This window comes from Myroides sp., from assembly GCF_032073645.1.
GTDB classification, from domain to species: domain Bacteria; phylum Bacteroidota; class Bacteroidia; order Flavobacteriales; family Flavobacteriaceae; genus Flavobacterium; species Flavobacterium odoratimimum.
In genome coordinates, this window is record NZ_DAMANB010000005.1 from 57,672 (window position 1) to 139,213 (window position 81,542).

The 81,542-nt window shown below is 34.2% G+C and carries 81 protein-coding genes and 1 pseudogene (1 of these 82 only partly in view); 56 read left to right on the top strand and 26 right to left on the bottom strand.

What is annotated here, in order from left to right:
* The 4 genes from RT228_RS05245 to RT228_RS05260 form a co-directional block, all read right to left on the bottom strand.
* Nucleotides 1–471: the 5' end (the start) of a PepSY-associated TM helix domain-containing protein gene (locus RT228_RS05245; RefSeq protein WP_016649070.1), read on the bottom strand. 738 nt of this gene lie to the left of the window's left edge; the window shows 471 of its 1,209 coding nt (coding positions 1–471); it begins with the start codon at nt 469–471; its stop codon lies off the left edge, out of view.
* 564 nt (nt 472–1,035) lie between these two features.
* Nucleotides 1,036–1,335, bottom strand: a complete 300-nt coding sequence (locus RT228_RS05250) for a type II toxin-antitoxin system RelE/ParE family toxin (RefSeq protein ID WP_016649071.1) — start codon at nt 1,333–1,335, stop codon at nt 1,036–1,038.
* A gap of 5 nt (nt 1,336–1,340) precedes the next feature.
* Nucleotides 1,341–1,580 (bottom strand): type II toxin-antitoxin system ParD family antitoxin, encoded by a 240-nt coding sequence (locus RT228_RS05255; RefSeq protein WP_016649072.1) that lies wholly within the window; start codon nt 1,578–1,580, stop codon nt 1,341–1,343.
* 163 nt (nt 1,581–1,743) lie between these two features.
* Nucleotides 1,744–2,136: a RidA family protein gene (locus RT228_RS05260; protein ID WP_016649073.1), complete on the bottom strand. Its 393-nt coding sequence runs from the start codon at nt 2,134–2,136 to the stop codon at nt 1,744–1,746.
* Between the two features lie 161 nt (nt 2,137–2,297).
* Between RT228_RS05260 and RT228_RS05265 the strand changes: the two genes are divergently transcribed.
* Nucleotides 2,298–3,110 carry an SMI1/KNR4 family protein gene (locus RT228_RS05265; protein WP_039330075.1) on the top strand — a complete coding sequence of 271 codons (813 nt, stop codon included), beginning with the start codon at nt 2,298–2,300 and terminating at the stop codon, nt 3,108–3,110.
* Nucleotides 3,111–3,118: 8 nt separating this feature from the next.
* On the opposite strand, the gene RT228_RS05270 is transcribed toward RT228_RS05265, so the two are convergent.
* Nucleotides 3,119–3,976, bottom strand: a complete 858-nt coding sequence (locus RT228_RS05270) for a helix-turn-helix domain-containing protein (protein ID WP_039330069.1) — start codon at nt 3,974–3,976, stop codon at nt 3,119–3,121.
* Nucleotides 3,977–4,059: 83 nt separating this feature from the next.
* Here RT228_RS05270 and RT228_RS05275 point away from each other — a divergent pair, with 83 nt between their 5' ends.
* Both RT228_RS05275 and RT228_RS05280 read left to right on the top strand, forming a co-directional pair.
* Nucleotides 4,060–5,430: an MFS transporter gene (locus RT228_RS05275; protein ID WP_059051595.1), complete on the top strand. Its 1,371-nt coding sequence runs from the start codon at nt 4,060–4,062 to the stop codon at nt 5,428–5,430.
* Between the two features lie 5 nt (nt 5,431–5,435).
* Entirely contained in the window at nt 5,436–5,828 is a 393-nt protein-coding gene (locus tag RT228_RS05280; RefSeq protein WP_016649076.1) for a hypothetical protein, read from the top strand.
* Nucleotides 5,829–5,889: 61 nt separating this feature from the next.
* On the opposite strand, the gene RT228_RS05285 is transcribed toward RT228_RS05280, so the two are convergent.
* Nucleotides 5,890–6,534, bottom strand: a complete 645-nt coding sequence (locus RT228_RS05285) for a suppressor of fused domain protein (RefSeq protein WP_059051596.1) — start codon at nt 6,532–6,534, stop codon at nt 5,890–5,892.
* Nucleotides 6,535–6,731: 197 nt separating this feature from the next.
* On the opposite strand from RT228_RS05285, the gene bshA reads away from it, so the two are divergent.
* Entirely contained in the window at nt 6,732–7,859 is a 1,128-nt protein-coding gene (gene bshA, locus RT228_RS05290; protein WP_006258317.1) for an N-acetyl-alpha-D-glucosaminyl L-malate synthase BshA, read from the top strand.
* A gap of 102 nt (nt 7,860–7,961) precedes the next feature.
* Here the strand turns inward: bshA and RT228_RS05295 are convergent, their stop codons facing one another.
* Both RT228_RS05295 and RT228_RS05300 read right to left on the bottom strand, forming a co-directional pair.
* Nucleotides 7,962–8,702, bottom strand: a complete 741-nt coding sequence (locus tag RT228_RS05295) for a hypothetical protein (protein WP_039330063.1) — start codon at nt 8,700–8,702, stop codon at nt 7,962–7,964.
* 260 nt (nt 8,703–8,962) lie between these two features.
* Nucleotides 8,963–9,814 (bottom strand): EamA family transporter, encoded by an 852-nt coding sequence (locus tag RT228_RS05300; protein WP_039330060.1) that lies wholly within the window; start codon nt 9,812–9,814, stop codon nt 8,963–8,965.
* Between the two features lie 369 nt (nt 9,815–10,183).
* Here RT228_RS05300 and RT228_RS05305 point away from each other — a divergent pair, with 369 nt between their 5' ends.
* From RT228_RS05305 to RT228_RS05320, 4 genes are all read left to right on the top strand, one after another.
* Nucleotides 10,184–10,393, top strand: coding sequence for a DUF6140 family protein (locus RT228_RS05305; RefSeq protein ID WP_006258313.1), 210 nt, complete (start codon nt 10,184–10,186; stop codon nt 10,391–10,393).
* A gap of 692 nt (nt 10,394–11,085) precedes the next feature.
* Entirely contained in the window at nt 11,086–11,886 is an 801-nt protein-coding gene (locus tag RT228_RS05310; RefSeq protein ID WP_225581811.1) for a helix-turn-helix domain-containing protein, read from the top strand.
* 94 nt (nt 11,887–11,980) lie between these two features.
* The gene (locus RT228_RS05315; protein WP_286397492.1) at nt 11,981–12,685 is read left to right on the top strand and encodes an ankyrin repeat domain-containing protein; all 705 of its coding nucleotides are present in this window, start codon (nt 11,981–11,983) and stop codon (nt 12,683–12,685) included.
* Between the two features lie 44 nt (nt 12,686–12,729).
* Entirely contained in the window at nt 12,730–14,076 is a 1,347-nt protein-coding gene (locus RT228_RS05320) for an amidohydrolase (RefSeq protein WP_006264077.1), read from the top strand.
* Between the two features lie 317 nt (nt 14,077–14,393).
* Here the strand turns inward: RT228_RS05320 and RT228_RS05325 are convergent, their stop codons facing one another.
* The 4 genes from RT228_RS05325 to RT228_RS05340 all read right to left on the bottom strand — a co-directional run bounded on the left by RT228_RS05325 (nt 14,394) and on the right by RT228_RS05340 (nt 17,737).
* A complete protein-coding gene (locus RT228_RS05325) occupies nt 14,394–14,738 on the bottom strand; it encodes a DUF2853 family protein (protein WP_006258306.1) in 345 nt (114 codons plus the stop codon).
* A 67-nt stretch (nt 14,739–14,805) separates the two neighbouring features.
* Nucleotides 14,806–16,461, bottom strand: coding sequence for a 2-succinyl-5-enolpyruvyl-6-hydroxy-3-cyclohexene-1-carboxylic-acid synthase (gene menD / locus RT228_RS05330; protein WP_059051598.1), 1,656 nt, complete (start codon nt 16,459–16,461; stop codon nt 14,806–14,808).
* Between the two features lie 153 nt (nt 16,462–16,614).
* Nucleotides 16,615–17,211 (bottom strand): glutathione peroxidase, encoded by a 597-nt coding sequence (locus RT228_RS05335; protein WP_006261585.1) that lies wholly within the window; start codon nt 17,209–17,211, stop codon nt 16,615–16,617.
* A gap of 79 nt (nt 17,212–17,290) precedes the next feature.
* A complete protein-coding gene (locus RT228_RS05340; protein ID WP_006265690.1) occupies nt 17,291–17,737 on the bottom strand; it encodes a GNAT family N-acetyltransferase in 447 nt (148 codons plus the stop codon).
* 185 nt (nt 17,738–17,922) lie between these two features.
* On the opposite strand from RT228_RS05340, the gene RT228_RS05345 reads away from it, so the two are divergent.
* Entirely contained in the window at nt 17,923–18,768 is an 846-nt protein-coding gene (locus RT228_RS05345; protein ID WP_006261583.1) for a prephenate dehydratase, read from the top strand.
* A 57-nt stretch (nt 18,769–18,825) separates the two neighbouring features.
* Here the strand turns inward: RT228_RS05345 and RT228_RS05350 are convergent, their stop codons facing one another.
* Complete coding sequence (locus RT228_RS05350) at nt 18,826–19,410, bottom strand: O-methyltransferase (RefSeq protein WP_039330054.1); 585 nt, start codon at nt 19,408–19,410, stop codon at nt 18,826–18,828.
* Between the two features lie 142 nt (nt 19,411–19,552).
* Between RT228_RS05350 and RT228_RS05355 the strand changes: the two genes are divergently transcribed.
* Nucleotides 19,553–21,475: an OmpA family protein gene (locus tag RT228_RS05355; RefSeq protein ID WP_059051601.1), complete on the top strand. Its 1,923-nt coding sequence runs from the start codon at nt 19,553–19,555 to the stop codon at nt 21,473–21,475.
* Nucleotides 21,476–22,478: 1,003 nt separating this feature from the next.
* Here RT228_RS05355 and RT228_RS05360 read toward each other — a convergent pair.
* Nucleotides 22,479–23,021 (bottom strand): NADPH-dependent FMN reductase, encoded by a 543-nt coding sequence (locus RT228_RS05360; protein ID WP_059051602.1) that lies wholly within the window; start codon nt 23,019–23,021, stop codon nt 22,479–22,481.
* A 222-nt stretch (nt 23,022–23,243) separates the two neighbouring features.
* Entirely contained in the window at nt 23,244–24,062 is an 819-nt protein-coding gene (locus RT228_RS05365; protein WP_059051604.1) for an META domain-containing protein, read from the bottom strand.
* A gap of 175 nt (nt 24,063–24,237) precedes the next feature.
* Here RT228_RS05365 and tnpA point away from each other — a divergent pair, with 175 nt between their 5' ends.
* Together tnpA and ltrA are read left to right on the top strand one after the other, a co-directional pair.
* Nucleotides 24,238–24,669 (top strand): IS200/IS605 family transposase, encoded by a 432-nt coding sequence (gene tnpA, locus RT228_RS05370; protein ID WP_059050942.1) that lies wholly within the window; start codon nt 24,238–24,240, stop codon nt 24,667–24,669.
* 620 nt (nt 24,670–25,289) lie between these two features.
* Nucleotides 25,290–26,573, top strand: a complete 1,284-nt coding sequence (ltrA, locus tag RT228_RS05375; RefSeq protein WP_313138492.1) for a group II intron reverse transcriptase/maturase — start codon at nt 25,290–25,292, stop codon at nt 26,571–26,573.
* Nucleotides 26,574–26,826: 253 nt separating this feature from the next.
* Here the strand turns inward: ltrA and RT228_RS05380 are convergent, their stop codons facing one another.
* Nucleotides 26,827–27,636: a hypothetical protein gene (locus RT228_RS05380; RefSeq protein WP_059051586.1), complete on the bottom strand. Its 810-nt coding sequence runs from the start codon at nt 27,634–27,636 to the stop codon at nt 26,827–26,829.
* Nucleotides 27,637–27,792: 156 nt separating this feature from the next.
* Between RT228_RS05380 and pyrR the strand changes: the two genes are divergently transcribed.
* From pyrR to RT228_RS05415, 7 genes are all read left to right on the top strand, one after another.
* Nucleotides 27,793–28,341 carry a bifunctional pyr operon transcriptional regulator/uracil phosphoribosyltransferase PyrR gene (gene pyrR / locus RT228_RS05385; protein ID WP_006261577.1) on the top strand — a complete coding sequence of 183 codons (549 nt, stop codon included), beginning with the start codon at nt 27,793–27,795 and terminating at the stop codon, nt 28,339–28,341.
* Nucleotides 28,342–28,368: 27 nt separating this feature from the next.
* Entirely contained in the window at nt 28,369–29,295 is a 927-nt protein-coding gene (locus tag RT228_RS05390; RefSeq protein ID WP_041892766.1) for an aspartate carbamoyltransferase catalytic subunit, read from the top strand.
* Nucleotides 29,296–30,273: 978 nt separating this feature from the next.
* Nucleotides 30,274–30,615 (top strand): hypothetical protein, encoded by a 342-nt coding sequence (locus RT228_RS05395; RefSeq protein ID WP_059051584.1) that lies wholly within the window; start codon nt 30,274–30,276, stop codon nt 30,613–30,615.
* A gap of 100 nt (nt 30,616–30,715) precedes the next feature.
* Nucleotides 30,716–31,624: a ribonuclease Z gene (locus RT228_RS05400; RefSeq protein ID WP_059051582.1), complete on the top strand. Its 909-nt coding sequence runs from the start codon at nt 30,716–30,718 to the stop codon at nt 31,622–31,624.
* An 11-nt stretch (nt 31,625–31,635) separates the two neighbouring features.
* A complete protein-coding gene (gene pdxH / locus RT228_RS05405; protein ID WP_059051580.1) occupies nt 31,636–32,283 on the top strand; it encodes a pyridoxamine 5'-phosphate oxidase in 648 nt (215 codons plus the stop codon).
* A 46-nt stretch (nt 32,284–32,329) separates the two neighbouring features.
* A complete protein-coding gene (locus tag RT228_RS05410; protein ID WP_286435518.1) occupies nt 32,330–32,539 on the top strand; it encodes a hypothetical protein in 210 nt (69 codons plus the stop codon).
* Entirely contained in the window at nt 32,532–33,089 is a 558-nt protein-coding gene (locus RT228_RS05415; RefSeq protein WP_041892754.1) for a Smr/MutS family protein, read from the top strand. Before RT228_RS05410 ends, RT228_RS05415 begins: the two co-directional genes overlap by 8 nt.
* Before the next feature lie 347 nt (nt 33,090–33,436).
* Here RT228_RS05415 and RT228_RS05420 read toward each other — a convergent pair whose 3' ends face one another.
* Complete coding sequence (locus RT228_RS05420) at nt 33,437–33,814, bottom strand: helix-turn-helix domain-containing protein (RefSeq protein ID WP_313138512.1); 378 nt, start codon at nt 33,812–33,814, stop codon at nt 33,437–33,439.
* Between the two features lie 112 nt (nt 33,815–33,926).
* Here RT228_RS05420 and RT228_RS05425 point away from each other — a divergent pair, with 112 nt between their 5' ends.
* From RT228_RS05425 to RT228_RS05460, 8 genes are all read left to right on the top strand, one after another.
* Nucleotides 33,927–34,448, top strand: coding sequence for an NAD(P)H-dependent oxidoreductase (locus tag RT228_RS05425; protein ID WP_059051576.1), 522 nt, complete (start codon nt 33,927–33,929; stop codon nt 34,446–34,448).
* Nucleotides 34,449–34,582: 134 nt separating this feature from the next.
* The gene (locus tag RT228_RS05430; RefSeq protein ID WP_313138513.1) at nt 34,583–36,922 is read left to right on the top strand and encodes a TonB-dependent receptor; all 2,340 of its coding nucleotides are present in this window, start codon (nt 34,583–34,585) and stop codon (nt 36,920–36,922) included.
* A 3-nt stretch (nt 36,923–36,925) separates the two neighbouring features.
* Complete coding sequence (locus tag RT228_RS05435; protein ID WP_059051572.1) at nt 36,926–38,098, top strand: PepSY-associated TM helix domain-containing protein; 1,173 nt, start codon at nt 36,926–36,928, stop codon at nt 38,096–38,098.
* A 429-nt stretch (nt 38,099–38,527) separates the two neighbouring features.
* The gene (locus RT228_RS05440) at nt 38,528–39,631 is read left to right on the top strand and encodes a porin (protein WP_059051565.1); all 1,104 of its coding nucleotides are present in this window, start codon (nt 38,528–38,530) and stop codon (nt 39,629–39,631) included.
* 11 nt (nt 39,632–39,642) lie between these two features.
* Complete coding sequence (locus tag RT228_RS05445) at nt 39,643–39,855, top strand: hypothetical protein (RefSeq protein ID WP_059051563.1); 213 nt, start codon at nt 39,643–39,645, stop codon at nt 39,853–39,855.
* 347 nt (nt 39,856–40,202) lie between these two features.
* Nucleotides 40,203–40,787, top strand: a complete 585-nt coding sequence (locus RT228_RS05450) for a DUF4840 domain-containing protein (RefSeq protein WP_006261558.1) — start codon at nt 40,203–40,205, stop codon at nt 40,785–40,787.
* A gap of 51 nt (nt 40,788–40,838) precedes the next feature.
* A complete protein-coding gene (locus RT228_RS05455; protein WP_006258270.1) occupies nt 40,839–41,408 on the top strand; it encodes an RNA polymerase sigma factor in 570 nt (189 codons plus the stop codon).
* A complete protein-coding gene (locus tag RT228_RS05460) occupies nt 41,405–42,820 on the top strand; it encodes an outer membrane beta-barrel protein (protein WP_006264055.1) in 1,416 nt (471 codons plus the stop codon). The genes RT228_RS05455 and RT228_RS05460 overlap by 4 nt, the downstream gene beginning before the upstream one ends.
* A 234-nt stretch (nt 42,821–43,054) precedes the next feature.
* Here the strand turns inward: RT228_RS05460 and RT228_RS05465 are convergent, their stop codons facing one another.
* On the bottom strand, nt 43,055–43,282 hold the full coding sequence (locus RT228_RS05465) for a hypothetical protein (RefSeq protein ID WP_230456741.1): 228 nt from the start codon (nt 43,280–43,282) through the stop codon (nt 43,055–43,057).
* Nucleotides 43,283–43,487: 205 nt separating this feature from the next.
* Here RT228_RS05465 and RT228_RS05470 point away from each other — a divergent pair, with 205 nt between their 5' ends.
* Both RT228_RS05470 and RT228_RS05475 read left to right on the top strand, forming a co-directional pair.
* Entirely contained in the window at nt 43,488–44,255 is a 768-nt protein-coding gene (locus RT228_RS05470; protein WP_006265668.1) for a hypothetical protein, read from the top strand.
* Nucleotides 44,256–44,384: 129 nt separating this feature from the next.
* Nucleotides 44,385–45,212 (top strand): helix-turn-helix domain-containing protein, encoded by an 828-nt coding sequence (locus RT228_RS05475; RefSeq protein WP_006261554.1) that lies wholly within the window; start codon nt 44,385–44,387, stop codon nt 45,210–45,212.
* A 91-nt stretch (nt 45,213–45,303) separates the two neighbouring features.
* Here RT228_RS05475 and RT228_RS05480 read toward each other — a convergent pair whose 3' ends face one another.
* Together RT228_RS05480 and RT228_RS05485 are read right to left on the bottom strand one after the other, a co-directional pair.
* Nucleotides 45,304–46,023: a VIT family protein gene (locus RT228_RS05480; protein ID WP_059051561.1), complete on the bottom strand. Its 720-nt coding sequence runs from the start codon at nt 46,021–46,023 to the stop codon at nt 45,304–45,306.
* A gap of 67 nt (nt 46,024–46,090) precedes the next feature.
* On the bottom strand, nt 46,091–46,546 hold the full coding sequence (locus RT228_RS05485; RefSeq protein ID WP_006261552.1) for a hypothetical protein: 456 nt from the start codon (nt 46,544–46,546) through the stop codon (nt 46,091–46,093).
* A 127-nt stretch (nt 46,547–46,673) separates the two neighbouring features.
* On the opposite strand from RT228_RS05485, the gene RT228_RS05490 reads away from it, so the two are divergent.
* The 3 genes from RT228_RS05490 (at nt 46,674) to RT228_RS05500 (ending at nt 49,953) form a co-directional block, all read left to right on the top strand.
* Nucleotides 46,674–47,348: a hypothetical protein gene (locus RT228_RS05490; protein ID WP_313138493.1), complete on the top strand. Its 675-nt coding sequence runs from the start codon at nt 46,674–46,676 to the stop codon at nt 47,346–47,348.
* A 675-nt stretch (nt 47,349–48,023) separates the two neighbouring features.
* Nucleotides 48,024–49,460, top strand: a complete 1,437-nt coding sequence (gene mdtD, locus RT228_RS05495) for a multidrug transporter subunit MdtD (RefSeq protein ID WP_006258261.1) — start codon at nt 48,024–48,026, stop codon at nt 49,458–49,460.
* 7 nt (nt 49,461–49,467) lie between these two features.
* A complete protein-coding gene (locus tag RT228_RS05500; RefSeq protein WP_006258259.1) occupies nt 49,468–49,953 on the top strand; it encodes a GNAT family N-acetyltransferase in 486 nt (161 codons plus the stop codon).
* Between the two features lie 437 nt (nt 49,954–50,390).
* Here RT228_RS05500 and RT228_RS05505 read toward each other — a convergent pair whose 3' ends face one another.
* Nucleotides 50,391–51,386, bottom strand: a complete 996-nt coding sequence (locus tag RT228_RS05505) for an IS110 family transposase (protein WP_006258258.1) — start codon at nt 51,384–51,386, stop codon at nt 50,391–50,393.
* Nucleotides 51,387–51,831: 445 nt separating this feature from the next.
* Between RT228_RS05505 and RT228_RS05510 the strand changes: the two genes are divergently transcribed.
* Complete coding sequence (locus tag RT228_RS05510; RefSeq protein WP_006258257.1) at nt 51,832–52,770, top strand: ParB/Srx family N-terminal domain-containing protein; 939 nt, start codon at nt 51,832–51,834, stop codon at nt 52,768–52,770.
* Nucleotides 52,771–53,822: 1,052 nt separating this feature from the next.
* Nucleotides 53,823–56,672, top strand: a complete 2,850-nt coding sequence (locus RT228_RS05515; RefSeq protein ID WP_006258256.1) for a DUF6493 family protein — start codon at nt 53,823–53,825, stop codon at nt 56,670–56,672.
* Here the strand turns inward: RT228_RS05515 and RT228_RS05520 are convergent.
* Together RT228_RS05520 and RT228_RS05525 are read right to left on the bottom strand one after the other, a co-directional pair.
* Entirely contained in the window at nt 56,669–57,805 is a 1,137-nt protein-coding gene (locus RT228_RS05520; RefSeq protein ID WP_253113559.1) for a TonB-dependent siderophore receptor, read from the bottom strand. The two genes, RT228_RS05515 and RT228_RS05520, sit on opposite strands and share 4 nt — an antisense overlap.
* On the bottom strand, nt 57,744–58,232 hold the full coding sequence (locus RT228_RS05525; protein WP_233445996.1) for a TonB-dependent receptor plug domain-containing protein: 489 nt from the start codon (nt 58,230–58,232) through the stop codon (nt 57,744–57,746). Before RT228_RS05525 ends, RT228_RS05520 begins: the two co-directional genes overlap by 62 nt.
* Nucleotides 58,233–58,477: 245 nt before the next feature.
* Here RT228_RS05525 and yddG point away from each other — a divergent pair, with 245 nt between their 5' ends.
* The 10 genes and pseudogenes from yddG to RT228_RS05575 all read left to right on the top strand — a co-directional run bounded on the left by yddG (nt 58,478) and on the right by RT228_RS05575 (nt 67,315).
* Nucleotides 58,478–59,386 carry an aromatic amino acid DMT transporter YddG gene (gene yddG / locus RT228_RS05530; RefSeq protein ID WP_253113561.1) on the top strand — a complete coding sequence of 303 codons (909 nt, stop codon included), beginning with the start codon at nt 58,478–58,480 and terminating at the stop codon, nt 59,384–59,386.
* A 77-nt stretch (nt 59,387–59,463) separates the two neighbouring features.
* The gene (locus RT228_RS05535) at nt 59,464–59,946 is read left to right on the top strand and encodes a hypothetical protein (RefSeq protein ID WP_016649117.1); all 483 of its coding nucleotides are present in this window, start codon (nt 59,464–59,466) and stop codon (nt 59,944–59,946) included.
* Nucleotides 59,947–59,958: 12 nt separating this feature from the next.
* Nucleotides 59,959–60,519 carry an SMI1/KNR4 family protein gene (locus RT228_RS05540; protein WP_006261533.1) on the top strand — a complete coding sequence of 187 codons (561 nt, stop codon included), beginning with the start codon at nt 59,959–59,961 and terminating at the stop codon, nt 60,517–60,519.
* A gap of 193 nt (nt 60,520–60,712) precedes the next feature.
* Nucleotides 60,713–61,576, top strand: a pseudogene (locus tag RT228_RS05545) (alpha/beta hydrolase).
* Nucleotides 61,577–61,674: 98 nt separating this feature from the next.
* A complete protein-coding gene (locus tag RT228_RS05550) occupies nt 61,675–62,427 on the top strand; it encodes a hypothetical protein (RefSeq protein ID WP_006258250.1) in 753 nt (250 codons plus the stop codon).
* Nucleotides 62,428–62,482: 55 nt separating this feature from the next.
* Entirely contained in the window at nt 62,483–63,376 is an 894-nt protein-coding gene (locus tag RT228_RS05555; protein ID WP_006258248.1) for an AraC family transcriptional regulator, read from the top strand.
* Nucleotides 63,377–63,504: 128 nt separating this feature from the next.
* The gene (locus RT228_RS05560; protein ID WP_006258246.1) at nt 63,505–63,813 is read left to right on the top strand and encodes a hypothetical protein; all 309 of its coding nucleotides are present in this window, start codon (nt 63,505–63,507) and stop codon (nt 63,811–63,813) included.
* A gap of 74 nt (nt 63,814–63,887) precedes the next feature.
* Nucleotides 63,888–64,262, top strand: a complete 375-nt coding sequence (locus RT228_RS05565; RefSeq protein ID WP_051133862.1) for a hypothetical protein — start codon at nt 63,888–63,890, stop codon at nt 64,260–64,262.
* Between the two features lie 2,167 nt (nt 64,263–66,429).
* Nucleotides 66,430–66,765, top strand: coding sequence for a hypothetical protein (locus tag RT228_RS05570; protein ID WP_225581957.1), 336 nt, complete (start codon nt 66,430–66,432; stop codon nt 66,763–66,765).
* 61 nt (nt 66,766–66,826) lie between these two features.
* A complete protein-coding gene (locus RT228_RS05575) occupies nt 66,827–67,315 on the top strand; it encodes a MarR family winged helix-turn-helix transcriptional regulator (protein WP_006258238.1) in 489 nt (162 codons plus the stop codon).
* Between the two features lie 245 nt (nt 67,316–67,560).
* Here RT228_RS05575 and RT228_RS05580 read toward each other — a convergent pair whose 3' ends face one another.
* Nucleotides 67,561–68,163 (bottom strand): nitroreductase family protein, encoded by a 603-nt coding sequence (locus tag RT228_RS05580; protein ID WP_006258237.1) that lies wholly within the window; start codon nt 68,161–68,163, stop codon nt 67,561–67,563.
* 94 nt (nt 68,164–68,257) lie between these two features.
* Between RT228_RS05580 and RT228_RS05585 the strand changes: the two genes are divergently transcribed.
* Together RT228_RS05585 and RT228_RS05590 are read left to right on the top strand one after the other, a co-directional pair.
* Nucleotides 68,258–68,626 carry a winged helix-turn-helix transcriptional regulator gene (locus tag RT228_RS05585; RefSeq protein ID WP_006258236.1) on the top strand — a complete coding sequence of 123 codons (369 nt, stop codon included), beginning with the start codon at nt 68,258–68,260 and terminating at the stop codon, nt 68,624–68,626.
* Nucleotides 68,627–68,725: 99 nt separating this feature from the next.
* Entirely contained in the window at nt 68,726–69,400 is a 675-nt protein-coding gene (locus RT228_RS05590) for a hypothetical protein (protein ID WP_259638144.1), read from the top strand.
* Nucleotides 69,401–69,589: 189 nt separating this feature from the next.
* Here RT228_RS05590 and RT228_RS05595 read toward each other — a convergent pair whose 3' ends face one another.
* Together RT228_RS05595 and RT228_RS05600 are read right to left on the bottom strand one after the other, a co-directional pair.
* The gene (locus tag RT228_RS05595; protein WP_006258234.1) at nt 69,590–69,736 is read right to left on the bottom strand and encodes a hypothetical protein; all 147 of its coding nucleotides are present in this window, start codon (nt 69,734–69,736) and stop codon (nt 69,590–69,592) included.
* On the bottom strand, nt 69,714–70,307 hold the full coding sequence (locus RT228_RS05600; protein WP_006258233.1) for a zeta toxin family protein: 594 nt from the start codon (nt 70,305–70,307) through the stop codon (nt 69,714–69,716). The genes RT228_RS05595 and RT228_RS05600 overlap by 23 nt, the downstream gene beginning before the upstream one ends.
* Before the next feature lie 542 nt (nt 70,308–70,849).
* Here RT228_RS05600 and RT228_RS05605 point away from each other — a divergent pair.
* The 10 genes from RT228_RS05605 to RT228_RS05650 form a co-directional block, all read left to right on the top strand.
* Nucleotides 70,850–71,197, top strand: coding sequence for a hydrogenase maturation nickel metallochaperone HypA (locus RT228_RS05605; protein ID WP_131540990.1), 348 nt, complete (start codon nt 70,850–70,852; stop codon nt 71,195–71,197).
* A gap of 10 nt (nt 71,198–71,207) precedes the next feature.
* Nucleotides 71,208–71,915, top strand: coding sequence for a hydrogenase nickel incorporation protein HypB (gene hypB, locus RT228_RS05610; protein ID WP_006258231.1), 708 nt, complete (start codon nt 71,208–71,210; stop codon nt 71,913–71,915).
* A gap of 7 nt (nt 71,916–71,922) precedes the next feature.
* On the top strand, nt 71,923–72,372 hold the full coding sequence (locus RT228_RS05615) for a hypothetical protein (protein WP_006258230.1): 450 nt from the start codon (nt 71,923–71,925) through the stop codon (nt 72,370–72,372).
* Nucleotides 72,373–72,557: 185 nt separating this feature from the next.
* Nucleotides 72,558–73,565 (top strand): ABC transporter substrate-binding protein, encoded by a 1,008-nt coding sequence (locus tag RT228_RS05620; protein WP_259638142.1) that lies wholly within the window; start codon nt 72,558–72,560, stop codon nt 73,563–73,565.
* Nucleotides 73,566–73,572: 7 nt separating this feature from the next.
* The gene (locus RT228_RS05625; RefSeq protein WP_006258228.1) at nt 73,573–74,571 is read left to right on the top strand and encodes a FecCD family ABC transporter permease; all 999 of its coding nucleotides are present in this window, start codon (nt 73,573–73,575) and stop codon (nt 74,569–74,571) included.
* Nucleotides 74,568–75,335, top strand: a complete 768-nt coding sequence (locus RT228_RS05630) for an ABC transporter ATP-binding protein (protein ID WP_039329999.1) — start codon at nt 74,568–74,570, stop codon at nt 75,333–75,335. Before RT228_RS05625 ends, RT228_RS05630 begins: the two co-directional genes overlap by 4 nt.
* Before the next feature lie 8 nt (nt 75,336–75,343).
* Complete coding sequence (locus RT228_RS05635) at nt 75,344–75,850, top strand: GNAT family N-acetyltransferase (protein WP_006258226.1); 507 nt, start codon at nt 75,344–75,346, stop codon at nt 75,848–75,850.
* Between the two features lie 212 nt (nt 75,851–76,062).
* Nucleotides 76,063–78,489, top strand: a complete 2,427-nt coding sequence (locus tag RT228_RS05640; RefSeq protein ID WP_286385489.1) for a TonB-dependent receptor — start codon at nt 76,063–76,065, stop codon at nt 78,487–78,489.
* Between the two features lie 150 nt (nt 78,490–78,639).
* On the top strand, nt 78,640–80,196 hold the full coding sequence (locus tag RT228_RS05645) for a DUF1186 domain-containing protein (protein WP_313138495.1): 1,557 nt from the start codon (nt 78,640–78,642) through the stop codon (nt 80,194–80,196).
* Nucleotides 80,197–80,342: 146 nt separating this feature from the next.
* The coding region (locus tag RT228_RS05650) for an RNA-binding domain-containing protein (RefSeq protein WP_313138514.1) at nt 80,343–81,542 on the top strand (1,200 nt) is incomplete at its 3' end.

Below are 81,542 nucleotides of genomic sequence, written 5' to 3' on the forward strand. Positions count from 1 at the left end.
TAATGAGCGGTGAAGAATCATAGTGAAGAAGAAAGGGCTTTTCAATAGGTCATCGACAGCAATTACTTCTCCTGTATACTGATTGACATAGACTGTTTTAAAAACGAGATAAGTATCGAAATAATTCCATCCTTCCGGATTGGCTTTAAACAATCCAAATTGATAAGAACGAGTAGGATCCATTGGGATTGTTACTTCCTCTGCTGGAACTTCTTCGTTAACTAATTGTGCATTAACTAGTTCTTTTAGTTCACGAATAGGAATCGGTTTTTTATTTTCAATATCTTGTTCGCCATGATAGATCATGTCTTGTTTAAGATAGGTAGAGATATCCTCGTTGAAGACAAAAACAGTTCCTGTAAGTGATACGATAAGTACAATTATACCTGACAGTAGTCCTAACCACAAGTGGAGTTTAAGCATATACTTTTTGAAAATCCCCTTGGTTTTCTTGGGCTTATCAGTTTGCATAATAATCAATTATTTAGATTTAATAAATATAATTAGGGTGTCGCAAATATATAATTATTTATAATCATTCTAAGTATAAGTTTGTCCTAAATGAGAAGTATTTTATAATAAGTTGATTATTAGTAGGTGTAAACAATATTTTGTAGGTTTTTATAGTTAGTTAGTTTAACCCAATATCCACATTAGATAAATACTACAAAGTAATTCTAAGGCATAGCTCTTTTCATCTAAATGCCTATTGCAATTTTAAGTTTACCTATCAGACTTATAGGTTTAAAGAGAAAGGAATAATTGAAAAATCACTAATTTTGAATATAGGTTTAAAAGTCTATAATACAGTGTTTTAAAAGGATTTAATTAAGAAATAGTGTATCTGTAAGAAAATAGTTGAAAGGTGGATTTATGAATTTTGACTCTCGTCTTTTGATTTTGTCATTGTATTTATCTTTTTTAATAAAGCTAACGAGAGTCCTAATAGAAGAAGAAGTAAAAGACGATTTAGTTACTTTTTAATAGGAGGATAGTTCTTGTTAGGTAGACTTGGAGAATGTAATTATATCAGTACTATTCTTTCAAAATGTTTTTTAAGTCCATTCGTTCGTGTAAGAAGCGAATGACTAAAATATCTTTATTCTGTAGTATTTGATAGAATATAATATGTTTACCTATAGCAAAACCTAAGAGATGTGTATTTATCCTGGCGTAACTTTTTCCAAGAGTTGGATTATTGGTTATTTTCTGACAAGTTTCAATTAATAGAGTATAATATTTATTAGCTTGATGCTCAGACCATGCTTCAAAAGTATATGACCAAATTTCGGAGAGATCCTTAACCGCACGGTTAGTCAAAATATACTTTGCCATTATTTCTATTTGTTAGCCTTTAAAGCTTTTAGATGGTTGTTAGGGTCAAAGTCTGCAGCTATTCCACTATCAATTCCTTCTTGTATAGCATTTCTTAATACTTGTATCTCATTTTCTTCTTTCTCAAGAAGACGTAGACCAGCGCGAATGATCTCACTAGCATTTTTATAACGACCTTCATTTATTTTAGCTTCAACAAAACCTTCAAAGTAGTCTCCTAATGATACTGATGTATTACGTCCCATAACTTCTATTTTTATCAAAGTTACCAAAATTTGGTAATTTTAGATAGCGCATTTACTTTTATTTAGTATTTATTTTCAGTGTGTTAGGAGGCTTATAAGAAAAAAGAGTTGACCCAACTGAGCCAACTCTTGCGAATTACTTATTATGTATCAATCTAAACGACTACTTTGCAGCCCATATTTCTATTTCTAATTGAATCTCTGGCAATCCTAGTGCTGTGATATACCCAACAGTCATAGATGGGTAATCTGTACCAAAAGTGTTATCCCAAACTTCGTAGAAGAAGTCCCAGTCTATCTCTTGTGTCGCCCAAATATTAACTTTAATAACATCATCAGCAGTTAGTTTTTGACTACCTAATACTTGGATGATATTCATAAATGTGTTTTGTACTTGCGCATTAAATGTAGAAGGGATATTCCCCATCGCATCTGTACCTATTTGTCCTGAGAATGTATATAGATTAGCTCCTTTAGGAACCACAGTCACATGAGAATATCTTCCCACTGGTGCTGCTAAAGTGCTAGGATTAAGTCTTTGTATTTTTGTATTCATCCGCTATAAATTATTGTTTCACGCGCGAAATTAATCTATTGATTTTTGAATTTAAGTTTCCTAACTAACTTTAGCTTTTTTATAAGATAAATGGCTGTTTTTAGGGGTAAACATGTTTTCTAAATTTAGTTATTTTTGCTCATTATGCTAAACATAATAATATGGAAACTATTAATTATCAACTATTTTTAAAAGAGATAGCACCTTTTGAAAACTATTTGTTTTATAAAGCTTTAAAAGAGAAAGAAGTAGTAGAATTAGAGTCAAGTATCTCAAGATCGTTACCACCTTATTACAGAGAGTTCTTGTTAACTATTGGTATCTATCAAGATGTTATAGAAGGGCTATTCATTAATAAGAACGAATGGATAGAACAGAATGGGTATTTAGGTGAAGTAGAAGAGAACTATGTGATGATAGGGGATAATGGAGGTGAAGAATTTTGGTTGTTGCGTACAGATGATACAGATGATCGAACAGTTTATAATTGGGTAGATGACGAAATAGAAGAAACTGGTTTTGCTTTCGAGGATCTACTTGAGAGATGTTTAAACAATTTGAAGGATGATAGCTTATGTAAATTAAGCAATGATAAAAAAGCTTTAAGGATTAACTTCGTTTTACGCCCTGAACAAGAGAATAAACTAAGTGAAGTCTTAGGTATAGAATATACAGGAGAGTGGATAGAAGATATCCCTAATTTTGAAGATTTGAGAGATTATTTAAAAGATCAGCAGTTAAGTGTTTATAATATTCATGCAACATTAAATGGTCAATCTATTGAGATAAGAAAAGAGTATAGTGATAAAACAAAAGAAGCTGTGTATACTTTTGGTTACAACGAATCTTTATCAGTGTTAAGAGAGAATTCTAAAATAGAAGAGTATCAAACTTTGATAAAAGAACAGTTTCGCAACTCTTCTGTAAGCGTTTTTGATATTTATAATACCGATTTAACTGATTTAGTTTGGTAAGAGGCATATTATACTTTTTGGTGTTCTTTTTTATACTGTGAGGGAGTCATTTGTTTATATTTTTTAAACAATTTAGACAAATGACTTTCATCGTTAAAGCCTAGTTCAAAAGCTATTTCTTTTAATCTGGTATTGCTGTACTTAAGCCTAGTTTCTACTAACTTTAGCTTGTAATCTAAGATATAGTCTTGTAGTGATATCCCTGTCTGTTTCTTAAAATATTCACCCAGATAGTTTTTAGAAATACTAAACTCATTGGCTAACGCTTCTAAAGTCAACTTCTCCTTATGCCCAATGTGTTGCTGAATATAAGTGATCATTTTCATAATATCTTGTGCCTTTCTATTCTCATTGACTTGCTCATAATCGTGTAGAATAAGGTTACGAGCTACAAGGTTGAGTAGGATAGAAATGCATTGTCTTATGATTAAATAATCTTGTGTATGGTTATTGTGCTCTCGTTGAATACTGAGCAATAACTGTTCTGCAAATACAGCATCTTCTTCAGACTGGAACACACATCCCGCTTTAGTATGGTAGTTATGTGTGATATAGGTCAGCTTATTGATATTATCACAAGTCTCTATGCGATCTGCCTCTGTGCGAATCTGAATGATAAAGCTCTGAGGACATTCTATCACAAGGATTTGGCCATCTTTACTTTCAAAAGAATACGGTGTATCAAAAGGAATAATAAACAGCTTTCCCTTTTTAAAAGGGACTTTATGATCTTCATATAGACTCATCCCTTTTCCCTTTTGTATATACACGATAGTGAGATGCGCTTTTGGTTGTATACTAAAAACATCATCTATCAGTAGATGTTCTGTGATATGAATAGGGTCGAAGGTGTTTTTAGAAGTCATATTGTTTACTGTAAAAACCTTTTAAAGTACAAGGTAATTTGTATCTAGGGTGTTTCCTTTGCAAAGGAATAAAAATAAACAATATGAATGAATATAAAAACAGGTGGACTATTCTACGCTATTTAGTTATAGGAGCTTTTCTATCCCCTTTAGATTACTTTATTGTCAATATGGCACTGCCTGCTATTAAAGAATCATTCCATGCAACAGAAAATCAATTGCAGATGGTCATTGCGATATACGGACTTACGTATGCTGCTCTGGTAGTCTGTAGTGGAAAGCTTGGTGATATATATGGTAGGAGAACTATCTTTACGACAGGGCTGTGGATATTCTTAATCTCCTCTTTGGCGTGTGCATTTTCTCCTTCTGTACAGATGTTGATTTTCTCTCGTTTTTTGCAAGGAATAGGAGCCTCTTTATTAGCACCTCAGGTATTAGCTTCTATTCGAATCCTCTTTGACGAATCAGAACGAGCAAAGGCTTTAGGACTTTTTGGTTCTGTATTTGGCTTAGCAGCTATAGTAGGACAATTATTAGGTGGTGTACTATTAAATATTCATTTGTGGAATCTAACGTGGGAGATTATCTTTTTGGTAAATGTACCTGTGGCAGCTATTTGTCTATACGGTATTTATACTACTATGCCTAAGGAGAAAGTACAAAAACAAAAGTTAGATTACTTAGGTGTAGTCCTTGTGATTAGTGCGTTACTTTGTTTTATCACTCCTTTGATTTATGGAAGAACCTATGATTGGGTGTGGTGGATATTTGCTATTATAGGAGGTAGTATAGCACTTGCTATTAGCTTTGTGAAGTATGAACAATATAGAGAACAACGCCAAAAACCTGTCTTGTTATCTATCTCTTTGTTTAGTAATAAATCCTTTGCTTATAATTTGCCTATCATCTTGTTTTATAATTTTACCGCAGGGCTATTCATCTGTTATCCCTACTATTTACAGTCTTATCTAGGGTGGGATGTATTAGTAGCTGGTATGGCTGTTTTGCCTTATGGAATAGGTTTCTTTCTAGGGCCAATCTTATTTGCTAAGGTAGATAAGCAAGCTTCTTTTTGGATAAGATCAGGACTATTGTTATTATTAATCTCTTTCGTAGGGTTAGGTATATTATTTAGTCAATATGGTACACCGAACGCATTCATGCATGGCTTATTTCTATCAGCAGGACTTGGACACGGGCTGTTAATGCCTGTGATGATGAAAGAGAGTATTAAGTCCATAGCAATAGATCAAGTAGGGCAAGCATCAGGTATTGTGAGTACTACGATACAAGTAGGCAGTGTATTAGGAGGAGCAGTGATAGGTACTGTATTCTTTAGTTTAAGTAGTACTTTAGACTATCCTAAAGCCTTTGGGATAGCAATAGCAGTAATAGGGTTAGTACAATTAATCAGCATAGGTTTTTATGCTCAAATCAATAAACAAAAATAAATAAGATGAGTAATTTAGAATTAGGAAAACAACAGGTAATAGACTTTCACATCAATATACAGACTTGGTTTAACGGCACAGCATCTAATAAAGAAGAGTTGTATCAAGCGATAGTAAGTACATTCGACCCATTATTTGTAATGACTAACGGAGATGGTAAGAGTATGGGGTATGATACATTTACACAATGGTTAACTACTGCTTATGGAATCTTTCCAACAAGACAAATAGAGGTTAAGGATATAGAAGGATACGCTACTTTCGGACATGCAGTAGTTCACTATATAGAAATACAACAGACAGATGATTTAAAAACAGTTAGAGAATCATCAGCAGTATTTACCTTAAAAGAAGGTAAAGCGATGTGGTATAGCTTAGTGGAGCGTTGGGTTTTATAGGTTCTCGGTTCACAGTTTACGGTTTACAGTGAACCGTAAACCTTAAACTGTCCACCATTAACTACTTTCTATCTAAATCGACTATCAACAAAGGATTGTCTTGACGCAATTGTTCAAGTAGTTTTTCTGTTTCAGAAGTCTTAGGATTTTCTAGTAAGGCATCATATTCTTTCTGAGTAATACCAACCATCTGTAAGAAGTCTATACGTCCATTAGGAGTGTCTAAAGAGCCTAGTTCTGGGTCTAGTGCAAAAGCGATGGCTACTAAATCAGTATCGTAATCTAAACGAATAGGGCTATTAGTAGGGATAAAATGAAACTCTTCAAACCATTTTCCTGAGTTAAATACATATTTAGCCAAGTTATTCATAAGGTTCATCGCCCAATGAAAGTTTTCATCTCCTTGTTTTTTTAGACGCATTGTCAACTCAAAACCATATCCACTAAAGTCATTGTCTACAGCCTCGTCATTATAATATAAGTCAGAGAATCCATAGGTAACAATATGGAAATGATCTGTCTGTTGATCACTATTATATACACTTAATCCATCTAAAGGGTTTTCTCCACCTAAAGAGTAAGGTAATGCATTGCCGAAGTGCTGAGGTTCTTGCTCTCCATATTGCTTTGCTAAGTGATCAGAGATAGCATCCCATCCCACTGCATCTTCTTCATTGTATTTTTGTTGGTATTCTTCTTTTGTCATTTTTTCTATGTGTTATTTTATGCGTCTTATAGCCTAACAAAAATAGTCTTTTTGTTAAAATAAAATAGCTAAAAAGGATGTGTTACAGAGGTGTATTGTTAAAAAAGACGGCATAGAACAAAGTTGAAAGTTAAAACAAGAGATGTTATTAATAATAGAATTATCTTTAAGGATTCTAAAAAACAAGCATTAATTATATGAAAATAGCCATCGTATGCTATCCAACCTTTGGGGGTAGTGGTGTAGTAGCCACAGAATTAGGGTTGGAATTAGCGAAAAGAAATCACGAAGTGCATTTTATTACTTATAGCCAACCAGTGCGTTTAGCCTTGCTAAATCCTAATATATTTTATCACGAAGTAAATGTTCCTGAGTATCCATTATTCCATTATCAGCCTTATGAACTTGCCTTGTCAAGTAAATTAGTGGATATGGTGAAACTATTCAAGATCGATGTACTGCATGTACACTATGCTATTCCTCATGCTTATGCAGGGTATATGGCGAAGCAGATGTTGAAAGAACAAGGGATTAATCTACCGATGATTACAACACTACATGGTACAGATATTACTTTAGTAGGAAATCACCCGAACTATAAGACTGCAGTGAGCTTTAGCATCAATAATTCTGATTATGTGACTTCTGTATCTCAATCTTTAAAAGAATCTACTCACTGCCTGTTTGGTACTGAAAAGGAGATTCATGTCATTCCTAACTTTATAGAGGTAAAAGAATTAGACTGTGAAGACACACCGTGTAAGCGTAGTGCTATGGCTGGTAAAGATGAGGTGATCGTAACGCATATCAGTAACTTCAGAAAGGTGAAACGCATCGAAGATGTAGTCTCTATCTTTTATGGAATCCAAAAAGAGAGACCTGCTAAACTGATGTTAGTAGGGGACGGGCCTGAGAAAGAGCGTGCAGAACGCCAAGCATTAGAATTGGGAATCTATGATAAGATTATCTTCTTCGGTAATAGTAATGAGATAGAGCATATCTTATCTTATTCTGATCTATTCTTATTGCCATCAGAGACAGAGAGCTTCGGTCTAGCAGCCTTAGAAGCAATGGCGATGGGAGTACCTGTTATCTCTAGTAATACGGGAGGTCTTCCTGAGGTGAATGAGCATGGTGTATCAGGATATCTTAGTAATGTAGGAGATGTAGAGGATATGGTAGCGAATGCATTGAAGATCGTAAAAGATCAAGATACGCTATGTGGTTTTAAAGAACGCGCAAGAGAAGTAGCGAAGAAATTCAGTATAGATAAGGTCGTACCTCTATACGAAGATATTTATCGTGCTGCGATAGAGAAGAAGTAAGAATACTTTAAATAGAAAAGGGAGTCAAGTGATTGACTCCCTTTTATTTGCTGTGTATTTTGGTATCATCTTCTTTATCAGTAAACCAAAGTACAAATACCTCTATTTAGCATAGATAACCATACTAGGGTTATATTCTTTTGTATTATATAAAGTTAACCTTTGTGCAGTATTATTGATAGGGTAAAAGAACTGTATATCTGCTACTAAAAGCTCAAATTTTTCATCCGTATCAATACAATTACACAACCAGTCAGTTTCGTTTACAATAGAATCATGTATCGAAAATTCTATATTTAGCTCTCTAAGTGGTCCTTCTTTGGATAAGTCGTTGTCAGGGTGTATCGCAAAGGCTCTAATGCGCAGGAGTGCATCTGTACAACCTTTTGGGAAGACCACTTGTTCTTTTGGAATAAAAGAAGGTACCTGTACTTGCAGTACTTCTTTGTCTGTGTGTTGTACAATAATTCTTTCGAGGAAAGTGTCTTTAAACAGAGCTTTTCTATTGAACTCAAAACCTTCGAGTGCTTTACAATTGACCGAAAAAATCGACCTTTGTTTAAAATCAATCTTATCCTCCTGGTGCATGATACTCATGAGGTGCCCTAAAAATCGAGAATGCATATAGCTCTCATGTCTTTTGTTTAAATGAATCTCGATTACCTGTCGAATAAAGGAAGAGTTATGAGATACACTTCGCATTAATTTTGCATTGTGATTTTTTGATTTGTCTTGTTTTGAACGATTAGGCCTTGTTTGGAATATCTGCTTGCCTCTGTGTTCTTTTCCATAAATAGGTCCTATTATACCTACTAGGAGTTTTTTGGAATTAATTCTAGCCATAATGTTGTTGGTTTTAATAGTTGATAATAAGTATTTTATATCAAAAATCGAGCCGAATGTTCAGCATCTGATGGTAGAATTATAGTATAGTGATTGCATTCTTTTATAGCTTTATTATGTGACCACTATGCGATAAGTATCCGATAGGTATGCAATCAGTGCCATTAAAAAGTAATGCTTACTTATTTGTTTAAAATGCATCTGTATAAAAAAGGGTTATTCTAATCATGAGAATAACCCTTTTTAGGATATATAAATAACTAAGCTTCTTTTTTAGTGCTAAATATAGTAGAGCCTACACTCGCAGTGATCACACAGGCTATAGAGATCCACTGTGTCATGGTGAGGTGCTCTTTTAAGAATAGAAGACCTGACATGGCTGCAAAGGCAGGCTGTAAACTAGTAAGGATACTGAATGTCTTGGCTGGTAACTTCTTTAGTGCAACTAAATCTAGAGAGAAAGGTAAGGCACTAGATAGAATAGCGACTAATACACCTAACCCTAAGCTACCCCAGGTCAACTTCTCTAGTCCTCCCATAAATAAGGCTACAGGGACTACGATAAACGTAGCGAATACAAGACCTACTGATACTGCATGGTTTGTATTCATTTCTTTAGAGACTTTACTTCCCATCACGATATAACACGCCCAAAATACACCTGCTGTAGCGGCTAATCCTAGTCCTATAATATCTACATTGTTAGTCTGCCACGGAACGATTAATAATATCCCTGCACAAGCAAATAAAGCCCATACGATATCTAATACTTTTCGAGATAAGAATAGCGCTAGAAATAAAGGGCCTATAAATTCTATCGTCACTCCTAGTCCTAATGGAATGCGCTGTATAGCGAGATAGAAGATCATATTCATCAGGGCAATAGAACCTCCAAATAGCCCACAGTACAACCATTCTTTTTTAGAGAACTTCGAAATCTTCGGACGATTAATAATATTAAGGAATATAGCTGATATGCCTATTCTCAAAGCGGTCGTTCCGGTAGCTCCAACTACAGGAAATAATTGCTTGGCTACAGATGCTCCCCCTTGTACACACATCATAGAGGTCAGGGCAGCAGCAACTGAAGATGCTGTAGTGTTTTTTTTCATTTATAATGGTTAGGTAGTAGAGGCTTGTATGATGTAGTATATCTAGGTTAGTAGGTATAATACTTCATATAGCGAACTTGTCTTAAGGTTAATCTCCAAAGCTATGATAATTTCTAAAACTATCAAATAGAAGAACAAGTACTTATTTGAATGGAGTTAATAAGGAACAATACTCACCTATTGAAAGGAGTAGATAGGGATAGAATTACATAAGGTGATTTTCGATATAAAATATTTTTATTGGGTGAATATGAGCTTTTTTTGAGTGAATGAATATTTGAATTTTCTCACTCAAAAAAAGTGGGGTTTGGCACTTTATTGTTATGATACATAGTGTGTTAGAACTAACTTAGATTTAAAATTAGAGCTATGGCAAGATATAAAGCTACGGTGATACGCACATATAATAATGAGCAGGTTTACCTCGAAAAAGGGATGAGTGTTGATTTTGTGTCATTTGCACATCCTTGGTTAGACAATGGCAAGGTGGTACAAGAGGCATTTAGACGAGTATATGGTATTGACTTCTCTAAAGGCGGCGGTTGTAGCCCTGCCTTTATAGAAGTGGTGGAGGTTTAGTGTAAAGGAGAATGATAACTTATTTAGATAAAAGATGAAAAATAGAATATATTTAAAACGACTCCCACTTAGCGATATTTCGTAGCAAGGAAGCTGGTTTTAGAGAGTAATAAGTAGATGTTTTAGAGCAAAAAGTACTTTAAAATTTGGTAGTTCAATATATAATTGTTTTCTTTGGCCTCGGTAATAGATTAAAAAAGAGCTCTTTTGAGCTGTATTTGATTGGTTATGAGAGGGAGATAGGAGCAGGGAACCCAAAAAATGAAATTACCATTCTTAAGTTAGAATAATTAATTCATCTACTAAATTAATATCACAGTTAAAGCCTATCCTTATAAAGGAATGGGCTTTTCTTTTTATACATGAGATTTGAAATGTTAATTTATAGGATTAGAATAAACGAAAGAGGGAGGCTTATATTGGCTTTTTATAGGTTGATAGATGGCTGAAATGATATTCTTATAAAGGAATGATAATAATTACAGTTGTTTTATTGTGTAAATAATTCTCAATGTGTGAACTTTGTGATGTTTTAACTAAAAATAGTTTAACATGAATTTGAATTGAATTATTTTTAGCGACTATAAATGTCACTTGAATTAATATACCATACAAAATACGTGAATAGAAATACTAAAATTCAGACACTTTCCACTTCCACCATTTTAGGGGAAGATACCTGGGATATAACTTTGTTCAAACATATTGAGAAAGGTAGAAATGATTTGTTGTCCCCACACAAGCATGATTTCTACTTTATCTTCTTCGTTGAAAAAGGAGGAGGATACCACGATATTGATTTTGAAAGAGTAGACGTAGTAGATTACCAAGTGTTTTTCTTGAGACCCCAGCAAGTGCACTATTGGTTATTGGAGAATCATACTGTTGGATTTCAACTGATGTTCTCACCTACTATCTTACAATCTCTGAATACGACTTATAGTCCTTTAGCTTATTTTCAATTAGGAGCACCGAATCAGATGTTGCTAACGAAGGAGAGCTTTGAGAAGTATAAGGCAGATTTAGAGGAATTAGAAGGACGATTAGCTAAGAATCAGATTATTGACCGAGAGATTGCTCTATTGTCGTTTCATTTATTGCTAAAACACTTACACAAGGATTATGTAGACTATCATGAGGGAGTGAATCCTCATAGTATAGATAAGAACATACTCCAGTTCGAAGAGTTGTTAGAAGTACACTTTAAAGAACAAAGTAGTGTAGCATTTTATGCTGAGCAATTAAAGATCACTCCGAATTATTTAAATATTCTTTGTAAAAAGGTATTGGGAACTAATGCGGGATCATTAATTCAGAATAGACTATTGCTAGAAGCAAAGAGGTTATTGACTACAACGAATATTTCGATTAAAGAGATTGCCTTTTCGTTGTCTTTTAATGATACGAGCTATTTTAATAATTTCTTCAAAAAACAATTGGGAGTAACACCTGGTGAGTTTAGATCGAGTTATAAAAATTCCAATAATCTATAAGAATATTACAACTTCCTTCCTATCAGTACTTCTATCTTTGTATTAGTAGTTATAAGTAACGAACTTAACCTATTAAAAATCAAGAGATATGAAAATGAGAAGAAGAATAGCTATATTACTTTTTATTGGCTTTATCGGAGGTGCGGCTATGGCTTGTAACTCGTCAGATGAAAGTTCAACCCATTCAAATGAAGTAGTAGATATGAAGGAAGTATCATTATTTACCGCGATTAAGAATAATAACCTTACTGCTGTGAAACAGCTTCTTGAAAGTAAGGTAGATATAGAACAGCGCAACGAAAAAGGAGAGACTCCTCTGATGTATGCTGTATATCAAAATCGCAATGCTATCGCAAAGATTTTAATGCAAGCAGGGGCAAATGTCAATGCCCAAGACAAGGTTCTTAATAGCCCTTTCTTATATGCAGGAGCAGAAGGTAATTTAGAAATAGTGCAAGAGGCGTTAAAATACGGTGCAGACTTTACTGTGTTTAACCGTTATAATGGTAGTGCACTTATACCTGCGGCAGAAAAAGGTCATTTAGAAGTAGTAAAATTACTGGTTAACTATCCCAATTATCCTATCAATCATGTTAATAGACTAGGCTGGACAGCGCTTATGGAAGCTATAGTCCTTAGCAATGGCGGTGCTGTACATACTAGTATCGTGGATGAATTAATTAAGGGTGGTGTGAATGTGAATATTCCTGACGCTGATGGAATAACTCCATTACAACATGCTCAAAAGAGAAATTATACAGGAATGGTGAAGTTGTTAAAAGCAGCTGGTGCTAAATAAACTGTATATTCGATAGGTGTATAACAATAATAGGAAACAACAACATGATAAATAGAAAGCAATTTCTAGGATTAACAGCGGCGGCAGCTGGTGGATTATTTATTCCATCAGTAGGCTCGTCAGCGAAAGCAAGTACTGAAAGAAGTTCTGTTAAGGCAAATGTGTTCATTCTGCGCAATGTCTTATTAGAAACTGGCTTTGAGTATAATGATAGAGGGGAAGTGTGGCGTACTAAGACAGCCTTATTTGATATACGCATTGCCAATGGAGTTATTGTTTCTATTGATAAGGTAGGAATGTCCGATACATCAGGTATTATCAGTGTAGATATGGATGGATTACTAATGTTGCCAGGATTTAGAGATATGCATATTCATATCGATAAAACGTTCTATGGAGAGCGCTGGTATGGTGATCCTAAACCTGGTCGATCTGTTAAAGATATGATCGATCTGGAAAGAAGAATATTACCTAATCTATTAGTTAAGTCAGTAGAAAAAGCGGAGATGGCGATAGACTTAATGAATAGTCAAGGAACTTATTTTGCAAGGTGTCAGACTAATATAGACCCGACTAGTGGACTGAAGAGCTTAGAGAATCTAAAAATAGCACTAGAGAATAAAAAAGAAGTGATGGGGAGTGAGATAGTTGCTTTTCCTCAGCATGGTATTTTATATTCTGATAGTGAGGCTCTGCTAAGAGAATCGGCTCAACTAGGGGTGGATTATATTGGAGGGCTTGACCCAACTACGGTAGATGGGAATATGGAGAAGTCTTTAGATATCATGATTCAAATCGCTTTAGATTATGACAAAGGAATAGATATCCATCTTCATGAAGGAGCTAAAACAGGCATTCCTGCTATCCAATATATTTTAAAACAAGTAGAAGCTAATAAAGCGTTACAAGGACGTACTTATATCAGTCATGGCTTCGCTCTAGGGCAGTCAGATGCTAAGGAATTAGAGGAGTTATGTACACAGATGAGTACTAATGGAGTAGGAGTGATCTCTACTGTACCACTAGGGCGCTCTATGATGCCTATACCTACATTCTATAAGCATAAGGTAAGTGTGATGACGGGTACAGATAGTATTATAGATCACTGGCAACCATTTGGGAACTGTGATATGTTAGAAAAAGCAAAGCACTGTGCCGAACTTTATGGATGGACAGATGAGCTAAGACTGAGTCGTGCATTACAAATAGCGACTAAGGATCAGGTACTACCACTGAATGAAGCAGGAGATCGCCAATGGCCAAAAGTAGGAGATTCAGCAGACCTTGTTTTCGTGAAGGCTAGTTGCTCTGCGGAGGCAGTGGCTCGTACTCCAGAGAGAGAAGCCACTTTCTATAAAGGAAAGAGAGTGTACTCAAGAAAAACTGTTTAGTAATCTAAACAATAAGAACGTTTTTTCATACCCAATTTTATATTTTTTTTTAAACATCAAAGACATTGCATTTATAGAGACCTGATATGGAAAGCCCAAAAATAACAGAAGGAAGTAGTATTTGATTTAGTGATAATAGTGTTTTCTAAAGTTTACTCCTAAAGGTTGATATACTTGTATAAGCGTAAATGTTTTTGGAAGTACCCCCATTAGAGACTTGTCATTAGATGAGTCTCTAATTTTTTAGTGATGAGCATAAAAAAAGGAACAGTCACAGAGCTGCTCCTTTTAAAGTACATTAATATATTTACGTTATATTATTTCTTGTAAACACTTTCTTTTTTGAAGTGAACAGTCAATAAGTAATAAACTACAGCTCTGTATTTATTTCTATTTGATTGACCGTATTTGTCCATAACAGCTTGGATACCTTTATCTAACTCTGGTCCATCTTTAAGACCTAACTTTTTAATTAAAAAGTTGTTTTTAACTGTAGCTAACTCAGACTCTGAAGAACCAGCAACGGTAGAAGAATCTTGGTTATAAATAGATGGTCCACATCCAATAGTTACAGCAGTTAATAAATCCATATTAGCTGTTACACCACACTTATCTTTTAAATCAGCAGCGTACTTTTGAATTAATTCGTCTCTTTTACTCATAATTTTCTTTTTTATTGAGTACAAGATACATAAAATTTCAATACGCAAGCATTAATCGCTGTTAAAATTACATATTGCGAAAATAGTTGCTCAGTACAGTATTATTAACCTCAGTAGGAGTGAATACTTCTAGAATAGCAGGACCGTTATTATCTTCAAAAAACAATTGACATTGCTGTTCTAGTTCTTCTTTGTTAGTCGCTGTTTGATATTTAAAATTATACATCTTTGCCAAGTGCTCAGCTGTGTGATGATGGCTTGTCTCAAAGTAAGTATTAAATACAGGTGTTTCTTTATGTCCTGGCAAGATTCTGAAAATACCACCACCACCATTGTTTAACAATAGTATTTTAAAGTCTTTAGGAATATAGTTATTCCACAGTCCATTACTATCATAAAGAAAACCGATATCCCCTGTGATTAATAAGGTAGGCTTTTGGGTAGCTACAGCAGCCCCTATAGCCGTAGAAGTACTTCCATCTATTCCGCTAGTACCTCTATTACAATAAACAGGGTTAGAAGCGTCTATTTTGATTAATTGAGCATAGCGTATTGCTGAGCTATTACTGATTTGCAATTGGGTTCCTTTTGGCAATTTAGCAAATAAGGTTTCGAATACACTTAGATCACTAAATGGTATTGTCTTTAAATATGCCTCATGCTTAGCTAGTCTAGCTGTGACAATGCTCTGCATCCAAGTGTAATAGTTAGATGTGGTATAGTGTTCTACGTTTTCTTTAATGGTTTGGAAGAAGTTCTCAGGCGTATCTAATACTGCTTTGTTAAGCGCATTATAAGTATCATAATGTCTTAGGGTATCAATATGCCAATGCTGAGCAGGTTTATACTTACGCAAGAATGCTTTGATTCTCTTACTGATCACCATTCCTCCAAAAGTAATCAAAAGATCAGGTTGAAAGGTTAAGAAATCTTCTTCAGAGAATGTGGTAATGATGCGATCGATATGTTCTACGCAGTGAGGGTGGTGCAGGTTAGAGGTAGTCTCTGTCATGATAATAACAGAAGGATCATTTGCTAACCAGTCTATCATCTCCTGACTTAGTGCATCAGGTGTATTAACACCTACAAGGATCAACTTCTTAGTTGCCTCTTTATAACTATCTATATATTGATCAAACTCTTTGAATTGAAGAGGTAGCGTCTCTAGGTTGATGATAGTAGGAGTAACTGTAAGTTCCTCTACAGTATTGTATAGCGGCTCTTCAAAAGGAGCATTGATATGCACAGGGCCTTTTTGGGCTATCGCTGTATTAATAGCATTGTTAATTAGAATATCATTTTCATTACTCGCCTCTTCTGTTAGATTAGCATTGTACACGATATGGTTCTCATATACATTGCGCTGTCTGATGGTCTGACCATCTCCTATATCAATCTTAGAGGTAGGTCTATCTGCAGAGATAATAACCATCGGTATCTGACTATAGAAGGCTTCTGCTACAGCTGGATAATAGTTAAGAAGAGCTGATCCAGACGTACAGACTAAGGCAATAGGGAACGCTGTCTGTTGGGCAATTCCCATACCGAAGAAGGCTGCACAGCGCTCATCTGCGAGACTGTAACACGTAAAAAAAGGATCACTAGCAAAGCCTATTGTTAATGGGGCATTGCGTGATCCTGGTGATATGATTATATGTTGAATATTCTTTGCTTTACAAATTTCAATAATACTTTGCGCTAGTTCTATTTGTGGATAGTTCATAATTTAAAAGTAAAACCCAAAGATACGAACAAACCCATTGTATTAAACCTCAAATCCGCAGAAAACATTTAATCGCTAATTGAAGCTATGTAAAGTAGAATTAATTCACAGTAAATGGTAGCTGAGGATTTAAGGTTAAATATGTAAAGTGACTTATTTTGCCTTAACCCAAGCTTTGATTTCTGGGTCATCTGGTAGTGTTCTAGGGTTGATTACTTTCACTAAATGACCAGTTTCGTCTATTAAGTACTTTTGGAAATTCCACTGTACTTCACTGTCTTCTAATCCATTCTTAGACTTTTTAGTTAAGAACTCATATATCGGTGCAATATCATCTCCTTTTACAGATATCTTATTCATCATTGGGAATGATACACCATAATTCTGCTCACAGAAAGTAGCGATTTCTTCATTGCTACCTGGTTCTTGAGATCCAAAGTTGTTCGCAGGGAAACCAACGATTACAAAGTTGTCTCCTCCGAATTCGTTATACATATTCTGAAGTTGTTTATACTGAGGTGTAAGACCGCATTCAGAAGCAGTGTTCACAATCATGATTTTCTTTCCTTTTAAGGAAGCAAAGTCAAACTCTTCTCCATAAAGGTCAGTAACCTTAAATTGGTAAATTGTTTTTTTGTCTTTTGGGGTTTGTGTCATAATGCTTTTATTGGTATTAATATTAGTATGGTGTGTGTTTGCAAAAATGGGTGTAATGGCTAAGATAGCCGCCATAACGAATAACTTTTTCATAATGATGTGAGTTTTATTGAGGTGAAATTACAAAACTGTTTTTAATTCCCTACTTGTTTTAACGCTTAATTTGTTTTCTTTAGTATTTTAAACGCATCACATAGAGGTCTAAACCTTTTGCCCAATAATCTTCTTGAGTTTCTATCACTTCAAAATTGTGTTTTTCAAAAAAACGGTACACCACCTGAGAGGTACGCACTTGTATTGTTTTGATTCTATGATCAGGCTTTAGGAGGTTTAATCTGTGTTTTAAGAGTAGAGAACCTGCACCTTTTCGATGATAATCAGGATGTAAGAATCCCCAACTCAATGAAGCAAATTCCTTCTCGAAGTTTCTGTTAATACCTGCAGCACCTATAATCTTGTCATTGTCTAAGGCTACATAGTAGAGGTCTAGATACTGATCTAGGTATAGCGCTAGGTCATCTACTTCTTCTTGCGCAAAATAAGTAGGGACATTGAGCTGAAGGATATCGAGTAAGATTTGCTTGTCTTCTTTCTGATAAGGTCTGATTGTTATACTCATTAATTTAGTAATTAGCTGTTATAAAAGTGTAATTGGTGTGATTAATTTAAATCCAATAGGGATTAATAGGCTAAAAGTAATAAAAACTTAAAATATGGAGTATAAAAACTGCTTATTATAAGTATAAACTACTAACTTTGATAGTTTGCCAATATTGCAATTATTAAAGCCCAAAAACATATTTTATGAAATCAGTAGTCATTCAAGGAATCAAAGGATCTTTCCACCATGAAGCAGTTGGGAAGTTCTTTGGTTCAGAAGAAGTAGAGATAGTGGATAGTCCTACTTTTAATTCGTTAGTAAAACAGTTAGTCAATAAAGAAGTAGATTATGGCATGATGGCGATAGAGAACTCTATTGCAGGATCTATATTACCTAATTACTCGTTGTTAACTAAGAATGACTTGTATATTTGGGGAGAGATTGCTCTTCCTATTAGACATAATTTACTAGCCTTAAAAGGACAGACATTAGCGGATATTACAGAGGTGCGTACACACCCTATGGCCTTATTACAATGCGAGAACTTCTTAGATCAATATACTGATTGGAAGCGTCTAGCGATGGATGATACGGCTACATGCGCTAGAAATATTCAAGAGAAACAGTATAAAGGTGTTGCATCTATCGGATCTACATTAGCCGCAGAGATGTATGATCTAGAGATCTTAGCAGAGAATATCCATGACGTGTATGATAACTATACACGATTTTTCTTGTTAAGTAGAGAGCCTAAGAAAGTAGAAGGGTTTAATAAAGCTTCACTATATTTTTATACAGATCACCAAAAAGGAAGTCTAAATAGAGTATTAGAGATACTAGCTTCTCATGATTTAAACTTGAGTAAGATACAGTCTGTGCCTCTGTCAGGAAGTGTGTTCCAGTACTCATTCCACGCAGGTGTTGTTTTAGTCAATGAAGATTATGACAAGTATTATAAGGCGATGGAAGAAGTAACTAAGGCTACTCGATACTTAAAGGTATTAGGAGAGTATAAACAAGATAAATTAGTCATACCAGACCACCAATAGCTACAATTTTAGTAGTATAAGTAAAAAAGCGTGAATGAGATTATTCACGCTTTTTCTTTACTGCTTAGAAACTAATAACAATCCTGCTCCGATAGGGAGGATGACTTTCTTAAACTTATTCTCATCTATTCCATTGATAAACTCTTCTACTTCTGCTTCATGTGAGATTACATTATCTACTACCAATAGACTAGATTCAGTCTGATCTAATAGACGTTCTAGATTTTTCCAATATCCTGTATAATAACTTCTCTCTGCATCTAATAAGATAAGATCAAAATCAAGATTAGTATCAGCTAGATATTCTCCTGCGTCATAGGTTAGCAATTCCACATAAGACTGTAGGTTAAATTGTTTTAGGTTTTCAAATGCCTTATTTGTACGTTCCCTTTCGATATCTATAGAGATAATTTCTCCGTGATGATGAGATACAGCTTCGGCTAACCATATTGTTGAAAACCCATTAGAAGTACCTAGTTCCAGTATTCTCTTAGCTTGTTTTGTTTTGACTAATAGCGAAAGGAACTCTGCAGACTCAGGTTCTATATTGCGCCATTTATCTAATCGGTCTGTTTTTTGAGCATCTTCTTTTTTAAAAGTGTCATAAAGAGCTAAGAATGCTTTTTTTAATTCAATATTCATACTGAAGGGATTTTTATCTGATTTTGAACAACTAATTTACAGAATATACGTTAGTATAGTAAGTAATTAAAGTAGTATTTTTGAGTAATAAATAGTTAAAATAGAGTACATTTATCTCTATTGGTCTATATAACAGAATAGTATGAGAATTTTTTTGATGGTTTTACTGTGTAGTTTAAGTATAACTGTACAAGCAAAAAAGAAACCAAGCTTAAAACGAGCAGACAAATATTATAAGAATACCGAGTATGCTAAGGCAGCGGACGAATATAAAAGACTTATATTAGGACGTCGTACAGCTGATTATATTTATTTGCAATTAGCAGATTGTTATGATCGGTTAAATCAAGATATTGAAGCGTCAAGATATTATGGTAAAGCAATTGCTCAAAACGACTCTACACTTAAGCCAGATATCTATTATAAGTATGCTAAAGTGATGGAGAAGAATGGGCGTTATGAAGCAGCCAAAGATATGATGCAACAATTCGTTCGTCGAGCACCTCAAGATGCAAGAGCAAAAGACTTTTTAGCCAAACCAGATGCACATAAGGACTTAGTTGACAGATATCCTACTTATATGTTTCAGGAGTCAGGCCTTAATCATTTAGAATATGACGATTTTGGAGCATGGTTAAATCCTGGTGATACGTTGTACTTCGCGTCAAATAGAACAAAGCACGAAAAGAAAATACCTAGAAAGATATTTGAAGTAAGAGATAAGTGGCAACGCAAGCCTAACTTTGATCTTTATACTGCTGAGTTTAAGGGAAAAGATGAACCTATAAAAGGCGTAACGCGTATTAAAGGGCGTGTCAATAGACGATTTAATGACGGCCCTAGTGTGATCTCTGCTAATGGGCAACGTATCTATTTCGCTTCAGAAGCCTATAGAAATAGGAAGTTTAGAAAGAATGATAACGTCAAGCATAGAGATCATCTAATGAGTTTATTCTATGCTAAGAAGAAGAAAAAGAAGTGGAAGAGAGTAAAGCCACTACGCTTTACCCGCGCAGGCTTTATGTATACGAGCCCAGCATTATCGCCTGATGGCAAATTCTTATACTTTGCCTCTAATATGCCAGGAAGTTATGGAGAATTAGACATATGGCGTGTAGCCCTATTAGAAGATGATGAGTTCGGAAAACCAGAGAACCTTGGGCCAGTGATTAATTCAGGAACTCGTAATGATTATCCTTTCGTTTCGTCAGACAATAAGTTATACTTTAGTTCTGATCGATGGGGAGGATATGGAGGAATGGATGTGTATGTATCAGATTTAAATAATCTATCTAATGCACCTACTAATCTTGGAGAGCCTATTAACACAGCTAAGAACGATTTCGCTTTTAGCTTTTATCCTGATAAGAATATGGGATTATTCTCTTCTGATAGAATAGGTCGTACAGATATATATAAGGCATTCCCGCTGTGCTTTGTAGAGTTTAGAACTATGCTTAAAAACAAGAGCTTTAATACTCCTGTAGCTGATGCTAAAGTAGAGTTTATCAATACTAGACGTAGAGTAGAAGATCATGGCGTATCTAATAGAAGTGGGATGGCTAGAGGAGAAGTGAAGTGTAGCGAGACTTATAAGATTAAGGTCTCTCACCCAGATTATTTAGATGAAATCATTGATATCACAGTAAATGCTGAAGAAGGGGTACAGGAGATAGACGTATTCTTAAGGCCTCTAGAAGAACTCGTAATAGGGAAAGACAAAATCGAATTAGGAGATATCCAATTTGCCTTTAATCAGACCGAAATTACAGAGAATAGTAAGATAGAATTAGATAAGCTAGTAAAAGTGATGAAGCGCTACCCTAGTATGCGAGTTAAAATTAACTCACACTCTGACAGTAAAGGAAATCCAGCTTATAACTTAAAATTGTCAAATGATAGAGCGAAGGCTACACTTGACTATATTGTATCACAAGGTATAGAAAGTAGTAGGTTAGAATCTCAGGGATATGGATCACAAGAGCTAAAAGTAGAATGTGAACCATGTAGTGAATGGGAAGACGCACAGAATAGACGATCAGAGTTTATTATCCTTCAAAGATAATATATGAGTATAAAAATAGTAAAGGCAGTGAGTTATCTCACTGCCTTTTTCTATTAATAGAACTCTTTATTTATCATAAAAACGGAATGTAATGAACTTTATTCTTATTTATCAGATGATTTAGTTGTTGTATTTAGCTAATAAAGGTTATTATATTAAGTTAATTAATTGTTAAATAATATTTGTGCTCTTATCACCATTAGTGATTTAAGAAAAATTAGAAGTAGAATGTATAGACTGTTTATTATAGAATAAGTCAATAGTGTTTTTGTAGATTAGTTATAAGATGAGTAGTGTATTAACTATTTTACTTGTTAAAAGTGAAGAGATGTAGGCGAGGGGAGACAAATGTTAGTTTAAGGATTTTATAGGAGGTGAACTTATTATTACTATTATCTACAATAGGTGAATGGGCTTAAAAATCCAGTGTTTACAAGGGTTTTTATAGTGTAAAAACATGTCTACATTTGCTCAGTACAAAAAACATAACAATAAAATAATTGATGCGAAAATGATCGGTTAGATAGGCTTTATAGATGGTTCTTTTGAAAGTTATAAGCAATAGTATTTTTCATAGTTAAAAAGAATATCAACTCTAGCCAAGTTAGTTCTAGCCTAATCGATTTAAAGTATGTGTCAAAGAATCTTTCTGACATAGTAATCATATTATATAGACAGAAAGATTCTTACAATGAGATCATTCCCTCCTAAGCTTAATTTTTTTAAAAAAACATTGCTTGTGAAGAAGAGACTGAATTAGGGTTAGAGAGGGATTGTTTTTTAAGTGTTATGTACTAAAAGTGAGTGTTATTTAAGAAAAGGATTTAGTGAGATCCAAATAGGGTGTTTTTCAAAAATTGTTTTATAGGGAATGAGAGGTAGGAATGCCTCTCTTTTTCCTGAGTAGCACTGAGATATACGAATACCAACCAAGAAAAAAATAGTTGTTGTCTTGATAGTAATAAAAAAGCCTATTTTGAATTATTCAAATAGGCTTTTTGTTTTATCGCGTTTGACTCTCTATTAGAAGGTCAGTTAACATTGACATTTTCTTTTTGTAGACTTCTGAGATATCATTGTCTTCATATAAGTCAGAATTACTAATCGGTATAGAATAAGGCAAAGACCATGCTCTAAGTGCTTTTGCGATATTGTCTAGAGCTTGTATACCTTGCATAGCTTGGTTACCAGCTGACCAACATGTAAATCCTACTATTTTATTTGTCAAATAAGCAGGATGGTCTTTGGCTGTTATTTCTAACCAATCGATAGCATTCTTCATTACTCCAGTAAGACTACCATGGTAGAGTGGAGTAAGCCAAATCATCACATCTGCTTCTCTAAAAGCATTCGCAAAGGCCATAACGTCTGCTGGGACATTATCCATTAATTTAGCTTGAAATATAGGAATTTGAAAATCTGATAAGTGAACCTGTCGAACTTCAATATTAGAATTTATGAACTGATCTGCATAATACTGTGCAATGCGTCGCGATGTACGGAATGCTTCTTCGTCTAAAGAACCATTAAAAATTAAAGCTTTCATAAAACTAAATTGTTATTAATCCACTAAGGTAAAGAATTTATCAATTGTAAAGCCTTTATAAGCTTATCTTAATTTTTATTTAACCCTCATTAGAAAGCTGATAATATTGAATATTTATTCTGTTATAATTGATTTATAGTTAGTTGTATAAAAAAACCTGTGAAGTATAATTTCACAGGTTTTAGATATTTTAATGACTGTATTCTGTTACAGTCTTGTGTTTTATAAAGAGTTTTTCTTTGCTAAGTCAAACTTCATAATCACCTTATTGTTTTGTAAGATATTTAAAGTCTGATCTGTAATTTCGAATGGGTAAGTAGAGTTGTCAAAGTATTTTAAGAACTCGTCTTTGCTACTATTACCACATGATTTAGTCGTATCTGATTGAAGTTCAAATAAAGTGACTGTACTCGTTTTTGTATTGATAGCAAATGGAGCTTCGAATAAAGCACATCCGTTATTTCCTTTCACTAAGTAATTGTGAAAGTCAAAAGTTATCCATTGTCTATAAGGTCTTTTTTCACCACCATCTAGCTCTACTAATTTCCAGTCATAACGACGTACATCTTTAGCTACTTTATCTAATTTCTCATCAGCGAATACATACTCGATTCTATCTTTAGTCATTAGGTATAATAAACCTTCTTTCTCATTGAAGGTAATTGTACCATTAGAAATACGCTTTAAGAACTTGTTCTCATCATATTTAACATCTGTAGCACATTCTTTATTCGTTTTAGAATCAAAACGAGTCGTTAGATGTGTACCTTTTGAGTTAACAGAAGTTTTCGACACAGGAATTTCAAACACATTACACCCAGCAAATCCAGTGATAGTAGATCCATATTCGCGACTAAGCATGATATGCTTATCAGTAGGAGTTAGGGTTCCTGGTTTGCTATTGTCTTGTAATACCCATCTAACATTCCATATACCATCTGGTGCTAATGGATGTCTTTCTTGAGAATCGAAAGAACCTTGTTGTGCAAAAGTTACTAAGCTTGTTAAACAAAGAAATAAACTAGTAGCGTATTTTTTCATAATAAATATTAAAATAATTCTAAATATACATGATACATTTACCTTCTTTTTGTTAACTAAATTTTTATAATATATTGATTTATATGTATTTAGTTTATTGGTCGCAGACTGTAGTTAAAACTATGCACTTTAGTGCATTTAGCTTTCAGCTTCTAAAAATGTTTACCTTTGATATATGGAATATCAACGAACCGGAGGACATAGTGTATCACGTTTAACTGCCCATATAGTATGGGTGACTAAATATCGTTATCCAGTATTGGAAGGAGATATTCAGATACGTTGTCGTAGTCTGATCATTCAGATTTGTGAAGCAGAAGATATTCAAATTTTAAAAGGTGTAGTATCAAAGGACCATGTTCATCTTCATATAGAATATCGACCATCTCAAAACATAAGCAATATTGTCAAACTCTTCAAGGGTCGTACCTCAAGGAAACTCCAAATAGAATTTCCTGAGTTGAAGCACAGATACTGGGGACGTCACTTTTGGGCAATAGGCTTTGGTTGTTGGAGTACAGGAAATATTACTGATGAAATGCTAAATCAATATCTTGAACACCATCGTAAATCAAATGATAACGGAGGTAACTTTATACTTGAGTAAGTAGCTCCACCCAGGCAGACTTTAGTCTGCTTTAACAAACTATGGACTTTCAGTCCATAGTGGTTGTGTGCCCAGCATGGGCAATAACTCTAGGGTGCAAGTCCCGAACACACCTTTACAGTGGGAAGTGTTAGCTAATAGCAAGGGTGTCCATCGTGAGGTGGAATCTGAAGGAAGCTTACGGCAAAACCTTGACCTGACGAACAGAAACTATATATAAGGCTCAAAGTATCGGATAAGGTTGCAACCCAAACTGAAGTCCCAAACTGTACAGAGATACGTGGGTAAATATAGCAGGCACATGAGGTGAAAGTTATTGTTCTTACCTGAGGAGGTTTTACAGACGTAGGGAATTTTTACAGAACTACGGATAACAATTGCTGTAAGAAGTCAGCAGAGGTCATAGTATGTATGGATACAAGCTTGGCATTACCAAGAAGTCTTACGAAATACAGAAGGACTGAACTTAATTAAGTGAGAAGTAAATGAATGTTACCCAATGAAAGGCGGAATGCAGAAAATATCGATGAATATTGATAACTACCTTGAGAATGATAGGGCAGAACCTGACAGCTATCAAGCAGTAGCAGACTTTTATAGGGATAACTGAAAACAACCTCATGGAAGTACAATTAGGACAGTTAGATTTACTTGAACAAATCCTAAGTCCCTCAAATCTAAACTTAGCTTATAAACGAGTTAAGTCAAATAAAGGGAGTCATGGAATAGACAAGTTATCTACTGAAAACATGCTAGAATGGCTCTTACTTCATAGAGAATCTTTGTTAAACTCGTTAGCAAAAGGGAAGTATAAACCTCAGGGAGTACGCAGAGTAGGAATCCCCAAAGAAGGAGGTAAAGTTCGACTTCTAGGAATCCCTACAGTTATTGATAGACTAGTACAGCAAAGTATCTCTCAAGTATTATCTCGGATATACGAACGTTATTTTCATTTAAGTAGCCACGGATTTAGACCTCAAAGAGGATGTCACACAGCGCTGAAAGAGGCGAAGAAACATCTAAATGATAAGTACCACTATGTAGTAGACTTAGATTTAGAAAAGTTCTTCGATACAGTTAGTCATAGTCGGTTAATTGAACTTCTGTCAAAGCGGGTAAAAGACTCACGTGTAATATCACTTATACATAAGTATCTAAACTCTGGGGTGGTTATAAATGGAAACTATGAACAGAGTACGCAAGGAGTTGTTCAAGGAGGACCTCTGAGTCCATTACTGAGCAATATCATGCTTCATGAACTCGATATGGAGCTGGAAAGACGTGGACATCGATTTGTTCGCTATGCAGACGACTGTTTAATCTTCTGTAAGAGTAAGAGAGCATGCGAACGTGTAAAAGAGAGTATAACTCTATTTATAGAAACAGTACTGCACTTAAAAGTCAATAAAGAGAAAACTACTATAGGATATGCTCAAGGAAAGAAGTTTTTGGGGTATAGTTTCTATGTCAGTAAAAACAAACAGTGGGAACTATGTGTACATGCTAAGAGTTATAGTAAACTCAAAGATAAATTAAGAGTAATTACTAAACGGAGTAATGGGAAAGGATATAATAAACTCAAAGAAACATTAAAGATGTTTGTAAGAGGATGGGTGTCCTATTTCAAGTTAGCGAATATGTCAGATAAGATTAAGCGTATAGATAAATGGCTTCGGTCAAGAATACGGATATTTATATGGAAGAATTGGAAGAGTAAGGGATTAAGGTACACCAATCTTAAAAAGATAGGTGTTAAAGCTAATCAAGCTTATCAATGGGCTAATACCCGAAAGGGGTATTGTCGTGTAGCCTTGAGTCCTGTTTTAAAAACATCATTGAATATTTGGGTTTTAAGGAAAGCAGGTTATACATTTCTAAATGACATTTACCTAAAAGTATCGTAAATTAAGAACCGCCATGGTACGGATCCGTATGCCTGGTGGTGTGAGAGGTCGGCTGAAGAAATAATCTTCAGCCTCCTACTCGATTATTTTGAAGTATATGTAAATGATTGCGAAAAGATAGTAATTCCTATTTAATAACACAATTTATAAGAGATATATTATTGATAACTTAATATAAATCAATAAGTGATATAGATAATGAGGAGTTGTATTTCTTTTTTTGTGTATTTTAAAAGATTATGGGGATTGTGTTTTACTCTTTAGGCATAAAACCAAACATGAGTACTAACTTTTCGTCTTGATAGAAATTAAGTGTTTGTTCAGCGATATCATAGCGATACGTTTTATCTGTGAAGTAGCGCCCATATCTTTCTTTTGCTTTACGACTTGCTCTATTTTTAGCATGATAAGGAATTTCGAAACTTCTAAAATAAAAAGTATCTTGATCAAAATATAAATCAAACTTCACCTCAAAAGGGATATTATCTATAGTACCTGTCATGGTTGTATTTTCAAAATCAAAAGAAGTAATCATCTTAGGTAGATTCTCTGACTCTCGATTTAAAGCAATAAGTCCCCAGTTAAATCTAGAGACAAACTTACACATACGGTCAAAATCAGTACTGTAGAACTTGTACTTAGTCTCTGTACCTTTTTTAAGTACTAAGACATCTGTTGTACTACTCACAGTGATAGCGCTAGACTCTAAAACGCGAAAGAACTCTAAGTCGTCTTGTGTCCAGTTCACTGCCGTAGGAGTAGATAAGAACTCTGTTTTATCAGTTAGTAAGACATATTCAGTAACGTTATCTTTGATTTGCTGAGCAGGAATTCTAGCGTAGATTTTTTTCTTTTGATCTTGATTAATCGGTTTGTTAGCTAATGCTATTTCTAGAGCACCATCAGTCCATTGTAGGATTAGATTTTTTTCTTTGTCCTGTATGACCCACTGTTCTTTTTGTATTTGTTTATTTGTCAAAGGAAGAGGATCTTCTATCTTCTGAGCATGCAGAGCTAGAGATAGGGTTAAGGTAATGAATATTATGAATTTAGACTTGATCATGAGCAATAGGATTTTTAATCTTTATCCAAAGATATTAATATGATTTAGAAAGCATACTTTGATTAGTTACATTTTTTTAGAAGATATATGTTTAATAAATTGGTGACAAACGATATTTAATTGTAAATTTACCCCCCAAACACAACTCTTTTATATATGAATCCAAAAGTATTACTTACTTCAAAAGAGATTGATATCATTCTACACCGTTTGGCTTGTCAATTAGTAGAAAAACATCTTGATTTTTCTAATACCCTTCTTATTGGTATTCAACCACGTGGTAAATTTTTAGCAGAACGCATTAAAAGCATCCTTAAGACTGAATATGGTATATCTGAAGTGCCTTTAGGTTTTTTAGACATTACTTTCTTTAGAGATGACTTTAGAAGACATCAAAAAACTCTTGAAGCGAATAAAACACAAATAGACTTCTTAGTAGAAGATAAGAAAGTCGTATTTATAGATGATGTGCTTTATACAGGACGTAGTATACGTGCCGCATTGACGGCTATACAGTCTTTTGGCCGTCCAGCAGAGATAGAACTATTGGTATTAATAGATCGCCGTTTTAGTCGTCACTTACCGATACAGCCTGATTATAGAGGAAGACAAGTAGATGCCTTTGATGAGGAGACTATCCGTGTACATTGGTCTGAACATGAACAGGAAGATGCAGTCTTTCTAGAAGAAACTGAAAAAAACTAACTACCTAAATCTACTCATAGAAGTACAATGAAAGAATTAAGCGTAAATCACCTTTTAGGAATTAAGTATATCAATAAGCATGATATTGATTTAATTTTCGAAACAGCTGATCACTTTAAGGAAGTAATTAATCGTCCGATTAAGAAAGTTCCTTCTCTACGAGATATTACCATAGCGAATATCTTCTTTGAAAACAGTACTCGTACTAAACTATCTTTCGAATTAGCACAAAAACGTTTATCTGCAGATGTGATTAGTTTTTCTGCTGCTCAGTCTTCAGTGAAGAAAGGAGAAACACTAATCGATACAGTTAATAATATCTTAGCCATGAAGGTAGATATGGTAGTGATGCGTCACAGTGATGCAGGAGCTGCTCATTTCTTATCTAAGAATGTAAACGCAAGTATCATTAATGCAGGAGATGGAGCACATGAGCACCCTACACAGGCGTTATTAGACAGTTATTCTATCCGCGAAAAGTTAGGTGATGTAGCAGGGAAGAAGGTTGTGATCGTAGGAGATATTCTACATTCACGTGTAGCATTGTCTAATATCTTTGCTTTGCAGATGCAAGGGGCTGAGGTTAGAGTATGTGGGCCTAAGACATTAATCCCTAAGTATATCGAGAGTTTAGGAGTGAAGGTAGAGTCTAATCTAAGAAAAGCTCTAGAATGGTGTGATGTAGCGAATATGCTTCGCGTTCAGAATGAGCGTTTAGACTTTAGTTATTTTCCTAATACGAGAGAGTATTCTCAACAGTTTGGGTTGACTAAAGAGATCTTAGATTCATTAGATAAAGAAATCGTAGTCATGCACCCAGGGCCTATTAACAGAGGAGTAGAGATTACTTCTGATGTAGCTGATTCACAGCAGTCAGTAATCTTAGATCAGGTAGAGAATGGAGTAGCAGTTCGTATGGCTGTAACCTATCTATTAGCTTCAAAAATTAAATAATTCAAGCCAGCCATTTTGTTGGCTTATTTTATATCTATAGAACAACCTAATACAGCACAAGGAATATTGTGCTGTATTAGGTGTTTTTTTATAGTTCATTCTTTGATAAGAGTATTTATTATAGGTATCTTTCACAGATTAAGCATTAGTCAAATACTACAAAAGCAATTCTGCTTCATATCTCTTTCATTTCTTCTAAAACCATACTATTGTATGCTTGTATCACTAATTCAGAGCTATTTTTACATAATTACTTTTCGTTTATACATCTATTGTGTATTTTGGGTTTTTAAAAAAAGCGTATATTTGTATCGTACTTGTTTTTATATCAGGTGTATACCTTGATTCTTATTGTTTGAAAAGTAAACAAATCAAAGTACATTACTTCCTTGTAAAGCCTTAAAAAACACCATTTTTAAACAGGCTTATTTTTCGTATTTTATACCATATGTTTTAGATTTAGTTTGAGGTTATGTTATCTTAACCCCAGTGTTTATCATGCTTTGTGTTGTGTTTGTTCGGGGCTTGTTCGGAAAAAGCCCTGTTTTTCCGAACCTCTTCCGAAGGACTCCCGAACAAAGCTCGCATAAAACTTGTGAATCCCTTTTTATCATTGGGTTTGTAGCGTTGTTCGGTAATTGCCGAACCATTTTTTTACAGGATTTAATGGTTCGTTTTGAGAAAAGTAAAAAACACTATTTTTAAAAGATTTAGAATGATTTATTGGTAATAATATAAGGGGGGTGACACGCATAATAATGCGTCTGTACTTTAATATATATCACGTTCATTCAGCACACAATCCATATTACGCCATTTGATATGTAATCATTATGAAAACATCCAAGGATGTTTTATTTGGATGTATGTAATACATCCCTACGATTGCGGATGCGTATTTCCATAATATTTTTGCTCTGCTATATGATAGTATTTATATTCGTTTTATATTCGCTTAATCAAATTAAGGCGTATATAATGAAAGTAAAAGAAAAAGGACATACACTTATTATAACGAGTGACGAGGGAGATATAGTAACGTTTCTTAAAAAGCTAGAAGAGCAGTATGAGCATAGCCTTCTACAGTCTAATTTAATACTAGATTTAACAAAGGTTAAATATGAGGTATTAGAAGAGGATTTAGAGTGTTTTGAATCTCTAGCTATACGACATATAGAGGAGGCTAATAAGTCTTTTATTATCGTTATAGAGTCAATTGACTTTAATGAGTTTGATGGAGATTTGATTATTGCTCCGACTTTACAGGAAGCACGTGATTTGATAGAAATGGATGAAATCCAAAGAGACTTAGGATTTTAGATAAAAATATACAAAAGGCTTAAAGTAATTTAAGCCTTTTATTTTGACTTAGCTTGTCGTTTTTGTAAATTACAAGCTCAAAAATTAAAACAAAATAGTATTGAAACTTATTATATTAGGCTGTTATGCAGCAACACCAAGAACGATAACTAACCCTACATCTCAAGTTTTAGAGATGGGAGGGCAGATGTTTTTAATCGACGCTGGTGAAGGAACTCAAGTACAATTAAGGCGTCATAAGTTGAAGTTTCAACGTATCAATCATATTTTTATTTCTCATTTACACGGAGATCACTTTTATGGATTGATAGGGTTGATCTCAACGTATATGTTGTTAAACAGAACTTCTGATTTGCATATTTATGGACCTAAGGGAATTAAGGAAGTGACTTTGTTGCAGCTGAGATTGTCTAATTCTTATTCAGGATATAAGTTGTTCTTTCATGAACAGACGAGTAAGGAGAGTAGAGTTGTATTTGAAGATGATAAGGTTATTGTACGTACCATACCATTAGATCACCGTGTGTATACAAATGGGTATTTATTCGAAACAAAACCTGGTGATAGAAAGTTGCGCATAGGAGCTATTGAAGATTTAGGTATTGATAGATGTTATTATCAGAAAATTAAAAGTGGTGGTAATATCACATTAGATGATGGTACTGTAGTGGATAATAAGGATATTACTTATGATCCAGAACCTACGGAGAGCTACGCATTCTGTTCAGATACTTACTATTCTGAAGCCATAGTACCTATCATTAAAGATGTAGATGTATTATACCATGAGAGTACTTTCTTAGACAGTGAAGAGCACTATACAGAACGAACGAAACACTGTACTGCTAAGCAGGCGGCAAGTATTGCAAAACTAGCGAATGCAAAGACTTTAATATTAGGACATTATTCTACGAGATATAATGATATTACCTTGTTTAAGAAAGAAGCAGAGACTGTGTTTAGTGGTAAAATACTGAATGCAGACGATGGTAAAGTGTTTGACTTATAATAGATTTAGATATGAGTGACTTAAGTGATTACAGAAAATCGTATGAGAAGAGTGTATTGTTGGAAAGTAGTGTAGACGAAAACCCAATGATGCAATTCAAGAAATGGTTTTATGAGATAGAGGATTTCGGTGGAGTAGATGAGGTAAATGCAATGACAGTGTCTACAATAGGTTTGGATGGCTTTCCGAAGTCTAGAGTGGTACTCTTAAAGTCTTATGACGAAGAGGGATTTGTGTTTTATACAAATTATAACTCTGAGAAAGGGAAGGCTATTATCGCTAATCCACATTTGTGTTTATCATTCTTTTGGCCTTCTGCGGAGCGTCAGATTATTATCAAAGGTATCGCTAGTAAGGCTAGTGTAGCTCAATCTGATAATTATTTTGATAGCCGTCCTTTAGGAAGTCGATTAGGTGCTATCGTATCTAATCAGAGTGAGGTTATCCCTAATCACCAAGTACTAGAAGATGCTATTAATAAATTAGAAAAAGAAGCAATTGAAGATACGGTAAAACGCCCTGAGAATTGGGGGGGATTTGTAGTAAAGCCTGTGTCTATTGAGTTTTGGCAAGGAAGAGCTAATCGCCTTCACGATCGTATTCGATATACGCTGACAGAAGATGGTTTAGATTGGAAAATAGAACGACTAGCACCGTAGTATGAAAATAGCAAAGATCATATTAACTATCGCAACCCTGTTCTTTATGGGATGGGCGTTAATGGAAAGTTCTAAGGACCAACCAAAAATATGGGTGCAAGTAGTGGGTGTAGCCTTGTTCTTTTTCTCCATGGCGAAATTGATGCAAAAGACACCTAGTAACACTCGTCAACAAGGACCTGCGGAACGGGAGTTCGATGCAGGAATAAAGAAAGATTTAATCAATCAAGCAAAAGAAGAAGAGAAAGATGCTTAGCAAAGGAGATTATGTACAAGTATTAGATGAGAACGAAGAAGGAGTTGTCATTAATATTATAGGAGATGAGGTAACTATAGAATCTAAAGAAGGTTTTATATTAACGTATAAACCGAATGAGCTTTTAAAAATAGCTAAAGAGGACGAGGTAGATATGCGCTCGGCTAGTACTAGAAGTTCAGTTAGTGAAGCACTACAAGAAAAAGTAGATCCTATAAAACGTTCCTTTACGAAGGAAAAACGTTCGCGTAAGGATGAGTTTATCCTAGAAGTAGATTTGCATATAGAGAAGCTTACGAATGACTATAGACGTATGGAGAAGCACGATATGCTGACTCTACAGCTAGATACAGCTAGGGGACAGGTGGAGTTCGCTATCCGCAATCGTATTCCTCGTATTGTATTTATACATGGTGTAGGAGAGGGGGTATTAAAGGCTGAGTTAGAGTTTCTATTCAGTAGATATGCCGAGATAGTAGCTGAAGATGCGAATTATCAAAAGTATGGATTAGGAGCTACACAGATTTACTTTAAACAAAACGTCAGATAAATTAATTAGGAATTAGTTCTTTTTTAAAAGACTCTTGATATGATATAGAACGACAATATGGCTAGGCTGTATTGTCGTTTTTTTGTGGATATATATGCCCTATGCTATATGGATATGCATGGTGTTAGATGTATGTAATACATTCCTACTGTTATGGAATCACTGTGTGGAATGTACGACACGGATTTAAATCCGCGCCAACATCACTGTGCGGATATACGTTGTGTAATACATATAATTGCTTTATAGATTTAGTTTAAGTGCTTCTGTTATGATTTATTAGTTGTATTTGTGATATGTCTATGTCGATTGAGTTAAGAGAAAGCAGACAGAGAAGTTTATATTAATTACTTTTCGAATTCTTTCCTATTGTTTAGAATTGTCTCTAAATTATTAAATGCCCAGACTGATATGTTTTCGATATAGGGAACTAAGTCTAATCCAAGTTCAGTAAGTGTATATTCTACTTTAGGAGGTACGGTAGGATATACTTTTCGTGTAATAAAACCATCAGCTTCTAAGGTTTTTAAAGTTTTGGCTAGCATTTTTTGAGAAATATCTCCTATTGCTTTATCTATTTCATTAAAACGCATTACACCGTGATCTCTTAATAGGAGAAGGATAAGCATAGACCATTTTTCACCTATTCTGTCGAGTACTAATCTAATAGGACATGTATCTGCTTCTAAAATATTTTTTAGGTTTAACTTATTGATTTTAATTATTAATTACTTGTAGGTTAGTATCTTACTTAGGCGTACGTTCTTGTTTGGCCTATACAAAGGTAATACATTTGCTCTCCAAAAGAGAGTAACTTTAAACACGAAAATAATTACAATGGAAAAAGTATTAATACTATTGGCGCACCCAAATTATGTAGGGTCAAATTCGAATAGAGCATTGTTAGAAGCATTGCCACAAGATGTACAATTTACAATTCACAATATTTATGAGGTTTATCCCGATGAGCAGATAGATGTGGAGAGGGAACAAGAGTTGTTATTAGATCACGATAGAATAATCATTCAGTTCCCTACTCAGTGGTTTAATGTACCGAGTTTACTGAAGTTATGGCTAGATGAGGTTTTTACTTATGGATGGGCATTCGGAGTAGAACAAGGTGCTTTAGTAGGTAAAAAAATGGGTATAGTAACCACTACTGGTGGTGTAAAAGAGTCTTATGTAAAAGATAGTCATTACGGATTTACAGTGGAAGAGTTTTTATTACCTGTAATAGCTACTATCAAGTATATCGATGCGAACTATATAGGCTTTGTAGCGTTAAATAATGCGTATGGACCTACGGAGCAAGAAGTGAGTGAAGCTGTAAAACAATATGTGGAATTATTGAAGAAATAAGCAGAAAGACAAGTCGTTAGTAACATTTACTAACGGCTTTTTTTTGTATAAAAAAACAGTATTAAATAGAATGGTTATAAATAATTATTTATTTTTGCTGCGAAATGAAATAATTATAACAACACATAAACATGATGCTATCATCAAATATATTATCTAGTATGTTCACTAAAGTAGTGTATTTAACTATTTTATTGTTTAGTACTTCGGTGCTTTCTCAAACTTTTTTAGTGAAAGTGAGCGATTCAAATTTAAATAGAATTAGAGGAGCAGAGATTATTATTAATGGAGATAAAATAGGAGAAACAGATAGTAAGGGAGAGATGACCATAGATGTTATAACAACAAATGAAGCTACTCTATTGGTTTTAGCTAGTGGTTATGAGGAACAATTGGTTACTATTAATAACACAAAATTAGAAAACCCTATTGAGGTTGTATTAGAGAGATTAGAGGAATCACTAGATGAGATTGTTATTACTGCTGGTAGAAGAGCAGAGAATATAGCTACTATTCCATCTTCTGTAACAATAATTAATCAGAAGGAGATGGAAAAACAGATGAGTGTTACAACTGATATTTCGACGATATTAAGTAATCTAGTACCTGGTCTAGGAAGTGCGACAAATAAGGGAACTTCGTCAGGACAGACATTAAGAGGTAGGCCTCTATTAGTCTTAATAGATGGGATTCCACAATCTACACCATTGATGAACGGAGCTCGTGATATACGTTCGATTGCGCCATTTGCAATAGAGCGTGTAGAGGTGATAAAAGGAGCTACTTCTATTTATGGAAATGGTTCTACTGGGGGGATTATTAATTATATAACCAAGAAAAATAGAGGAGAACAAACTTTTGGTGGAACTACTGTATTGGGAACTTCGTTTAATCCAGCGAACAGTAGTGGTACATTAGGATATAAAGTATCTCAGTCTTTCGGAGGGAAGTATAAAAATTGGAACTATATGGCTGGTGCGTCTATCGACTATACTGGTTTACAGCGAGACGGAGATGGAGTGATATTAGGGCAGATAGATGGACTGTCTAATACGTATCAAAAGAACTTGTTCGCTCAAATCACATATGATATCAATGATAATTCGTCTATTCGCGCTTTTTATAATGGCTATACAAGTACACAACACGCCAGATATATCAGTAAGATAGGTAAGTATGGTAGTGAAGCAACGGTAGGTGTAGCAGGGATAGATCCTGGTGAAAACTCAGGTACGCCTTATAACCACAATGTTATGTTGGGGTACACGAACAATGACTTGTTTTTAGAAACACAGTTAGATGTGTCATTATATATGAATTCATTTCGCTCGATGAACCGCTATGTAGAAAAAGGAACGGCATGGTTTGGACCTGGACAAACGAGAATTAACTCTAAGAAGAAAGGTATTCGCTTAAACTTAAATACTCCTTTTACAGTATTTCAGATGCCGAGTGAAGTGACTTATGGAATAGATATTTTAAATGATAAAACAGATCAAGACTTAACAGATGGTCGTGTGTATATCCCTACAATGGATATGGTGAATATTGCGCCCTATGCACAATTAAAAATAGATTTAGTAGATCACTTGATACTAAAAACAGGAGTTAGATATGAGAATGCAAATGTAAAAGTAGATGATTTTAATACGATCGCTACAGGGTCTAATAACGAGGGAAGTATTTTCGTTCAAGGAGGTAAAATTCCTTACAAAACAACATTGTTTAACGTAGGGTTACGCTATAATAAATATGAGTATTTTAACCCTTTTATTAGTTTTTCTCAAGGATTTGCTATTAATGAATTAGGGCGAATCTTAAGAAGAGCAACAGAGAGTACATTAGACAAGCTAGAGACAGAACCAATTATTACGAATAACTACGAAGTAGGGTTCTCTAGTAGGTTTTCTATGTTTAGTTTTACAGGGTCATATTTTTTAAGCACATCTAAGTTAGGAGCTAATTTAGTAGATATAGGAGGATATTTAGTAGCACAGCGTGAATCTGAGCGAGTACACGGATTCGAAGTGACTGCTGAGGTCGCACTAACGCCACAGTGGACAGTAGGGGGAACTTATGCTTATGTAGAGGGAAAGGCAAAGTTCGACGATGGAAGTAAAGTATACTTAAATGGGGGACGTATCTCACCACCTAAAGCGACAGCTTTTGTGTATTATACTGCATCAGATAAATTAAATATACAGTTATATTGGTTGTATTCAGGAAGTAGAAATCGCTTTAATCCTAATGAAAAAGGAGGTTATAAAAATAGTGAAGGACCTGTAAAAGACATTAGTTTGTTTAATTTAGCATCTACTTATATCTTAAATAAAGCGTGGAAGGTAAATGTCGGTATTGAGAATTTGTTTAATAAAACGTATTATCCAGTAGTGAGCCAATACAGAGGGACTGATGCAGAGTATGTGAGAGGAAATGGAATGCAGGCTAATCTAAGCGTACAATACAACTTCTAGTAGATGAAGAAATTTATGCTATGGCTGCATAAGTGGCTAGGATTAATAACGGGAATTGTTATTGTCATCGTAAGTATTACGGGGTGTATTTATGTCTTTCACGATGATATAAAGAAAATTGTTTATCCAAGTAATTTTTATATCGATGATACGGAAAATTTAAGTGACTATAATAGAGAAACATTGTTATTCTCATCTCTTCAAAGTATAGCTCAGCAAGCAGTAGGAGAGCAATACCCTATAAATAGAGTAGATATTTATCCTGCTAAAGATAGAACCTGGGTGTTTAGAGCACTCAAGACAGATAAGAATGCAACAGGATATTGGAATGAAGTAGTTTTTTATAAAAGAATATTTGTAAATCCTTATACAGGTGTAGTTCAGAAAGTAGAAGATACAAAGAAAGAGTTTTTTTATGTCGTGTTACAGTTACACCGCAATCTGCTATTAGGAAGTAAAATAGGAGGTTGGGTAGTAGGAGGAAGTACAGTGTTATTTATGGTTATTACGATTACAGGTCTGATCTTATGGTGGCCTAAAAAGTGGAAGGGTAAGACATTTAAACGAAGTTTCGTATTTGATTTTTCTGTCAATTGGAAACGGTTAAATCATGATTTGCACAATTTGTTGGGTATGTATACCTTCCTATTAGCTATAGTGATAGGGATGACAGGTGTATTATTTGCTTTTCCTAAGTTTAGATCAGCAGTAGAAATAACACTTAATAAAGTAGATGAAGATAAATTTCAGGTAATGGAATCTACTGCTTTTGATACCGTACCTCAGATAACAAGTAATACGTTAGACAATGCGGTATTTTATGCCTTAGATAAGTTCGGTTATGCCGATATGATGTCTATCCGTTTATCTAAGGATGAGAAAGAGCCTCATAGTTTACAGATCCGTTTAGAACAGGATAAGACGAGTAAATTCGAATGGTTGTATTTTGATAAAAAGTCAGGAGATATAGTCACTCGTGAAGATCATACTTATACATCAATAGCTTTAGGCACTAAAGTAAATTCTTTAAACTTCGATTTACACGTAGGCACGATATGGGGATACCCTACTAAGATACTCGCTTTTATAGGATCACTTATATTTGCTTCCTTACCAGTTACAGGATTGATAATTTGGTTGAACAAACAAAAGAAAAGTAAAAAAAGGAGTCGTTAGTAACATTTACTAACGGCTTTTTTTTGTATAAAAAAATCACTTAATACACCTACCTAGGCATAAAAAGTGATTCTTCATTAAATTCATACTAATACACAACATTATAAAGATATAATAAGTTTTGTTAAAAACATAGTTTTATATAGATAAAATGAGGATACCTATTTTGTGTCATAATCTTATAGGTATTTATCTTAATACGACGTTTTAAGCTATCAAATGAGCTGTATTTGTTCGTATAGCGTTGATTATTGTTGATTGAAATATTGAGTTTATTTAGCATAATAAATAGAATTGCTTTTTATGTTGTGTTATTTGAGAGTCTGAACTTCTATCTTTAGAATACTCATATTTGTACAATTATGGTAAAGTTTTGTTAATGATATTTAAAAAAGAATTATATTAAACTTTTTAAAAATCTACCAAACTATGAATATTAAATATACAATCTGTGCAATCCTATTGGGAACGATAAGTGTGATGGCTCAAGATGAAAAAAAAGAAGAATCAACTTTATTAGGTGTATTGACACAGCAGGCTAACCCCGATGCGCCTAAGAAAGTGAATACCTTAGAAGTATATCTAGACTCAAAGTACGAGAACTTGACTAAGACAAGTGGATCAGGAACCTCTGATAGTAAGTTTAGATTAGTACAGTCGCGAGTTTATTTAAAAGGGAATTATAATAATAAGCTTACCTACTCACTTCGATACCGACTGAATGAATCAGTAGCGTCTAATGCCTTAGAGTTTGCTTTCTTAGAGTATAATATTGATGATCATTGGACTGTAGGAATGGGAAAACAGTTTACTGCTTGGGGATCTACGGAGTTGTCTTATAACAGTGCTGATCTATATATGTTTACGAATATCATTGGATCTATTGAGCTTTTTAGTCCAGGAGCTAGTGTAGCTTATAAAGTAAAAGGACAGTCTTTTAAGTTACAGATGGTCTCTCAGGGAGAGCAGTTTGCGGCAGAAGATTATAAAAATAAGGCTTATGGAGGATTGTTTTTATGGGAAGGAGAATTATTTAAAAAACATTTGAAAACGCGCTATGGATATGCGTTATTTCAACACGATGCGAAGAAGTATTACAGCTGGGTAACTATGGGGAATAGATTGACATTGAATAACTTTATGGCAGAGGTAGACTGGATGTATGGTTTTAGAAATGTAGGCGATGCCGCTTTTACAGATTTAAACACCAGTACTAAGGGAATCGCATATGTGAAGGATAATGTGACGACAGCTTCTGTGAAGTATAAGTTCCATAAAGTAACTCCTTATGTAAAAGTGATGTATAATTATAGAAAAGATGTAGAGAGTAACGTATCTTATGCTTTAAAGGGAGTTTCTACAGCTATCGAGTACAATCCATTTAATGATAAGGCGTTTAAGGATCTTAGGCTTTTTGCAGCTTATAACTTTTTAAATTATGATTATAAGAATTATGAAGTTTCTAAAGCAGATAAGAATGAGCATCAGATAGCAGTAGGGGTGAGATGGATGGTGCCGTTGTTTAAATTATAAATAGAGTAAATATGATGAAGTACAATGAATTATTAATAGATGAGGAGAGCAAAAAAATGCAATTGTTTAAAGGTTTATCAGAGGAAGAGGATAGAGAATTACACCAAATAGTTAGTTCGTTGATTAAACAGGGTAAAAAGATTAGAATGCAAGTTGTTGCTGATGATATTGGCGAACATAATGTATATCTTGAAGGGTATGATTTGGTAGATAATTTATTGTGAAAATAGAAGAAATAGAGTAAGCATTCTTACTTGTAGATTAAAAAAGACTTGTTGCCCTAATTTAGGGTAGCAAGTTTTTTTTTATAGTTATAATTGATGGGTAATGGAGTAGATAAGCATCTATGACTATGAGATAAGGGTAATAGATTATCTTTTACTCTGTAAATAATAAAAAAATTTGTTTATACAACGTATTGTTTTGTAATGTCTTAAAGGTTGTTTTTGTAAATTTATATAGAATAAGTAGTTTTTTTTTAATTGCATCATGCAAGGATTTTTAAAAGTTGGGTTTATATAGATGAGTACTCACTATGAAATATTGTTAAACAAACTAAAAGTCTAGTAAAATGAGAGCAGTAAGAAGAATTAAAATGTTTACGATCTTATTTAGTTTAGTTGGTATTAGTTTTACATCGTGCATTAGTGATGATAATAATGTAGAGCCAAATAAACCTGTTAAGATAGGAGATGTAGTAGGGAGTTATAGTGGTAAAGCTTTTACTCTACAAGGAAAGTGGATGAATGAACAAAATACAATTTTTAAAATTAATGATAGTTTGATTGTATTTGATAATTTACCTGTTAGGGAGCTTGTAGGGTCAGTAGTTAAAGATGCTAGAAAAACGGAGGAAATATTAAATAAGATGGATAAGGTAAAGTATGACCTTGCTTATACGTCTGTAATAGATGAGACAGGAACAGCGTTAATATTAACTATGAATCCTAAAGAATTGAAGTTCACAATTCCGATGGACGATAATAAACAAGATGTAGTAGCGCATATTACTACAAAATATAAAGGAGTCTATGTGTCCAATAGATATGATATGGTGAAGTTTGAGTGGATAGTAGACAAATTAACTGTAGATGGAAAAGAAGATAAAGACTTTGTAGAAGTGAAGTATTTTTTTCCAGGATCTGTTAAAAGGTAATTAGAATTAGTTTTACCCATATTAGATCCAAACATAATGTTTATACAACAAATGACTAAAAAAGATAGTGTAGAACGAGGGTTAGTGGATAGATTACAATCTAAAGACCAATCTGCTTGGAAAGAATTTTATGAATTCTATTCAGGACATTTTACCTATGTATGTATGCGATATCTTAAGAGTCAGGATGATGTAAAAGATGTGATGCAGAATAGTTTTATCAAGATTTTTAATGCTATTGGCTCATTTGAGTATAAGGGAGTAGGTTCTTTAAAAGCGTGGACGACACGATTAATCATTAATGAATCTTTAAAATTTCTTAGAGATACTACTAAAATAGAATTTCCTACTCTAGTGGATGATTTAGTAGAGGTAGTTGAAGAAGAAGAACCTAATTTAGATGAGATACCAGAGTCAGAGATTTTAGAATTGATACGCTCTTTACCTGATGGATACCGAATGGTTTTTAACCTCTATGTTTTTGAAAAAAAGAGTCATAAAGAAATAGGTAGACTGTTAGAAATAGGAGAGAGTTCGTCAGCTTCTCAATTTCACAGAGCAAAGAAAATACTCATGCAGAAGATAAAGTTATATAATAAACCCAAAACAAGCGCCTTATGAACGATAAATGGTTAAATGATCTGGAACAGAAGATGAAGGATCATACAGAGATCGGACCAGAGGGGTTGTGGGAGGATTTGGAACAAAAACTTTTTGGGGAAGAGAAGGGAAAAATCATACCATTATGGTCAGATACTGTACAGCAAGCAACAAATAAAAAAGGAGCACCTAAAAGAATTGACTTAAAAAGAGTTATAGGGATTGTGGCTTCTATAGCAATCGTGTTAGTAGGAGGTGTAGAGTTATATTTGAGAAGTGAACGTGCTTTACAGCATGATGATAAAGAAAAAGATAGTATTGTTATAGATGCTAAAGAGACTGAGGTAACGCCTAATTCTAGACAGAATAAATATCTAGATAAGGTAGAAGAAGAGATAATTACCAAAGAAACACACACAAATACCAAAGCTTTGACTTCAACTGAAAAGGAGAAGGCAAGCAGTCATGCTATCAAGGCAATAGAAGAGAGGAGAGAGCCTTCTATTGTCGAGGTAGCTGACAATTCTAATTCAGTAAACCAAGAGAAGGAATATGTAACTATAGTTCCAAATACAGTAGATAAAGAAGAGGTTAAAGAACAGTTAGCGACTTTAGTAGAAGAAAGTCATAAAAACTTAGAAACTGCTATTGTAGAAAATCAGGTAAAGGAAAAAGAAATTAAAACTGAAGTAAAGTCAAAAAAGAATAGAGGCTTTTCTTTAGGGTTAATATCAAGTAATATAGCCTCTACATCTAGTATGCAACAAAGTGGATATAATACAATGAGTGGAGCGATGAAGGTAGGAGCTGATGCACCCTTGGATTTAGGAATGGCAGGTGCGGTGTTATCTGAGATTTATGTTGTGAATCAGAATAAAGAGGTCTATACCGATATTACGCATAAGAAGCCTATACGCTTTGGTATAGCGTTATACTATCCTATGGGAGATAAGTGGGGAATCAATACAGGTATTACTTATACTAAATTATCCTCTGATCTTACTTCGGGAAGTCAAGAGTATAAGATTATAAATACTCAGACACTACATTATGTAGGAGTGCCTATACAGGTGAATTATAATTTATGGGAGAAAGGTAATTTCTCAGCTTATGTCAATGGTGGTTTTCATATAGAGAAGTCAGTATATGGAACACTTAAAACTAAGTTTCAAGCTAATCAGAATGTAGAAAAGAGACCAGATGAAAAGGTAACTGTAAAAGGAATACAAACATCTGCAAATGTAGCAATAGGTATGGAGTATAAATTAGCAAAGAGTGTAGGGCTTTTTGTAGAACCAGGAGCGAGATATTATTTTGATAATGGGAGTTCTATTAAAACTATTTATACAGAGAAGCCCTTTGATTTTAATTTACAGTTAGGGTTGCGTTATTCGATCCCTAATTCAAAGAAATCAATAGAAAGTAAAGAATAAACATTTAGAAGGTCGGAAGTAGAAGTGTCTATATACTACAATCTTCAAAAATCTATGAAAAGTGAAAAGTAAAGTGTTAGTAAGTTTTATGTTCATATTACTATGTAGTTAGGTTATATATAGTAATGTTTTTAATTAATTTATCACCCTCTGCACCTCTGTAATAAATTACAGAGGTGCTTTTTTTTAGGAGATAAAAAAAAACGCTTACAGTTAAGTAAGCGTTTTCAGATATTATTCTTCCTTATCAGGATCTTCTTCTTTAAAGTATTCTGTAAATATTTTGATACTATCTATAGGATCTGGCATTCCCATAGGAGCATTTTCGCGTTCATAATGTTCTAGTAAAATATTTATAACTTCATATTCATCTGCTTCAGGAGTATTAGGCTTAGCATCTTTTAATAGCTGTAATCTAACTAAAGCCATGTGATAATCTTCTTCCGTTCTAATTGGTTTCATAGGCATATTGACATTTTCTAAATAACTTTAACTACTCTCTTGTAGATAAATATACTGAATATAAAGTGGATAGTATACATAAAAGAGGATTATTTAACGAAGGAGGTTTTCATAAGATTTTTTTCTCTTGGGATATGTATAAAATGTATCTAATTAGTATTCATTATTTTGTAGATTTGTATTAACATAATTTAAAATAATTACTATGAAGAGTTTTTTAGTTTGTTTATTGTTAAGTGTAAGTACACTTGCTACAGCACAGAAAGTGGTGTTTAAAAAAGGAAAGGTATTATATGATAAGACACCTATTGCTAATGTCGAAGAAGTTAAAGGAGTTTATACTATTTCTACCTTAGATAATGAACCTGTTGTTATAGCTGATCCTCGTATAGCAGATGGACAAAAGTTTTATGTTAGAGTAACATTGCCAGAAGACAAGGAAAAGGTTGTTTTAGTTCGTCCTACTCATAAGAAGTGGAGTATGTCTAAGTCTAAGATTGTAATTGATGAGTTTACTTTTGGGATTTACAAGATTTTTACACCTACAGGATTGGATAAAGAAGCTGCTAAAGCAATAATGACTTATGATGATTCTGAAACTAGAGCTATGCTAGAAGTGAATAGAAAGGCTTATGTTGATACTGAAGAATATGTAAAAGGATTTTCTAGCCAAAATTGGGTATTTAATGATTTAGGGGAGTTTGGTAGGAATGAAAAAGGAAGTTTTGTTTCTTATGGAAAGGTAAAACGTTATAAAGATAATGGAGGAATAAACATAGTATACGATATTTCTGTTTATGATAATACTACTAGAAGTTACATCTTAGTTGGTAAATGGAATGAGAAGAGAGATAGAATGTTTGTTTTAAATAATGGAGAAGCATATATGTTACCTGATGTGTATAGTGCACCTACTTTAAGTTTAGATATGGATAAAGTGGCTAAAGCAATGGTTTATTTAGTTAAAAAATAAAGGAGTAAATATCTATAAGGAAGCATAATTAGTCGGAAGATATAGTACAAAACACGGAATTTAAGGTAATATTAAGGACTCCTATTGCTAATTAGTTTTATTTTGTAGTCTGATAAAATAGAAGGGAAGATGAAGACAGTTGGTTTAGAAACAAATAAAGAAATAGATTTTTATACAAGAGTAGATAATCTAGTATTGACTACTCCTCAAAAGCAAGATTACTATACACTTATCCTTTGTACTAGAGGACATATAGACTTAAAAGTAGGATACCATAAGTTTACCATTCACGAGGGCTCTATGTCTATTATTTCACCAGAAGTAATTTATCTTGGAGGACAAGCTTCAGATGACTTTAGAGTCTTACAGATTTTTTTTAGGAAGTGTTTTTTGTACCGCAATTATGTCAAGGAGATGATTGTGGATGAGTTGCTGTTCTTAAATGCAGATTACCCACCTATGTATAAGTTAGAAGACTCTTTTAAACAGGTCTTGCAGAACTTTAATAATCTCGCATGGGAGTTAGACACTAAAGGACCTTATCACCTTAATATCATTCGCTTGAAGCTGATAGAGATATTGTATGATTACAACCGAGCTTGTGAGTATTGTCTCTTAGGCTTTCACAAGGGAATGAATAGACAGTACCAATTGACTTATACTTTTAAACAACACTTAGAAGAGAAGTTTAAAGAGCTTAAAACCGTACAACAGTATGCAGACTTGATGGGTATTACGCCTAAGCATTTGACAGAAGTCATAAAAGAAGAGACTGGGATGACTGCACTTCAGTTAATACACGAACGTCTATTACTAGAGGCTCAGTATTTATTAAAACACAGTCATATGACTGTAAAAGAATGTGCTTATGAACTAGGCTTTGATAATATTTCGTACTTCAACCGCTTTTTTAAGTTACATATAGGAGATTCTCCTTTAGGGTATAGAAATAAGTAGTTATTTAGAACTTTTAGAAAAGTTTGATTAATATATAAAGAGAACTTAGTACCACTACTAAGTTCTCTTTGTATTTACAGCAAGGAGTATTTTATACATTCACACCAAAGAGATAACCTACTAGAGCAGATAGTCCCATGGCTATAGATCCCCAGATAACGATTCTGAGTACTGCTTTTTTGATACTTGATCCGCCAGTCTTCGCTGATAATGCTCCTAATGTTATTAGAAAAACAATCGTAAAACCATATAACCAGTATTCCATCTCACTTACTGGTGCTAATAGGGCTACCCCAAGAGGGAGTACTCCACCGATAGTAAATGATGCACCCGAGGCTAGAGCTGCTTGCATAGGATTGGCCTGATTAATTTCATTAATCCCTAATTCATCTCTGACATGAGCAGCTAAAGCGTCTTTTTCAGTTAACTCAATAGCCACCTGCATAGCCGTTTCTTTTTTTAATCCACGCCTCTCATAGATCTGTGCTAGAAGTTTTAATTCCGTTTCAGGCATTTCTTCAAGTTCTTTTGCTTCTCTTTCTATATCCGCATTCTCTATATCCGTCTGAGAGCTTACAGATACATATTCTCCAGCAGCCATCGATAATGCACCAGCTACTAGCCCTGCCACTGTGGCAAGTAGTATAGGTTCTCTTGATGCACTAGCTGTCGCAACACCTATCGCTAAACTCGATACAGATATAATACCATCATTAGCCCCTAAGACAGCTGCCCTAAGCCAATTACTTCGGTTGATATAATGACTATCTAGATAGTTGTCTATCGTTATTTTATCTTTTTTATCGCTCATTTTAGTGTGTTTTCGTATTTTTTAAAAAAGAAGTTTTAAGAAAAAAGGAGAGGTAGTGCTTTTGACACTATTCTCTCCTTTTTCCTTCTACATCTATATTGAGATGTTGTTTTATTTCTTCGAAGTTTTTATAACTAAACTCAAATATCTTTGTGCTTTTTTCTCCTTCTTGAAGTACGATGTATTCTGTAGCTCCTAGAAAAACTCGTTTAGTATGTGCTAGCACACATACTGTATTTGGTTTGTAAAATTTCTTTTTGCTTCCAATAAGGTTTCTGACTAAGATATCATTCTCTTGGATTGTGATATCCTTGACCATCGTCATCGTTAATGAAAAACTAAATACAAATAAGACTAACCCTAAGGTAACTCCTCCTACGAAGCCATAATGACTTTTGAAGCCAACATGGCCACTCTGTGCATCATCTGCCATAAAGTAAAATAGGGTAAAAAGTACTAAAGCAATAATAAGTAAAATCAATAATAATTTGATAATTCTTGAACTATATTGAGACTGTACCATAAGAATAGTGAAGTGTTGTTTTGTTATACAGCAAGTTACAAATAAAGCAAAGGATTAGCAAGACAATTTTTAGCAAACCTATTTTAGGTAAAAACGGATAATTGTATCTTAGCCTAAAATAGATACTATGAGCTGGAGCGCAGAACAGGTGTACACTATTGCAAATACCACAGTGATAGAACGATTGCAACAAATAGAAGAATTAAGACAAGGATTATTCAATATAGATACACTAGAAAAGGGAATCAGAAGCGAATGGACCAGAGAGATCTTCTTTGAGAATGAGCATCACGAACGAAAGCATATTAAACACAGCCTACCTCAGGATGGACTATTCGTTATCAATCCTTCTATGAGTAGAACAGCCTATGATGATAAGGCCAATGCGTTTTATGCAAGTTATGCTGAATATAAAAAGAACAAATGGCAATTCTTAGAACATATAGAGATTGTTCCAATGGTATTGTCTCTGAACCTTACATTAGAACAGTGTAAGTTACTCGCTTTCTTACAACAGTTAAATGAAGAGACAAAACAACCTTTCATGTACTATAAGTGTGAGATGTGGGGAGGGGATATAGATGAAGAAATAGCAGTAGTCTTCGATGGAGAGATGAAGGTGTATTACTTTGATGAATTAGCAGGAGAGTATAAACAGATGATTGGTGCTGAAATAAAAGAATTAGAAGACACTACCGCTTTACAGAAAGGGCTAGAGGCTATCGGACTAGTCTTGCCAACGCATTTCTTTGCACTTCATGAGACCTCTTTTGATTGGTATCCTTATCAAGTGAGGCATTAAGCATTTATCTCTTTTAGGTCACTTGATCGGTTGGGGATTTGTGAAGTATCCACGCGATATTGTTGCTGAGGAACGTTGTCTGAATTAGTATATATCATGAATACTGCTAGTGTACCTAATCTAGAGCAATAAAGGGGAAGTTTAGTTTATCTTATATTTTGTCAGAACACAATGTGGATGATATATTATGTGTTATATGGAAGGTATTCCATCTCTATATTGCTTTTAAGTTTATTTACATTTAATAGCTCACTTCAATTTATTACTTCACAAGATTAATAGCCATTTAAACGCGATTTAAAACCGTTCACTGTTAACCAATGAAATCCCTAAAGTTTTACTAAATTATACAAATGAGCTTCAACTGAATTTGTTGTATAAAAAATAAGATATACTTCTATTCGGTACATTAATTGAAGTAATGTTGTGATTTTATTAGTAGAGCTGAGGTCTTTTTGGTATTCTTTTAGACTGAACTTGTCATAGGACAAGTAACGGAATGAATAGGATTATTTATATTTGTATATCATCGTGGATGGTTTTGCTTAGAAGAGATAAAGAAGAGTAAGTACATGAGATTAAGAGATATAGTTTGTCCTAATAAGTAGAGAATAACCGATCCTATAAAGACTTCAGCTAAGCGATGAGTATTCATTAATCTAAGTAAACAACATTATGGAAATAGGGATCGTCGAAGACCCAAAAGTAAAAAAGCACTTGCCTTGGCTAGCTGCATTAGCCATCTTTATGCAAGCGCTGGATGGAACTATACTTAATACCAGCTTGCCTTCTATAGCGAAGAGTTTAGGAGAGTCTCCCTTAGAGATGCAGAGTGTTATCGTGTCTTATACTCTTACTGTGGCTCTGCTTATTCCTTTGAGTGGCTGGTTAGCAGATCGCTTTGGTACACGTAATATGTTGATGTTAGCGATTGGTATTTTTACCGCAGGCTCTCTGTTTTGTTCTATAGCGAATACCTTAGATCAACTCGTTTTGGCACGTATATTTCAGGCTATCGGTGGTTCTATGTTAGTACCTGTCGCTCGTCTAATTTTAATATACGCTTATCCTAAAGATCAGTTGTTGAGTATTATTAACTTTATTACGATACCTGTATTGATTGGGCCAATGTTAGGGCCTACAGCAGGAGGATTCTTAGTAGAGAAGTTCTCTTGGCATTGGATATTTTTAATCAATCTGCCTGTGGGAATTATAGCTCTTTTCTGGGCGAGAAAGGTTGTGCCTAATTTTAAGAATACAGTAGGCAAATTTGACTTGAAAGGTTGGTTGTTGATCAGTGGAGGACTGACGACACTTACTTTGATTATCGAGCGTTGGAACTCACCACAGTTTACAGCAGTAACTTTATTGTTGTTAGCCGTGCTGACTATAATCTGTGTGATAGGCTATATTCGATATGCACAGAAGACTACAAAAGCCTTAATTAGACTGAGCCTTTTAAAAATAAAAACGTTGAGAATAGGGCTGGTAGGTAATCTTGTTACTCGTTTTGGTGTAGGAGGAATGCCTCTAATGGTTCCTTTATTACTACAAGTCGGCTTTGGGTATTCTGCTTTCTTTGCAGGGTTAATGATGATTCCTCAGGCAGGCTCTAATCTAGTGTTTAGAAACTTTGTAGTACCTATTGTACGCAAGTTTGGTTATCGAAATACATTGATTGTCAATACAATATTGACCGGAATAATCATCTCTTGTTTCTTCTTTATCAATAAAAATACCCCAATGTGGATATTGGTGATCTTGATGATTTGCAATGGAGCATTTAATGCAGTACAGTTTACTTCTATGAATACCATAGCATTAGCAGATTTAGACAGTGATACATCGAGTGAAGGGAATACATTACTCTCTGTTACTCAGCAGTTAGCGATTAGCTTAGGTATTTCTATTTCAGCGATGATCTTAGTGATGTTCCAAAATAGCAGTATTGGGACCAATGATCAAGGAATAGACGTGTTTAGATACACCTTTTTAGTCATGGGAATTATCACCATCTTATCTAGTCGTGTATTTGCAAGATTAAATGTAGAAGCAGGAGCAAGCCTAGTCGAAAAAAGAGAATACAAGGAACCAAAACAACAAACAAATTAACGATACCATGGACAGATTATATTTTAGACCATTAATCATAGAAGATAAAGAACAATTATTATACATCTACTCTGATAAAGACGCGATGCAATACAGAGGAAGTAAACCTCTTGAGACGATAGAAGAAGCAGAGAATATGGTGCTTCAAGCTCATAAAGAATGGGACAGTAGAACCAAAATGAGAATGGCGGTGATAGAGAAAGATACAGAGGTATTAATCGGAACTGCGATGTACTTCTTTGAATCTCCAACAGCTGTAGAAATAGGCTTTTCTATAGGAAGAGACTTCTGGAAATATGGTTATGGACAAGAGGGAACAGAGGGCTTAATGGAGTTTATCAAAGCTAATGAACCTGAGGTAACTACTATAGTGGGCATCGCCCGTAGTGGAAACGAAAAGTCTCTAAAGATGATGGCAAATATCGGCTTCGTAGAAGTATCAGATTACGAGGTAGAAGGAAAGAGAAGGTTTGAGTTAATGGTTAACAGTTAACGGTTAACAGTTTACAGTTTTTGCCTTCGGCAATTAGGATAGCATATCATGTAGAGCCGCATTATTATGCGTGTCACACAATCTAAGTGCTTAAAACACACACTAGATGTTTACTTCATGTTTTGTATTAGGTTTGAATTATGGAATGTTTGTCTTCGGCAATTAGGATAACATATCATGTAGAGCCGCATTATTATGCGTGTCACACAATCTAAGTACTTAATGTTTTATGTTTCGCTTGAATTATCAAATGTTTGTCTTCGGCAATTAGGATAGCATATTATGTAGAGACGATTACTATGATATAAACAAATGATAATTCGTAAAATTTACTATGTTTTTATAATAATATTTCAATAAAACCAGGCATAGGTGTATTGGAGGGTAGTATTAGCTATCCTCTACTATTTTATAACGCTATTGTATAATTAAGTTCTTTAGATTACTTGTTTTTCTACATACATTTTCCTGTCTCTTACACAGGCACATATGCGATGTATTAGTTTATTTCTAACACTATTTAATATTGACATTTTATGTTTACCTTCCTCTTGTTTTCTCTCATAAAATGTCTTTATTTCTGGGTCAGATTGAACACAAGAAACAGCACATAAATGAAGTAGTCTTTTTAAATCTTTATTAGCCATAAAATGGACTTTGTTTTTTCCTCTAATACTTTTTCCAGATGTATGTTGAAATGGTACCACTCCACAGTAAGAGGCTAATTCTCTTGAGGTATTAAATGTAGTGAAGTTTTTAGTATAACAAATTAGAGCGATAGCAGTTCTAGGCCCAACTCCTCTAACTGATGTTGCAAATTGATATACCTCAAGTATCTCTTGATTCTCTTTAATTAGTTTATCTAATTGGTTATCAATATCTTCAATAATATTTTCATAAAGATTTATAATCTTATTATCGTTTTCAAATAAGGTATTGTAAATTTCTTTATCAAAAAGTTTTTGTTCTTTAAGTCTTGTCTGAATAGCGCTTTTAGAAGTAAGATACATTCTACGTTGTTTAGAAAGAGCATGTAGTTTATCTAAAACAATTTTAGATCCACTAAATAACATAGCCTTATCTTGAAATCTATGAGCATACATAGCTATCCTTTGAGAGTCGATTTTATCATTTTTACCTTTTTGAACGCCACTACTTTTAATTATGCGTAAAGGCATTTCAATCCATAAATTACATTTATTGCTTGATAGTATATCAACTAAAAAGTTTTTGTAAATACCTGTATGTTCCATACAGATTAATGTTTTTTCTAGACTTGCTTTAAAACCTTTTATCCAATCTATCAATTCATCAACTCCTTTTTTTGAGTTATTAAATTGATTGTGTTCTAAAGTAGTTAGGCCATTAAATAATGTGGCATCGAAATATTCCTTTGAAATATCAATTCCAACAAAATGATTAAATTTGTTCATAAGATGATTATTTTATTACAACCTATACTAAAATGCTATCTATACCTTATACTAGACCACTACGTCTTAATTACTATCTGATGCTTTTTTAGTAAAACCAACAAAGTCCTAAACGTCTCATAAGACCAAATCTTTGCAATACAAACTGGTTCACTTTGTTGGTTAGGTTGTATCATTATACTTCTATAAAATTATCATTTTCTCATTCAACAAATCTAAAGGCAATATTTTGCGTGTCACACAATCTAAGTACTTAATGTTTTATGTTCCGCTTGAATTATCGAATGTTTGTCTTCGGCAATTAGGATAGCATATCATGTAGTGACGCATTATTATGCGTGTCACACAATCGCTATCACGTCTTGTATGCTGTGCGAAGTCTTCCGACTTCGCACCCATTTCAATAAAAACACCTTACCTTTACTACCTCAATAAAATACACCCCATGAAATATTATTGGAAAGATATCACAGATGAACGTAAACAATGGAAAGCATTAGAATTAACCGTAGAAGGATTAACACCTCCTACAATGCAATTATTGAGTGGTTCGAATTGGAAGATGAAGTTGGTCTGTGAAGATAAACCAGTGATGTGGGGACTAATCAGCAGAGACTTCTGTGATATAGGATTAGTAAGAACTTTCGAAGAGGAGAGTAGACTGATTAAGAATATCAATTCCCAAGAAGTAGAGAAGCGCAAAGAGCTATCAACTGAAGAAAGACTAAAGTCATGGTCTCGCTATTTTGCGGAAGAAATGGTGTCATCAGATAAGCACTTCTTTTATGACTCTATTTGGCTTTTTGAAGGATATAAAGACTTTGCCTCACCACCTAATTATGGAACGACTGTAGCCGTAGAAGATGACTTTGATGCCTTTACTTATGCCTCTTGGGATAGAGAGTTGTTATACTCACGTCAAGTAGTTGAATACTCCGGTCGTCTAAAATGGTGGCGCAAGAAAGCGATAGAGGGAACACTACCGCCTATATTCGCATGGCACATCCCCTCTCTTGGAGGATATTGGATTATAGATGGCAACTATAGATTAAGAGCAGCTATCTTAGAAAAGAAAGAAATCCCAGTAGTATTAGCCTATTCAGGAGAGTATAAAGAAGCTATTATGAACCCTGATTATCAGCGAGGAATATTACATTCTTTAGCTAAATCAGAAGGTAAACCCGTAAGTCCACAAACAGCAGCGTCAATGAATCAGCATTTGGCTCAGGCTTTTGACGATAGACCTTATTTCCAACAAAAAACAGTAGCTCGAGTAAAGATCAAGTCCAATGAAGAATGGCTCTCAGAGGTAACAGAATATCTAGAACGCATTGATTATCCTGAAAGAGAGAAGTATATTAAGCAGTTACAAGATGAGCTGTAATTTTACTATAGTTTTTGTGATTTTGGTCTTTTGTTGTTTCGTTCAAGTAAATTGTCTTTTATAAACCAATATCTTTACACTATCACAAATCCTCACAATACTCCATACGTTATGTCCTTCCGAGCCTGCGAAGAATCCCATCCTATCGGCACACAATGGTAGGGATGATATACATCCTCACAATACCCCGTACGCTATGTCCTTCCGAGCCTGCAAAGAATCCTATTCTATAAGCACACAATGGTAGGGATGTATTACATACATCCTCACAATACCCCGTACGCTATGTCCTTCTGAGCCTGCGAAGAATCCCATCCTATCGGCACACAATGGTAGGGATGTGTTACATACATCCTCACAATCCCCGTATACTATGTCTTTCTGAGCCTGCGAAGAATCCCATCCTATCGGCACACAACGGTAGGGATGTATTACATACATCCTCACAATACCCCGTATGCTATGTCTTTCTGAGCTTGCGAAGAATCCCATCCTATCGGCACGCAATGGTAGTGATGTATGTAATACATCCGCAGTATAATTAAGCATGTTTTTTACTAAATACACCCCTTAATTGCTTTAAAAAAACCCTAATCAATTCTAATTAACTATAATTACAAGCTATTTTTAGTCCATAAAACCTCTTTTAGCCTCTTATCCATTAAAAAAGGATAGTTTTTTATTTTTACCTTATTTGTATATGTTTCTTATAATTAGGTGCTTATGTTTATAATACATAAAAATATAAAATAATCAACCTACCCTAATCCCAGTAAAGACGCTTCATAGAGTGATTTCCTTCAACACTTCTTCAACATTTCCCCAAGAATGCTCTAGTTAAGAGGCTATTTGTTGAAGGAATATTGAAGAGATGTTGTAGTGGTCTTGAAGAAGTAGGTATGACGAGGAGGGAGGATATAAACTGTAATATTGTTATTTAAACCCCTTTATTCCGTTATTTATTTTAGGTTGTAAAATTGTATCTTTCGGTCTTGAAAGTGAGATTATAAAAACACAGCATACCAAAACAACAAAACCACAAGAGAATCGCTATGAGTAAAGATATATTTTATACTGAATTAGAAGAGTTTGTAAGAAAAGGGAATACTAGAAGATTACTTCTCTTACTTAAGGAAACCCCTTTAGAGGAAAGGCTTAAGTACACTAAGAAGATTTCTAAGTTAGGGAAATACTATCAAGAGTATGTACCAGAGGAGGGCAATAGGAATTCGTATGGATATAGAGGAAATAGTGAGCAGCGATCAGCTGTGAGTGTGGCGGTATTGGCTTGTTGTACATATAAAGATTTTACGGGAATATGGATTATTAGTGAGGAGGAGTTTAAGCAAGTATTGGATTGGTATGTGCCTGATTGGTTAGGTGATTATATCAATGATTCGGCTAGAGAAGGATGGGTGAGAGCGCCTTTTAATGAGATAGGCTATTTATATGAGTCTTATAAGAAAGGAGTATTTAAGACCCCATTGACAGAAGCGACTTGGGCGACTGTGATGGTCAATGCAAGTAAGGTTGAATTATTTGATCAATACCCTGAGTTGTTAGAGAAGGAGTTTTGGTATTTGTTTGATCATGAAGTGAACATTAATCACTACTCATGGGATGAGGTCATCGCAACATTAATAGAACAAGGACGATTAGATAAACAACGCATTGTACAAACTGTTATTCAAGGAGCATTGACTCATACGAATCAAGCGTTGTGTGGATGGAATGTGAATTTGTTAAGTAAATTGTCTCTTGCTGATCATGAGATCTTGTCGTTTCAGGAGGATATCTTCCAATTGTTGAATAGTCCATTGTCTAAGGTGGTCAATGAAGCATTGGACATCTTGTTTAAAATAGCGAAAGACAAGGCTTTTCACGTAGAGGCTTTTGTTAATAGTCTGCCTATATTAATGAGCAGTACCGTTAAGGCGACGATCAATAAGGCGATGCGTATCGTGGCTGTATTGGATAAAGCACATCCTACCTATAAGGAGGCGAGTGCTGTTGCTATCGTAGGGGCTTTGCATATACAGGATCAAGCGATGCAGACTAAAGTAGCGAAGCAAATCGTGAAATATGCTCAACCTAATGAGGAGCTGGCAGTGCAATTAGAAGCTTATCAAGAAATGATGATGAGTGAGACGAAGACGTTGTTTAGTGGATATATGAGTGTGCAGGAGAGTGTAACGCTTGCGGAGGCTGTAGTAGAGGGAGAAGCGGAGCTAGTGCCTATTCAGGCTATTGCGACAGTAGAAGATTTGATTTTCCATTGTTCGGCTTGGAAGACATTGGAGAGTGACTATGCCTATGAGCAAACCATAGATGCGATTATTAGACTTCAAGGAGAATTAAAAGCAGAGCACATCGATCAATTATTACCTGCTTTTGATAAGGTATTTAAGACCTTTAAAGATTTGTGGTCAACGAGTACGATACAGAACGCTATGGCTTTTTGGCTGTTAGAGTGGGCGCGTATGTTGATTGCAGATCCTACTATAGAGACTACAGCATTAGACAAGCTGTATCACAAATATGCTAATGCAGAGATATATACCAATAGTGGAATCACGCTAGGAGAGGTAAAGTTAGAGGCAAGTAATCGATTTAGTTATTACTATGCTGCTTTGCGCCCTTATCTGACAGTGTATTACTACAGTTTACAATTGGTAAAAGAGAAGCGTATTTTCCCAATATTGAGTTTGCCTACACATGAGCCTTTTTATATAGATAGTAGGGTATTGGTAGATCGATTAGTAGCTTATCAAAAAGAGGGAGAATTAGTAGATGCAGTGGATTTACAGATTGCATTAGCACGTATAGATAAAAATACAGAAGAGGCTGGGTTGACACTAGCTCAGCAACAACTAAAAGGGGAGTTGCTAGCGATATTTGAGTTTTATTTAGGTAATGGAGAGGTAAAAGAAGAGTCAGCAGATTACTATGATATATGGAGAGTAGCGGCAGCGTTAAAGTACCCTCATCAACCCTTAGAAAGTTTGACGAATGAACGCTATACCAAAGAGCAACAAGAATACTGTGCAGGTTGGTTAGGAAACTGGGAAGTGATAGAAGAGTCTCATACGTATAAGGATTGGGATCATAAAACGAAGACGCAGATAGATAAGGTATTTACGCATAAGAAACTGAAGTTTGAGCAGATACCGTATGATATTAATTTGTCTTTAATCTTTAGCCGTATTAATAAAGCGATGCCAAAGACAGAAGTAGGTGATCGTATGGGGTCTGCAAATCTAATGGGCTTGATCATGTACCAGATTAGAGATACTAAAGTGAATTTAAGCGAGTCTTTATTGGCTATTAATCCTAGACAGTTAGATCCTATTTACTTAGCTGTGGTAGAGAAATGCCTGCATTATGGTGGTAGTGCTACCTTCGAAGTAGCAGAGAAGAAATTGCTTCAAGGGATGTTTACGTATCTGTTGCAAATGAATAATGTGGTCTTCTCAGAGCAATTCTATTTGTTCTTTGGGCTTGCATTGATATGTGATGATAAGGTAACGCGTGCTTTCGTAGCAGAATATTGGATCAAAGAGGCACTTCGTCTAGATCAACAAAAAGTAGGTCATATCATCGGTAAAGTAGAGGCAAAAGAATATGTGACGATTAAGCGTTTGACTGATTCTATACAAGGGTTTATGATGAATGTGAGTGTGCAACATAATCAAGCATTGCAGTTATTCATAGAGAGTATTTTAGAGCAATTAGGAGCTAGTCCTATTAAAGGTCTGAAGACTCTATTAGAGCAGTATGTAGAGGTGCTTCATACAAATAACGCTAAGGTGACTAATCCTACAGTTATTGCCTTGATAGAAGAGTGGAGTAAGGTTAGCGCTACGAAGAAAATAGCAGTGACACTACGAGGACAGTTCGCTTAATTACGAATTTCGAATTGGTTCGCTTGTTCCGGATCAAAAGGTTGAATAGTTTTATTGGTTCCATTTGGATCAGAGATAATAGCAGGGTCTAGAAATACAAAGCCATTTAGATAGTTAGCAAAAAGAGCTAGTTTATTTTGGATAGGTTGATAGACTAATCCAAATTTAGGAGAGAGTGTAGTCTGACTCGTCTTTTGATTATTTACTGCTGAAGTACTTCCTTCTAGATAGTCAAATCTCAAACTTGCCATGAATGAGAAGTTAGGAAGAATATTAGTTACATTAGATATATAAGAGCTAAAGGTCTGCGTCTTCGCTTTGTTATGTATGTAATTACTATTGGATAAATTAGTTTCAATGGCATCTTTAGATAAATCCCCTGTGTCAGACTGATTGGCTAAAGAAATAATGCCATGCTCTATATAATCACCATCTATACTAGAAAACTCTTTAGATAAATAGTCTAATCCGATTAGTATAGTGTTGTCTAATGAGCCAATGTTATACTTACCTGTTATATTCTGTTGGATACTAAATATGTTGGTTTTTGAGTCTATTTTAGAGATGTAACGGACAAAGTTGTCTGTGGTGCCGATGTCTTCAAAAAGTATATCATATCCCTTGCTTTGGGTGTTGTTTTTATTGATAATGGTATTGGATGTCCAGCGGTCATTGATTTTATATTCTAATTTGGCTTGTGCTGTAAATGTTGGGTTTTTTAAGGTTAATTCATTACTAGTATATGCTTTTTTGTAATTTGCTTTAAATAGGTCTAATGATTCAAAGCTCACGGGCATATATCTAGAGATAAAAAACATAGGGGCGTGGGCTCCTTCATTAGCTTTATACTGAAAGTCAACGTATAGTTTTAGTTTTTCATTAATATTGTATTGGATAGATGGGGCTAAGAAGAAAGATTCTTTATAACCAGCATCTTGAAAAGTGTGCTGCTTGTGATATGCTGTGTTTAAACGTATAAAAAGCTTTTTATGGATAGGGGTATTGATGTCTAACGATACTCGATTAAGGTTGTTTGACCCACCGATATAGTTCAATTCACCCCCTAATTGTTCATAAGGTTTTTTGGTTATCACATTGATTAATCCTCCATAGGAGATTACATTCCCCCCCATACAGTGTTCCGTTAGGACCTTTGACTACTTCGACTTGTTCAATATTAGCGATATCTAATGTACTATTAGTAAAGCTAGGCATACCATTGAGTAAGTTTGGTTGGAATGCAAAGCCTCTCATTGTATAATATTCTCCTCCTGTGACTCCTACACCTGTTGATTCCCATACTCGTACTAGCCCGGTAGCATTCTGTAAGACGTCTTTTATGTTAGTCGTTACTTGATTCTTCATAGTTTGATGAAGGATGATATCGGCAGACTGTGGATTCTCAATATAAGTTAGGGGTATTTTAGAAGAATAACCTTTTTGCTGTTGAGTAGTGGTGATTACTACTTCGTTTATTTTTTGATTGGTTATAGTGTCATTTGATTGAGCAAATAGAGGCGCATAACAGCATACAGATGCTATTAAAAAAAGGTGTTTCATTATTCTAAGTGTCGTGTTGTTATGTTATCGCAAATATAGAATATTAAACTACCTAATAATAGTGTGAAGTCTTGATTTTACGATAGTTTATGAGTGGTGTTCGCTTTTAAAACTATTTTAGACAGAGCTTTTATTAATAAGTATAAAAAGAATAGTTTTGTCAATTGTATTTCTTTTTAGAACTATACTTAGTGTAGAATTTTTTAATAAGAAATATAGACTATTAAGACTATAAAATACATACTATGACTAAACACGTTAAGGCTACAATAATTGGTTTTTGTGCTATACTACTATGGAGTTCTATTGTAGGACTTATTAAGGAAGTGAGCTATTCATTTGGCTCTACAGGTGGTGCAGCGATGATTTATACTGTAGCAAGTGTGTTTCTGTTGTGTACTACGAAATGGGTACCGCTGTCTAAGTTTCCTCGTCGATACTTAGTTTATGGTGCTATTTTGATGGTTGCTTATGAGTTATGTCTAGCGTTGTCTATAGGTTATTCTACTAGTAGTAAGCAAGCGATAGAAATAGGAATGGTTAATTATCTGTGGCCAACTTTTACTATGATAGCGACTGTTCTTTTTACTTCAAAAAAGGCGAATTGGTTAATCATTCCTGGTGTTGTAGCTTCATTAATAGGCATTATTTGGGTTTTAGGGGGAGAAGAGGGGTTTAATTTATCTGAGATGTTTGTAAATATTAAGACTAACCCACTGAGTTATGGATTAGCTTTTTTAGGAGCTATTCTATGGTCAGCATATTGTGTAGTTACTGTTCGTTCAGCGAATGGAGTGAATGGAATAACGTTTTTCTTTATGTTGGTAGCGTTAGTATTGTGGATGAAATATTTTATTATGGAAGAGCAGGTAGAAATGCTCTTTACGCTATCTTCTATTGTCTATTTATTATTAGCTGCTTTTGCTATGGGATTTGGTTATGCAGCATGGAATGTTGGGATTTTAGAAGGCAATGTAACGATATTAACTGGGGCATCTTATTTTATACCAGTATTATCATCAGCTCTTTCTTCAGTATTGTTAGCGACTCCACTGGGAATATCTTTTTGGCAAGGGACGGTCATGGTGTGTATTGGTTCAATATTGTGTTGGTTCTCAACAAAAAAAGTAGAGACAATTAGTGGAGAGAAATAAGTAAACAATTGCTAGATAGTTATAAACTGAATTTAAAACTCTAATTTTGTCATTAGAAGATAATGTGAATAGGTATTATGGAAAAAGAAAGTAAAGTGAATGTTGTTCTTTTTGATAAGGCAGTTGAGCTGTTAAGTAAAGAGCATGAACTAATCAAATGGCCGTTAACAAAGACAGCAGAAGGTAATTTTATCAAAAACTTCGGTGAAGAGATAGGAACTTTCTTTATCCGTCATTCATATCGCTCAGGGTGGCGTTTTGGTATCAATACTTTTGATCAGGTATTTCATTTACATAAAGAGAACTTCAAAACACATAATAGAGAAATCTATAAACAGGGGTACTATATTATAGGTACGGGTCTTCACGAGGATTTGATTGTTCTTAATTTGAATACAGATACAGTAGGATATGTTAGTTCTGAAGCGTTTTACAGAGGAGAAGCGGAAGTAGATATTAATGTATTGTTTAAAGATACAGGGCTAGATATGGGAACGTTTTATTATCGATCTATAACTGAGCAAGAGACGTTTTATAGTTGTGCAGAGGATGTAAGGTAGATTGTTTGTAATATGAAATTGTTTGAAATAGAAGAAGTAAGTGTGTTTCTCGAAAAGAAATTTGCTGATGTTGATAAAGATATTATCTCAGAACTATTATTAATACCTTATAAAGGAAGTAAAGAAGAAGTTTTAAGGTTAAAAGAGTACTTAAATATTACTATTTTGCCAGAAGAGTTTGAAGATTTTATAATGAGATATAATTTAGGAAACTTAACCTTGGCTAATATACAATTTGGTAGTGGAGGAAATTATATTAATAGGTTAATAAACCTCAATAATAAAGATAACTATTGGTATCAAGATTGTTTAAGTATAGATGCTATGGTTGTTGGTTTGGGAGATCCTTATACTATACTTCTATCTTTAAAAGAGGGAGTTGTTTACGTTGTCTCTTCTGAAATATCTTTTGATGATAAAGTTATAGTAGCCCCTTCATTTGATAGTTTTATTCAAGGGTTAGGTACTTCAATATATGCTAAAGCAAGTGGTAAGGAAGAGTCTTTTTTATCTTTAATAGAAAATGAATTTGGTGTTAATACACGTTTTTTTTGGGAAGAAATACTTTATTAAAGCTTTTACATAGAGATTATAAATTTAGTAATTGTCTTAATTGTACTAATAGATGTTCTAATAGTACAAATAGATAAATAATCTTCATTTTATCTTGTTAATACTATACTGTTTTGGGGTGTTTTGGTATAAAAAAACTTTTGTAGCTCAATGATTTATTTATCTTTGAAGCCAACAAATTAACTAACCAAACATGATAAATATAAAAGCATTATTAGTAACGGGTATGTTGCTATTAGGCGTATCGTATTAGCCAAACGAATAGTAAACCTCTTACATTCGGAACAACAGATCAACTACACTCTACTGTCCTAAGTGAAGATAGAACGATTAATATCGTTTTGCCACCAGATTATAATACGAATGATACTATTAAGTATTCTGTCGTGTCGTGTATATCTTAGATGGAGGGGTAGAAGAGGATTTTATACATCTGGCAGGGTTAGTGCGTTTTAACTCACTACCTTGGATAGCTCGTTTTCCTAATTCTATTATCGTAGGGATAGAGACGATCAACCGTAGAAAGGATATGACTTTTGCAGTAGATAATCTAAACTTCGTAGAGAAAGCAGGTTTTAGTAAAGATATGTTCCCGGAGTATGGTAGAGCTGAGGCTTATACAGCATTTTTAGAGTCTGAATTGATTCCATATATAGAGAAGAATTATAAAGGAAGTAGTACTCGTACTGTAATAGGAGAGTCATTAGCAGGACTGTATTCTACGTATGTGTTAGAGTATCATCCTTATCTATTTACAAACTATATTATTATTAGTCCTAGTCTATGGTGGGGTGAAGAGAAACTATTAGACAAGACACATACGTGTCTGATAGAGAAGATAAAACAACCTGTGAATGTATATGTAGGGGTGCCTAATAAGGAAGAGGATGTGAAGATGTATGAGTATGGGGAACAACTATTCAAGACACTTCAAAAGAACAAGAATATCAAGTCTCACTTCGACTATCTACCTGAGGAAATACACTCAACAGTGATCCATCAGGCGGTGAACAACGCATTTCAAAAGTTGTATCCAAGTACATATTTCTCTAAGTAAGAGAATATAAATACATTAAAGCTACTCGATAAGGGTAGCTTTTTTATAGGATATTGTGTTGAAATACTTATCTTTAGTTTTTGTAAATGATAGTAATTATGATGAGATATTGTTTTTTAATTTTATTTGTGTTGGTGGCGTCTGGCAATAGTATGGCTCAGAGTTACGACAAAGTATATATAGAAAAAAAGGATGTAGATGTAGACAATGCTATCTATAAGGTGGGACGTACTTTTTATTATTCTTATAAGATTCAAAACAAGGAAGGAGATAGTTTATTTATAGATGCAAAGGATGCAGAGAACTTGACTTCTGTTAAAGATGAGGCACTGCCTGATCAGTTTAAAATGGAGGTTATAGCTCCTGAAAAGGGTAAAAGAACGAATAAAAGACAGACTGAAATAAGATATAGCTTTGAACCTATGACTGATTTTAGATCTTCAACAGGATTGGTAGAGAATGAACAGAATGTATGGTTACACCCAATGCGTTCCCATTTCTTTAAAGCATTAGAGACAGCTCCATTTCCTTATGTTCACTTAGGTAAGTCTGTAGGTTATACTTGGTCAGATCAGATGATTATAGGTGATTCTTGGTCTAATCCAGTGTGGGGAGAATGGAAAGGAAAGCTCTTGTTAGACTATACCTACAGGATAGAAAAACAAGAGATGGTTTCTACAGCTTTAGGAGATTTGTCTTGTCTTAAGGTGGTTTCTACAGCTAAGTCTACTTTAGGGGAAACAGAGTTAGTGTCTTATTTTTCTGAACAATATGGATTTGTGAAGATGGAGTATAAGTTGCTAACTGGGCTAAAAATAGTAATAGACTTAGTAAAAGTAGATGGCTTCTAATGGGATAATAGAGCGTATATCAAGTAGGTTTTCTCTATTTTTGTAAATAAAAAAGATGAGTAATGCTGATCAGATACATGACTATACCATAAAAGATATCCTTCGATTATTAGATCAGGAGTATCAGGATAGTGGTATCTATGTAGATGTACAGACTTCTTTTACAGATAATCCTTTAAAATATCCTTATCGCAATGAGAATTATACTTTGCTCTTTGTGACTCAAGGAATGATCACCGTACAGGTAAATCTGATAGAGTATCGGTTAGAACCTGGTACCATAACGATTATTCCTCCACAGATGGTTATTCTGTTTAAGGAGTTTAGTCAAGATATTAACTTTATTGCTATTAGCTTTGATCGGGCTTTTGCGATAGAGAATACACATACCCAAAATGAGAAGAGTACTTTCGTCTTACTAACGCCGAATACAGTAACTAAATTAATGCTGAATCAAGAGCAACAAACTTCTTTATTAAGTCTGTGTACTTTACTCAATCATAAGAATACCCAAAAAGGGAAGTCTGCTAATCAAAAAGAAGCTATTAAGCATTTATTTGCTTTGTTTTTATTGGAATTAGTAGATGCGAGTCATTATAATTATAAGGAATTAAAGAGTAATTTGTCTCGAAAGGAAAGCCTTACTATTCAGTTTTTAGAGCTTCTTCAGCTTCATTTTAAATCAGAGAAATTGGTTCGTTTTTATGCTGATAGACTTTGTGTTTCTGAAAGCTATTTAGCTAAGGTGATAAAGGAGATTACGGCTAAGACTATTGGGGAGTTAATAGATGATGCTGTAATAGTTGAGGCACAGTTACTTTTGGCTAACTCGACATTGAGTATATCAGAGATAGCAGAATCACTTCATTTTAATACTACTTCATTCTTTGGTAAGTTTTTTAAACGAAAAGTAGGTTGTTCTCCTCGAGAATATCGAAAAAGAATTTGATTATAGGATATAATAAGAGTGAATTAGAACAATTTTGGACGGTAAATGTTCTTTTTTAATCCTTCAGATTGTTTAAACTTTGCCCTGTTTATATAACATAGTAACGTTTATTGATAAAACAAACTGAAATGAGTAAGCATTATATCACTTGTCAAAAGTGTAAAACAGAGAATGTCAATAGTGATTATTGTACGAATTGTGGAGAGATAATCAATGTGGTTTTACGCCGTCAAATGGAACAACAAAGAGTTGTCAATGAAAGAATACAAAAAGAAGTAAATAGAGAACTAACTAGTTTTGAGAAATTTACTCGTAGAATGCTCAAGCACCCCAATCCTTTTATCAGAGTGCCAGCTATGATAGTCAATGCTATATGGGTGGTAGGGGTATCTATCATGGCTGGGATAGCTTATCTTATTGGATTTATAGCAGCATAGTAGGTCGTTTAGTTTTTAAAAATTAGAATGAGAGGAGCTGTTACAACTTGTAATCGTTCCTCTTTTATACTTGTATGAAGAAAACACTTTTCTATATAGCCCTTTGTATTTCTGTTGTTATCTATGTTTTGCAGAAATCTCATATTGCTTTACCTGCTTGGGTTAACAATTATGTCAATGATTTTCTGACTCTACCGTTGGCATTGAGTATCTGTCAATACATATTGAGGAAGTTAAAGAAGCAGGCAGATCTTCTATTACCTCTATCGCTTATCCTTTTTGTGGTTTTATATTATAGTGTTTACTTTGAGTGGTATTTACCTCAGCACAATCCTCGTTATACGGGAGATTGGTTAGATTGCGTGATGTATTTTAGTGGAGCAGGTGTATTTTATCTTCTTAATAATACTGTTTTATTCCGCTTTCGAAAAGAGAATCGCTATAAATAGCTAACTATTATGTGGTGGTATTTCTTTACTTTGTATAAGTAATAGTTGGGATAAATCCCTAAACATTGATATCTATAAATTCGTCAGTATGTTTTATTATCTCAACCCATTAGTGACCATTATTTCAGTCTTAGTAGTTCAAATATTAGGGTATTTAATCTTCTATAAAAAGGGAATTAAGGGTAGAGATATGCATTATCTGCTCTTATTTTTTTCTTATTCCTGATTGTTTTTCCTTCTGTATTTGTCTCAAAATTATATCCAATAGATGAGTTCTCTGGCTCTCGATGTGGTATGGTTGACCTAGGTATATACCTGTTTTTTTGGTTTATAGGGATAGGAGGAATGCTAGTAATACATCTGCTTTTTTGGGCTATAAACAAGTTTTTTGTACAGATAAGGGTTAGAAACTACGCCAAACTAACCTTTCTTTTAACTAGCTTTACTTGTGTTAGTTATCTTTTTATATATTTAGTTTTATTCTGTATTTTGCTTATTTACAGTGTTTTGTGTAAGTGCGTTGTTTTGATTATGGAATGACTACTCTTACTGTATTTAGAGCATTTTAAAGCCTTCTAATGAAAGATTTTCATTATTACACTTCCTAATAACTCTTGTGAGGTGTGGTGCTTCTAGTGTTCTTTGTAATACTTTTTACTGTTTTGTTAATCGTTTTGAGAAGTAAAATGAGGTGTTTTGGACCTCTTTTAATACTATAATAGCTATCTTAGTATGGCTTTTTAATACAATCACACTTCTTTTTTTGCGCCTCCTTTATATTTTAAATAACCCTTTTTTGGTAGAGTAGCTAGAGGTGCTTTACCCTTTTTTGTGCTTCTATTTGGCAGAAGTATAGTTGTGGTATAATTCCTTTTTAACCTCTGTTTACTTTATCAATTAGGAGAGGTCTAGTCATTTTATCAAGTTGAGTATTGTTGTTTTTTGTCATTCTGTATTTCTCTGTTTAAGTCTTAATAAGGTATTTGTATTGTGAGTCTTTTTTACAATATAGATAAGTCTTGTTTCTATGTGTCTTGTTGTTTTGTTTTTTAGTGTAATAAAGACATCTTGTTTTATGTTGGTGCTATTTTATCAGTAAATTATTTTGTTGAAATTGTTATTGATGCTTTGTGTTATTCCTTTAGTGTTTGTGTAAAGTAGAATATATATGATTTTTATTGTTGTGTAAATTATAACTATTCGGTTTGGTGTATTGGATGTTTTTTTATTGTACAAGGTGATTAGTTTAGGAGAGTTTAAGTTTTTAGTCAGGTAGTTTCTTTGAGGTATTAATTTTATGTGCTGCTAATTTGGTTGATCTGACTTACTTTTTTAAAGATTGTTATTTTCTTTTATTACGGTAAAAAGTACTATTGTGTTATTAGATCTGCTGTGCACTAATTGTAGTTCTATTTGTTTAATGGGCTTTAGTGATAAGCAATAAAGAAGAAGGGAAAGTATGTGTTTTTTTAATACATATATATAAGAGAAGAGTGGGAGATCGTGTCTGGTAGTTTTGTAAAAAAAGGGTGTTTTTGTGTTCTTATACCAATGCTTTTTTGTGTTAGATAAGGAGGTGTTTTGTATTCTATTTAAGAAGGGGGTGAGCGATTTTGTGTATTAAGTTATGTTGATTATATAAAGTTTTACTTTAAGTCTTATTTAACTCAAGTGAAGCTTGATGTGTTTTAAGGAGATGGTAGATGTTTTGTTTTTAGGGAAAAGGTTTTTTGTCAAAATGGCAGTCTTTTTAGGAGATATTTTAATGTCATTTTTACTTGTTAAAAATGCTATTTTTAAAGTGAAAATACTTTTTGTTTGAATAAATAAGTATTTAAAGTAATATGATTTAAAACTTTATATGATTCTTGTAAATTTCTGAATATTAATAATTAATAATTTATTGTTTTGTTTTGCTTGTTTTTGTGTTTGATATTGTTGTTGTGATTACTATATTTGTAACAACAATATTTAAGTGATGAGTAGTATAGAGAAGAGTTTTAGGGACTTTGAGCAGGTTTCAAAAGTATGAAAAAAAGCATTAGAAACATATTCTGAAGTGGAAATTTCTAAAAATGGATCAGTAGATCATTGGTCTTTAGGGCAGATTTATTTACATCTAATTAATTCTACATTGTATTTTCAAGGCAAGTAAATTGAGTGTTGTGTGAAGACGAAAAACAACTGTAATAAGAGAAAGAATTTTAAGGGGTTTATGGTCTATACTATATTAGGTAAATTTCCTCCTGTGAAGATAAAAGTACCTGCTTCGGATGATTATACTCCTATCGCTCCAGTTCGTAAAAAAGAAGTCGAATTAGGATTGCAGAAGGTTGACGAAATGATGTGTGTTTGGAAAGAATTATTAAAAAATGATTTGGGAGGAAAAACACCACATCCCGGCTTTGATTATTTAAACGCTAGTGAGTGGTTTAGATTAATACCGATGCATTGGACGCATCACTTAAGACAAAAATCAGATAGAGATAAAGAATCTGTTTAGTGTTTTAAGTGCTTTTATGTTTTGTGAAAAAAATGTAATAATTATTAATGAATAAAGTAATATGATTGATCAAGTAAGCTTCCCGTTTAATACTCCTGAAGAAAGTTCTGGATATTTGTTATGGCAAGTAACGATGTTATGGCAACGTACTATGAAAAGAGAATTGGATAAATTAGACATTACACATACACAGTTTGTTTTGATGTCTGCTTTGGGATGGTTGTCAAAAGAGGAGAGTAATGTTACACAAATAGATATTGCTAATCACAGTAATACGGATCGTATGATGGTGTCAAAAGTACTTCGAACCCTCGAAGAGAAGAAGGTAATTAAGCGTAAAGATCACCCTGTGGATACACGTGCAAAAGTGATTACTTTAACTCCGAGTGGAGTGGAACTTTTACAAAAAGCATTGAAGGTTGTGGAGGAAGTTGACAATACTTTTTTTAATGTATTGGGACCCTATCGTCCTATTGTTGATCTTAATTTGAAATCATTGTTTGAGAATCACAATCATTCAGAGAGTACTTCGACGAACGATGAGAAGTAACGTTTCTTAGGCGTGGTTTTTTGTTTGATTCAAAACAAGTTGTTTTAAGAGTTTGTTTTTGTTTGAATGAGTAAATGTTTGGCAAGTGTGTAAAGTGTTTTAAAATACCTTTTAAAATGCGTTATGAGGTGTGTGGGTTGCTTGTTTTGAATTGAGTTTTAGAAGACAATTGTGTAAAATAAAAAAGCCAAGGATAAGATTTCTTGGCTTTTTTGTTGTTAGAAGTAACATGAGTTGTAGTTTAATTATCTAACTTCTATTGTAGTTTCTTTATCTAGGCGATTTTTAGGAGTTACAGATGGTTGGTTAGTATCTTCAGAATTTCTGTATCCTATTGCTACAGCAAAAACACTTTTGTAAACTCCATCTTCATTGATAATCTTATCAAACTCTAGGGTATTAATACCCTCCATTGGTGTTGCATCAATTCCCATTGTACCACAAGCTGCTAAGAAGAATCCTAATGAAATATATACTTGATTTTTTAACCAAGCTGTAACCTCTTCTTCCGATTTAGGTTTTAGAAAATTATTGTAATACATTTTAGAACCTTCAGCTGCATTTTCTAAACGCAATTTCTCAAAGTATTCTTTTGTACTTAGTACATTGAACACAATTAAGTGACTAGCATCTTCTATCTTTGTTTGATTAAAAGCTGAGTTACTTGCTAATAGATTTTTTACTTCTGTGCTTTCAACAATAGTAAATTTCCATGGTTGGCTATTAATCGATGAAGGACTTAGTTGTAGTATATCTTTTAATTGTTCTATTTTGTCACCACTTATTTTTTTAGTAGAATCATATTTTTTAGTCGTGTATCTACTTTTAGCAATTTCTAAAAAGCTCATTTTTCTAATATTAAATTAAACTATCATTTTTATAGTTGCAAACTTAAGTATAGTGATTTATATTTGCAATAACGGTCAAAAAGTATAGTAACTAATGTATAGTATAGACGATAAAGATTATCCTTGTAGTACGAGTGTGACGATGAGGTTTATAGGAGGTAAATGGAAAGCTGCAATTATAAAGTACCTTGCCGAAAAAAAGAGATACAGTGAGCTTAGAAAAGATTTGGTCAATATCACAGAGCGTACTTTGAGTTTACAACTTAAGGAGTTAGAAGCAGATGGTATTGTCATTAGAACAGTGTATACTAGTAAGCCTCCTCTAAGAGTAGAGTATGAATTGTCTGATTTTGGAAGAACATTGCTTCCTCTTATCCAGACTATTTCTGATTTTGGAAAAGAGATTATCAAGAATAATGACAAGGTGCACGTGGTGAGTCCACCTCCTTGTTCCCTAGAATAACTTAGAAAGGATATTACAGAGATGTAGTATCTTTTTTTTGATTCTGTGTTTAGGGAAAAGGAATAAGTGTTATTTTAGGTGTTTAAAAATGAATTGGTTATGGAGGGAGTAAAAGAACCTTTTGTGTTTAAAGGATTCCAATATGAAGATTTAGACTATGCCATTGAAAACTTTGTGAATGAATATGACTTGCCTTTAGATCCTAAGAAACTTGCGGAAGTAAGGAATGTGGCTGAGATGTTAGATTTAATAGTTAGCTATTTTAAGCAAGAGAAAAAAGAAGACTGTACTTCTCAACAAGCTTTTTATAAACTGAGAACAATTCTTCATAAGTATACAAATGAGTCTGATATAAAGCCGAGTACTCGATTAGAAGAATTATTTCCTAAACAGAATCGTATTGAGAATATTAATAGGGTAGAAGAAGATTTAGGATTTAAGTTACATATCTTAAAAATGAAGGATGACGTTGTTACTATACTTGTGGTTACTTTTTTAGTGTTGTTTGTATTGTTATTTTTTACAACATTGTATGCAATGTTAGGAGGAGTTATTTGGCTCTTTGCTTATAAAGTAGCTGAGGATTATAGGAAGGAGTTTAAAGTAGAGATGGTAGGTGAGTTGGTCAAACTAATGGTTGAGAAAAACTATTTTAAGAGTAGAAGAGATCCTAATACAATGAATGAAAAGGAGCTTAGAGAAATGATTGCTAAGTATTTTGCAGATTGTTTAGGTTTAGAAAGAGAAGAGTTCTTAAACGCTAAGTTCGGATAGGTAACTTAGTACAATATGTAAAAAGACAGGTATCGTTAAATATTCGGCTTTTTTGTTTTCTTTTTAGATTATAGGTAAGGTTTTTTATTGCATTTGTCCTGAATATAGATTTACGTAAAACGATTACTGTAAACTAAAAAGGCTATCCGAGTAATCAGATAGCCTTCATCTATTATATTCAATCAAATACTAAGGGTTTAACTTGACGATTTTCCCATCTCGTATTACAACTATTTTACTCTTTTTTTCTTTCTTAAAAGCGATCATATTCTCATAGGCAAGCTCTAATCCTTTTATGATCTTTTCTTTTCTTTTAGCTCTTTCTTCTGCTGTCATAATATTGTTTTAATGCATTAAACTTATCAGGATTGTGAATAGATATCAATTCTCCAATATGTTTTTCTGCGATTAGCAAATGATTCCCTTCTGAATTATCAAATATAAGACATTCATCCACTATATCTAAATAAATATCAAAAAGATTTATAATTCCATTTATGTAACGACGTTCAATCACATCTACTGGGATATTATGTCCACCTTCCTTAACCCTTTCTTTTACCCTTTCTTTCGCTAATTGAAAATCCTTAAGCCAAAAAAATAATAGCGTTACATTATATCCGTTTTCTTTTGCATATAAAATCTTCTGTTTATAGCTTTTGGTTGCTAGAGTTGTCTCAAATGAAAAATCTTCGTTATCCTTAAAGAGCTCGTTAATTCTATTAAGCATAATTCTTCCTGCTTCAAACGCTACTTTTTCTGGCTGAAATGGAGATAAGCCTTTAGCTATTTCATCAGCATTTACAAACTCTTTACAGTCTAAAATCTTTGGTAAAATGGTAAAAGAAGCAGTTGTTTTTCCTGCTCCATTACAACCTGCTATTATATATAGGTTCTTTTCCCTCATTCTCTTAGTTTTCATAAAGATACATTTACCAATTATTTAAAACAAAAGAATATTTACACTAAAATACTTTGTCTTATTCAATTGTGTTTGTAAAGAAAGTATTTCACAGTCAACTTTGTGAGGTTTTTATGTGTCTTCCTCGTTCCTTCATTTCCCTATATCCACTACTCTTAAAGAAATGTGAATGCCTATTTTATGGTAGTATAGTCAAGATTTGTGCTATTCTTGATGGAGAAGTGTTTTTACATTTGTACCGTTAATAAAGGGGGCGTGGCTAGTATGTGATTGGTTTTGATTTATTAACAACAGCAATTCTTAGAAATACCACTTTAAAGTATTTTGTAAAGAAAAGTGAAATTAGTGTCTATTCAAACCGAAAAGAATAGTACTGACCTAATCAGCGAGAATCCACACTAATCAAAAAACAGTTTAACTGTAAAGAATTACTTCAAGTTTCACAGTTAAACAAAAAAGGGTCTAAAAATTGTAGATACCTTTTTATCTGTTATAGTAGAGTATATATAGAATTAAAATGTAAAGCGATGCATGAATTGTCAATCGTGAAAGATATCTTTTCTACACTAGAAGAGCACTATGAGGCTAAAGTAGAAGATATTCAGAAAATACAGGTCACAGCAGGGTTGTTATCTAATGTACAGCCTGTGCTGATACAGAACGCCTTTGATGCCTTTATCATCGATAATGAGGTCTATAGAGACATGGAGTTAGAGGTGGTGGTCAATGATATCATAGCGCATTGTCACAGTTGTGATAAAGAATTTAAGGTAGAGTATCACCGATTTGTTTGCCCATGTGGTACTCCGTCAGCTGATATTGTACAAGGCAACGAATTATATATTTCAAAAGTAATATTTAAACAATCATTATAAATCATTATTTATGGCATCGAATCCAAAAAGTTTAGGAAATCGCGTAGGTTCATTACAATGTGATAATACCACATTACACTTGTTAAAAGCAAATGACTTTGTAGCTAATGCTATTAGAGAACGCTTAAAGAATGTTTGTGTTATTAATGTTTGTTCTTCTCCTGGTTCTGGTAAGACGACTTTAATGCAAGAAACAGGTAAACGTCTAGGAAAAGACTTAAACATATCAGTATTAGTAGGAGATCCAGAGACTGATAGAGATGCTGTTCGTATGAAAGAAGTGGGGTTAAATGCACTTCAGATCGTAACAGGAGGAATGTGTCATATTGAAGCACAGATGATTCTTCAAGCTTTAGATCATATTGACTTAGAAGGAACGGATTTATTATTCATAGAGAATGTAGGGAACTTATTATGTCCATCTGCTTTTGATTTAGGAGAAGACTATAGAGTTACTTTATTAGCAACTACAGAAGGAGATGACAAGCCGAAGAAATACCCTCGTATGTTTTTGACTAGTGAATTAATGTTAGTGTCTAAAGCCGACTTACTTCCTTATGTTCCTTTTACAGTAGAGAATGTAACGAAAGATGCTAGAGAGGTTAACCCAAATATCGAAGTATTGACGATTAGTACAACGAATGGAGAGGGAATAGACGAGTGGTGCGAATGGTTAAAAGAACGTGTAAAAGCTAAAAAAGCAAACGCAGCAGAGTAATTCACCTATGCAACAAACAATTTATATAGATGATATTCAACCTCGTGAACGAATTGTTGAGGGAATAGATGTGTTTGAAATCGAATGGTTCGAAACACAAAAGCATCTATTTCATCGATTGACTACTAACGGGGTTGAACTACATCTACTGAAGGAGAATAGGGACTGGCAACACGCTGATGCATTGTATTGTCAAGGAGAATTAATCGCTCAACTTGTTATTAAACCCACTTTAACAATACAGTTTAAATCGGATAAAGGACAAGAGGTAGCTGATTTCTCTTTTTATATAGGCAATAGGCATCTACCTGTGTTTATAGAAGGAGATAACACCTTCTTAGTGCCTTATGACGGTAATCTATATGAACAATTGGCAAACAAGTTTGCAAATAATATTGTGCTAGAGAAGAGACAGTTGCTCACACAACATTTGCTTAAAAAGAAATACAGTAAATAGGGAACTGAAAACAGGGAACTGGAAACTGAAAACAGGAAACAGAAGCCTGATAGTACTGTAAACCGTAAACTGTAAACTGTAAACCGTTAACTGTAAACCGTAAACCGTTAACTGTAAGCTGTTAACTATAAACCGTACTCAGTTGTCGCAGATTTGTAATCCGTGACGAGTAAATTCTAAGAATTATGAAATTAAGATATTTATTAACTGTATTGTTTTCACTTGTATTATTACAATCGTGTAAACAAAGTACAGAATCAACACAATCTACAGAACCAACCTCAACAGAACTTGTAGCAATAGACAGTAGAGGTAAAGAGGTTCGTTTATCTAAGCCTACTACTAGAGTAGTAGCTTTATACGAGGCTCTAGTAGACGATGTATTTATGTTAGATGCACAAGAGAAGTTAGTGGGTATTCCTCAACAAATTTATTTGAATGAAGATACTTTCTCTTTTCTATCTACTTTAGATAGTCGTATGGCAAAGAAAGAGATTGCCACACCTACTTTCGGTGGAGGGTCTTCTAATGTGGAGGCGATTATAGGACTTCAGCCAGACTTAGTCATCACTTTTGATCAAGATGCAGAAGCTGTAGCGCAACTAGAAGATCTAGGTATCGCAGTATTTACCATTGCAAGTGAAGATCAAAAAGGAATTATCAGTGAACTTAAGGGAATAGGAACACTACTGGGGAAAGCTGATCGTGCTACTAAAATCACAGATTATATAGAAAAAGAAGTAGTAGAAATGGAAGCTTCTAAGGTAGAAAGCCCAAAGAAAGTATATTATGCTTGGTCTAAAGGACGAGTGCTTTCTACTTCGGGTAAAGGTACTTTAATGGATATGGCGATTACATTATCAGGTGCTATTAATGCATGCCCTTTAGAGATGCAAGCACCTAATGTAGGAGCGGAGATGCTGTACAAATGGAATCCTGATATCATCCTTCTGTGGAATTCTAATGAGCGCGATGTATATGGGTTAAGCGAATTAGCTAATCTACCTGCAGTAGTAAATAAACAAGTAAAGGTCATGAAACCTTCATTCTTATACGATCCTCACACAGTGAAGTTTTTATTATTTGCCAAACAAGTTCGTCAATGGAGTTACCCTGAGTACACAGAAGATGCGCTAAGAGCAGAGATAGATGAAGCGATGAATATATTATACAATACAAAAGGTCAGAAATAAACCATATATGAGATATAGCATTAAAGTTGGGTTATTGTGGATTATCCCTATTTGGTTATTAATAGGGTCTCTTATGTTGGGAACTACGGGGACTTTATCTCCAGCAGAGCTATTTAGCCATGCTGTGAAGTGGTTTAGTAGTTCAGAACTTTCTACAGACCCGATAGAGACTATCTTGTGGAAAGTGCGTTTGCCCCGTATTATCTTAACCTTTTTAGTAGGAGCCTCTCTTGCTGTATCAGGAGGAGTGCTACAAGCTATCTTTCGCAACCCTATAGTAGACCCTTTTACTTTAGGTATCTCTTCAGGAGCTGCCTTCGGAGCTGCTCTAGCTATGCTATTTCCTTTTATATCGATTAATCTATCTGCCTTTGCCTTTGGGATATGTGCTGTAGCATTGACTTATACAGTATCTTATGCAGGGAGTCGTACTTCTATAGTAAGTATGGTCTTGTCAGGAATTATCGTATCAGGAGTATTTACAGCTTTGCTAACCTTGTTACAATATATGAGTGACCCTTATAAACTACAAGCTATAGTGCAGTGGACAATGGGAAACTTACACACCGCTTCTTGGTCTAAAGTATATACCGCTTTTGCACCTATACTTTTGGGCTTATTTATAATTGTATTACTGCGTTGGAAGCTTAACCTTTTGTCGTTAGGAGATAATGAAGCTTTAGCCGTAGGGGTGAACCCGAAGTATTTGAAGCTTGTTCTTATCTGTGTAGCGACGATGATTACTGCTTCTTCGGTAGCTGCAGTTGGAGTGATTAGTCTATTCGGACTGATCGTACCTCACATGAGTAGAATGGTATTCGGACCTAATAACAATATTGGCGTTTGGGCTAATATCAGTATAGGAGGTTCTTTTCTATTGTTGATAGATGATTTCTCTCGTGCTGTAATGCCTTTTGAGATTCCAGTAGGAGTGTTTACGATGATTATAGGAGCACCTATATTTATTTATTTGATGAAGAAGAGTTTAACGAGTTGGAGCGCATGAGACAGTTGATAGAAATACAAGACTTAGTGTTTTCTTATGCTAAAGAAGTGGTCTTAGACAGGGTGAATGCGTCTTTTGAGCGAGGTAAACTCTCTATTATACTAGGGCGAAATGGAAGTGGTAAGTCTACGATGTTTAATATCCTAGCAGGTTTAGAAAAGAAGTATCACGGACAGGTGTGTTTTGATGGACAAGAACGCAGAATGATTAAACTTGGAAAAGAACAATATATGCGTATAGGATTCTTAAATCAGTTTCATCAGACTACTTTTCCTTTTACGGTGAAAGAAGTTATTCTAACAGGGAGGGCTTCTTTTGCGAAGTTTGCTCCTGCAGAACAAGATTTTCAAGAGGTAGTCGATATATTATCTCGCTTTCAGTTATCTCATTTGATAGATAAACCTTATACCTCACTTTCGGGTGGAGAGCGTCAGTTAGTCTTATTGTGTAGAGTATTAGTGCAAAAGCCAGAGGTGTTGATGCTCGATGAACCGACTAATCATTTAGACTTACATTATCAGGTAGCTGTACTAAAGTGTATTAAACAATTAGCAGAAGAAGGTACTACTGTACTCTGTGTGATGCATGACCCCAACCTTGCGTTTATGTATGGAGAGCGATTTTATCTGATGCAAAACAAACAGTTGATAGATATTCAAGAGGTACAAGGGGAAGAGTTACACCGATTGTTAGAAGAGACTTATCAGTTGCCATTACACCGTATAGATAATCAAGGCAAACCTATGTTTATGCCTTTAATATAGTTGGTATTATGAATATTCAGATCAGTAAAGTAGAGTTACATCAAGCTCAAGATATAAAAGAATATGTCAAAGCATTTAGAAAAGGTCTTTTTCCCATGTTAGATAGTACTATAGTCCCCCAAGACCTTTTACACTTTGAACAGACTTATCTCTTACATCCAGATGGATGTTTTCTACAGGCAAGAGATCACGATGATAATATCATGGGTGTGATAGGAATGATGCCTTATGATTATCGTTTTGACTATTTAGATTATAGAGATAATCGTACCGTAGAGGTCGCTCGTCTTTTTGTAGAACCTGCTTATCGAAGAACGGGATTAGCAACCACGTTGTTTAATGCTTTATTAGAAGTAGCCAAGGAGAAAGGGATAGATATGTTGTATTTACATACGCATCCTTTCTTAACAGGAGCTTTTGAATATTGGCAAAAACAAGGTTTTCAACTCATTAAAACGACGATGTATGGTGAGTTTGAGACACTACATATGGATAGAACGGTTAGGGATAAATAACCAGGATTGTAAGTTTTTACTACCATTTTACAATACCTCTGTTCTGAATAAGAATTGAGTGTTTATAATGTAAGTTCATCATGAGTCCGTTATTTTGGATAAAATAACGGACTCACTACGGACTCATAACGGACTTACTACGGACTCATTCCCAAGTGATAATAAACTTGAGAATACCTATATCGGATATAAATTAAGAAACACATTTACTAATGAAAATATATTTACATAAATCAGGAATAATAGCATTGTCTTTATTACTTCCTTATCTCTCTAATGCCCAAACTTCTCAGAAGGTATCGGGTAGAATATTAGGAGAGAAGAATAATCCCATAGCTTATGCTACTGTTACGATCGGTACTGATCATGTAGAAGAGAGTGATGAGCGAGGGGAGTTTAAAACAATAGATCAAGTACAGTTTCCTCTTTTACTACAGATTAATGCTTTAGGATATAAGCAAAAGTCAGTAGAACTTACAGAGGAGAGCTATAAAGAAGGTTTTGTTGTTAAGCTTGAAGAAGATGTGAGTCAATTACAAGAGATTCTAGTAACGGCAAGAAGAAATAATTCTTATTTAACCAACTCTACAGTATTAGGAGGAAAGTACAATGGGAGAATAAAGGATTTACCTCAGTCTATTTCTATTGTGTCTAGTGAGTTAATGGAGGACAAACAAGTGTTCCAGGTAGCAGATGTAATTCCTGATTTGGCAGGTGTAACACAGGCGTCAGTCTATGATGAGTTTGTTATCCGTGGATTTAAAAGTGGATATGACAACGGTATTCGTCTAATAAATGGAATGCGTTCTGCCTACGGTTTTGGAGAGAGTTACTATCGTTCGCCGATGACGATTAACTTTGAGAGTATCGAAGTTCTTAAAGGACCTGGAGCTTCTTTATTTGGAGATATTGCACCAGGAGGAACAATTAATATGGTTACTAAAAAGCCATTAGAAAATCACAAAGGGTTAATTAACTTCTCAGCAGGGAGCTTTGAGACCTTAAGAACTACTATTGATGTAGGAGGACCTATTGATAAAGATAAGAAGATATTATATCGCTTAAATGCAGGGTACGAAAGTTCTAAAACCTTTAGAGATATTAATAACCGCAAGAACTTTGCAGTAGCGCCTTCATTCACGTTTAAACCAGTGGAGGGAACGACCTTTGATGTAGATTTAGTATTCGATCAATTCAATGGTTATTTAGATAGAGGTATGAGTACTAAAGGAGGAGATTTATATGCTTTGCCACGTACCTTTACCTTGAGCCAACCTTCAGATTACTTTAAGACCAAGACTACTACACTTAGCGGACGCTTAACACAGCGTATTACAGATAATGTAAATCTGCATGTGAATTATATGAAGTCTATCTATGAAGAAGACTTAAATGAGCACAGAACACTAAATACCTATGCTAACCCGCCAGAGAACACAGTGGTGAATCTACGCTTCTTTGATCGTTATGGTAAGGAGTATACGGATAACTTCGTATCTTATTTAAAATGGGATAAATATGGTGAAAATATCGACCACCATATCGTAGTAGGAGTAGATTATGCTCAGTATAAGGGTGATAAAAATAGCTACCAACGCGAGGCGCGTAGTAAGAAAGAAAATGGAGAGGTAGTCGCTTTGACTTTTGACATGAATAATCCTGTATATCAAGGTGCTGATATTACTAATTATGTATGGAGATCAAACACACAATATCCTTTTATGAGCCCTTACAAGAGCACAGGAGTTTATATCCAAGATCAGATCTCTGTAGGAGAAAGATTAAAAATGGTATTGGGATTGAGACATGAGAGTTATAAGTCAGAGAGTACTGATACTAAGGTTCCTTTTACAGCGACTCAGAATGCTTGGCTACCTAGAGTTGGGTTAACTTACCTTATCAATGATAAGATTAATTATTTCGCTAGTTATTCTCAGGGGTATGTGCCAGTGGCTGCTAACTTTGTAGCTAATTATAAGGATTACGGGGCGGATAGTGCGTTTAAGTCAGAGAAGAGTTTCCAGGTAGAGACAGGGTTAAAAACAGGTTTCTTTGATAATCAGCTGCAAATGGATTTCTCTTTATTTAGAATTGAGAGAAGAGACATGCTTATCGGTACAGGACAGTTGACAGAAGCAGGATTACCAGTGTATAGACAGTCAGGTAGAGTAATCTCTCAAGGGGTAGAGTTAGATATGAGAGGACAGCTTACAAAAGAGTTTCAAATTATGGCCAACTATACTTATAATGACACAGAGGTAAAAGAGTCTGCTATCGCTTCAGAAGAAGGACAACTGTTACCTGGAGCTCCTAAGAACTCAGTTAGTATTTGGTTAAAGTATGTTTTTTCAGATACAGCACTTAAAGGGTTGGGATTCGGAGCAGGAGCCTATTATGTGGATCAGAGAAGATTAAGTGAAAGTGTAGGTAAAGATACTCAGGGGAATGCTCAGTGGGGATATCTACCAGCTTATATGACGGCGAATGCGGCAGTGTATTATCACTTAGATAAGTTTAAATTAGCTGTGAATGTGAATAATATATTTGATAAATATTACTTCCTTGGAGGTTTTGACTATACGAGAGTATTCGCAGGCGCACCTCGTAATGTGATGGTGTCTTTAGGATATAATTTTTAGATATTTATATCACGGATTTTATATCTGAGACAGCAATCTGTGATAACATTTAATATAATTTATTTTAGATAAAAAGAAAACCTTAATAGAGTTTATTCTGTTAAGGTTTTTTTGCATTATTTTAGCATAAGTATTTTAATAGCTCTAATGATGGCAAAACTAAAACAAATAGGTTATACTATTACTTATGATCAACTAGTAGATGAGAAAATAACTCCTAAGGTTGCAAAATTAATGGGAGAGATGCATGAAGTGGCAATACAGGGAAGTAAAAATGGAGATAAGTTATTAGAGAAAACGATTGCTACGTACCCTGGTATTCCTCAGTTTAAAAATTATTTATCGATTTGGTATAACACAAAAGGTAATACCAAGAAAGCTATTGAGGTGAATGACAGTATAATAAAAAAGCACCCAGAATATTTATTTGCTAAGGTTAATAAAGCAGCAATGTGTATTGATAATCGAGACTTTGATACGGTTATAAAACTTTTGGGTAGTTCTTTAGACCTTAAGGTATTGTATCCTGAGCGAACAGTATTTCATGTAAGTGAAGTAGAAGCAATGTCTAATATAGCTGTTCAGTATTATGTCTATAAAGGTGATTTTGAGCAAGCCAGAATAAGACTCGATATACTTAAAGAGATAAATCCAGAATCAGTATTAATAGATGCTTTTGAGAATTTTATTCTTGCTACAGAGGTTCTTAGTAAGAGTACTATGGAGACAGAAGATTATATGAGAACAACTATTAAGCAGCCTAAGACAAGAAAGAAGTTAGCACCTAAGTTTAACCATAAAGAGATTGAACTTCTTTACAAACAAGAAATACTTAGTGAAGAAGATGTTCAGATGTTGTTAGCTTTACCACGTACCACTTTGATAAATGACTTAGAGGCTGTGCTAGATGATAGTATTGCTCGTTATACATATTTTAGTAAAGAGGAATTTGATAGTTCTAATTATAATTTTGTTTTTAATAGTTTATTATTATTAAGAGAGTTAAAAGCAACAGAGAGTTTACCTAAATTATTGCATGTATTAGCACAGAGTGAAGAATACTTATACATGTATTTTGCCGATCTGTTGCCTGAATATTTATGGATGATTATCTACGAATTAGGACAAAACCAAATAGAAGTATTATTAGATTACGTCAAAAAACCACTTATATATACTTATTCTAAAACAGCTGTGTTATCTGCTGTTGCACAGTTGGCTTTGCATCAACCTAAAAGACGTAAAGAGGTTATAAAGTGTTTGAAAGCTGTCATGAATTATTATATCAAGGGAAAAGAAGAAGAAATAGATCCTGGTTTTATAGGTCTTTTGATAGGAGATGTTGTTGATATTCAGGCAAAAGAACTATTGCCAGAAATTAAGAAGTTATTTGAATTGGAGTATGTTGATTACATGGCTTGTGGAGATTTAGAAGAGGTTATGATGTATCTTACAGGAGATTTAGATGCAGTATTGCAATTAGAAATTAAGACTATTAGACAAATCAATATGATGTTAGAAGGTAATGAAGAACCTGATGATGATATGGATAGTGTTAGTAATGAGATGTATAATGATTTTATTTTAAATCAGTTCACTAATCATCAAATTGTCAATTCGCAAAAGGTTAATAGAAATGATCCTTGTCCTTGTGGAAGTGGTAAGAAATATAAGAAGTGTTGTTTACTAAAGAATACTAATGCTTAGTCAAGAGAAAATAAAGTATCAAAAACCTCAATAGATGCATTCTATTGAGGTTTTTTATTTGCTAAAAAAGATTAAGCTTATTTGAATTGATTTATTTTATTGGTTTCGTAATCAGTATTTTAGTTGTGGTTAATAATGCTAAAGCTATGTTCGAAAATAAGCATCTAGAATTTAAACAACAGCTAACTTCAGATTTAGAAAAAGAAGTTGTCGCTTTTTTAAATAGCAATGAAGGAGGTGTACTTTATATAGGTATTAATAATAAAGGTATCCCTATAGGAGTAAAGAATCTTGATCAGGATCAACTAGTTATTAAAGATCGGTTAAAGACTAATATACTTCCTTCCTGTTTAGGGCTATTTGATCTAGTTGTTGAAAATACAAAGGGCAAGAATGTTATAAAAATTATTATAGCAGGTGGATCTGAGAAGCCTTATTATATCAAGAAATATGGAATGTCAGAGAAAGGAACATTTATTAGAATAGGAAGCTCTTCAGAACCCATGACCACTAAACTAATAGAAGATTTGTATAGTAAACGAACTAGGAACTCTATTAGTAAGATTAAATCTCCTAAACAACAATTACAGTTCCAGCAACTACATATCTATTTTCAGTTTATCAATAAGACATTAAATGAACAGTTCGCAACTAATCTAGAGCTTTTAACCGAGAAAGAAGAATATAATTATGTTGCTTATCTAATGAGTGACAGTAATAGTGTCTCTGTTAAAGTAGCTCGTTATATAGGGCTAGATAGGGTAGAGTTAGAAGAGAGTAATGAGTTTGGTTATGAATCACTGATAAAAGCAACTCACCAAGTATTAGATAAATTAAATGTAGAGAATCGGACTCTAGCTAAAATCACAGCAAAAGAAAGGAAAGAAAGGCGTTTATGGAATGTAATCGCTTTGAGAGAAGCTGTTTTAAATGCCTTTGTACATAATGATTATACTCGAGAGATCGCTCCTAAGTTTGAGATATTCGATGACCGATTAGAGATTACTTCCTATGGAGGATTGCCTGATGGACTGTCAAAAGAAGAGTTTTTTTATGGTTTCTCTGTACCGCGAAATAAAGAGATTATGCGAATATTTAAAGACCTGGACCTAGTAGAACAGTTAGGGCCCGGTGTCCCTAGAATATTGCAGGCCTATGGTACAGATTGCTTTCAGTTTTCAGAAAACTTCTTGAAGATTACCCTTCCTTCAGCAGAACCAATTGTACTTGTTGAACGTGATAACGTGCAAGACACCATACAAGATAACATGCAAGGTAACATCCATGATACCATGCAAGATAACGTGCAAGACACCATGCAAGATAACGTGCAAGACACCATGCAA

Coding starts and splice junctions, on each gene's coding strand:
- RT228_RS05250 (WP_016649071.1), bottom strand. CDS start 1,335: ATGGCAAAGTATATTTTGACTAACCGTGCGGTTAAGGATCTCTCCGAA.
- RT228_RS05255 (WP_016649072.1), bottom strand. CDS start 1,580: ATGGGACGTAATACATCAGTATCATTAGGAGACTACTTTGAAGGTTTT.
- RT228_RS05260 (WP_016649073.1), bottom strand. CDS start 2,136: ATGAATACAAAAATACAAAGACTTAATCCTAGCACTTTAGCAGCACCA.
- RT228_RS05265 (WP_039330075.1), top strand. CDS start 2,298: ATGGAAACTATTAATTATCAACTATTTTTAAAAGAGATAGCACCTTTT.
- RT228_RS05270 (WP_039330069.1), bottom strand. CDS start 3,976: ATGACTTCTAAAAACACCTTCGACCCTATTCATATCACAGAACATCTA.
- RT228_RS05275 (WP_059051595.1), top strand. CDS start 4,060: ATGAATGAATATAAAAACAGGTGGACTATTCTACGCTATTTAGTTATA.
- RT228_RS05280 (WP_016649076.1), top strand. CDS start 5,436: ATGAGTAATTTAGAATTAGGAAAACAACAGGTAATAGACTTTCACATC.
- RT228_RS05285 (WP_059051596.1), bottom strand. CDS start 6,534: ATGACAAAAGAAGAATACCAACAAAAATACAATGAAGAAGATGCAGTG.
- bshA (WP_006258317.1), top strand. CDS start 6,732: ATGAAAATAGCCATCGTATGCTATCCAACCTTTGGGGGTAGTGGTGTA.
- RT228_RS05295 (WP_039330063.1), bottom strand. CDS start 8,702: ATGGCTAGAATTAATTCCAAAAAACTCCTAGTAGGTATAATAGGACCT.
- RT228_RS05300 (WP_039330060.1), bottom strand. CDS start 9,814: ATGAAAAAAAACACTACAGCATCTTCAGTTGCTGCTGCCCTGACCTCT.
- RT228_RS05305 (WP_006258313.1), top strand. CDS start 10,184: ATGGCAAGATATAAAGCTACGGTGATACGCACATATAATAATGAGCAG.
- RT228_RS05315 (WP_286397492.1), top strand. CDS start 11,981: ATGAGAAGAAGAATAGCTATATTACTTTTTATTGGCTTTATCGGAGGT.
- RT228_RS05320 (WP_006264077.1), top strand. CDS start 12,730: ATGATAAATAGAAAGCAATTTCTAGGATTAACAGCGGCGGCAGCTGGT.
- RT228_RS05325 (WP_006258306.1), bottom strand. CDS start 14,738: ATGAGTAAAAGAGACGAATTAATTCAAAAGTACGCTGCTGATTTAAAA.
- menD (WP_059051598.1), bottom strand. CDS start 16,461: ATGAACTATCCACAAATAGAACTAGCGCAAAGTATTATTGAAATTTGT.
- RT228_RS05335 (WP_006261585.1), bottom strand. CDS start 17,211: ATGAAAAAGTTATTCGTTATGGCGGCTATCTTAGCCATTACACCCATT.
- RT228_RS05340 (WP_006265690.1), bottom strand. CDS start 17,737: ATGAGTATAACAATCAGACCTTATCAGAAAGAAGACAAGCAAATCTTA.
- RT228_RS05345 (WP_006261583.1), top strand. CDS start 17,923: ATGAAATCAGTAGTCATTCAAGGAATCAAAGGATCTTTCCACCATGAA.
- RT228_RS05350 (WP_039330054.1), bottom strand. CDS start 19,410: ATGAATATTGAATTAAAAAAAGCATTCTTAGCTCTTTATGACACTTTT.
- RT228_RS05355 (WP_059051601.1), top strand. CDS start 19,553: ATGAGAATTTTTTTGATGGTTTTACTGTGTAGTTTAAGTATAACTGTA.
- RT228_RS05360 (WP_059051602.1), bottom strand. CDS start 23,021: ATGAAAGCTTTAATTTTTAATGGTTCTTTAGACGAAGAAGCATTCCGT.
- RT228_RS05365 (WP_059051604.1), bottom strand. CDS start 24,062: ATGAAAAAATACGCTACTAGTTTATTTCTTTGTTTAACAAGCTTAGTA.
- tnpA (WP_059050942.1), top strand. CDS start 24,238: ATGGAATATCAACGAACCGGAGGACATAGTGTATCACGTTTAACTGCC.
- ltrA (WP_313138492.1), top strand. CDS start 25,290: ATGGAAGTACAATTAGGACAGTTAGATTTACTTGAACAAATCCTAAGT.
- RT228_RS05380 (WP_059051586.1), bottom strand. CDS start 27,636: ATGATCAAGTCTAAATTCATAATATTCATTACCTTAACCCTATCTCTA.
- pyrR (WP_006261577.1), top strand. CDS start 27,793: ATGAATCCAAAAGTATTACTTACTTCAAAAGAGATTGATATCATTCTA.
- RT228_RS05390 (WP_041892766.1), top strand. CDS start 28,369: ATGAAAGAATTAAGCGTAAATCACCTTTTAGGAATTAAGTATATCAAT.
- RT228_RS05395 (WP_059051584.1), top strand. CDS start 30,274: ATGAAAGTAAAAGAAAAAGGACATACACTTATTATAACGAGTGACGAG.
- pdxH (WP_059051580.1), top strand. CDS start 31,636: ATGAGTGACTTAAGTGATTACAGAAAATCGTATGAGAAGAGTGTATTG.
- RT228_RS05410 (WP_286435518.1), top strand. CDS start 32,330: ATGGGATGGGCGTTAATGGAAAGTTCTAAGGACCAACCAAAAATATGG.
- RT228_RS05415 (WP_041892754.1), top strand. CDS start 32,532: ATGCTTAGCAAAGGAGATTATGTACAAGTATTAGATGAGAACGAAGAA.
- RT228_RS05425 (WP_059051576.1), top strand. CDS start 33,927: ATGGAAAAAGTATTAATACTATTGGCGCACCCAAATTATGTAGGGTCA.
- RT228_RS05430 (WP_313138513.1), top strand. CDS start 34,583: ATGCTATCATCAAATATATTATCTAGTATGTTCACTAAAGTAGTGTAT.
- RT228_RS05435 (WP_059051572.1), top strand. CDS start 36,926: ATGAAGAAATTTATGCTATGGCTGCATAAGTGGCTAGGATTAATAACG.
- RT228_RS05440 (WP_059051565.1), top strand. CDS start 38,528: ATGAATATTAAATATACAATCTGTGCAATCCTATTGGGAACGATAAGT.
- RT228_RS05445 (WP_059051563.1), top strand. CDS start 39,643: ATGATGAAGTACAATGAATTATTAATAGATGAGGAGAGCAAAAAAATG.
- RT228_RS05450 (WP_006261558.1), top strand. CDS start 40,203: ATGAGAGCAGTAAGAAGAATTAAAATGTTTACGATCTTATTTAGTTTA.
- RT228_RS05455 (WP_006258270.1), top strand. CDS start 40,839: ATGACTAAAAAAGATAGTGTAGAACGAGGGTTAGTGGATAGATTACAA.
- RT228_RS05460 (WP_006264055.1), top strand. CDS start 41,405: ATGAACGATAAATGGTTAAATGATCTGGAACAGAAGATGAAGGATCAT.
- RT228_RS05465 (WP_230456741.1), bottom strand. CDS start 43,282: ATGAAACCAATTAGAACGGAAGAAGATTATCACATGGCTTTAGTTAGA.
- RT228_RS05470 (WP_006265668.1), top strand. CDS start 43,488: ATGAAGAGTTTTTTAGTTTGTTTATTGTTAAGTGTAAGTACACTTGCT.
- RT228_RS05475 (WP_006261554.1), top strand. CDS start 44,385: ATGAAGACAGTTGGTTTAGAAACAAATAAAGAAATAGATTTTTATACA.
- RT228_RS05480 (WP_059051561.1), bottom strand. CDS start 46,023: ATGAGCGATAAAAAAGATAAAATAACGATAGACAACTATCTAGATAGT.
- RT228_RS05485 (WP_006261552.1), bottom strand. CDS start 46,546: ATGGTACAGTCTCAATATAGTTCAAGAATTATCAAATTATTATTGATT.
- RT228_RS05490 (WP_313138493.1), top strand. CDS start 46,674: ATGAGCTGGAGCGCAGAACAGGTGTACACTATTGCAAATACCACAGTG.
- mdtD (WP_006258261.1), top strand. CDS start 48,024: ATGGAAATAGGGATCGTCGAAGACCCAAAAGTAAAAAAGCACTTGCCT.
- RT228_RS05500 (WP_006258259.1), top strand. CDS start 49,468: ATGGACAGATTATATTTTAGACCATTAATCATAGAAGATAAAGAACAA.
- RT228_RS05505 (WP_006258258.1), bottom strand. CDS start 51,386: ATGAACAAATTTAATCATTTTGTTGGAATTGATATTTCAAAGGAATAT.
- RT228_RS05510 (WP_006258257.1), top strand. CDS start 51,832: ATGAAATATTATTGGAAAGATATCACAGATGAACGTAAACAATGGAAA.
- RT228_RS05515 (WP_006258256.1), top strand. CDS start 53,823: ATGAGTAAAGATATATTTTATACTGAATTAGAAGAGTTTGTAAGAAAA.
- RT228_RS05520 (WP_253113559.1), bottom strand. CDS start 57,805: ATGGGGGGGAATGTAATCTCCTATGGAGGATTAATCAATGTGATAACC.
- RT228_RS05525 (WP_233445996.1), bottom strand. CDS start 58,232: ATGAAACACCTTTTTTTAATAGCATCTGTATGCTGTTATGCGCCTCTA.
- yddG (WP_253113561.1), top strand. CDS start 58,478: ATGACTAAACACGTTAAGGCTACAATAATTGGTTTTTGTGCTATACTA.
- RT228_RS05535 (WP_016649117.1), top strand. CDS start 59,464: ATGGAAAAAGAAAGTAAAGTGAATGTTGTTCTTTTTGATAAGGCAGTT.
- RT228_RS05540 (WP_006261533.1), top strand. CDS start 59,959: ATGAAATTGTTTGAAATAGAAGAAGTAAGTGTGTTTCTCGAAAAGAAA.
- RT228_RS05550 (WP_006258250.1), top strand. CDS start 61,675: ATGATGAGATATTGTTTTTTAATTTTATTTGTGTTGGTGGCGTCTGGC.
- RT228_RS05555 (WP_006258248.1), top strand. CDS start 62,483: ATGAGTAATGCTGATCAGATACATGACTATACCATAAAAGATATCCTT.
- RT228_RS05560 (WP_006258246.1), top strand. CDS start 63,505: ATGAGTAAGCATTATATCACTTGTCAAAAGTGTAAAACAGAGAATGTC.
- RT228_RS05565 (WP_051133862.1), top strand. CDS start 63,888: ATGAAGAAAACACTTTTCTATATAGCCCTTTGTATTTCTGTTGTTATC.
- RT228_RS05575 (WP_006258238.1), top strand. CDS start 66,827: ATGATTGATCAAGTAAGCTTCCCGTTTAATACTCCTGAAGAAAGTTCT.
- RT228_RS05580 (WP_006258237.1), bottom strand. CDS start 68,163: ATGAGCTTTTTAGAAATTGCTAAAAGTAGATACACGACTAAAAAATAT.
- RT228_RS05585 (WP_006258236.1), top strand. CDS start 68,258: ATGTATAGTATAGACGATAAAGATTATCCTTGTAGTACGAGTGTGACG.
- RT228_RS05590 (WP_259638144.1), top strand. CDS start 68,726: ATGGAGGGAGTAAAAGAACCTTTTGTGTTTAAAGGATTCCAATATGAA.
- RT228_RS05595 (WP_006258234.1), bottom strand. CDS start 69,736: ATGACAGCAGAAGAAAGAGCTAAAAGAAAAGAAAAGATCATAAAAGGA.
- RT228_RS05600 (WP_006258233.1), bottom strand. CDS start 70,307: ATGAGGGAAAAGAACCTATATATAATAGCAGGTTGTAATGGAGCAGGA.
- RT228_RS05605 (WP_131540990.1), top strand. CDS start 70,850: ATGCATGAATTGTCAATCGTGAAAGATATCTTTTCTACACTAGAAGAG.
- hypB (WP_006258231.1), top strand. CDS start 71,208: ATGGCATCGAATCCAAAAAGTTTAGGAAATCGCGTAGGTTCATTACAA.
- RT228_RS05615 (WP_006258230.1), top strand. CDS start 71,923: ATGCAACAAACAATTTATATAGATGATATTCAACCTCGTGAACGAATT.
- RT228_RS05620 (WP_259638142.1), top strand. CDS start 72,558: ATGAAATTAAGATATTTATTAACTGTATTGTTTTCACTTGTATTATTA.
- RT228_RS05625 (WP_006258228.1), top strand. CDS start 73,573: ATGAGATATAGCATTAAAGTTGGGTTATTGTGGATTATCCCTATTTGG.
- RT228_RS05630 (WP_039329999.1), top strand. CDS start 74,568: ATGAGACAGTTGATAGAAATACAAGACTTAGTGTTTTCTTATGCTAAA.
- RT228_RS05635 (WP_006258226.1), top strand. CDS start 75,344: ATGAATATTCAGATCAGTAAAGTAGAGTTACATCAAGCTCAAGATATA.
- RT228_RS05640 (WP_286385489.1), top strand. CDS start 76,063: ATGAAAATATATTTACATAAATCAGGAATAATAGCATTGTCTTTATTA.
- RT228_RS05645 (WP_313138495.1), top strand. CDS start 78,640: ATGGCAAAACTAAAACAAATAGGTTATACTATTACTTATGATCAACTA.